This window comes from Vagococcus silagei (assembly GCF_004795745.1).
GTDB classification, from domain to species: domain Bacteria; phylum Bacillota; class Bacilli; order Lactobacillales; family Vagococcaceae; genus Vagococcus; species Vagococcus silagei.
In genome coordinates this window covers 1-102,116 of sequence record NZ_SDGV01000016.1, presented here as the reverse complement: position 1 = coordinate 102,116, position 102,116 = coordinate 1, and the positions used below count along the sequence as shown (strand labels likewise).

Here is a 102,116-nt window from a genome sequence, read left to right as displayed (position 1 = left end):
CCACTTCAAAAATGTCGTGAATGTCCACTATTTCATGAAAAAATATGTCAGAAAGTAATAAAAATCAAACAAAGTAGTGATATACGAAAATTTAATCATCCTGCACGCGGAACAAAAGCTTGGGAAAAACTATACGCTAAACGAAGTGCAGTTGAAAGAGTGAATGGCTATCTAAAAGAACATATGAAATTAAATGATACGACACACTATCAATCAGAAATTGTTCAAGTGGAACTATTATTGATTCAACTAGCTTATAATTTAAAGAATTTTGCAGCACAACGATTGTCACAAGAGAAATATAGAAAAGAACTAGTCGCTTAACTTCAAAAAACAATGATTTTGAAATTGGTCGAGTGTTTACTTTTCTAAAAAGTGAATTATGAAATTAGCTCAGTTAGTCATGATTTAGGAATTGTTGGGAACTTTGCTGATCGTGTCGCTATTATGTATGCGGGTAAAATCGTTGAATATGGGACGACTTTAGAAGTGTTTTATCAAGCAAAACATCCTTATACATGGGGATTGATTCAGTCTATTCCGATTCAAGGTCAGCCACTTTACTCTATTCCTGGGACACCTCCTTCTATTTATCAAGTTAAAGCAGGCGATGCTTTTTTTGAGCGAAATGATTATGCGTTGGTGATTGATGAATTAGAAGAACCACCTTTTTTTAAAGTGTCGGATACACATTTTGCGGCTACGTGGTTATTAGCTGAAGACGCACCAGAAGTGATTGTGCCAAGTAATATTCAAGCGCGATATGATCAATACGAAGCTTGGCAATTAGCGAGGAGGGATCAATATGGCACTGTTAAAAGTTGAACAACTAACTAAATCTTATGCCAATGAGGGACAAGAAAAAACGCAAGCACTTAAAGGCATCTCTCTTTCGGTTGAGGAAGGTAAGGTTTTAGGTATTGTGGGTGAATCAGGTAGTGGAAAGTCTACATTGGCAAAATGTTTACTAGGGATCGAGTCTTATCAAAACGGACAAATCTCTTACCGCAATCAGTTACTAACGCCTAAGCGAAGCCTTGAAAATTGCCGTCAGATTCAGTTTGTTTTTCAGGACCCGTATGCATCGCTTAACCCTCGCTTAACCATTGAAAAAATTATCGGTGAAGGTTTGCGAATTCATCAAATTGTCCCAGAAAATGAACGACGTGCACGTGTCCTTGAGCTTTTACGAGATGTTGGGCTTGAGGAAAGTGTTCTTGAACGATATCCACACGAGTTTTCTGGTGGACAAAGACAACGGATTGTAATTGCTCGTGCACTGGCGGTTGAACCAGAACTTTTGGTTTGTGATGAGCCAATTGCTTCATTGGATATTTCGATTCAGGCACAAATCATTAATTTGTTATTACGTTTACAAAAAGAAAGAAAATTAACCATGATTTTTATTGCTCATGATTTATCGATTGTCCGCTATGTCAGTGATGACATTGCTGTGATGTGTGATGGTCGGATTGCTGAGTTTGCGTCAACGGAAAAATTATATGAAGCACCGCAAGAAAATTACACGCAGTTACTTTTAGCGGCGATGCCAACGACGCAGTTAATTTAAAAACACTACGATTCTAGAATGAGTGTTAGAATCGTAGTGTTTTTTGACTTTAGTTATGTAATTATTAATTCAAAGTACTCAATAAATTAACTATAGTAGACCCATAACTTTTTCTTTAAATTGCTTTTGGTTTATTGAAGTGACGACAGTTGCATTGTTGTCGGGATAATTTTGTACGACTGCTAAGGCGTCTTCGCGATTGTGCATTGTAACTAATCCGTACGTTGTTGTTTCTTTGTAGGAACAAGTGGCGTAAACATCAGTTGCACCCGCAATTATTTCTTCAGGCCAAAGAGCCACAGCTAATGCGACCGCGTCAGGTAAATCGATGATGGCCTCACCAGTTCGTTTAATATTGTAATTTAGAAGTGTCTCATTGGCATCCATTAAGAATTTTCCAAGTTCACTTTTTTCTTTTAGAGCATTAATTTCTTCTTCATGAAAGGCATTTGCGATACAAACATCAAAACCGACAATCGTTTTTGGCACAGCGCTTTTAAGGAGAGGCACATAACTTTCAGCGTCAGCGTAGACATTGAATTCTGCTAAAGTCGAGGCGTTACCGGGTCCAAATCCACCAGTTCCCATGATGTAATAGTGTTTGACCTGGACCATAACTTTTGGTTCTTTCATAATAGCTAAAGCAATATTCGTTGCAGGTCCAATGATGGCAATTTCAACTTCGTTTGGGTATTGTTTGACCATTTCAATAATAAAATCAACCCCGTGTCCGGTTTGTGGCGTTTGTGTGGGATGAATCAAGTCAAGATCACCCATTCCATCTATACCGTGAACATCCACAGCATCAACAGGCTTTTCGCGTAATAATGGTAACGCGCAACCCTTATAGATTGGTGTGTGTTTGTTGCATTTTTCAACGGTCATCAATGCGTTCAACGTGGCTTGTTCAACGTCACAATTTCCGGAAACGGTTGTAATTCCTAGTAATTCAATGTGTGTACTTTTTAATGCCAAAGCTAAAGCCACGGCATCATCACTACCTGTATCAGTATCAATAATCATTTTTCTCATAATATCCACCTCGTCTTTTGATTGTGTCTTTAGTATAATCATCAGGATATTCTTATAATAGGACATCTGTCCCAAAACACGTTATACTTAAATAAAAAGAGGTGTGAACGATGTCAATTGAGATTGTTGAATCATTACCAACGTACTATCAGAGTGAAATTACAAAGGTGAGCATTCAAGTTGGAAAACCCATTATTACAGCGGAAAGCCAAAATAAAGGGGTGTATTTTATTCGTTCTGGTCGTGCCCTTGTTAGAAAACTATTACTAAATGGTGAGACAATTTTTCTCAAAGAATTGGATGCAGGAAATTGTTTTGGTGAGATGGAATTGTTTTCAGATCAATCAAATACTTTTGAAATTGTGGCGTTAACTGAGATGGAATTATATTTTTTGCCACGAGAACAAGTCAAAGAATGGATGAGAACAGATTTTCGAGTTACACAATATCTTTTTGAAGAATTGAATGATAAATTGCAACATAGTTCCAATTACATCGTGCAACATAATCAGGGGACGACTTATGAACATCTCCTGCACTATTTAACGCAGTATCCAATGAATAAGCCTATTAAAATCAATAAATCTGAAATTGCTCAGGCTTTAAACACAAGCTTACGCAACTTAAACCGTGCTTTTTTGAAGGGGCAGACAGAAGGTATTTTTTTATGGGAACAAAAGGAGTTAACTTTAATCAATAAAGACCATTTGTTATCAGTCTTGGAAGAAATTTAATCGGAATCAGGTTTTTTGATCGATTAAAGAAAGTCGGTCTATTTATGTAAGAAAAAATAGGTCAACAGACGGATAAAAATAATTTTCTCTATATGCTAAACTTTAACAAGTGAAAAAGAGAAGAGGGGTACATGAAAATGACAAAAGGGTTAAATGCATTCCAATTGAAAATGATTGGCATTACGTTAATGGTATTGGATCACATCCATCAAATGTGGATGTTGGAAGGGGCACCGAATTGGCTGACCATGGTAGGAAGAGTCGTAGCACCGATTTTTCTATTTTTAAGTGCAGAAGGGTTTCATTATACAAGGAACCGTTGGGGCTACTTTAAAAATCTCTTATTTGGTTATTGGCTGATGAATATTATCTCATTTGGATTACCACGTTTGGTACCAAATAATGATGTGGTATTGATGAATAATATTTTTGGTACTTTATTAATTGGAATTATCTTGATGTGGATTTATGATTTGATTTCAGAAGGTATTAAAGAGAAACAAAAGAATAAATTGTTTAAGGGAATTGGCATACTAGTTGGCTTGCTTGCTTATTCAATTATTATTCTAATGTTTATGGGTGGGAACAATGCGATAGTGACATTAGTTGCAATCAGTATCTTCCCAAGTTTATTCGCAATTGAAGGTGGCTTCTTGATGGCGATACTGGCCTTGATGTTTTATATTTTTAGAGAAAAACGTTTATGGCAATTTATCTCATTAGCAGCTGTGGCTTTAATTTCAACCGGATTTTCGACAACTGATTTATTTTTAGTGAATATTCAATGGATGATGATTTTTGCTTGGATTCCAATTTATTTCTACAACGGAACAGAAGGTAAGAAAATGAAATATTTCTTCTATCTGTTTTACCCAGCACATTTGGTCATTTTATATTTACTTGCAACATTAATTTAGAAAAATAAAGAGCCTTACAAAAGTTAAATGATACTAACTTTTGTAAGGCTCTATTTAATTAAAACAGAGTCAAAATACGACGGTCAACTTTATCAATGACATGGTCTGCTGCAGCAACTAAATCAGGATGTTGCGCACCAACGGATAAGCCCATACCTGCGTATTCTAGCATTTCGATATCATTTAAACCATCACCAACAGCAATACAGTTTTCCTGTTCGATTTGGTAATAGTCTAACGCTTTCTTGATTCCGTTTACTTTAGTTACAGTTGTTGTCAGGACGCTGACAATTTTAGGATGCCAACGGATCAAAGTCATATCGGGGAAAGATTGCGATAATTTGATATCTGCTTGTTTTTCGCAGAAGGCGCACATGACAAAAATATCAGTTTTTAGTTTTGGTGAATATAAATCAAGATCGGTTGGTTTTAAATTGAGTGCTTGTTTTAAACCAATTGTAATATCATCATTGACCATTTTATTTGTTAATAAACTTTCAGTATAGAAAGTATTTGGTAGTTGTTGTTCGAGACAAAAATTATTGAAGGTCTCAACTTTTGGTTGTGGAATGGTAATTGCGTGAATTCGCTTGTTTTGTGTCATCACTAAGGAGCCGTTAGCACTAATGATGCAATCAACAAGTTGTTCTTCTAGTAGATATTGACAATGTTGATGAGGTCGTCCCGTTGCAAGAATGACGCGAATTTTATTGCGACGTAAAGTCATAAGGAGCAGCACAATATCGTTCGAAATACGTGTTTCTGCTTGGAGTCTTAAGGTTTCATCATAGTCAAAGATTATTGCTTTATAAGGTGCCATTGTATCTCCTTTCAAAATTGTTTAATAAAGTGTAATAATAGAATTGTAGAGCTATTTGGTGAGAATAGCAAATGTTTAAAACCAATAAAAGTTAGGCTAAAGTGAAAATTACTTATAAAAAGTAAGTCGAATTGTTTGATTTATTTTTTATTCAGTTTTACACTTTGTTTAAAGTTAATGTTTCGAATGCGAAACAAATAAAATAATAAGTAAACTGAGAGGATTTGAATAATATGACAAAGAAAATTGGCATGATCGTAGGTAGTACAAGAAAAGCATCATTTAGTAAAAAGTTTGCGGATAAACTAGCATCACTATTTCCAGAAGAATTTGAAGTAGTCTTTTCTGAAATTGGTCACTTAGAAATGTTTGATCAAGATTATGATGATGAAGGGACAACACCTGCTTCTTGGCAAGCTTTTCGTCAAGAAATTAAAGAATTAGATGGTGTCATGTTTGTCACACCCGAATATAATCGTTCAGTACCACCTGTTTTGAAAAATGCATTAGATATCGCATCTCGTCCATATGGAGAAAACGTTTGGAGTGATAAAGCGGGTGCTATTGTTAGTGTGTCCCCTGGTGCGATTAGTGGTTTTGGTGCTAATCATCATTTACGTCAAATTTTATCATTCTTGAATGTTCATACAATGGCACAACCTGAAGCCTACCTAGGTTCAGTCTTAAACTTCCTTGATGATGAAGGTGAAATTAAAGCGGATACGGTTGAATTTTTACAAGTTATTGTGGATTCATATGTCGCATGGTTTAATCGTTTAGCATAAAAAAACATCGTCATCTTTTCAATATTTTGGATTAAAAATTTAGTGTGAGCATTGTGCTTTTTTAGAAGTAAAGACACAATGCTTGCGCTATTTTTTTATTAAAGGAGGAAGTAAGTGATGCCTAAAAATCGTTTTGAAGCTTTTACAGATGCAATTATTGCGATTGTCATGACTGTTTTAGTTTTAAATCTCAAAACACCTGAAAATAGTTCTGTCCAAGCACTGTTAAAAATGGGCAATCAATTTTTAATTTATTTTATTAGTTTTTTTGTTTTAGCAATTTATTGGAATAATCATCATCGTTTGGTTACAAGTACGAAGCAAATTAATGGTGTTGTGATGTGGGCGAATAATATTTTTATTTTATCACTGACACTTTTTCCCTTTGCGACGTCATGGGTGAGTCAATATCCTCACGACTTAGCACCACAAGTTTTCTATGCGGTTGTTTTCTTTTTAGCCGATAGTTTCTTTTATCTTTTGTGTGTTGCGTTTCTTCGCATGCCTGCTGAAAAACAAAATGAGGTTGCTTATTTTTTTAAGAAGAGAACATTGTTAACAATGACAATTAATATTGTTTCAATTATTGTGGGCATCTTTACCATCCCAGAAATGATTATTGTAATTAATACCTTTGCTTTACTGCCATGGATTACAGCTTATCAACTAAAACCAAATTTTAATTAATAATACTTGCTAAGCATTTGGGACTTTATTAAAGTCTTGAATGCTTTTTTACGTGTTGTTTGACGGGATATGAAGTGTAGTATATAATTATGAATATATTCATGAACGCATTCATGTTTTTGAAGGAGGTTATATGATGGGTGTTAGAGAAGATAAAAAGAAACAGTTACAAGAAAAAATTATTGCATCTGCACGGGAATTATTTAAAGTGAAAGACTTTGAACGAGTTACCATGAGTCAAATTGCAGAAAATGCTGAGGTTGGTTTAGGCACAGCTTATAATTATTATGCATCGAAAGAGGAATTATTTTTACTCGCTGGCGGAACATCTTTCATCTTTGGTGAAGTACTTCAATTTTCACAGCCAATGGATTCACCGAAGACTTTAATTGATGAAATTATCGCGGGCTTTAATCAATTAGCTGAAATTGAAAAAACGTCATGGCGTCAATCTCTGTCCTCATTGACAAAAGCAGCAGAGAAAAAGCCAGCTTTTTTCTTAGAACTGGTTGCAATTGATCATCAATTTGTTGCAAAGGTATCAAATGCTTTAAAAGAACTGCAAGAGCAAAATATTCTTAGTGCTGAGATGAATCATGAGATACTAGCTGAATTGATGTATAGTACCATTTTTACAAGTTTTTTATTTTATATTTATGCGGAAGAACAGACTGTTACAGAGTTAAATAGCATAATTAAATATAAATTAATGCATTTATTAACAGTTACATCATAAGGGGGATTAGCATGACACAACAAAAGATTAAACAGGAAAAAATAATCGTTACTTTTTTTATATTTGTGATGATGCTTGTTGAAGCAAGTTTACTATTATGGACAGGTGCTTTAGAGTTAGAACGTATTTTATTCTACTTAGCATTATTTATTTATCAGATACGCTTTTTGTATTTGAATTGGATAGTTAAACCAAATCGTTTAACGTTTCAAGCGTCAAGTAGTCAAAAGAAACCACTTTTAATGGATTACACGTTAAATTTTCTATTCTTTATTATTTTTCCGATGGGCTATACTTACTTGCATGAAACCTTTTATGCAAACTGGAATTTAGGGCGCACAGTCCAAGTTATCATTTTTAGTTTGTACGTAATTGGCACCCTTATTACATTGGTTTCTGAAGCGCAACGTAAGCATGTAAAACAGCAAAATCCGACACTTAATTATCGTTTCTATGGCCTATTTAAGTATGCGATTTGCATTAATTATTTTGGTGAAATTTTAGCCTTACCTAGTTTATTTTATTTAGCAAGTGGTTCGATTATTATCTTTATTTTGATGCTTTTACAACAAGTTTTAGACTTTGTATTCGTTCAAATTCCTCGCCAAGAGTCTTACATTAAAGAGCACTACCCAGACGAAGCAGGAAAAATATTAAGTCAGAAAAAATTGATTCCTTTTATTTATTAAAATAATGGCCATGTCATAGTTAACGTTCAATCGTTAATAGGACATGGCTTTTTCTTGATTAAGATTGTCGCAAAATCAGACATAATCGAATCATTGTGTTTGATAAAAGGCTGTATAGTAAGAGATGGGGAAGGGTGATGGCCTATTAACACATCAATTATTTTTTTGAAAAGACTTGGCTCTGGGGGGACGCCAAGTCTTTTTTATATCTTGAGCAATTTAATTGCTTACTTTAAGTTAGTGATATATACTTATCTCGAATTCGAAATAAAAGGAAGTGAGAATGTGGCAAATGATGAATTAGCATTAAAATCTTTTATCGGCTTAATGCGAACCAGTAGTTTATTTGAGAACTTAGTTCGCGAAGATGTAACACGTTATGACCTGACAACGAATGAGTTTATTGTCCTTGAGCTTTTATATCATAAAGGAAAACAAACGATTCAAACTATTAAAGAGCGTGTGTTGATTGCTAGTAGCAGTACCACTTATGTTATCGATAAATTAGAAGAAAAAGGTTTGGTCTGTCGGGAATTATCAACTGAAGATCGTCGTGTCACATTTGTGTCTTTAACTACTAAGGGACAAGAAAAAATGGCAACTATTTTTCCGTTCCACCAAGAAACGATTGTTCATTATTTTGAAGATTTTACAGCGGAAGAATTGGCTGATTTTCAAAATATGTTATGGCAAATTAGCCAAAAAATAAAACTAGAAAGAGGTTAATTGAAATGAGAGCAGGATTTGAAATGAACAAAAAACATGAATTATTAGGATTACATCATATTACGGCAATTACAAGCGACATCAAGAAGAACTATACCTTTTTTACGGAAGTTTTAGGGATGCGCTTGGTAAAGAAATCAGTCAATCAAGATGATATTCAAACCTATCATACCTACTATGGTGATGACAAAGGATCACCAGGTACAGCTGTAACTTTTTTCGATTTTCCTAATATTCCAAAAGGTCGTAAAGGAACGAATACTATTAGTCGTATCGGCTTTAGAGTACCAACGGATGCAGCGCTTGATTACTATCAAGAACGATTTGAGACCTTTAATGTCAAGCATAGTGAAATTGTAGAAGAGTTTGGGACAAAAGTTTTATCTTTTCAAGATGAGGATGAACAACTGTATCAATTGATTTCAGATGAACATAATACCGGAATGAAGCCTGGTATTCCTTGGAAACAAGGTCCAGTACCAGAAGAACACGCAATCTATGGATTAGGAAGAGTTGAAATCAAGATTAGTTATGCTAAGCAGTTTATTGAAACTTTTCAAGGTGTCTTTGGGTTTAAAGAAATTGCTGTTGAAGACAATCGTCATTTAATGGAAGTTGGCGAAAAAGGCAATGGTGCACAAGTGATTATTGTTGAAGATGACTCAATGCCTGATGCGATGCAAGGTTATGGTGAAGTTCATCATGTGGCCTTTCGTCTAGCTAAAAGTGAGTCTTTGGCACTTTGGAAAAATATCTTTGATGATTTAGGTCTAGCCAATTCTGGCTATGTGAATCGTTTCTATTTTGAATCATTATATGTTCGTGTCGGGCATATCCTGGTTGAATTAGCAACCGACGATCCGGGGTTTGATGTGGATGAGCCTTATGAAACTTTAGGTGAAACATTAGCATTACCACCATTCTTAGAAAATAAGCGTGCTGAAATTGAAAGCCAAGTGCGTCCATTTGATACACGTCGCAGTAACAAGTAACAGGGGGCTTTGAAATGATTAGTATCAATCCGAATGAACAAACAGAACGCGATAACTATAAGCTTTTGACTGGTTCCATTATTCCGCGTCCCGTAGCGCTTGTGACCTCGTATTCAGAAGCAGGGGTGTTAAATATTGCTCCATTTAGCTATTTTAATATTGTGACATCTAATCCACCAATTGTATCGTTAGCGATTCAGCGTAAAGAAGGTGAGATGAAAGATACGGCACGAAATATCGTTGCTACGAAAGAAGCTGTTATTCATGTTATGGATGAAACCTTAGTTTCAGATGGCAATCAAACGGCTGCCAATTTAGCTGCAGAAAAAAGTGAATTGGCTTTGACTGAGTTTAATATTACGGACTCGACAAGGGTGCTTGTTCCGGGGATTGAAGAAGCAGCGGCTCGTTTTGAAGTAACGCTCTATCAACATGTTCCAATCGTAGAAAATGATAAGGTAACTGCTGATTTAGTTTTATTAAAAATTGAACAGTACCATTTTAGTGAAGAAGTTTATGAGGAAGGCAAAATCAAGGCCCAGTCATTAGCTCCGGTTAGTCGCTTAGCAGGTCAAACATACGCAAACTTAGGGGAACAATTCGAACTGGTTAGACCAAAATAAAGGGGGAAACAATTTATGCAACATTATTTTAAATCTGGTGGGGTCAAGCAGCCTGTATTTATTCTTTTACATGGAACAGGTGGCGATGAAAAATCATTGCTTGATTTGGGATTTGAACTAGATAATAAGGCAACTTTGTTTGGCATAAAAGGGAATGTCGTAGAGCAAGGGATGCCGCGTTATTTTAGAAGATTAGCTGAAGGTGTTTATGATGAAGATGATCTACGTGTTCGTGGGGAAGAGCTACATCAATTTATCTTAGATTGTTCAGTTAATTATGGGTTTGATTTAGATGATGTTGTATTAATTGGCTATTCCAATGGGGCTAATATTGCCTTGCATTTAATGTTAAATCACAGTGAGATGTATCGAAAAGGTGTTTTATTTCATCCGATGTATCCTGTTTCTGATATTCCAAAGAATGATTTAAGCCATCAGGAAATTTTGATGACATCTGGTTTACTGGATCCGATTGTACCGCAATCAGAAAGCAAGTTTGTCTTGGATTTATTAAAGGAACGAGAGGCACAAGTGATTCATTTTGAAACGAAGAGTGGTCATCAATTATTGTGGGAAGAAGTGCAAGCAGCCAAAGAATTTTTAGGAGAATAATCAATAAAAAGCCATCCAGCATAAAACTGGATGGTTTATTTATGTGTTCTTCATCCCAAAACGCCTGTGTCACTACCTTGGAATTGGCTTTGGTAGAGATTTGCGTAGAAGGATGGTTGGGCTAATAGTTCGTCATGACTACCTTGTTCAATGATGGTGCCGTCTTTCATGACGAGAATTAGGTCAGCATTTTTAATAGTAGAAAGACGATGTGCGATGACGAAACTGGTTCGATTTTTGGTTAATTCGTTCATTGCTTGTTGAATCATCAATTCAGTTCGTGTATCCACACTGGATGTTGCTTCATCTAAAATAAGAATCGTTGGATTAGCTAAAATGGCGCGTGCAATTGTTAGTAATTGTTGCTGACCTTGAGATAAATCCGTCTCACCACCAATTTTAGTGTCATAACCGTCTGGCAAGGTACGAATGAAGTGATCACATTGTGCAGCACGAGCGGCTTGAATAATGTCTTTGGGTGTTGCTTGTGGATTTCCGTAGCCAATATTTTCAGCAATGGTTCCTTCAAAGAGCCAGGTATCTTGCAAGACCATCCCAAACCGTTTGCGAATATCAGCAGCTTGATAACTCGTCATATCTTGACCGTCTAAATAAATGGTGCCTTGATTGAGTGGATAAAAACGCATTAACAGGTTAATGAGTGTTGTTTTACCCGCACCAGTTGGACCAACAATGGCGACTTTTTGTTGTGGCTTAACGGTAATGTTAATATTTTCCATCAATAATTTTTTAGGTGTATAACCAAACGAAAGGTTTTCAAAAACAACATGTCCGTCAATTTTTTCAGGGACAACTTGTGGCGAGTCGATTTCGATTTCTTCAGGATAATCGAGAATTTCAAAAATTCGTTCCAACGATGCCAGTGCACTTTGTAAGGTATTTGTGATATAAGAGGCTTGGGTAATCGGCTCAGAAATTTGGTTGACGTATTGTAAGTAAGCTTGGATTAGACCGATACTGAGTTGTCCATTTAAAATCATAAAGCCGCCAAAAACAGCACTTAAAACAAAACCAATTTGATTAATAAAGCGAATAAAAGGATTAATCGCATAACTTAAAAATTGAGCTTTTCGGAAAGCTTTGAACTGAGCTTCACTGAGAGCTTCCATCTCTGTTGTGACCGTTTCTTTTTGATTGTATGATTTGATTAATAAATTTGCTGAATAAAGTTCTTCTGCACGACTTGTTACATTTCCAAGTGTGACTTGATTATCGGTAAAATAGATTAAGTTTTTTTGTGACAAGTATTTTGTTGCGAAAACACTAACAAGCAGAATCCCGATAATGGCAAGTGTTAAGAGTGGGCTGAGGTAAAGCATGACAATAATGCCACTAATAATACTTAGGATAGCAACAATCAATTGCATTAAGCCAACTTGTAAAACTTCAGATACTTTGTCTAAATCAAGAATTGTTCGACTTAATACATCTCCCGTTTGATATTGGTCGAAAAACCGAATTGGTAAACGATTAAATTTTGCTGTAATTTCTTTACGTAAGGCCAGTGTTAAGGTTTCACTAACACTCGCCATTGTGAATTCTTGCAGAAGTGAGAAACCGCTAATAAAAAGCCAAGACATGACTAAAAAGATGAGTGGTAGCTTTAATGCTTGGATTAAATCATTGATTTGCCAATTTTTTTGTGAGATTAAAGCGATGACGTTATCCAATCCCCAACCTAAAAAAAGTGGGGCGATGGCCATCGTAATAGAAAACAAAAAGGCCGAAATAATGATTAAACTGAAGCGACTTTTCTGTTGCATAAGCAGCTTTAATAGACGACGACTTGTTTTCTTCAGATTTTTTGGTGCATCGTATTGTGGTTTACTCATTGTTTTTTCCTCCTAACCCTTGTGAACTGGCAAATTCTTGATAAGTTTGGCAGGAAGTCATTAATTCATTGTGTGTTCCTTTACCAACAATCTTGCCTTCGTCCAAGACAATGATTTGATCAGCATCCATCACAGTTGCAATGCGTTGCGCGACAATGACAACAGCGGCGTGATTAAGATACGATTTCAGAGCTTGACGTAATTTTGCGTCAGTTTGATAGTCGAGTGCCGAAAAACTGTCATCAAAAAAATAAAGTTGTGCAGGTTTAATCAGCGCTCGAGCGATACTTAAACGTTGCTTTTGGCCACCGGAAAAGTTGTTCCCTTTTTGTGCGACGTGACTATCAAAACCATGTGGTAAATTCGCAATAAAGTCGTCTGCTTGTGCAACTTTCGTAACGGTTTCCATCATTTCAAGCGAGGCTTCTGCATGACCGAATGTTAAGGTATCTTTGATTGAGCCACTCAGTAAAATTGCTTTTTGTGGAACATAACTCATCTGTGCACGTAGATCTTTTTGAGTCAACGTGCGAATGTCTTGCTCGCCTAATAAGATTTGACCATGGGTGACATCTTTTAAACGTAAGAGTGCTTTGGCAATGGTACTTTTTCCGGAACCTGTTCCGCCAACAATTGCGGTTGTTTTACCACGTGGAATATCAAAAGTAATATTGCTCAAAACAGCTTCTTCAGCACCATCGTAAGTAAAGGCAACATCATTAAATGAAGCAACAATTGGTGCGTCGGCATCTAGTTCTAAGCTTGCCTGTCCATCGTGTAAATCCTGTGGTTTGGTTAGAACCTGTTCGAGTCGTTGCATAGAGGTCACTCCACGTGGCACCATTACAATCACCATCGTAGCCATTGTTAAAAACCATAAGCTTAAAATCGTATACTCGATGATGGCTGTAATACTACCAACTTGAATACTGCCTGTTAAGCTTTGATAACCACCGACTGACAGAATTAGAGCAATTGAAATTCCCATTGCTAAATTGACAATTGGGTTTAAGACTGCAAATAAGCGATTCATTTGAATCATAACGGTTGAGTACTTTTCGAAAGTTTGATCAGCGCGCAGTTTTTCAGAATCAGTTTTATCAAAAGCGCGAATGACCCGAACACCTGTGTAAACTTCGCGTAAAATAAGCATCATTTTATCAACTGTTTTTTGGGTGCGACTCGCAAGTGGAACAGCTTTTTTGATAATTAAAACAGCGACTAAACTGAAAAGAATAATGGCGATTAAGGGAATCCAAACCATTTTCCATGAGACCATGCCCGTTAAAAAGATGGATGCTAAAATAATAATCGGTGCGGGTAGTATCATTTGAAAAGTCATCATGGTAATTTGTTGAATGTTATTAATATCATTTGTTGTTCGTGCTAAGAGTGTCGGTGTTCCAAATTCTTCAAAGGTTGTGAGTGAAATATCTTGGGTTTTTTTAAATAGTGACATTCTTAAAAAATGACCGAATTTACCAGCAAGATGAGCCGAATAATAACTAGAAGCAATTGAAACAATTCCAGTTAAGAGCGCCATCAAGAACATCCAACCACCATTTTGGATAATAGCATTAGTATTTTCTTTTAAGATGCCCTCATCAATGATTTTGGCAACATAAAAAGGCAATAATAATGTACCGAATGATTGTAAAATCATAAGAAAAATCGTGCCATAAAATGTTCGCTTTTCTTTTTGATAAAATGTTTTTATTTGTTTCATAATATTTCCTCCAAATCGTCTATCCGTGATAGAATAAACTGTAACGTTACGTTACAGTCAAGAAAGAGGTGGCGAAAAAGTGGAAAAATATTTAAGCATTAGTGAAATGGCCTACTATGCTGGTGTTAGTCGCCGTACACTCATTCATTACGATCAAATTGATTTGTTTAAACCTAAAAAAATTGGTGCAAATGGTTATCGTTATTATGGTTTTGATCAATGCCCGGAACTGGATGTTATTCTAGTCTTAAGGGCTTTAGATATGTCATTAGATGAAATCAGTGCGTTCTTAAAGAATCGCCAACCAGACTATACAAAAAAAGTTTTATCATTAAGGCGCGAAGTTGTTGAAGAAAAAATTACTCGCTTAAACAAGTTGAAGCAATCACTGGATTTAATGTTGCAGCGCTTTGACAAAATTCAAACGATTGAGTTTGAGCAATTAACCTATCAATTTTTGGATGAAGAGTATTTTATTGCGTCTGATGAAATTGATGAGCATGATGAAACGTCAGCTTATCAGGTGATTGCGAACTTTTATCCCGATGTTCATCACGAAGATGCCTTTAGCGGTTATCCCATCGGCTTTTTACTAGATGCCGGAGCTTTTGAGAAGGAAATGCCCACGAAGGTGATTTATCGGACGTTGATTAAGATCCCAAAGGAACGGGTATCCTATTACCCGCGTGATAAAATTATGCAGCGTCCTGCAGGTCAATATTTGACTGGTTTTGTTCGTTTTGAGAAGAAACAAATTAATAGGTTTATCACACTTTTACATGAAAAACTTGCTGAAATGCAGTTAATAATAGATGGCAATGTTTGGGAATTAGTTTGGCAAGATGATGTGTTGACGGATCAATTAGAAGAGCAAATTATTGAAATTATGATTCCAGTCCGCCCACTTGAGAATAAATAATAGAGATATAAAGACGCTCATTTTTGATTCTGGTGTAATAAATTAGTATAATGAGAATGTTTTTTGACAGTGAAGTTTTAGTAGGAAATGGAGAATAAGAGCATGACGAACAATTTTTGGGCAGATTTACCCAAGCCTTTTTTTATTTTAGCGCCAATGGAAGACGTGACGGATGTTGCTTTTCGACATGTAGTCAAAGAAGCTGGGGCACCGGATGTCTTTTTTACTGAGTTTACAAATTCGGATAGTTATTGCCACCCAGATGGGATTGAAAGTGTCCGCGGGCGCTTAGTTTTTACAGAGGATGAACAACCAATTGTCGCACATATTTGGGGTGACAAACCTGAGTTTTTCCGTGAAATGAGTCTTGGTTTAGCAGAGATGGGCTTTAAAGGAATTGACCTAAACATGGGGTGTCCTGTTCCTAACGTTGCCGATCGTGGTAAAGGGAGTGGCTTGATTTTACGTCCAGAGGTTGCAGCAGAATTGATTCAAGCTGCTAAAGCTGGCGGCATCCCTGTGAGTGTGAAGACAAGAATTGGGTTTAAAGAGCAAGCAGAGATGGAAGCATGGATTACTCACTTGTTAGAGCAAGACATTGCGAATTTATCGATTCATTTACGGACGAGAGAAGAAATGAGTAAAGTTGAAGCGCATTGGGAATTGATTCCTGAAATTATTGCCATTCGTGACCGAGTAGCACCAGAAACTCTAATTACGATTAATGGCGATATTTTAGATCGTGAAATGGGCTTAACTTTAGCTGATAAATATGGTGTGGACGGCATTATGATTGGTCGTGGTATTTTTAAGAATCCGTATGCGTTTGAAAAAAATCCGCAAAGACATAGTCCGCAAGAAATGATTGGATTATTAGAGCTACAGTTAGACTTACAAGATAAGTATGCCGATGTTGTGCCACGCACAATTGTTGGTTTGCACCGCTTCTTTAAAATTTATGTTAAAGGATTTCCTGGTGCCAATGAATTACGAATTAAATTGATGAATACAAAATCGACAGACGAAGTAAGAGAGATATTAAATGCATTTCATCAACGACATACTGATGATGAAGATGTGGCAGAAGAAAATTAAAGAACTAAGAAAAAATTTAGAACTACACATGAACTCAAAGTGAGTTACTGTGTAGTTTTTTTGATGTACATTAAAACATGGTTTCATTCATATTTATGAAAAGTGTTTATAAAGTGGGTGGGTTATTTTACAATAGGGTATAGATGAGGAGTGGGAAAATGAATCGATTAGAAGAAGCGTATCAAAATTTACAGAAGAGTAGTGATGACTTAATGCGTCATGCAAAAATTTCCGTTCATTGGTACAACGCACTTAAATACGGTTTGCTTGCTGGAATCTTGAGTGTCATTGTTTACTTTATTTATAATAAAAAAACAAATCCTGATGTATCAATTTTTAGAACACCAATATTTTGGCTGATTATTTTTATTATGATAGCACTAGTTGTTGTTTCGTATCGTTGTTTTGGTAAAACAGAAGTGTATAAAAAGCGTCATGAAGAATCATTGAAAAAAATTGCGACGATCATTGTTGAAGATTATCTATCCTCTAGTTTAGTGAAAGTTCATGTCTGGTATGAAGATTCCTATGAAGTGAACAGTCAGTATCTGACGTTACTTGAAATGAAGTATGGGGAGATTGATCGTTCCTTTTTTGATAGCGACTTACCTAATGGGGGAGATGAGATGTATTTTGATATCTATTTATTAGATATTGAAGCAATTGAGGGATTGAAAGAACGTTTGAAGGGTGAACGTTTTCAAGAAATAATTGGCGAAAAAATAGCAGAAAAACTAGCTTTGAATTATTTAGATTTGCTGATAATTTTGGATGAAGAGGCCGGAATTGAAAATAAAATCGTGTATTATTTTGATGCATAATATTAGCTACGGGAAACGGTTACAAATTTATTTAAAATGATATTCAATTGGCTGATAATTTGCTAAAATTAGAGTACCATCCATTGGTAATTTGAACAGGGATGAAGGAAGGATGAAACCGATGAAACAAATTAAATTTGGTCCTACAGATGAACAAGTAGCAGCAATTATTTTAGGTTGTATGCGAATCGACGCAGCAGAACAACCAGTTGAGGCATTGGAAACAGCATTTGATGCAGGGATTAATTTTTTTGACCATGCAGATATGTATGCTGATGGTGAATGTGAGTCAATTTTTGCAAAATCGTTAAAACAAACATCAATTAAACGTGATGACCTCTTTATTCAAACGAAATGTGGCATCATTCAAGGTGTGATGTTTGATTTTTCTAAAGAACATATCATCAAAGCCGTTGAAGGTAGTTTGAAACGTTTAGACACAGATTATGTGGATTCTTTATTACTTCATCGACCTGATACATTAGTTGAACCAGAAGAAGTGGCAGCTGCATTTAGCCAACTAGAAAAACAAGGTAAAGTACGTCATTTTGGTGTCAGCAATCAAAGACCAGGTCAAATTGAATTACTTAAAAAATATGTGGAACAACCACTTGTGGCAAATCAACTTCAATTTGGTTTGAAACATACAGAGATGATTGACCAAGGCTTTTATGCGAATATGCACCATGAGATGAGTATTGATCATGATGGTGGCATCTTAGAGTATTCTCGTCTTCATGATATGACAATTCAAGCTTGGTCTCCTTACCAATATGGCCATTTTGAAGGAATTTTCTTAGGCAACGCCAAATTCCCAGAATTAAATCAACGCTTAGAAGAGTTAGCAGAAAAATATCATACAACACCAACAGGTATGGCATCGGCTTGGATCCTACGCCATCCAGCCAAGATGCAAATGATCGCTGGCACAATGAATCTACAACGAATCAAAGAAATCGCTGCCGCATCTGAAATAAACATCACCCGCGAAGAATGGTATTCATTATACCAAGCAGCAGGAAATATCTTGCCTTAAAGATAGGTGGTGAAGAAAGCGTTTAGGAGCGAGCATTAAGATGAGCGTCTGAATCTGACGGTCTTTGTCAGAATCAGACGCTTAACTTAATGCCGAGCTCCTGCTTTCAGAACCCGGATTACCCAAGGTGGTGGAGTAAGCGTTTTGAGCTGAGCAGTAAGGTGAGCCTGATAATTTGACAACCAGGTGATTTTTGGAGCGTTTAGAGGTGAGTCGCAAGCCAATCTTACGAATAAATTAGTTTTTAATTTAATCGTAAGATTGACTTGTGACCGAACCTCTGCTCCAAAAATCCCGTCTATCACCACGACATCAACATTCTATTCAAATAAGCAACAACCCAAAGAAGCAATCATTCGATTAGCTTCTTTTTTTAAATATTTTATGTCACATATATTTGACATTTACATTATTGAGTGATATTCTAACGGTGTCACGTATAAATGACACAAGGAGGTCAAAATGAATCGAGTTCGTGATTATCGCCAACAGAAAAAATTATCACAACAAGTTTTGGCAAAAGAAATTGGTGTGGCGAGGCAGACGATTAATCTAATTGAAAATGATAAATATAATCCTTCACTGGATTTGTGTATTCGATTAGCTCAAGCTTTGGAAACAGATTTGAACACATTATTTTGGGAGGTCGGAGAAGATGAATAAGAAAGAAACGGTATCAGAAAAAGTGTTTAAACGTTTCTATGGTATTAGTGGCGTTTTGGATGAATATAAAAGGGGCGAGATTAATCGCATAGGCAATAATGCTTTTATTATATTGTTCTTCTATTCTTTACTGTCTAATTTTATCGCAACGTTATTTGCAACTCGTTTTCTAGAAATCACATTATGGACACTGATTGTTTCAAATCTGATTTTAGTTGTTTTTGTACTTGGTGGCTACGTTATTTTGGCTGTTGGTAATTTGAATTTAACCGTTGAAGAAGTTGAAGTGGACAAAGTTTTAAAAACACGGAAACAAGTCATCAAAAAAGGGGTTAGACAAGGACTGTCTTTTGGTATAGGGATGCATTTATTAACAGCCTTGACAACTGTCGTTTCTGAAGGAGAAAGTATCAGGGAAGGATTATTCTCTTTCCCACATATCATTTCTTCTTTATTAGCAGGCCTGTTTTTTGGTGTCACAATGACCGTTGTGATGTTGAATCGTGTCAAAAAAATTGAAGAATAATAAATATCTCAGAATGATTTTTTCAAAAGAATCATTCTGTTTTTTTGTTTAAAATGAAGAAATCTTCATGACAGTTTTGTACTCATTCGATATGATGGGGGTATAAAGAGAGTTAAAAGGAGGTTTTTTGTATGACAGCCTTAATTTTATTAGTTGAAGATGAAGAGAGTTTGGCTAGCTTTATTCAAACAGAATTACAGTTTGAGGGGTATCAAGTAATCTGGGCTAAAGATGGCCAAGAAGCATTAACAGAATATGAACAACATAAAGAAAATCTAAGTTTAATTTTATTAGATTGGATGTTACCGGTTTATGATGGCATTACCGTTGCACGAAGAATTCGCAAAGAAAATGATATTCCGATTATCATGATGACGGCCCGCAATCAGACGACGGATATTGTGCAAGGTTTGGATACAGGCCTTGATGATTATCTGACAAAGCCGTTTGAAATTGAAGAATTATTTGCACGAATTCGTGTGATTACGCGAAGGATTGAAAAACAATCGCAAACAAAAAATACATTATCATATCATGGCATTCATCTTGATTTAGCAAAACATCAAGTGTTCTTGGGTGAGTCAAACTTGGACTTAACACCAAAAGAGTTTGGTATCTTGTATGAATTAATGAAACAACCTGAAGTGGTTATGACACGAGATGATTTGTTGAATGAGGTCTGGGGCTATGACTTCTTTGGGCAAACGAACATTGTGGATGTCTATATTCGAACGCTTCGTAATAAACTAGGTGCTAAAGATGCCGGAAAGATGATTCAAACGGTTCGTGGCGTGGGGTATGTATTGAGGGCGCACGATGAAAATTAAACGCAAAAAACAAACAGCACAACGCCAGTTAACCCAACGTTTTATTATTCTGTTGATGAGTATTTTGATTGTTATCAATTTAATTTTTATTTTGATTTTAACGAAATCAACGTACGAATATATGGAAGATCAGGCCAATCAAATTTTTGATTCAGTTGTATTAAATAAAAATGCGACATCAGATTGGGAGACTGTTGTGGATGCCTATGTCTCTAAGGACGAAGATGATGCGCTTAAAATTAGTTTGAATACTGGTGATAGTTATTATTCTGCAGAAGGTCAGGAAAAATTTAGAGCTCTAAAAAAAGGACGTCAATTTTTATTTTTTAATCATTTGTTTATTGCCAAGGATGGTGAAGTTTACTATTTTCAGCAAAGAAATTGGCCTGATTTAACAGCTGCTTTAGCTTTGAATGTCGAATCAATCGTCGAGATGACCTCTAGCATTTTGTTTGTGAGTATCTTATTAAACCTAATTGCATTAGGGGTTGGCGCTTTTTTAATCTATTTATCAGTAGGGCGTTGGAGTAAATCGTTAAGTACGATGGCACAGGAAATCAATCAAATTGAAGAAAATCCGCAACAATTATTGAAACTTTCCGTTCCTGAAAATCCGATTGAAACATCGAATGTTGCGACAGCCTTTAATACGCTTTTAGAAGAACAACGCCAAGCGATGGCTCGAGAACAACAGTTTGTAACCGATGCTTCTCATGAATTAAGGACACCATTAGCAGCAATTAGAGGCCACGTTCAACTGATTCAGAGACGTGGTACTGATCATCCAGAAGTTATTCCCAATTCGATTGCTTTTATTGATAAAGAATCAAAACGGATGGAAAAAATGATAAATCAACTTCTATTACTAGGGCGAAATTCGCAAGAAAATGAAGTTGAAGCGGTGAATGTGGGTGAAATTGTCCAACAGGAAATTGATAAAATACAGTTAATATCTAAACAGACAATTCGTGCTGAATTATCTGATGCAATTATTTTGAGTTGTGTGAAACTCGATTTACAGCGTTTAGTTCAAAATATTATTGAGAATGCAGTGAAGTATTCTGATGCGAGTAGTGAAGTTTTTGTTTACTTATCTGAGGAACAGCAAAAAATAATAATTAGTGTGTTAGATGAGGGAATTGGTATTCCAGACAATCAGAAAGATAAAATATTTGAACGTTTTTATCGCGTGGATGACTCAAGATCAAGTGAAATTGAAGGTTCAGGCATCGGTTTGTCGTTAGTTGCAGCAATCGTTGCCAAGTATCATGGGGAAATTGAGGTTTTAGATAATAAACCTAAAGGGACGCAAATCAAAATTATTTTGCCAAAGTAAAAAAAGATGAAGAAATCTTCATGAAAGCTTTATGTTAGTTTATTTTTATTATTGTGACGTGACGTTAAACTATATATATAAAATCAATTAAGGAGCTGAAAATTATGAAAAAAACAATGACATTAGTGGGGACATCTTTAGTCTTAATAGGATTATTAGCAGGTTGTGGCGCGTCTAACTCGAAAGAAAAAGTTTCAAATCAGGTAGAACAGGCTGCGGATAGTAGTGCTGTCGTTCAAAGTGACAAGCCAACTAAGAGTAAAAATGCCAATAAAGAAATTAAAGAAGTGAAAGTTTCTGTTACAGACGCAATTGAAGTGTATCAAGCGAAATATCCAAATACTGATATTACCTCAATCGAATTGGAATCAGATTTTGGAAAATACCGTTATCAAGTTGAAGGTGTCGACGATAATACTGAATATAGTTTAAAAGTTGATGCAACATCAAAAGAAGTTTCTAAAGAAAGAACGGAAAAATTGGATCGCGATGAGCAAAATGGTGTCAAACGTAAAGAAGAAAAATTAGACTTAGCTGAATTAAAATCACTCGAAGAAATTACAGAAATTGCTGAAAAAGAAGCAGGTGTTGGAACGGCAATTGAATGGAATATGGATAGTGATTTAGGTGTAACATTTTGGGAAGTAAAAGTCAAAGATGGTCGTCAGGAAGTAGATGTTAAAGTAAACGCTAAAACTGGTGAGTTTTTAAGTAAAGAGGTTGAAGACTAATTTAGAATAGTCCTTTAAATAAGTAATAAATAAATATCCTATTGAACATTGAGGTTCAATAGGATATTTTTGACTATACCATTTTTTGGTAAAATTGTGAAAAAATCAGTCATAAAGATTGCGTCTTATTCAGAGATATGATAATGTGGAATCTATGTAAGGGGTTTCTTTTTTGTAAATTAATAGAAAGATGGTGTTTTAGATCAATGAAATTTTTTTTAGACACAGCAAATGTAGAGGAAATTAAACGTATTAATGCTTTAGGACTTGTGGACGGGGTAACAACGAATCCAACCATTATCGCAAAAGAAGGTCGTGATTTTGAAGAGGTGATTAAAGAAATCTGTTCAATCGTTTCTGGACCAGTTAGTGCGGAAGTCATTGGTTTAACTTCAGAAGAAATGGTAGCAGAAGCGCGTGTCATTTCAAAATGGGCTGACAATGTGGTTGTTAAAATTCCAATGACAGAAGAAGGGCTAAAAGCTGTTCATATCTTATCGCAAGAAGGAATCAAGACAAATGTAACGCTTATTTTTACAGTTGCACAAGGTTTATTAGCAGCTAAAGCAGGCGCGACATATATTAGTCCATTCTTGGGCCGTTTAGAAGATATGGGAACAGATGGTTATCGTGTAATTGAAGAGTTACGTGATATCATGGATACTTTTGGTTTTGATACAGAAATCATTGCAGCAAGTATTCGTAACTTAGAACATGTCGAAGTTGTGGCGCATTTAGGTTCACATATTGCAACTATACCAGGTTCTTTATTCCCTAAATTATGGTCACATCCATTAACTGACAAAGGCATTGAAATGTTCCTAAAAGATTGGGAACAGTTTAAAAAATAATAAATTAAATAAGAGTACGAATGAAATCATTGTGATTGTCATTCGTACTCTTATTTTGTTTAAAGCGAATCTGAGTCACATGCGATTAAACAGTTTACTTGAATAAAAAAAATATAGGAGTGTTAAATTCATAAAAGAATGCCCAAAATGTCATGATACAATAATAGAAAAATATTAGGAGAAGGATATGGAAAACTTAACGATTACACAATTACAAAAATATTTAGAACTTAAGTATCAAGGCAAAATCACTTCAGAAAGCCTATTTATGAAACTTGTGGAAGAAGTGGGTGAAGTGGCCGAAATGATGAACCAACTTGCAGGTCGTAAAGACGTAGATACGACAAATACCTTAGCTAATGAACTGGCAGATGTGATTCATTATACGTTCGCGATAGCCGCAATAAATGGAATTGACTTAAATCAAGCAATAATAGAAAAAGATCGCGAAGGTTCGCGTAAGTATCATCAGACACCAAATTTAGAAGAATACATTGCCCAATTTTAGGTATGTTTGAAGCATATCAAAAAAGACCAAAGCCATTTTGATAAACGGATTTGGTCTTTTTTAGAGATAATTGGGTTCAGAAAGCTTAATGCTCGCTTCAAATCGCTTTCTTCACCACCTAGGTTAGTCGGCTAAGGGATAGCTTAGATTCATTCCTTTTGAACCACTCGCAACCATGTCACCTAAAAGTTTTGTTGCTTTTTCTAGAGAATAATCAGCGAATTGTTGATTAATTGTTTCCAGGTAAGCTGAGATATCTTCTTTTGATTGGCTTTCTTTATCAGCTTTTATTTGTAATGACCGACAAGTTGCAAACATGTCTTGTTCAAAGTCTTCTGCGAAACTACTATATAATGGGAAGTTTTCATCACCCAATAATGCAGTTGTTTTACTTAACCAATACATGTGGCCTAAGTTAAAAGTCGTCGTTGTATCACGATAACTAGCGGGTGTGTTGTTCACATTTGCATAAAATGGCACAACGGCATTAAATGTATTCGGTCCAAATGATAGCCAATGAATACCTGCAATATCTTCTGTGACGTCATTTCTTATTTGTAGAATATGTGTTTCTAAATTACGATTGATACCAATTGGTCGGAAATGTTTTTTCTCTTTCTCAGAGCCTTTTCCGTATGGATCATAAACAGTTCCTTGATAATGAGAACTTAGAGCCCACTTCACATCTTCAATACTGATTTTTTGTTTGGCATAACAAATAAAAGGCAAGTTATGATCGGTTGGGTCTTGACCGCGTTCTGGATTAAAATGACGTTGAACGTACCACGATCTAGGGTTATTGTAACGAGTATCTTTAATATCAGCACTACCAAAAATATGTCGTAGGTTGACATCATTCGTATCAGGATTCAAATGATAGCGTTCAATCAATTCTGGTAAGTCATCTGAATATAAAACATCTTTTGAGTCAAAATCAAAATGATCAATATTTAGACGATTTGGTGCAATCACATATGCTTCATCCGGAATACGAATCGCAGCCCAATGATGACCACCAAGTGTTTCCATATACCAAACATTATTGCGATCAGAAAAAGCAATGCCATTCGGTTCATAGGTCCCATAAGTTTCAAGTAATTGTCCTAAACGTTTAACGCCTTCTTTGGCTGATTTGATATATGGTAAGACTAGTGACACAATATCACATTCACCAATACCTGCTTCGACAAAAGGATCAACGCCGAGAATACGGCTATTTGTTGTGATTGTTTCAGTCCCTGTCATTGCAACATTTGCGCTATTGATACCGGCGCCAGCCCACACGCCATATTGATCATCAGCATCAGGCGTAGATGTGTAGCGAAGTGGATTTTCAGGTAATGGAATTTCAACACCACTTACAACTGATTTGAATATTTTAGGTTGCATTTCTGGTGTGATGACCACAAAACGTTGTGGGTTTGGTGCTTCACCACCATCTTCATCGCGTGCAATCAGTGTTGAGCCATCAATTGTTGCTTTTTTTCCTGCTAGGAATGTCGTACATGAACCAATTCTTCTTTTCATCTTTGTCACCCTTTCTGAAATATTAAATCCATTGTAATGAATTAATAAAGATAATACCAGTGAAATTGCAAGAGATTATGAACAAATTTTGAAATATCTATTTTAAACCATAAATTTGGTATAGAGGTTTATTGTAACTTAGTGTACAGTAGAAATGAGTTATTGATCAAAGTATCTATCAAAGGAAACTTAGAATGTCCTCTTTTTTCTGAAAAAATAAAGAAAATGATAAAGGATGCCCTAAGGTAAAGGTTTGCTAAAGTGCACTAGATTCATCTTTAGCTTGGCCTAGTAAATATTTTTTTCTGAAAATGTTAATAAAACAATGATAAAAGAGAAATAGTAAGGAATTGCTATGAGTTTATTAATAATCATTATAGTTTGCTAGGCTGACATGTTATGTTCTTCACAATTGCTTTGATAGTATTTATGCTTAATTGAGAATTTAAAAGAAATAAATAATGGGATTGACTTTACCATATAGGGTATAGCCTATACTGTTGGTAGAGTGGGGATGCTTGGAAAAATTTAAAAGGAGACGTAAGTTATGCCAAAAACAGTAATTATTGGTTCAAATCATGCAGGAATTGCTGCAGCAAATACTCTGCTTGACCAGTACAAGAATCAAGAAGTTGTGATGATTGATCGTAGTAAGTCTTTAAGTTACTTAGGGTGTGGAACACCTTTGTGGATTGGTCGCCAAATTGAAGGTTATAAAGACTTATTCTACACAACACCAGAGGCTTTTCAGCACAAAGGTGCTGTGATTCATATGGAAACAATTGTAGAACGAGTGGATTATCGTAATCGCAAAGTGTATTGTAAAAATCTTGTGACGGGGGAAGCATTTATTGAGGGCTATGATTATCTAATATTGGCCACAGGATCGAAACCAATTGTACCGCAATTACCAGGAAGTCACTTGCCAGGTATTCATTTGCTGAAGAGTTTTGATGAAAGTGTGATCGTCGATAAATTGTTAGAGCAAGATCACATTAAACGCGTAGCTGTGGTAGGTGCTGGTTATATTGGTGTTGAAATGGTCGAAGCACTAAAAAGACGTAATAAAGAAGTACTTTTATTTGATATCCAAGATTGTGTTTTACCAGGTTATTATGATGAATCCTTCTCAGCTGAAATGGAAGAAAATCTTCGTGCAAACGGTATTGAACTTCACTTAGGTGAAGCCGTTAAAGCGTATCATGGTCAAACTAAGATTGCGTCATTTATTGATTATTTGGACCAAATAGAAGCTTCTGAAAACTTGAAACCAGTTCTTGAAGAAATCAGAAAAACATTTATGTCAGCAAAAGAGCAAGTTTCAGCAATTGAAACCGATCATGGTGTTTATGATGTTGATTTAGTCATTAATGCGATTGGATTTAAACCAAATTCTGATTTAGGTAAAGATTATCTTGCATTAGCTGATAATGGAGCTTATGCAGTCGATCGCTATCACAGAACGACATCACCTAAAGTGTATGCTGTTGGTGATTGTGCTACTGTTCATTCAAATGCATTAAATGGCTCTACATACATTGCACTTGCAAGTAATGCTGTTCGTACTGGAATTGTTGCAGCTCATAATATTGGCGGGACAACGCTTGAAGGTCCGGGTGTACAAGGCTCGAATGGTATTTCTATCTTTGGCTTACATATGGTATCAACAGGTTTAACATTAAAAGCGGCTCGTGAGAATGGCTTTGATGCAGCAGCAACAGATTATGAAGATTGGCAAAAACCTGCTTTTATGTCGACAAATGATAAAGTACATATTCGCATGGTATATGACAAAGCAACACGCCGCGTTTTAGGTGCCCAAATGAGCTCAACGGCAGATATTTCTATGGGAATTCACATGTTCTCATTAGCAATTGCAAAACAAACGACAATTGATGAAATAAAATTATTAGATATTTTCTTTTTACCACATTTTAATCAGCCATATAACTACATTACAATGGCTGCATTAGGTGCAGAATAAACAAAAAGGACTCGATAAAATGCGAGTCCTTTATTTATTATCTTAACGGATTGTTTTTAAAGCTGTTGACCATAAAATTAATTCATCTAATAAGTCATTGACACCAGCTTCCATATGTTCACCAGGCTTGAATGTGCTGAAGTTTTCAAAGTCTGTAAATAAATTAAAGGCTGGGTTCGTACGTACATCAGCAACTTTTTGTTCAGCTAGAATCGTACGCACTTGTTCAGCTGCACGAATGCCTCCGCCAGAACCATAACTAACAATACCTGCTGCTTTATTAAACCATTCTTCACGCGCACTATCTAAAGCATTTTTTAGCGCAGCTGATAAAGCATGATTGTATTCTTGTACGATAAAAATGTAACCATCTAGGCTATTGATTTTTTCGTTCCAAGCTAGATTTGGTGTGCCCGTACCTAAAAACGGTAAGTTATAGTCTGTAATATCAACAATTTCAAAATTGTGTTCGTCACGTTTGTCAGCGATACTCTTAATATATTCTCCGACTTGTGGACTGACGCGTCCATCTCTTGTGCTTCCTAAAATAATCCCAAATTTCATGTAAAAATCCCCCTGTATGTCTATTTTTAAGTTTAAGTTTTCGTGTTTAAATAACTTATGAATTCACTATATCATCTTACTTAAAGTAAGTAAAATTAAAAGTTTCATAATTTACTTAAATTTTTTTAAAATTACAGATTTGAGTAATTTGAGTAAATTTAACCTTTTTTATTTAACTTTTGATACAAAATGATTATTTCTCTTGGTAAGTAAGGGTTAATCGTTTATAATAGGAGAAGAATGGGAATAAAAAAGTATTGGAGGATTTGTTATGTTTGAGCAAAAGAAAGTTTATAAAAGTTTAGAGAATCGCCAATTTACACCAAAAAGCTTACTAAAAGAGTTAGAAGATCTTAAAAAATTCGATTTTGAAGATGTATCTTATACAGGTATTAGTTTAAATATTGAAATGTTAATTACACAAAACTTACGAAATGAACAATTTCAATTAATTGAAGTTCAAGGTGGATTAGCGAAGAAAAAATTTGATGTTTGGCAAGAAGATTTAACAATAGCCATTACAATTTTTAACCACTTCGCAGATTATACAAGAGAATATTTTAACTACTATTTAGAAGAAGCTAAAAAATTCCAAGATGAAACAGGCCATAGTAATACATCGGCAGAATACAAAGCTTACTTTGAACAAGGTAATTCTATGTATTTCCATGATGTGCTTCACATTGTTTTTGACTTATCAAGAAAAATTGATTTATCAATTGATGATTTCCATCAAGCACTTGCGATTGATAAATTATCTGAAGCAGACTATCCATTACCAGAAAAGAAAGTATTTGAACGGGGACAATAATAACGTGTAAGGGTGGCCTTTTGTGCCACTCTTATTTTTTTAGTATAGACGGAGGCAAAAAAATGACACAAACTGAAGACTCAATGAAAAAAATCAATACATTTAGAGAGGAACGTGATTGGCGTCAATTTCATAAAGAAAAAGACTTAGCATTATCAATCACGCTTGAAGCAAGTGAATTACTTGAATTGTATCAGTGGAAAACATCTGAAGAAGGTAATCAACAAACAGAGCGTTTGAAGGAAGAACTAGCAGATGTCCTCATCTATTCTTATATGTTAGCTGATAATTTAGGTTTTGATATTGATGAGATTATCGCAGAAAAATTAGTGAAAAATGCGATGAAATATCCTGTCGAAAAATCAAAGGGAAAAAGATAATAAAAAAGCCCTACTATTAAGGCGTCCTAAGAAGAGAAATTCAAATCTCTTCTTAGGACGCCTTTTATTTAAGCAGGTACTTTTTCATTTGTAATCGTAATCTCGCCATCTTTTTTGATGGACAGAGTTAATTTTTCTTGTTGCTTTTGATAATTAAAAACAACATCAATATTATAGAAAACAGCCATAGCTTGAATGGATGTAATAAATTCGTCAGATTCAATTGTTGAATCAGATGTTAATGATTGATTTGGAAAAAAGATGACATTGGCATTTTGCTCACGTGCCATTTCAAGTGAATCAAAAACAAGTGACAAGTCAGTATCGTTATTCGCAACAATAGGTGTATCTTGAACTAAAGCAATTTTAAATGCCATAAAAATCCCTCCTTCGCTACTTTAATTATACGAACATTTGTTTGTTTTGTAAAGTAAAAGGTGGCGAAGTGAGCGGTTTGGGGCGAGCAGTAAGGCAGGCGTGATAATTTGACGTTTTGTGTCAAATTATCATGAATGACTTAGTGCCGAGCCCCAGCTCACTAAGCCCCGTCAATCCTAGGTGTTGAAAAGAGCGTTTTGGAGTGAGCAGTAAGGCGAGCCTGATAATTTGATAGTTTGTGTCAAATTATCAGGATTGACTTAATGCCGACCTCCAGCTCTTTGAACCCCGTCAATCCCAAGTGTTGAAAAGAGCGTTTTGGAGTGAGCAGTAAGACAGGCGTGATAATTTGATGGTTTGAGAATAAACAAAATTTCCTTAGGCTATTGAATAGCATTAAGGGAATTAATTAAAGAACTTCAAGTAGTGAAATACAAGCAATATCCAACTCGTCTAAGTCGGGTGTTGTGACTAATTTAATATCAAGGCGCTGACAAAAATCATCAAGTACACAAGATAGGTCCTCAAGTCGAACATTGATCTGCTTCGGCCGGCCTGTTAGTTTAAAAAATTGTGCTAACTGGGTAAAAATATCGTGATGTACATTTTGCGGTCCATGTGAAAAATCAAAGAAATAGATTGATCCAAGGTCTGCATCAACACCAATAATCATTGTGATTACGTTATGATCGTCATCCAACTGATTAGTATAAAAATAGGTTAATTCTAAGGTAATAGATGAGCGATTTAAATAGTTCAGTCGACGAATTAAGACATCATTTTTAAACGGTTCTGGTGTTAAACCATTTTCTTCATAAAGTTTATATTCTTCTTGAGAGATCGTAATTGACGTTTCATTTAAATAAAAATGCGTAAATTCATGCACTGAATTTTCTGTAAGCTGTAATTCGTTTAATCCTGCGTACATTATGTCGTATGATTGTGTTAATAGTGATATGTCATCTTCATCTAGAGACTGTGGAAAAGTTCCTGCTTGAAATTTAATAAATTGTAGCCAGTTGCCATCACCTCTAGGATTTAAGTCTAAGGATTTAACGAGCTTATAATCTTCTTTTGATAAATCCTCCCGATTACCAAAGTAACAAGCAAGTGTATCTTTTTGTGTAATCCTATGTGATAGAGGATCAACGATATCAATTGAATCATATAAAGTATTGGCAAGAATTTTTTGGCTTTGTGCGGTAGGATACATTAATAAGCCAGGCTGATTGTATTCGCCCAGAACAGTGATCACAATTGGTTGCGTATGGTTTGGAAGATGAACGATGAATAACTGGCTTTCAGAAACAAATTGCCATGGCTTTAATTTATTGATTTTTTTACTGATGTCAAATAAGTTACGCCAGTTTTCTTTTTGTTGAGAGTTCATGGATAACCACCTGTTCTGTTGTTTTTATAATGTTTAATCTGATAAACATTTTTGTATTTTAAAATGATTCCTACTGATATACTATGATGTTATGACATAATAATCAACAAAAAAAGGCAAAATTTGTTTTTTTATCGTAAAAAAAATAAACGAAATAAAGTAAAGTTAAAATTCTGTACGTTTGAGGGTAAAACTTATTAGCTAGAAAATAAGTTATCAGTGATAGCTAGAGATCGTACAAGAGCTGATAAAATCAGTTCAGATGAGTTTTAACTTTACCTAAGTCGTTTATTAAGAACGATTAGTTAACGATTAATTAGTTAAAAAAATCACGTTCTTATTTCTTATCGGTTTTTTTCACTAATCCTTAACCTTCGAGAACAAAATAGACCTTAGGACGCATTGTTTTTGATTAAAAATAGTGGGATACTAAAAAAGAGGTGTTGAGAATGGCTAAATACTATTATTTATTGTTATTGTTTGTTGCGTTAACGGTACTGATATTTTTAATATTAGAGAAAAGAAATAAGCGACGGTTACTACTTAAAATTAAGAGAGAATGGCAAGAGGTATCAGTTGTAAATAATCAAAAAAATGAGAATGGTTTAATGAAGGCGAGCATGAAAATAGGTGCTTTTACAAAGGCGCCAACTAATATTGACCGTAGAACTTGGGAAGATTTAGATTTATTCAAAGTTTTTCAAAAAATAAACCATACCTACTCAACGGTTGGAGAAGAATTTTTATATTATCAATTACGAACGTTGAAAGTGAAAGAAACAGATTTTGAACAACTTGAGGCAAGGGTTGCGTATTTTGAAAAGAATCCAGTTGTTAGAGAGCAAGTCCAATATCATTTTGCTTCTTTAGGGAAAATAAATACCAATCACTCGTACTTATACTTTGAACCTGAAAAGACAAAATCATTAACTGAAAAATTTGATTTTACTTTTTTAGGACTATTACCAGTTGCATCATTAGTGCTAATCTTTTTTGCGAAAGAATTGGGAATTGGTCTGTTGATAGGTAGTATGATGCTGAATACGATTCTATATCTTGTTTATAAGGCGAAATTAGAGGTAGAGCTGACAAGTATGAGTTACCTTATTAGGGCTTTATCTCTAGCAAAAAAACTGACAACTTATGATATACCAGATCAAAACAAACTGAAAACAGCAATGACCGACTTACAGAAAGTGTTGAAATGGGGTGTTTTCTTCAGAACGAAAAATGGTAGCGAGGCTGAAATGATACTTGAAATGTTTATCTCAATCTTTTTACTCCCATTTGTTTCATTTAAAGTTGTGATTGGATTATTGCAAAAACAGCAACAGAAACTTTGGTTGACTTGGCAAACGCTTGGCGAAATTGAAGCAGCGATTTCAGTATTAAATTATCGTGAAAATCAGGCGATAAAATGGTGTGCACCACAATTTGTTGCAACTGAAATTTTAAAAGGTGAAGGTGTCGATCACCCTTTAATTGAAAATCCTGTAGGTAATCCAGTATTTGCGGCGAAACCGATTTTGATTACCGGATCCAACGCTTCTGGAAAATCAACATATATTAAGTCGGTTGCGATTAACTGCATCTTAGCGCAAACACTTCATATGGCACTTGCAGACAGCCTAGAAATGAAACCTGGCCGGGTGGTGACCTCGATGGGAATTGTCGACAACCTTGATGATGGTGATAGCTATTTCATGGTAGAAATCAAATCATTGAAACGACTCTTAACTGAATCAAAAGAACAAGCGTTTACGTATTGTTTTATTGATGAGATATTACGTGGTACAAATACGATTGAACGTATTTCAGCGTCCTCAAGTATGATTCAGTGGTTAAGTAAGCAACATTGCCTTTGTTTTATTGCAACACATGATATTGAACTTGCAACAATTCTGGGTGAGACTTGTGAAAATATTTATTTTTCAGAGGAAGTCGATGAAGCGCAAGGTTTTTATTTTGATTATGAATTAAAACATGGGATTAATACGAAACGAAATGCTTTAAAGTTACTTAGACATTTAGACTTTCCAAGTGATTTAGTTGCTAGTGCAGAAAATGAATTAGCTTATTTTGAAGCACAACATACATGGCGTGTTTTACCAAATGAAGAATAAATATATGGAGGAAAAATGATGAACTTATTAGGTAATATATTATGGTTAATTTTTGGTGGATTGGTAGGTGCAATTAGCTGGTTTTTAGCCGGTATTTTATGGTGTATTACAATTATCGGGATTCCAGTAGGTTTGCAATGTTTTAAATTTGCAGAGCTTTGCTTATGGCCGTTTGGCAAGAAAGTGATTCACGAGGGTGGTGGTGGATCATGTCTGTTGAATATAATTTGGATTATTGTGAGTGGTTTTCCGCTAGCGCTAGGACATTTACTTAGTGGTGTATTACTTTGTATTACGATTATTGGTATACCGTTTGGTATGCAATCATTTAAATTAGCAAGTCTTGCTTTAATGCCGTTTGGGACACGAATTGTTTCAACGGGATCTGATGATTTTGTCATTGATTAATGATAAAAATTGATTGACGATTGTTGCTAAAAAGTGGTATGCTATCTTGTCCATGTGATGAATAAGGAGGATGCTTGTGATAAAAGAAGAACGACAGTTAGAACAAGATTACTTAATGAATGTGTATGATCAATTGCAGGAAAGAAAGATTCAATTAGAAGCACTCTTAGCACACGCCAGAGAAAATGGTTTAAGTGATGTCCAACAAATGTTAGGTGATGTCCGTTTGAATTTCTCAAATATTTCAGATAATTTGGATACATATGCTGCTTTAGAGATGAAAAATCGTGAAATTGATCAACTCAATATTAAATTACGTTCTGCCGAACAATTTCTTCAAAAAGTTGATCGCTTATTAGTTGTTCCTTACTTTGGCAAGATTACAGTTGATTTTTTAGAAGAAGAACCACAAGAATCGTTTTATATTGGTGTAAATGGCTTCGCGAATGATTTAGGTGAATATTTGATTTATGATTGGCGTTCACCGATTGCTGAGCTTTTTTATAACAATGAGATGGGTAAATCATCGTATGTGGTGAATCGTCAAACAATTCCAGTTGAGTTAAAACAACGTCGTCAATTGATTGTTGAAGGTCAACAATTATTAAATTATTTTGATACCTCAATTTCGATTCAAGATGATGTTTTGTTACAAGTGCTAGGTAGTGATGCCACACGTCAAATGCAAGATATTACCTCAACTATTCAGAAAGAACAAAATGTGATTATTCGCGATGTAACCCATCGTAATTTGTTAGTTAATGGAGTGGCCGGAAGCGGTAAAACTTCGACGATTATGCAACGTATTGCATACCTTTTATTCCAATATCGTGAACAGATAACAACGGATAATGTCATGATTTTATCACCAAACCGTCAGTTTGTTGATTATATTTCAGATGTCTTACCTTCACTTGGGGAAATGAACCCAATGAATGTGACGATTTTACAATTTATCGATCATCATTTACCGTTTATTTTAGAAGATGAAGCAACTTACTTTAATCGGATTAGTTCAAAACAAGTTGTGCAACAAACAGAAATAATTCGCTCACACGAATTTTTAGAGACGGTGAAGACAGCTGACTATCTATTTAAAGATGCGTCAGCATTTGTCCAACCATTAATGCATCAAGGTAAAGTCGTGATTTCAAAAACGAAAATCTGTGTTTTTTTTGATGCAACACCGCATGATGCGCGTTTAATGGACCGTATACAAGGTACAAAAATAATGATTCGTGATGAATGGCAACGTCGTTTGAAGAAGCAATCACGGAAACCTAAAATGCAGGATCAAATGTTGTCAATGTCGGAAGATATGCAACGTAAATATTTTGGGAAAATATTAGGTGAGAATGCCGAAAAAAATCTACCGCATTATGCAAAAAAAGTATTGGATCAAAAATATCGTCAAGTGACTGAGGATATTGAAGATTTACGTTGGCTAGATACTTCTTATCTCTTTAAGACAATTTTTAAGACATATACAGGTGAAGCGTACGCATTTAACGTGAATCAACCTTTATCATTGGATGAAGGGGTTGTGTTCTTGTTAATTTATCAAGAATTAGTGGAACGATTAGACTTACCAAAGCTTAAATTTTTATTTGTTGATGAAGTGCAGGACTATACGCCAGCACAATTAAACTTAATATTAACGCTTTTCCCTAAAGCACGATATACAATGGTTGGTGATGAGAACCAGGCAATTTTTAATTCAACATCAGCCTTTGAACAAATTGTTGCGCTATTTAGCGCTTTTGACTTGCCTTCATATCGTTACGATTTACGTAGTAGTTATCGTTCGACAGGCTCAATCACAACCTATTTTGGTGAATTAACAGCGGCCGAGCAAGAAATGGCAATTGTTCCAATTCGTGAAGAAGGTGCGAAACCAATTGAGTGGCAGTATCAATCTGAGCAAGAGTGGCTTGAGAGAATGATTGAAGAAGCAATGAATTTAGAATCAGGTCCATTAGTCGTGTTAACGAAAACGTCTCTTGAGGCTGAGACAATCAGACAACAATTATCCAAGCTAACGGTGGATATGAAAAAAATTAAGATTTTACCGATTACTTTAGCTAAAGGTTTAGAGTTTGATCATGTTGTGATTTATAACGCATCGAAATTAAATTATGTTTCTGAACGTGATCGTCGTATTCTTTATACGATGGCGTCAAGAGCAATGAGAACATTATTGGTGACTTATCAAGAAGCACCTAGTCAATATATTAAATAATTGAATGAACAGAGTAGGTGATCTAGTTTGGCTAGATTGCTACTCTGCTTTTTTTACGATAAACTAAAAATAAGTAAGTAAACAAGGTTAAAAATGATGAAAATAACCTGAGGAGGCGTGTTAATTAATGAGTCTTTTAATAAAAGATGTATTACTAGAAACTGGTTATAAATATGATCGTGAAACGGTTATCGCAACGATGACAGAAACAAAAGATATTTTAATTGAAGAAGGTTTTTTTACAAAAATTGAAGCGGAAATCGAAATTGAGCCTGAAATGACAGTGATTGATGCTCGTGGTCAACTGCTATTGCCTGCGTTTAAAGAGATGCATACACATCTGGATAAAACATATTTTGGTGGTGATTGGCGAGCGGTCAAAGCGACGCCAAACGGAATTTTTTCACGAATGGAAGAAGAAGCCTCACTTTTACCCGAGCAATACGCAACGCTGGAAGAACGTGCTCATCAGTTAATTCGTCACTATATTGAAGAAGGACACACGCATATTCGCACACATGTGAATGTTGATCCTGTGATGAAAGAAAAGCATATGGAAAAAATTGTGCCACTTTTAAAAGGCTATGAGGATCAAATTACCTATGAGATTGTGGCTTTTCCGCAACATGGCATTTTACGAAATGGACCTGAATTTATTCATGTTTTAGAAAAAGCGATTGAATTAGGTGCGACACATATTGGTGGTGTTGATCCAGCGATGGTTGATCGTGATGTGGATGGGTATTATCAAGTTCTCTTTGATTTAGCTGAAAAATATCGTTTAGGTATTGATATTCATTTACATGATCGCAATTCATTAGGCTTATTTGAAATGAACCGATTATTAGATATCGTGGAAGAACGTGAGTTTAAAATGCCGATCACTTTTAGTCATGCTTTTGCATTAGCTGATATCAAGGAAATCGAACTTGAAAAAATTGCAGAACGTTTTGTAAAAAATCGCGTGTTAATTTGTTCCACAATTCCGATTGGGGATGGACCGATTACAATTCCTGTGAAGCGCTTATCAGAACTAGGCGTTAAGGTATCTTGTGTGCATGATAGTCTTACAGATCACTGGGATCCATTCGGCACTGGTGATACTATTCAAAAATTAAATCAATTGACAGAACGGTTTGGTTTTATTGATGAAATGAGTTTAGGTCAAGCCTTGAAATATGCAACACGTGGTATCACACCCTTGAATGAAACGGGTGAACAAAAATGGCCAAAAGTTGGCCAACCGGCGAATGCTTTATTAGTCGATGCAGTGAGTTCAGCTCATTTGATTGCGAGACGTGGCCCAATTTCCACTGTTATTTCACGTGGTACGATATTGGTTGAAAAAGAAATTGACTTGAAAGGAGTGTATCGTTAATGAGCTGGTTACTAAATGTGCGTTTAGAAATGAGAGAAGAACGTCATCCAGAAGGGCATGTCACAACACAGACGGATTTATTTGATATGGAGATTGATGAGAACGAACAGATTAAAACAATTATACCTGCTGCCGAACGTGCACGATCTGTTTCGGGTCAAGATATGGAAGGTTGGTTAATGTTACCGGCTTTTAAAGAAATGCATAATCACTTGGATAAAACATATTTATCTGTAGGATGGAAAGCTTGTCGTCCAGTTAAGAATTTAAGAGAGCGTCTCGATTTTGAGGCAGAAGAATTAGTAGAGCTTGCTGAAACTGCGGAACAACGCGCTACAGCAATGATTGAGAGACATCTAAGCTATGGTGTGAACCATATTCGGACCCATGTTAATATTGATCCTTTCATTGGTTTGAAAAATTTAGAGGGCGTAAAAAAAGCACTGGCTAAATTTGAAGGGCAATTGACCTCAGAAATTGTTGCTTTCCCTCAACATGGATTATTAGAACATGAAGATATGCCAACCTTATTAAAAGAAGCGTTAAATTCAGGAGCAACACATCTTGGTGCATTAGACCCAGGTGGCATCGACGGACATATTGAAGAGTCATTGCGGTTAACAATGGCACTTGCGAAAGAGCATAGTGTGGATGTTGATTTACATCTTCATGATCGGGGTGATTTGGGTTATTATACAATGTCACGTTGGTTAGAATTGATTGATGAGGAAGAATATCAAGGTCGCACGGCATTCAGCCATGCGTTTGGATTGAGTCATTTAACACCACACGTTCAAAAAACTTTTGCTAAGAAAATGGCCTCACGTGATGTGAGTGTGATGTCTACTATTCCAATTGATGTTGGAAACAAGCTCATTCCAATTGAAATTTTGGAAGAGAATGGCGTTCAAGTTTCATTTGGATGTGACGGTTACTTTGATTCATGGAGCCCATATGTTTTAGGAGATGTCTTAGAGAAAGTTCGCAATTATTGTCAGTATCGTAGTTTAACGGACGAAAAATCATTGCGTTTAGCCTTAGGTCATATTACAAACGGTGTGACGCCGTTGACTGAAACTGGCGAGTACCAATGGCCAAAAGTTGGCATGGAAGCAAGTGGTGTCTTTCTACCAGCTTCTTGTAGTGCCGAAGTCGTAGCCAGAGTGCCAGAAAAGCGTTTATTATTGTCCCGTGGGAAGTTTGTTCAAGACGATTTTGAAAGATAATCAAAATTTTCACAAAGAGTGAGAACTTCAAACACAAAAAATTCATATTTATCGTTTATATTATATGTATACCAACAAAACAACCCTAACAAACTTTTTCATTTTATTTACTCCTCCAAAGTAAATAAACAACTCCTTTTTTGAGCAGACATGAGATGTCTGCTCTTTTTTTGGATAAATATTTTAAAAAGATATCTCCTACTAGGTAAATAGCTAAACTTATATTAAACTGAAGGGGAGACCATTTTTAGGAGGTATGAGATGACGTTAGTAAAACAAGAAGTGAAAACAGCAACAGAAGTCGAGGAGCTTTTTATTGTTTTGGAAAGAATTTGGCGTGAAGTATTTACGCCTATAATCGGAGCAAATCAAGTCGAGTATATGATGGAAAATTATCAATCCCCGCAAAATATTAGGCAAGAAATTGAGGATGGTGCCCATTATTTTTTATTGACGCTTGATGGAAAGCCAATCGGCTATACTGCTTATGAAATAAATGATGAACAAGTCTATATTAGTAAAATATATTTAGGTAGTGAATCGCGTGGGAAGGGCCTTTCTAGTGAAGTTTTTAACTGGTATGAAGAAATTGGCAAAGGGAAAAAATTACATTTGAATGTTAATCAAGGGAATAAACTTGCGATTAGTGTGTATGAGCATCGCGGTTTTGAACGTGTCGGTGAGCGTTATGTTGATATTGGCGAAGGCTATATCATGGACGATTATATTTACGAAAAAGATCTAACCAAGCTGTAATGGAAACTAATATTTAGAAAGTAGGGTTTAGCCATGAAAATAATTTTAGATTTGGATACTGGGATTGATGATGCATTGGCCATTGCTTATACATTAGCCCAACCTAAAGCGGAATTAATCGGTATTACAACTTTATTTGGTAATGTAACGGTGGATTTGGCTGTAAAAAATAGTTTAAATATCTTGGATCTATTGGGTCACAACGAAGTACCAGTCTTTGAAGGTGCAGCTCATCCATTAGAAGAAAAAGACTATCAGACGTCTGACCATCTTCATTTGATTCACGGCTTAAATGGCCTAGGCAATGTTGAATTAGGCGAACCAACACGTAAAAAAGAACAACAATCTGCGGTTGATTTTCTCATCCAATCTGCTGAGAAGTACCAGAATGAATTGATTTTGGTGACAGCTGGACCGATGACAAACTTAGCTTTGGCACTTCAAAAAGCGCCGGATAGCATGAAAAAAATTGGGAAAATTGTCTCAATGGCTGGTGCGGTTACAACAGCAGGCAATGTAACACCACATGCGGAAGCGAATATTTATAATGATGTTCCTGCGGCTCATTATTGTTTAACACATGATGTAAAGATGTTATTAGTGGGCTTAGACGTGACGTTAAAGACCATGATTACAGGTAAAGAAATCAATCATTGGCTAGTTAATAATAATCGTGCAAGCCAAGTTTTTGTCGATTTTTCTAATTATTATTATTCAAATGAATACGGCGACTCCGCAATTGGCGGTGCACTCCATGATCCGCTTGCTGTCGCATTAGCTTTGTATCCAGAATGGCTGACAGACAGTATTATGCAAAACTTAACAGTGGAAAAAGAAAATTTTGCTTATGGGCGAACTGAAGCCGATCTTTCGAAATTAAAACATACGCAAAAATCAAGTGAAATAGCAATTGATATTGCGACAGATGAATTTATTGTTGATTTTATTTCTTCTGTCGAGCGTGTTTTATCATTGGGAAAATAGTGCTTTAAATGAGTGTTTGTTAATAAAAATTCACAAACACTCATATTATTTTAACTAAATTTAAAAAAAAGGCTTTACATTTTAATTTTAATATAGTAAATTGGAAACGTTAAGTGAAAAAGCGAAAAAATTTAGGAAGGAGAATGACTCATGTTAACAATTAATCTAGTACAACATATTAAAGTATCAAATCTTAATAAATTGAATCATCGAACTCCTTTCACGGTGCGTATCATGAATTAGCATTGGTTTTTTTGGCTACTATAAAAGAATCTACTATGTATTTTAAGCTAATAAATAATAACAAACCTATGTATTGTGGAGTCGTTGAATTCTACAATGGATAGGTTTTTTTGTGCGCTTTTTTACAAAAAATCCAGAATTATTTCTGGTAATGAAAGTGAGGAATTAATTAAAATGTTAAAGACTTTTGGAAAGTATATTAAGAAGCATCCGGTTGTTTATGGGTTGGTTACGCTGTTTGCGGTTCTGTCGTCAGGTTTGACGTTGATCCCAAACTATATCATTCAAAAATTTATTGATGCGATTGTTTCAAATACCTTAACGGGCCACAATCTTTGGCTATACTTGGGCGTATTCTTAGGTAGTATTATTGTGATTTATCTTGTCGATGTGACGTGGGTGATGATGCTCTTTAGTCAGTCTTATCGTTATCAATCGGAACTACGACGGACAGTTTATAAAAAATTATTGAATTTAAGGACGCCGTTCTATGAACGTTTTCGTTCAGGGGATTTAATGACCCGGATGACAAGTGATATTGACTATTTGGGTGACACGATTGGTTATGGTTTTTTATTAATTGCGTCAAACGTGACTTGGACATTAAGTATCTTAGTCATTATGATTTTAACAACTTCATGGAAGGCAGCTCTTGTTAGCATTATCCCTTTAATTTTCTTTGGTTTTATTGTATTTAAATTATGGGCTAAAGTTGATGTCTTGTATGAAGATAACCGTGATACAGTTGCCAAATTAAGTAATGAGGTTTTAGAAGTGATTGATGGTGTGCGCGTGATGCGTGCTTATGGTAAGAAAGATTTAGAGCAAGAACGTTTCCAAACGAAAACGGCTGCTGTTTTGCAAAAAGCTAATAATTTAGTTTTATATAACGGTGCGATTGGTCAAACTGCAAAATTATTAACTGGTTTGAGTACCGCAATTGGATTAACTTACAGTGGTTACTTGATCAGTAAAGGTGAAATGACAATTGGTCAACTGATTTCATTCCAAATTTATTTAGGGATGCTGAGTGGTGCAGTATGGGGTTTGTCAGATATTGTCTTAGTGTACCAACAAGGAAATGTTTCTTTTAGAAAAATTGAGGAATTACTCAATGCGGAAGATCAATTAGAAAAAACAGGTCATAATGGCATTGAAAAAATCGACAGTATTGATTTTAATCACTATGCTTTCCAATACCCAACCAGTGATGGAGTGTCTCTAAGAAATATAGATTTTAAACTAGAGCGCGGTCAAACACTGGGGATTGTTGGTAAAACAGGCAGTGGTAAAACGACCTTAATTCGTCAATTATTACGTCAATATCCAATTGGTGAAGAAGGCGCGATTCGTATTAATGGTCAACAAATTGAGAATTATGATATTGCTCAGCTTGAAGGCTTGATTGGCTATGTTCCGCAAGAGCATATTCTCTTCTCTAAATCAGTCGGTCATAATATTCGTTTTGGAAATCTTGATGCGGATGAGATGGCAATGGCACAGGCAATTGAATCAGCTGACTTTACCAAAGATGTGTCTCGTATGAAGGAAGGTCTGGACACGTTAATTGGTGAAAAAGGCGTGTCAATCTCTGGTGGTCAAAAACAACGTGTGTCAATTGCACGTGCTTTGATTAGAGAACCAGATCTCTTGATCTTAGATGACTCGTTATCTGCTGTCGATGCGAAAACAGAGCGAGCAATTATCGAAAATATTCAAGATATTCGTCAAAATAAAACTAATATTATTGTGACACACCGTTTGTCAGCGGTGGCGCAAGCTGATCAGGTAATTGTTGTGGAAGATGGTGCGATTACTGAAATTGGCACACCGCAAGAATTATTAGCAAGTAAGGGTTGGTACTATGACCAATATATGACACAACAAATGGAGGTGAATGAAGATGAAAACATTTAATCGTTTAATTTCATATTTTAAATATGAGCCGATGCATTATTTATTTGGGATTCTGCTGTCACTTTTGTCAGCGGGAACCTCAATTTATGCACCCATGATTGGGAAAGAATTAATTGATTATGTTTCAAAACAAGTTGGTGCTCAGGAAACAGTGGCTTTTGACATCCTAGTTCAAAAATTCGGCTTGTTTATGTTGATTACCCTTTTAAGTGCAATTTGTGGTTATGCGAGTTATATTCTTTTAGCTTATGCCTCAAATCGTGTGAGTAAACGACTGCGTGATGAAGCCTATGAACATATGCAAAAACTACCGATTTCGTATTTTGATGATAAGCCCGCCGGTAAAATCTCGGCTCGTATCGTGAATGATGTGGAATTACTGCGAACCAACTTCTATATGAATTTTAGTAACATGGTGATTATTAATGTGTTAACAGTTGTTGCAATCTATGTTGCGCTATTATTGATTAGCCCCACGATTGGATTGGCACTGATTGGTTTATTGCCTTTCTTTGCTATTTGGCAATGGATTTATATTAAAAAAGCGGCGCCAATTAATAAGGAATGGCGTGAGACAGTGAGTGATTTAAATAGCCAAACAGCTGAAATTGTGCAAGGTGTATCAATTGTTCAACTGTACCATCAACAAGAAAGTATGTTGAATGAGTTTGAAGAAACTAATCAAAAATGGTTGAATACACGTCTTAGATCAATTCGCTTAGATGCAAGCTTGTCATGGGATTTTTCAACATTTATTAAAAATCTAGTGATGTTTGGGGTCTTAACTTTTATTGGGACACAGTTTGTGGACGGCGTGATGGGATATTCTGTGGGGACAATTTATGTGATTATTAATTATATTTCACGTCTCTTTGATCCAATTCTGACACTTGTTCGGATTATGTCGACACTGCAACAAGCTTTATCTGGTGGTAAACGCGTTTTTGAATTATTAGATGAACCGGTCGAAAAAGATACAGATGTTGCGTTAGAATTTACAGAGGGCAATGTGGTTTTTGATCATGTTAATTTTGGTTATGATCCAGAGCATTTAGTTTTAAAAGATATTAATTTCACAGCAAATAAAGGTGAAACAATTGGTTTAGTTGGACATACAGGTTCTGGTAAAAGTTCAATTATCAATTTACTATTCCGTTTCTACGATCCTCAAGAAGGCTCAGTTCAAATTGATAATCAAACGTTAGCTGATTTTAATCGTGAAAGTATTCGTGATAAGATGGGGATTGTTTTACAAGAACCGTATTTATTTAGTGGTACAATTGCTAGTAATGTGAGTATGAATGATCCACGAATCACTGATGAGATGGTCCAAGAGGCGCTTGAAAAAGTAGGTGGTAAAGAATTGATTGAAAAACTACCACTAGGTATCCACGAACCCGTCGTTGAAAAAGGTCAATCATTATCTTCAGGTGAACGTCAGTTGATTGCTTTTGCGAGAACACTAGCCAGTGATCCGAGCATCTTAATTTTAGATGAAGCAACATCGCATATTGATACAGAGACTGAGGAAATGATTCAACATGCAATGGAAGTGGTTAAAGAGGGGCGGACGACATTTATTGTCGCTCACCGTTTATCAACCATTCAAAACGCAGACCAAATTTTAGTTTTAGATGGTGGTGTCATTAAAGAGCGTGGAACACATCAAACGCTTTTAGAATTAGGTAAACGTTATGCTGAAATGTACCAACTGCAAGCAAAAGTAAGTGCAAGCTAGAAATATAATGTGTTAAAAAATTGTCGTATTATCTGACGAGAATCGCGAATTAATTTGCTCGGAACCTTGTATTATAAGAGATGGGGAAGGGCGATGGCCGTTCTTAAAAATATGCGATTTATAATGGGGAGAAGTCTAGCATTGGGGAGTGCTAGGCTTTTTTCTTGATAGTAAGTTTTATCAGTAATGACTTGATGCTAAACCGAATCAAGTCATTTTTTTTTTGTTGATTTTTTGATATGATGGAGTGAGTAGAGAAAAGGTGATAACATGAAACAACAAGACTATTATTATGTCATGTTGATGGAGGAATGTGCCGAAATTCAAAAAGCTGTGGCAAAAATTTTACGTTTTGGCTTAGATGATACACATCCCGATTTTCCAGAGCTGACTAATGAAAAGGATTTCTTAACAGAATATTATCAGCTGATGACTGTGGTTGAAGAACTTCAAAAACAGCAGAAGTTGGTCTGTTGGTCAGAAGAACAAGTACAAGCAGTGAAAAATGAAAAGAAACAAAAAATCGCAAAATATTTAGAATATTCAAAGGCACGCGGATTTGTTGAAGAGGAGAATAGACATGAACTTAGTAACAGCAATTGAAAATTTTAAGCCTTGGAATGAACAAGAAGAATACGATAAACTGTTAATGTTAGCGGAATTAAAAAATAATCCACAAGCATTTGATCGTGAAAGTTTAACTGTTCATTTTACAGCATCTGCATGGGTTGTGAATCAAAATAAAGATAAAATTTTGATGATCTATCACAATATTTACGATTCGTGGTCTTGGTTAGGTGGACACGCCGATGGGGATCAAGATTTACTTCATGTGGCAATAAAAGAAGTTAAAGAAGAAAGTGGTTTGACTGAAGTGACACCTTTAATGGAAGATATTTTTTCTTTGGAAGTTTTAACAGTCGATGGACATATTAAGCATGGTAAATATGTTTCTTCTCATTTGCATATGAATGTAACCTATTTAATTGAAGCAGATGAGACTGCACCACTTTCAATTAAACCAGATGAAAATAGCGGTATTTCTTGGTATACATTTGAGGAAGGATTGGAGCGTTCGACGCAATATTGGTTTAAAGAATGGGTTTATCCCAAATTAAATAAAAAATTAGAATTATTTAAGCAAAATAAACTAAATTAATCATAAAAAGTGGAGGTATGACAATGGTAGCGACGGAACAAGAAGCGTATGCTTTGTTAGACGAATTGAATATTGATTTTGAAGCATTTCATCACCCACCTATTAGTTCGGTGCGCGAAATGCCTTATGAATTTAATAGCCCTTTAGTCAAAAACTTAGTATTAAAGGCAAAAAAAGGGAAACAAATCTTTTTAGTCATTTTACCCCGTGAGAAACAAGCTGATTTGAAAAAAATCGCTGAGGTTTTAGATCAAAAACGTTTATCATTTTTAAGTGAAGAGGATCTTTTAGAGGTCTTGAATGTTTTACCAGGGACTGTTACACCACTAGCTTTGCCAAATGATAAAGAACACCAAATCACAGTGGTTATCGACCGTGCGATTGATCAAGAGGATACTTTAGGGTTTCATCCAAATGTGAATACACAAACGCTAATCATGCCCTTTAAAGAATTAGAGCGAATTTTAGCACATTTAGAATATGAACCCGTTTATATTCGAGTGTAAGAAAAGGAGTGAATGAACATGGTAGCAACGGAACAAGAAGCTTATGCATTACTTTCTGAGTTAGGTATTCAATATGAGCCTGTACATCATCCACCAATTACATCAGTCATTGATGTACCTTATGAATTACCTGGCCCCCAAGTGAAAAACTTAGTTTTAAAATCAAAAAAAGGCCAACGAATTTATTTGGTGATCCTGCCTGATGAAAAACAAGCTGATTTAAAACATCTTGCTGAAGTTTTAGATGAAAAACGTCTATCGTTTTTATCTGAAGATTCACTTTTAGAAGTATTAAATGTTGAAGCAGGCACAGTGACGCCGTTAGCTTTACCTAATGATCAGGAACATAAAGTGACCGTCGTTGTTGATCAATCAATTGATCGCGATGATACAGTTGGTTTTCACCCAAACGTGAATACAACGACATTGATTATGCCGTTCAAAGAATTCGAACGAATTTTGACATATCTTGAATACGAGCCGGTTTTTATCAAGGTATAGGTTTTGTGAGATGTGCTAATCTCTCTTTTTGTATTCTTTATTGAGCGGGTGTATGATAGAGATAGTGAAAGTATGCACATTTTTTACAATTTTTAAGTAGTGAAAATTGGAAAGTGAGGAAAAATATGGAAAAAATAAAAATTTATCATTCGACAGAATTACTAAGCGGTGGTTGTAATGCTTGTGTGAATGTTAACGTCGATATGTATCGTATTGAAATCAATGAAATCGTGCGTCCGTTGGAAAATCTTGATGTTTTATCAATTATCACAATTGTGGCTTTAGCAAATGGTTTCCGTCAACAGCAAGAATATGATATTGACGAAGATTACGATATTTTCAAAAAAAGTGGCGTTGAAGTTTCAGTCCATGATGATATGACTGGTTGGCGTTTTGTAAAAGGTAACCAATCATTTACAGCATTGAAAAAATATGAAAATCCAGCAGAATTATTCCAAGTCATCAATCAACTCCTAATCACTTATTTTGAATTAGAAGAAAAAAACTTTGAATTAAATCAAGGTGAAAAATAAGTCGTTATGCTCTGAGTAGCTGGAGATGCTCACAAACAATTGGTACTTTCAATTGATTGTGGGCATTGAAGCTACCGAAGAGCAGACTTATGTTTACCCGTCCAATCAAGGTGAAAAATAAGTCGTTATGCTCTGAGTAATGAAAAAAAGCAGGTCATCTAAGATACACGTTTGTGTCTTTAGATGACCTGCTTTTTTAGTTTGCTAGTGTTTTTTTGAATTTTCGTAATTTCTTTAGTGCCCATTCATAATGACTAGAAGTAGCAGAGACACAGTAACTTCCTAAAGTGCTCGTTCCGGTCCAGTCAAAATGTTTTTTTGAGAAAAGCGCGTCATTGTCAAATGACTCAATGATAGCCATGACTTCTTGATGACTATTATTTAATAGCTCTTCGGCTTCTTTTGTAGTGGTAGCTTGATGTTTCTTGGTAAATTCAACGTTCATTTCGCCGTAACTGCGCCAATTATAAGGGGCTGGTAAAAATGGCTGTAGATTATTGTTTTGATTTGCATTCACCCATTTTAAGAGTAATTGATGCCACTCGTAAAGATGAATCAGAACATCTTTAACGTTTTTATCACGTTCCCAGTGTGCTTCTGGACCAGTTTTTTGAGAGCTCCAATCAAAAGTTTGTTCTTTTTCTGCTTCTGTTAATTCAGATAGCAATGTCGTCAACTTGTTAAATTGTTCATCTGAGGCTTGAATTAAGTCGTTTTTCGTTGTAGGTCTAGCCATAATAATCTTCCTTTCTTATTTCGCGATATTTGTAATGACAAATCCAGATTCAGTGACCCAATTCTCTGGATTTGGATCGTGAGCAGGAGAAACGATGGGAATATTAAACATCACACCGTTAGTTAAGCAATGATGTGTTTCTAACCACAATGCGATTGCTTCGGTAACGTCTGCCATTTGATCGAAGCTGCCATTAAAAGTAACGGTTGCAGCGGTAAAACTGTCTCTTTCAAAATAGGTTACTTCATTTTGATTAGCGTAATCACCGATGACATTACTTTGAACTTCAACATCGTAGTCCTGTTCTTTGAATTCTAAGTCATGATAAATCGTCATTCCAGCTGGTGGTGTTGTCAATTTGACCTTTTGATCGAGTGACTGTTGATAGAGTTGCTGCCATAAAAGTGATTCATCATCATAGGTTGGAATTGATTTTCTAAGGCTCATGACTTTGCATTTAGGAAACTCCTTTAAAGTCACGTTGTAGTTTTCCAATTTTTTACCACTTGTTAGTGTGGATTGTAATTTTTCCAAAAGTGCCAATTTTTGTTTGGTAGAATCTAATTCTTTGGCTAACTCTTGCTGTCTAAGTTGATAATGATAGTTTAAAACGGATAAATCTTGAACAGAAAGGATTTCGCTTATCGTATCAAGCGACATGCCCATTTCTTGTAAGAGTTTAATTTTGTTAATAGTTCTGAGTTGCTCCGCAGAGTAATAGCGATAATTCGTTTCTGGATTGATAACGTGTGGTATCAACAGTCCTTTTTCCTCATAATAATGAAGCGCACGAATTGTCGTATTAGATAGTTTTGAAAATTCGCCAATTTTAAACATTATCTTCACTTCCTAACGTTGTGATTAATTAAATTATATACTCTGACGTAAGGGGCGAGTCAATTCTTTTAGTAAGGATAATAGTTAATCAAGATTGCTTTGATTAATTGATTACTGCGATTTTCGTAAGTATGAGGTGAGTTTGCTTTGAAAGTTGTTGCCTCATCTGTTTTAATCGTTAGTGTTTGTTGATTCGCAGTTAAAGTAAGTTCGCCTTCTAAAACCATAATATATTCATCAGACTTTTTTGAGTGCCCAATGGATGTGTAGTTTGCACCTGGATCGATTTCAATTTGAAAAAGTTCAAAATTACGTTGGCTTGTATCAGAATAATAGCAGTAGACACGAAAACGATTTTGATCTTCGGATTGAAATAGTGCGCGTTCTTTAGTCATGACGGACGCTGTGGTTGGAATTTGTGACTCGAGCAGTGAGGTGTAAGGAATATTTAGACCGTCACATATTTTCCAAATCGTGTTGATTGTAGGATTAGTGTCACCTTTTTCAATTTGTGAGAGAACAGCTTTACTCAATTGAGTTAATGCTGCTAATTGATCTAAAGTAAGTTGTCGTTCAATGCGGATTTTATTTAAATTTAAGGCGATAATTTGATTGATTTCCATGAAATAACTCCTTCGAGTGGATTGACAAGTCTAGTAAAAGAAACTAGACTAAAATCATGTTTGTTTTAATGAACTAAAATTTATTTTAATAGACTTATTATATCTGAAAAAATTAAAATAGGGCAAATATTTTATTTACATAACTTAATAATAAGAAATTAGAAGGAGTGTGTCCAGTGAGTGAAGAGTTAGATGTCCGATCGGCCGTCAAAGAGACGTTGCCAACGGTCTTTGGATATATAGGGATTGGTGTTGCGTTTGGGGTTGTTGGAAGGGCGGCAGGTTTAAGTCCATGGTTAATTTTTTTAATGTCTTTAATTGTATATGGTGGTTCAGCACAATTTATAACAGTCGGAATGCTGGCAAGTCACAGTCCCATATTATCAATTGTTTTTTCGACATTTTTAGTAAACTCTCGAATGATTTTGATGAGTATGACGTTAGCACCGTACTTTACAGAATATAGTTTAGGAAAGAATCTATGGTTGGGGACGCTTCTAACAGATGAAAGTTTCGCGTTAGCAATGAATAAATTAAATTTTACCGATCGTCGACTGAGTTTTCCTTGGATGAATACGACAAATATGATTTCGTACAGTACGTGGGTGCTGTCTTCGTTTCTAGGTGCTATTTTAGGTAATTTTATCGGTAGTCCGGAAAAACTAGGGTTAGATTTCGCATTAATGGCAATGTTTATCGGTCTTTTAATTCTCCAAATGATTTCTGATCGTAAAATGAATTTGAATTTGCAATTTATATTGGTCGGTATCACACTTGCGTTAATTTATGTGGGAATGATTTTTATTCCTGTTAATTTATTGATTGTATTAGTAACCCTTCTTGGGTGTGGGATAGGAGTAGTGATTAAACATGCCTTCTTTTAATTTTGTATTGTTAACAATTATTGGCTGCGGGATAGCCACATGGACTTCACGCGTTCTGCCATTTTTCTTATTAAAGAGAATGAAATTATCCGATAAGGTTGTTGAATTTTTAAGTTTCGTACCGATTGTGATTATGTCTGCTTTATGGTTTAGTGGTTTGTTTGAGCAAAATTTAGGTCATTTACCTTCAATTAATGTGCCCGAACTAATTGCCTCAATTCCGACAGTCGTTAGCGCTATTATTTCGAAGAATTTATTAGTGATTGTTTTAGTGGGCATGGTTTCATTAGCTGTTATTAGGATGATTGCCTGATTTAAATTAAAGTTGTCATGAGTTTTTCTAATAAAGGTAGACGAGCGTTAGACAAAGGCCTATTATGAAGTAGATAGTGTTATTTAACAACTTAGATTTCACATAGAGAGGTTTGGAACAATGAATAAAAAAGAATTAATGGAAACATTAGAGATTCCGTCAACTGTATTGAAAGAGTTACTTGAGCAAGGGTGTCCGAGTAAAGATAATCTGGGTAAAGAATTTGATATTGCCGAAGTAACAAATTGGCGAAATGAGCAAGCAGAGACAATGTTAGAGATGTTTAAAGTGGGGACATTGTATGATAATGAAACAATCAGTGAGCATTTCAAATGTTCACCACAATCTAAAATCCGTCGCTCGCATGCGACAAACTCAATAGTATTGTTTGTTGATCATTTTGATGATCGCTATCATGATTATTGGCGTCGTGGTAAATTATTATTTACTGGCATGGGTCTAAAAGGTGATCAAAAAATTAGTAAAGCACCAAATAAAACATTAGCCAATGTTGAAAAAAATAGAGTCAATATTCATCTCTTTGAACGTTTGAATTCTAAAGAAGCAGGACGCTTCGTATATTCAGGACGAATGGAGCTTTTGGGTGAGCCAAAAAGAATTAAAGAAAACGAACAATTCATCTTTAGATTTAAGTTAAAAGCATTGGACTTATAATAAAAAAATCATTTCTTACAAGTATAAAGTAAGGAATGATTTTTTTTGATACATGATATTAAAATTAGCGAGTATTCGACGTTTTAAAGTACAATTAGTCAAAAACAAGCGTTATGTCTAATGAAGAAACTTAATTGATGTGTCCTATTAAGGATATTAGACGTATTTATATGATGATATCTTATTAATTTTTGCTGAGAATATCATTTTGTTTTTCTAATGTTGAATAAATAAAATGATTTAGGAAAACGATAACAAAGTGGGATAGATAAGTTCTTTTTGTTAAGAGTTTCGTTATATCGATTATCTCCTAAATTTTTCTAAATATTTTTTTAATAACTATTTTTATGAAAAAACATCAGAAAAATATTGCTAATAAAAGTTAACTATTGCGTGCGTTGATTGTGTTTTAAATACAAATTAATTAAAAAGAATATTCAGTTAATTGTTCTTATATGGTATGTTTAATGTATTAAATATAAATATCACAAAGGAATTATTTTAAAGAGTAATGTTCGTGTTTTTGGGAGGGAAGTTTTTTAGAATATAAATTCTTTTTTTATAATAAATTTTATTAAAACCTTTTAAAACTAATGATTAAAACGCTTCATTTTGATATTTGGTGTATCGGCACACCCGAACAAAACCTAAAGAGACATTAAATAAATAAACGTATATAATGTATGTTTTGAACGAATGTTACGATATTATTCATAATTGAAAATCCATATTTTAGCATAAAATTTCACTTTCAACTCCTGTTTTCGTCTGTTGACATCAAATAAGCTGTGGGTTATATTATGTGGCAACGATACCGGGATTTATTTCCGGATTTTGGGGGAATAAATAATGAAAAGAATAAAACATATCGCAAAAGAAGCGCATCTTTCTGAAAATTCAGTGATAAAATATTTCATGATGTCAAGCTACCTAACGGATAAAAAACGTAGTCTTATCAAGGCAACAATGGAATCACTAGATTATTCTTTTGAGGAGTTACAACAGAAAGTTGCAACAATTTCCAATAATAAAGAAAATAAAGTTACATTAGGGTTACTTATTAGAAGCTTAAGTGATAGTGGTATGCTAGAAGCGGTTGAAAAAGCAGAACTTAAGGCAGAATCGTTCGGATATAAACTTGTGATTATGCAAACTAAAGGAGATAAAGAGCGTGAGACAAGTTTCTTAGAAATGATGAAAGAAAATATTGTTTCAGGGATGGTCATGTTTACAATGGAGAATAACTGGAGTGATATTGAACTATATCAAGAATATGGTCCTATTGTCTGCTGTAGTCAATACGTTTCAATGCAGCAACATGCTCAATTTTTTACAAACGACCCGTTTACAAAAGTTGGTTATGAAGAGGTCATCAAAATTGATTCTACTGATGTGGTGTATGCAACTTTAAATGAAGAACAAATGGACGAAAATATTAATGGTTGGAATGTTGAAGAATTAGAACACTTTACAGGAGCTAATAGTAGTGATATTTTAAACAATATCTTATTAACAAGAAAAAATAGTCAGCCGAAGATTATTCTGACTAAGGGTTCAGAACTAACGGATGGTTTATCTAAAGAATTATTTATTCAAAATGATAAATTGGCTGAAAATTCGGTTGTGATTGATATTTTGGATACAAAAAATGAAAAATATTCGATTATTGCACTACCGACTTATGCTGTTTCTGATTTTGCTTTAGAGAGTATGGATCATTTACTTAAAAAAAGAACAGTTCAAATGTATGAATTGTTAGACCATGTATTTGTTCGTAAGGTTGTTTAATCGTAATGAAAAATTAGTTTATTTCTATATAATAGGGGAATCTAGAGATAAACTTTTAGATTCCTTTTTTATGTTTTTTACAAATAGCCGAAAAATTTGTTATGATGTTTTTGAATCAGTGACAAAAATTATTAGATATTACACGATAGGGATTTGGAGGGATATTGTGTAGATAGACAAAGGGGATTGGAACTGTGAAAGTAACGATAAAACAAATTGCTTCAGAATCTGGTGTATCCAGTAGTACCGTTTCAAGATATTTAAATCAAGGATACGTAAGTGATGCAGCGGCAAAAAAAATTGCAGCGGTCATTAAAAAATATAATTATATTCCGAACTCGTTTGCACGAAATTTAAAAGCTGAAGAGAGCAGCTATGTGGGTGTCATTATTCCAAGGATGGATTTACCTTCTGTCATGGAAAAACTAGATGGAATTGATTGTGAACTACGTAAACATGGTTTGCAAATTTTATTGATTAATACGGAATTAGACGATCAACGTGAAATAAATAGTCTATACAGTCTTGTCCAAAATAATGTGGCAGGCATTATTGTTTTATCATCTAATGTAACAAGTGAACATTGTTCAATTTCAAAAGAGCATTCGATTCCTATCATTTTTGTAGGGCAAAATAATAATCATGTTTATACCGTTGGCCATGATAATTATCTTGCAGGCAAACAATTAGCAGAAGCTTTACTGTCTTATGAACACAAAAGTATTACGTTTCTAGGTGTGGCTGAGCAAAACATACCTGTAGGAGTTCAGAGAAAAAGAGGCGTTGTGGAGACGTTTGAGGAATCTGGCGTCTCAGTACAAGAAGTTCAAACAAGTTTTACGCTCGACGATGCATACGAAACGGGTTTAAAAATATTGAAAAAACCAGAATCGTCGTTATATGTTGCAGCAACAGATCAAATTGCAGCGGGGTTATATAATGCAGCGCAAGAGCTGGATCTAGCGATTGGAAAAGAAATTTCGATTGCTGGCTTTGGTGGGTATAACACAAGTCGCTATCTTTTTCCGTTGCTAACAACGGTTGATTTTCATCATCGTGATGTCGGACGCACAGTTGCGAAACTTCTGTATGATCGTATTAATTTTAAAGAAATACCAAAAGACGTAAAAATTGAAACGTCAGTTAAAATCGGCAATAGTGTTGCGAATTTAGCGCATTAAGAAAGAATGAAGGCTTTTAGATGACATCAATCATCTGAAAGTCTTTTTCTGTTGACAAAATTTGTTAGATTTTATACTATACCCCTATAGGTATATAAAACTTATAGAGAGAGGGATATTCTGTGTTTAATTTTTTTAATTCAGTTCCTAGTATTTCAACACAAGAATTGGAAGCAAAGCTTGGTTCTAAGCCAATAATATTTGATGTCAGAACACAGTCAGAATACCAAGCAGGTCATATTTTTCAAGCAAAACATTTATCAAGTAATCAAATTAATCAGTTTAATAAAAAACAAATGGAACCAGTCTATGTGATTTGTCAATCGGGTATGCGTAGTAAACAAGCAGTGAAGAAACTACGTGTTCAAGGCGTGGATGCAATAAATATCCGTGGGGGTATGAATCAATGGACTGGATCAGTGAAAAGAGGTAAATAAGATGGGTAAAAAAATAGTAATCATTGGTGGTGTTGCGGGTGGTATGTCCGCTGCAACGAGATTAAGACGATTAGATGAACAAGCAGAAATTATTATCTTCGAGAAGGGGCCGTATGTGTCTTTTGCAAATTGTGGCTTACCATATTATGTGTCTGGAGAGATTGAAGAGCGAGATGCATTATTAGTTCAAACACCGCAGTCATTGAAAGCACGTTTTAATTTGGATGTTCGTCCTAATCATGAAGTGCTCAAAATTGATGTAGAAAATAAACAGGTACATGTTCAACATGAAGGGAATGTTACGCAAGAAAGTTATGATGCGTTAGTTTTATCTCCAGGAGCACGCCCTTTTGTGCCGCCAATTTCTGGTTTAGCTGAAGCTGAAAATGTCTTTACGTTGCGGAATGTGCCTGATTTAGATCAAATCATGACACAATTCGAAACGCAACAACCTAAAAAAGCAATTGTAATTGGTGCAGGATTTATAGGGTTGGAGATGGCAGAAAATCTACGTAAGAAAGATCTTGAAGTCACTCTAATTGAAATGGCTCCTCATGTTTTACCACCATTAGATGAAGAAATGGCAAAATTTGTTCAACAAGAGCTTGAAAAAAATGGAATTCGCGTGATTGTAGGGCAATCCGCTAATGGTTTTTCTGAAGCGGGACGCAAAGTTCATTTGGAGGATGGCCAAATTCTAGATAGCGATTTAACAATCTTGTCAGTTGGTGTGACCCCAGAAAATCAACTTGCTAAAGACGCGGGTCTAGAACTCGGACTTAGAGGTGGTATTTTAGTTGATGAAAACTATCAAACAAGTCAAAATGATATCTATGCTGTCGGAGATGCGATTGTCACGAAACAACAAATTACCAATGAAGATGCCTTGATTTCGCTAGCGTCTCCAGCGAATCGCCAAGGTCGTCAAGTTGCAGATGTGATTGCAGGTCAAAAACGAAAAAATCGTGGTAGTATCGGAACAGCAATTGTCCGTGTCTTTGATTTGAGTGCCGCATCTACCGGTTTAAGTGAGCGTGTTTTAAGACAGACAGGTCGTGACATAGAAGTCGTTCATATTTTTGGCAAGAGTCATGCAGGCTATTATCCTGGTGCTACACCTGTGATCTTAAAAGTAATATTTGATGCTAAAACAGGTCAGTTATACGGGGCGCAAGCAACAGGACAAAAAGGGATCGACAAACGGATTGACATTATAGCAACAGCAATCAAAGGAAATTTAACCATTGAGGATTTACCTGAATTAGAATTTACCTATGCTCCACCATTCGGATCAGCGAAAGACCCAGTAAATATGGCAGGCTATGCTGGTTTAAATCTTATTGAAGGAATGAGTCAAGGTATCCAATGGCACGAGTTACAAGAAAAAATTAACCAAGGTGCAATTGTTTTAGATGTTCGTACTGATAACGAACTTAAAGCAGGTCAATTTGAGCGTTATGTTCATATCCCGTTAAATGAATTGCGTGCGAGAATGGCTGAATTAGATTCAAAACAAGAGTATATTATCAGTTGTCATAGTGGACAAAGAAGTTATATAGCAGAAAGAATGTTACAACAAAACGGCTTTAATACGAAGAATTTGGATGGTGGCTTTGCATTGTATCGAACAGTTAGACCGGAGGCTATCTATCATGGGTCAAACAATTAGTCAAACTGACTTTGAAGCGTTAATGACAATTAAAAAAATCAATATTATTGATGTTCGTGAAGAACATGAATATCATTTAGGACATATACCAAATGTTTTAAATATACCCTTGAGCCGTTTAAGTACATCATTGGACCAGTTTAAGCAAGATGAAACATATTACCTTGTTTGTCAATCTGGTGGCAGATCACAAATGGCGTGTATGATGTTAGCACAACTTGGTATTAACGCAATAAACGTTCAAGGCGGTATGATGGAGTGGAGGGGTCCAATTGAATAAAGAAAAAGCAGGGTGTAGTAAACAAATTTTAAATCGACTTAAACGAGCAGAAGGGCAAATGCGTGGTATTCAGAAAATGATTGATGAAGGTCAAGATTGCTTTGATATCGTGACACAGCTTAGTGCGGTTCGTTCAAGTATTGATCGGACAATGGGGTTGGTGATTGCTGAAAATATAACTGATTGTTTTGAAAATCCAGTTGTTGATGAAGCGGAACAACAAGAAAGACTACAACATGCACTAGAGATGATTATAAAAAAATAAAATAGCGAAAGAACGTATCTATGACCAGAAAAACTAAGGCATAGATACGTTCTTTTCAATTAATTTATATTAAATTGCATTGGGTAAGTTAGGTAGTTTGCCGTATCTAACTTATCGCAAGTCACAAATCCAGCCGGTGCATTAATCACATTTGGAATGCGATTAACAGTTGTTGCACATGTATGAGCCACTGTATTTGGTTTTTCTAAACTGAATATCATATCTGGTTCGCCAGTAATATGCCAATCACACATATCGCCATCATCTTCTCGATAAATTTTTCCGATACATTCAACTTCAAGTTCAATACCTTGATGTGTGTGAATTGTTGTGACAGCAGACATTCCAATTGCGTCCCCAGCAGGTACTGTGCGACCTAATGTTTCCGAATAAACATCTTCATCTAAAGTAAAAGGCACGTTCTTTTGCGAAATAGAAGCAATCGTCCAATTCATTTTAGAGCAAATACCCTCAGCGGCATTCCACATATATGATGGTAAACTTTCTGCTTGGGCAATTTCTGTTTCAAATTTAGTTAATGGATAACCAGCACCATGTGCTTCAGCCAAAGCTAAGCCGTATTCTTCAACGTTGTAGCTGACAGCACCTTTGATTTTTTTAATGTTATTCATGCCAGCCATCATTAATGTGGGCATATTAATCCAAAAAAGATCTTGCATTCCACTACCAGTAATGGTGATATTGTGTTCTTTGGCAAGTTTATCTAATTTGTTTGTTTCCATTGGTGATGTGTTCCATGGATAGATTGCTTCTTCACATGTTGTGATAATATTCACGCCATGTTTAGCAACTGTTTCAAAAATATCATACATTTCAGGCATATAACTAAAGACAGTGACTATTGCAATATCAGCATCGCATTGGCCTAATACTTCTTCTGTATTATTTGAGATTTTAACACCAGTTTTCATGCCCAATTCAGCGAAGTCTCCTAGGTCTTGACCTAGTAAACTTGGATTTGGATCAATTGCACCAACAATTTCTACCCCGTGATCAACTAAATATTTGACTAAAACTTTAGACATTTTTCCGCAACCTAATTGTACTGCTTTAACTTTATTCATTGATAATGCCCCCTAGATATTATTTGTGTTTTTATTCACAAATGAAGTATAATGTCTATAGTAACTATAGAGTCAAGGAGAGTTTCTATGGAAAATTTAATTAAAATTGGCGTTTTTGCAAAATTAAATAAAACGTCAGTTCAAACTTTAAGATATTATGAATCAATCGGCTTGTTAACACCGGCATATGTGGATCCAGAAACTAATTATCGTTATTACAATATTATGCAGTCTTCAATGGTGGATACCATTCACTTTCTTAAAAATTTTGATTTTTCATTAGAAGATATCACGCGCTTGTTATCAAATCAAGACCGACCAGAAATTCTAGTGCAACTTGTTGAAGAGCAAAAAAGACAGTTAATTGAGGAAAAAGAAGAGCTTGAGAAAAAATTGCAACTGATTCATTCGTTTCAAGCTGCAAATGAAATCTATCATCATCATGTAAATGAGGAACACTTTGAACTGATTGATTTTCCGACACGTTATATCTTTCCTTTTCAAGTTGAAAATAATATTTATGAAATGAATGAACAGGAGTATGAGCAATCGTTACGAACGTTTAAACAATTGGTCGTTGAACAAAACTTACCATTGTCTCAATTTAATCGTGTAGGTTCATTACTGGAGCGGCGTAATTTTGAAAAAAATATCGTTGATTCGAGGCAAATGTTTATTTTTGTAGATGGTCCAAATACAAAACTTGCGAATGTAAAAAAAATTATGAAAGGTCGCTATGCGATTCTGTACTGTCGATCAATTGAAGAAGAAGTGGTTAAGATGGGACAATTAAATGCGGAATTAAAGAATCGTGGTTTACGAATTGCGGGTGATTATCTGTGTGAGGTGATTTATGAGTTACCTCAAATTAATCAAGCGTATCGTAATATGTTTATTAGAATGCAAGTTCCCGTTTATTAATAATGATTAAAAGTAGTGCTAAAATTTATTTTTTATCGCTACTTTGTTTTACATACTAGTCGAAGTGTGGTATTCTTTTTTTACAGTAGTGTGTATTACAAAGTAGTGGTGGAGGTGGCGCAATGAGTGAAACTCAATTGTTAAAAGGTGTTTTAGATGGTTGTGTTTTACAGGTCATTAGTGAAAGAGAAATATATGGTTACGAATTGGTACAGTATTTAAAAGAGAATGGATTTCCTAATATGGTAGGGGGCACAATCTACCCACTCTTACAAAAACTAGAACGTCAAGATTTAATTTATAGTCGCCTAAAACCGTCTCAAGAGGGGCCTGATCGGAAATATTTCTATGTCACGCCAGAAGGACAAGACTATTTAGTTCAATTCAAAGCACAATGGCAGACGTTGGTTGTTAATGTTAACCAGATTATGAAGGAGGAGAATAAAGATGAAAGATAAGGCAACTTACTATCGCAATTTAACTAATCAATTTGAGGATCAATTAAATGATGTGAATCGTCAATACTTTAGTGATTTACGTACTTATCTCATCACCGCGGGATTGTTTTATGATGAGAGAGCTGTGAACGAACAAGTATATATGATCCTAACAGATATTTTGGAAGCACAAAGCAATCAAGAAACGGCGCAACATTTTTACGGCAAAGATCCACAAAAATTGGGCAATGAATTAATCCGAGAGCTACCTAAAGAATCTATGAAAAAAAGAGTTAATTTAAGTTTATATTTAATGAGTATTATGTGGTTAATCAAGCTGTTAACCGATTTATCGGGTAAGGGAGCGTTACAATTAAATGTCCTAACGTATCTCGTAATGGGGTTGTTTTCAGTACTGGTTGTTCAACTAACATTTTTTCTGATGCATCGTTCGATCTATTTAAAAGAATCGCACCCGTTGAAGAAGAATAAAAAAATAGAGTTTCTTGCCATGTGGCTTGTGGCAACAGTTGTTATTTCTCTTTATGTTGTCATTGCTAAATTTACACCCGCATTGATGATGATTCCAATACCATATCCATTAGATATTGTTTTGATTTTAGTTTTAACATTTGGTATCAGTGGTTTTGTATTAATAAAAAAACAAAAAGAGTTTTATAGTATGTTGATTATGGTATTTGCTTTTGGTGCTTTAGGGTTGATACAAAGATTGCCACAAACGGCTAACTTGCTAAGTGGAAGAAGCGGTATGATTTGGATTGTTGGTATTTTAATTGTTGCTAATATTTTTTATGTGATATTCACGCGTTCGCAAATGAAAAAAGAGAGTTGACTTTGACGCGACGTAAACCCTTAAGCTGATAAGTGAGGAGGATGAAGTAATGGAAATGACAATTAAAGAAGTGGCGTTACTGGCGAATGTTAGTACACGAACACTAAGATATTATGATCAAATTGATTTGCTAAAACCGAGTAGAGTCAATGATGCAGGCTATCGATTTTACACCGAACTAGAATTAGATCAATTGCAACAAATTTTGACATATCGCAAGTTGGGTCTAGCTTTGGCAGATATTCAAACCATTTTAATGAGTCCAAAATATGATGTGTCAATTGTATTAAAAGAGCAAGAACGACAACTATTAAAACAAAGAGCTGAAATTGATAGGTCATTAACAATGCTTCGTCATACCTTGAAAAATTATCAGGGAGGAATCACGATGTCTCAAGAAGAAAAATTTAAGTATTTAAAAGAAACAGAAATTAATGCAAATGAAGAGAAATATGGTCCAGAAATTCGGCAAAAATATAGCGATGAAGTCATTGATCAGTCCAATAGAAAGTATCAAAATTTATCAGAAGCAGATTACCACGAGATGCAGGAAACAGAAAAGCAATTAGATCAATTGATGATCACATATTTAGATGAGGGCGATGATAGACTGCGTCAACAAATATATGAAACGCATAAAAAATGGCTTTGCTATACTTGGCCAAGTTATTCTAAGAACGCTCATTTTGGTCTAGCGCAAATGTATTTAGCTGATGATCGCTTTGCCAAATATTATAATAATAAACATCATAAATATGTTGAAGAGTTGGTTAATATCATTTCTGAATTTACTTGTTGAAGGAAACTTCCCGTAACGATAAATTCGTTTCAGGGAAGTTTTTAATATATTTTAACAAAAATTAAATTTATCGTAAAACAATAAAAATATATTGATAAACATCACGTGATGAAGTAAGATAAGTCTATTAAAAATAGAAAGTTGGATAAAAAATGAAAGTAATTAAAATGGCACTTATTATTATTTGTCTGGGAATATTTAGTTTGATTGGGGCATCATTTGCACCAAGTGAAGTATTAGCTTCAGGTATATTGTATGAACCGTATTTCTTTTTAATTCCAGTGGGTATGTTATTTATATTTGTAGGAATTCTCGGACTTGTTTTTGGGTTTATTGTTTATAAAATGAAACAAAAGAAAAGCTACAGTAGATAAAAATCAAGTGTTTTGTTATAAGAATTGTATCTAGAGAGAGATTCATTAAGAATCTCTTAATTTTTGTGTATTTTAATAAAAATATTGTTATTTATTCAGAATATTGGTACAATAAAAGTGAAGAAAGATATAGATTAGCAACGTGATTTATCTACTGCATGGTTTTTAAACAATTCGCGAAAGTTTCATCCCATTTATGCAGATAGTCTACTAGATAAGATGTTGCTATTTATATAGATACACGAATTAAAGGCTTGTTGATATGATAAGTTTGGATGCTAAAGTAACCTGAGTCGCAAAGAAAGCACGTATTGTTGCATTCCTGGGCATTAAGAATTTACATCGTTACAAGTATTAAAGTATTTTATTTATAAATGTAATACTAAAAAGTGTTTTAAAGGTAGGTGCTGCTAGTGAAACAATTCTTATGTTTTATCAAGCTTTGGGGCATCCAAATGCGAGATGGTTTGAAGACTGCTAGTAATTCAAACAGGGGAAGATTTAATTTTCAACCAGTATCAGCTTAGTAGTTGCTTAAATAATAGTAGGGTCATAGTAAAGCTAGTTGCGTTTTACTACGACCCTTCTTTTTTTTGTTGTATAATGAAAAGCGTGTCAAAATTATTAGTACTATGGGAGGATTAAGTAATGCACAAAAAATTACTACTAGCGTTAATTTCAGTTAGCGTGGGGACATTATTGGTTGGTTGTACAACACAACCTAAAGAAGAAAAAACGAAACAAAAAAGTGAGGAAAAACTGGAACTTAGTTTTGGTGCAATGCCAGCAGTTGACAGTTTACCTGTATATATAGCAGAAAAAGAAGGTTACTTTAAAGAGCAAGGATTAAATTTAGATTTACAGCGTTTTAAATCACCGAAAGATCGAGATGCAGCATTATCTAGTGGTCATTTAGATGGAGCTAATTCAGATTTAATCGCTGTGAGTACATATCGTGCTGGAAAATTACCGATTCAAATTACTAGTCAATCTAGTGGGAATTTTTCAATTTTAACAAATGATCCAGCCGTTAAAACGTTAAAAGATTTGAAAGGAAAAAAAGTAGGTTATGCCAAAAATCAAGCACCTTACTACTTTTTAGATCAAGCTGTTCAAACAGAAGGACTTTTTGTGGAAGATTTAGGGTTTGAAGAAGTACCACAAATTCCTGTTCGAATGGAGTTGTTACAGAATAAAAAAATCGCTGCCACCGTTGTTCCAGAACCGTTTCGTACGATTGGTATCGCGAATGGTATGATGGAATTAGCGGATAGTCAAAAATTAGATATACAAACAACAGTTTTTGCTTTCTCAGAAAAAAGCTTAAAAGAAAATAAAGCTGCAATTCAAGCTTTTTATCGTGCTTACAATCAAGGGGTTGATTATCTAGAAAAGCATGATATGACAGAATTTTATGATGTATTAGAAAAGAACATTGGCTTTTCAAAACAAGTTAAAGACAAGGTGAGTTTACCGAATTATGAACATGCCAAACAAGTGGATGAAAAACAATTAAAATCAGCTTTTGAATGGTCAGCTGCTCAAGGTATTTATACAGAAAAGTGGCAAGTTAGTGATGTACTAAATCCACTATTAGCGGAAAAATAAAGGAGTCAAAATGATGCTGGAAGTAAAAGAAGTGACATTATCATTTGAAACAAGGCCAATTTTATCATCGACTTCATTTTCAGTACAAGTGAATGAAGTGATTGCTATTATTGGTCCAAGTGGGACGGGAAAATCTTCACTTATTAAAGGCATGATGGGCTTAATACCGTTTAATCACGGCGAGGTTTTATTGAATGAGGCCCCGCTCTCTCCGAAAACGCAGACGATTGGATGGATTCCGCAAAATTACGGTTTGCTTCCATGGCAAACCGTTAAACAAAACATTTTCTCAGCAGTAAAACTAAAACAAAGTAAACTCTCATCTGAGATAATGCAACATTATCATCAGTTGGTTTTGGAATTGGGATTGGTCGAATTGGAAAACTTGTTTCCTGGACAACTTAGCGGTGGTCAGGCTCAAAGAGTCTCGATAGCTCGAGCGTTGTTATTAGATCCAAATCTCTTGTTTTTAGATGAACCATTTTCGGCTTTGGATGCCTTAACGCGCGAAAAAACACAAGATCTTTTTGTGACGCAATGGCAGCAACAGCCAGTACCGACAGTGGTTATTACGCATGATGTTGATGAGGCCTTGTTTTTAGGCCATCGTATTTTCCTGTTGGCAGGTAATCCCGCAACTGTTTCAAAGATTTGGGAAAATCCTTTTTGGCATCAACGCATCACACAATCTGAAAAATTGCTTGAACGCTTTCAGCTCAGTGATTTAATTCGAGAGGAGTTGCGTCATTCATGCGATTAGGGAATAAAAAATGGCTCTCGATTTTAGTTGCTTTCCTTGTTTTAAATCTTTTTTGGTGGATTGGGAGTACGATACTGCAACTCCCTATTTTGCCATCGCCATGGCAAGTTTATCAGCACCTTTTGCTGCAAGAAAATCACGAGATGAGTTTTCATATTTACAATAGTTTTGTCCGTCTCTTTTGGGGAATCTTTCTTGCAGTCATTATTGGTACGCCAATTGGGCTTTTGATGGGGCGTTTTCCTAAAGTTAATGATTACTTAGATCCCGTTGTGTATTTAACCTATCCAATTCCTAAGATTGCGTTGTTGCCAATTATTATGTTGCTGTTTGGTTTAGGTGATATGTCTAAAATTATTCTAATTACTTTAATCGTTGTTTTTCAGGTGATTTTATCTGTTCGTGATGGCGTAAAAACTATTCCTGAGCGTTATTATGAAAATTATCAGGTGTTAGGTGCTTCAGAGTGGCAAATGTTCCAAGATATTACGTTACCTAATGCACTTGCTTCTGTCTTAAATGCCATTCGAATCGCACTTGGAACTGCAATTGCAATTCTATTTTTTACAGAAGTTTACGGCACACAATATGGCTTAGGCTATTTTATTATGGATGCTTGGAGTAGGTTGGACTATTTAGATATGTATAGTGGTATTATTGTTTTAAGTTTATGCTCGTTTATGCTTTTTATACTGATTGACAAGTTAGAGTCTAATTTGTTAAAGTGGCGTAAATACAGTTAAGTGAACAAGAAAAGGAGTGGGGAAATGTTAAGTGCCTATTTACAACCTATATTGATGGCTGTCTTTGCTTTTACGATGCTCGCATTTTTAGGAACAGTTCCGTGGACATTATATCAGTATCGAAAACATGGTTATTTCAATTTTTGGCGTAGTTTTATGGTCTTTTCATTTATTTTTTATGGTTTATCTGCCTTCTTCCTTGTCAGCTTACCTTTTCCAGAGAATCGGCATAATTTACCTTTACCAAGTGGTTCTGGTGTACAATTAAATCCTTTGAATTTTATTTTTGAATTTTCAAAAGTACCAGGTTTTAGTTGGGGTAGTCCAGGTAGTTATTTGAAATTAATAAAATCATTTACATTTTTAGAAGTTGTTTTTAATACATTACTTTTATTGCCCTTAGGAGTGTATCTACGATACTATTTAAAAAAAATCTCAAAAGTTTATTGGGCATTTATTGCTGGACTGGGAGTCTCGCTTCTTTTTGAAGTGTCACAATTAACAGCTTTGTTTGGTTATTTCGATCATCAATATCGTATTTTTGATGTCGTCGATCTAATGACCAATACAATTGGTGCTGTGTTAGGTTACTTGATTGCTCCGCTATTCTTATTTTTTGTCCCAAGTCGAGATGCAATCAAAACGAAGGATGAACATTTCGGACCTGAAAAGCTAGCGTCTTATGGAGCGCAATTATTTGAAATATGGATTGTGTTAACGATTGTTGCGATACTATCTCATATTCCGTTTCCGTTTATGAGTAGTCACACGCCAGTAAACAAGCTGATTTGGGGCTTTATGCTTACAGTTGTTTATCCACTATTACTTAATGGAAGAACGTTTGGCGGCTTTGTTTTACGTCTGAAAATCGATGTTGGTGAACAACCGTTCCAGTTTATTAAGAATCTATTATTCCGCTTTTTCTTAATTTTTGCACCAAGTGTTTATTATGACTTTGCGGCGTATGTGAATACCGTCCAAAATCAAAGTAAAGAATTTGTAATGATGCAAGTCTTCTTTGTTTTTGGGTCCGTCTGTCTATTTATGTTTATCACATTTGATATTCTTAGAAAATGGCTTAAAAAATATCCAAGACCTTATTTTAATCAAATGGCAAACATTGATTTCTTACATTATCGAAAAGAGAAGAAAAAATAATCAGATTGAAAAATCTCAACCTTTTTCGCAAAATTTGCAGGGTTGAGATTTTTTGATTTTGAAATAAAAACGGTCATTTAATAGTAAAGTTTTTACATGGAAAATTTGGACGTAATGCTTTATTACAGGGGGGTAGTCGGTTTTGATAGGAAAATAAAAAAGCGGAACAAGAATGTTCAAGCATATAATTTCACTAACAATTAGTAAGCATGTATACTCATGTTTGTGAGAAATAATAAATTTAAAAGGTAAGGTGTTTATATGTCAGAATTTTTATCAGTACTAAAAAACCGTCGTTCAATCTATGCGCTAAGTCGTGAAGTTAATATATCTGAAGAACAAATTGAAAACTTAATTAAAGAAGTGGTTAAGCATTCTCCAACTGCCTTTAATTCACAAACACAAAGAATTGTGATTCTTTTTGATAATGCGAATGAAAAGTTATGGGAGTTAACGGAAGAAGCATTAAAACCTTTAACACCTGCAGAAGCTTTTCCTAATACACAAGCTAAACTAAACAGTTTTGCGAACGCCAAAGGAACCGTTCTTTTCTTTGAAGACACAGACGTTGTCCGTTCATTACAAGAACAATTTGCGTTATACGCTGAAAACTTCCCAATCTGGTCAGAACAAGCAAGTGGTTTAACACAATCAAATGTTTGGATGGCATTAGCGGAAGCTGGTTTGGGTGCAAACTTACAACATTATAATCCTGTTATCGATGAAAAAGTTCAAAAAGAATGGGACATTCCAGCTCATTGGCAATTACGTGCACAATTAGTTTTTGGTGCGGTTGAAGCACCAGCGAATGAAAAAGAATTCATTGACGCCGAAGATCGTTTTAAAGTTTATCGTTAAATGTCAAAGTCAGTATAAATCAAGCATGATTTATGCTGACTTTTTTTTAGATAGTGAAATAATTTAAATAGAAAGTGAAAGTATGAACGAAAACACCTAAAACGTGTCTTCTTCATACTTTTCTTATTTAAAAACATGCTATAATATTTAAAAGTGAACTTTATTCGAGAGACGGAGGATAATCATGACAATTCAACAATTACAAAATGGTTCAGATATTCGAGGGATTGCAATTACAACAGAAGAGTGGCAAGCTAATTTAACACAAATAGAGGCAAACCGGATTGCCCAAGGTGTTTTTGCTTGGTTTAAAACAAAAGGTCTGGCGCACAATGACACAGTGAAAATTGCCATTGGGCATGATAGTCGTTTGTCTGCAACAGAGTTAAAAACAGGGATTATTGAAGGCTTTTTAAATGAAAAAGTTGAGATTGTAGATGTTCAATTAGCGACAACACCGGCTATGTTTATGGCAACGCAATTCGAAGAAATTGGTGCTGATATTGGTATTATGATTACTGCTAGTCACCTACCGTTCTATTATAATGGCATTAAGTTATTTACTAAAAATGGTGGCGCAGAGCATGATGATATTGAAGAAATTCTGACAATTGCGGCTACAAAAGAAGTTAGTGTAGGTACAGAGGGTAGCGTCGAAAAACAAGATTTAATTCCACTTTATGCTGCCGATTTAGTTGCTAAAATTCAAGCGAAGACAGAAGAAGAAAAACCATTAACAGGTTTTCATTTAATTGTTGATGCTGGTAATGGTGCAGGAGGCTTTTTCGCTACGCAAGTTTTAGAAACATTAGGCGCAGATACAACTGGTAGTCAGTTCCTTGACCCAGATGGTTCATTCCCTAATCATATGCCAAATCCAGATAATAAGGAAGCTATGGAAAGTATTCAAGCGGCTGTATTGAAAGAACAGGCTGATATGGGGATTATTTTTGATACCGACGTTGACCGTGCAGCAGTCGTAGATGCAACTGGCCAAGTGATTAATCGAAATAACTTAATTGCGGTTCTTGCGACAATGGTTTTAGAAGAAAACCCAGGTAGTACAATTGTGACAAATTCACCAACATCAAGTCACTTAAAAGACTTTATTGAATTACTAGGTGGACGCCAAGTGCGTTACTTATGTGGCTATCGTAATGTGATTAATAAGGCGATTGATTTAAATAAAGAAAATGTGGAAACACCACTAGCAATTGAAACAAGTGGTCATGCTGCATTTAAGGAAAATTATTTCCTAGATGATGGTGCGTATGTGATTGCTAAGATTTTGATGTTATTACCTAAATTAAGAAGTCAAGGCCAAACAATTGGCGACTTGATTGGTCAATTAAAACAACCAGTTGAAGCACAGGAAGTTCGTTTTAGAATTTTAGCAGATGATGATCGAGCTGAAGGTCAACGCGTGATCGATGCTTTAAGTGAGTTTGTTAAAATGACGCCAGGTATGACCGAAGACCCTGAAACAGATGAAGGTATTCGTGTGAACGTCCATGATGAATTCGGTAGTGGCTGGTTCTTGTTACGTTTAAGCCTACATGAACCATTATTGGTCTTACAAGTTGAAAATGATGAAGCGGTCAAAAATCATCAAGTCTTCTCGGCTTTAGAAAAATTCTTTATCGAACAAAAAGAGTTGAATGCAGATAAATTAACGGCTGTTATCCAAGCGAAATAAGGTTTAAAAATGCGAGCAAAAAATAATGGCCCCAGAATTTCAACTGAACGAGAAACTGTTTTAGCAATGATTGGTCTTTATTATCGTAGGAAAAATGACGTAGATGCCGTCCTTGAACAAGAAGACATGACTAACTATGCCATGAAACGTTTAGACTTCTGTCAATTTGGTGAGGATAAACCAACTTGTCGTGTTTGTCCTGTTCATTGTTATCAAAAAACATATCGCCTTAAAATGAAAAAAATTATGCGGTATGCTGGACCACGAATGTTGATTTATCATCCTTTGATTTCATGGAAACATTTTGTCAGAGAATGGCAGTTTAAACATCGTAAAGAGCATGCTGATAAGTAAATAAAGCAACATTAAAAAGAAAGAAAATTGACATTATCATTTAAGAATGATAGTATTCAACGTAACTTAATCTATTTAAGCAGTCGTAATGGACTAGTAGAGGACACTCAATCGATTAAAGAGAGAAATCATTTGCTGAAAGATTTCATCGTAAAGCCCTTGAACCTACCAGAAATAAAAGACGAGGTTTTGATACCTTTATCATCATATTAAAGTTGTAAAGTATACTCTACTTTGAAGCAAGGTGGTACCGCCATATTTTTGGTCCTTGCGTCAAAGTGGAGTTTTTTTATTTTAATAATTTTTAGGAGGAAGAAAAAATGGCAAAAAAACAAGGTTTTGTTAAACAAATTACAAGTCGTGATGACGATTTTGCTAAATGGTATACGGATGTTTGCTTGAAAGCAGAATTATGTGATTATTCAAGTGTAAAAGGATGTATGATTTTACGTCCAACAGGAACGGCATTATGGGAAAAATTAAGAGAAGTGATTGATACAAAATTAAAAGCATCAGGACATCAGAATGTAACGATGCCAATGTTTATTCCTGAAAGTTTATTATTAAAAGAGGCTGAACACGTTGAAGGGTTCGCACCAGAAGTTGCTTGGGTAACACACGGTGGCGACAAAGAATTAGAAGAACGTTTAGCAATTCGTCCAACTTCAGAAGTTTTATTCTGTGAGCACTTCAAAAAAATTATTCACTCACACCGCGATTTACCAGTATTATATAACCAATGGGTGAGTGTTGTTCGTTGGGAAAAAAATACACGTCCATTTTTAAGAACAACAGAATTCTTCTGGCAAGAAGGACATACTGCACATGCAACTTATGAAGAAGCCGAAAAAGAAACATTAGACATGTTAAATATGTACATTTATGTCTGTGAAGAAATTCTAGCAATTCCAATCGTGGCCGGCTTAAAATCTGAAAAAGAAAAATTTGCTGGCGCAGATAAAACATATACTAACGAAACACTAATGTATGATGGTAAAGCATTACAAATTGCAACTTCTCATAACTTAGGCGATCATTTTGGTAAAGCCTTTGAAATTACTTATGCTGACAAAGAAGGTAAAGAACAAAATGTCTTTACAGCATCATGGGGCTTCACAACACGTTCAATTGGTGGCATGATCATGGTTCATAGTGATGACCGTGGTTTAGTGTTACCTCCACGTGTTGCGCCAACTCAAGTTTTAATTGTACCAATTGCACAACATAAAGAAGGCGTTTTAGATAAAGCCTATGAATTACGTGATCAATTACAAACTGATATGTCAGTTACGGTTGATGCTAGTGATAAACAACCAGGCTGGAAATTTAGTGAAGCTGAAATGAAAGGTTATCCAATTCGTTTAGAAATTGGACCTAAAGACATTGAGGCAGGACATGTTATGGCAGTTCGTCGTGATACGTTAGAAAAAATTGAATTACCATTGGACGAAAACTTAAATACTGCGTTAACTGAATTATTAAATACAATTCACAATGATATGTTTGCAACTGCTAAAGCTCGCCAAGATGAAAAAACACGTGTGGCACATACAGAGGAAGAGTTCTTTGAGTTGATTGAAGAAGGTGGATTTGTCATTGCACCTTGGTCAGGAGACCCTAAAGTTGAAGAAATGATTAAAGAAAAATCTGGTGCAACTTCTCGTTGTTGGAGTTTTGCACATCAAAATGATGATTTAACTGGTGTGAAAGATTTATGGAATGGCGAAGACGCTAAATACATGATGCACTGGGCAAAAGCATACTAAAATTAAATAATAAATGGGGCTGTTGAATCGTTTTTGATTCGTCAGTCCCGTTTTTCTGTAGATATGTTTCAGGCTTTTCTTATGACTCAGTTCAAATCTCTTTCGTCACCACTATGTGTAATCTGGGTTCTGAAAACTGGACTTCGGTCATAAGCCAATCCTGCTATTCAGACAAAAACCGTCTGATTATCAGTCTTTTCTTATGACTCAGTCCAAACCGCTTTCGTCACCACTATGTGTAATCTTATCTTTGAGTTGTTGTAGGTGTTGTTTGTTTAAGTGGTATTTGTAGACGGTATGGAAAATACCGGCACAGATTAGGGCAATGCTGTAAGCGAAATTTTGGTCCCAAAAAATAAAGCCATTGAAAATCGCAATCATAAATAACGCTATAAAAAAACCTATATAGAGATAAATGAACATTTTTTTAAGTGTCCATTTAGAAAAGTAGTGTTCCCATTCTAGCTGGGTTTTAGGGTTTAAGCGGTGTATACTTTTAAAGTAAAGTAAGAAAAATAAAAATGCTGCAATACCAGCAATTTTAATTGAAACAATAAAGATAATAAATGTAAAAAAAATAAATAACATATTGGCTCCTTTTTTCAGGCTGTGGTATAAATATGATACACTATATAGAAAAGTGAGGTTAAAAAATGAAATGTTATAAAAAATTAAATTTACTTGAAGATAAAAAAATGATTATTAAACTTAACGTGTGGTCAATTCCACTAATGTTGGTTTTAGGTTTGATTTTTACAATCTTAGCTATTCAAATTCGTCCAAATGATTTCGCGGATTTTTCGATATATTTTTTAATATTGTTTATGGGCGTATATTTCCTTTTATTAATTATTCATGAGTTGATTCATGGCTTTTTCTTTAAGCGATTCGAACCAAAAAATAGGGTCAAATTTGGTTTTAAAAATGGAATGGCTTACGCTACAAGCCCAGGATCTATATATCCAAAATCACAATTTTTAGTGATAGTATTAGCTCCATTTTTCGTTATTACGACGGTTCTGTTTACCCTGTTTTTAGTAAAAGCAATTGCACCACTTACTTTTATTTTCTTAGCATCTGTCCATGGTGCAGGATGTATTGGTGATTTCTATTTTGCGTTTCTACTTTCAAAACTACCACAAGATGTCCATGTTGAAGATACTGAAGTCGGCATTGATTTCTATTTTCCGGTAGATTCACCGTTTTGGTTAGATAAATAAGGTGTTGCTAGGACTCTAATTTGTTCTTTTGTAAATGGATGAACGAGTGATAATTCTTTTGCGTGTAATTGTAAACGGCTCACATTTTTTGTGGGTCTTTTTTCATATAATGGGTCTCCAATAATAGGATGTCCAATTGATTCAAGATGGACTCTAATTTGATGTGTGCGACCTGTATCAAGTTGGCAAGTAACCCAAGTTGTTGTTGAAGTTTCTTTAAATGGTGTCACATGTGTAATGGCAGTTTGTCCATTTTTCTCATCAATTGTGCGCATCCGGCGGTCATGACGATGGCGACCGATTTTTTTAGAGATTGTGAATGGCACTTGTGTTTTAAAATGGCCTCTCACTTCAGCTTCATAAATACGTTGAATATCTTTATGCTCAAGCATTCGTCCAAGAATAGGTAAGACAACCGGATTCTTCGCAAATAAAATGGCACCACTAGTCTCTTTATCAAGTCGATGGACAACATAAGGTAGTTGTTTTTTTTCTGCAAGATAATCTGCTAAATCGTTCAGTAAAGTATCGGTTTCATCAGGTTGATTTGGATGGGTTTTAATACCATACGGTTTATTAAGAATAATAAAATGTTCATCTTCATAAAGAATCGACAAATTTTGACGATTTCCTGGTAAAATCGTTGGCAGAGCATAATCAGTGGCTTCGAAAATTAATGTGATTTGATCGCCAGCTTTAACCGATTCATGAAACATAATGGCTTGATCGTTACAAAGGACATTTTTACGCGTTCTTAAAAAATGGCGCACTTTTCTAGGGATTAACCATTCGTTTTCTAAAAGTTCACGAATAGTAATCTCTTCTTGATTTTCTGGTAATGGAATAACGAACTTCATGGCTAGTGCTCCTTAATAGATGATTAATGAAAAATTAACGTATTTTTAGAAATTGTAACACAGAAAATTAATAAATTCATGTCAAGATAAGGGCACCGCTAAGTTTCAGTCTAAAGTAGCATACGTATTTTGAAGGAGTATGCTAAAATAGAGAACAATCAAATAGACAAAGAAGGATAAGGAGTTTATATGGACTTTAAAAAAATATATCTATCTGTAAAATCGCAGATGGTCAAACTATGGCAGTGGTTTAAACCATACTGGCAAAAGTTTCGTAAGTGGTTTAAACATGTTTGGAAAAAGTTTCATCTAACCAAAGTCATATTATTATTAACATTAACCGTAACGTTAGTGATGACGGTGTATCTGTTTTATTTAGCTAAAACAGCCAATATTGACACGCTAAAAACTGGGTTGGAGCAGGTAACGACTATTTATGATGATAAGAATGAAGAAGCCGGTACATTAGCTGTTTATGGTGCCAAGGGTAGTTTCGTTAAAAAAGATCAAATATCGCCCTATATCATTGATGCTTTAATCTCAACTGAAGATCGTCGCTTTTATACACATAAAGGTTACGATATAAAAGGGATCGCGCGTGCAGCTGTTCGAAGGGTCGTGCGGGGAAATAATAGCGGTGGTGGTGGTAGTACCATTACCCAACAGTTAGCTAAAAATGCGAAGCTGTCTCAGGAACAAACTTTAACGCGTAAAGCGAAAGAGCTCTTTTTAGCGATTGAAATTGAAAAAGAATATTCAAAAGACGAAATATTAGAAATGTATCTCAATAAATCTTATTTTGGTAGCGGGGTTTGGGGAGTTGAAGATGCATCGAAAAAATATTTTGGTAAAAGTGCTAAAGATGTCACGCTTGATGAAGCAGCAGTTTTAGTCGGCATCCTAAAAGGTCCAAGTATCTATAATCCAATTGATAATATGGATAATGCAATTGCACGTCGTGATACTGTACTATCTGTAATGGTTGATAATGAAAAATTAGATGAAAAGACAGCCGAAGATTTAATGAAGCAACCATTGTATTTAAATGATACTTATCAGCCGGACCACGATTCTTATCGTTATCCTTATTATTTTGATAAGGTAATCGATGAAGCGGTTCGTGTGACTAAGTTGAAAGATGACGATATTTCAAATGGTGGTTACAAAATCTACACGTCATTAAATCAACAATATCAACAAGGAATTGATGCAACATTCTCAAATGATAGTTTCTTCCCACCTAATGCATCAGACGGTGCGATGGTTCAAGGGGCATCGATCGCTTTAGATCCTAAAACGGGTGGTGTCAAAGGAATTGTTGGTGGACGTGATTATCAATATCGTGGTTTGAACCGTGTGACGGACTCTAAGTTGCCACCAGGTTCGACAATGAAACCTATTTCGGTCTATACGCCCGCGCTTGAAGCAGGCTATAAGCCAGAAGATATTTTGCAAGATAAAGCTTTAGACTATTATGATGTTCAAAACTATTCGAGAACATATAGTGATCAAGTTCCTATGTATGAAGCTGTTGCACAAAGTTTGAATGCGCCAGCAGTTTGGTTAATGCATGAAATTGGCATTGATCGCGGTTACAAAAAAACAGAACAATTCGGCATTTCGTTGGATGAAAAAGACCGCTATTATGGTTTGGCTCTAGGTGGCTTAACTAAAGGAACGACACCTCTTTCAATGGCGAGTGCATATAGTGTTTTTGCAAATGAAGGTGTTCGGAAGGATCCACACTTTATTACGAAAATTGAAGACCCAACGGGTGTCATTATCTACGAAAACCAAAAAGCGAAAAGTAAACGTGTGACAACACCGGATGTTGCTGAAGAGATGACGAGTATGCTTCAAAGTGTGTTTAGTTCCGGAACGGGAGTCACAGCTAAGCCAGAGGGTTATACAATTGCTGGTAAGACCGGAACAACTGAGAACGTTAGTGTTGACGGTATGTCGAAAGACCAATGGATGATCGGTTATACACCAGATATTGTGATTGCAACATGGATTGGTTTTGATAAGAGTGGTCCAGATCATTTCTTGACAGGTTCGAGTGGTAGCAACTTAGCAGGTATTTTTAAAGATGAGTCACAAAGGATTCTGGCCGCGTCACCAAATACGCCATTTACAGTCAAAGATGCGAGTCAACCCGAAGAGAGTGAAGATGATACCCTAGGTAACCAAATCAATGGTCTTGGTGATAAAGTCAAAGAAGGCGCGAATTCTTTTGGTGAAAAGGTCAAAGAAGGTGTTGGTGTTTTAGAAGATGGTATTCGCCAAGGAATCGATCAAGCCGGTGAAATTTGGTCAAGTCTTTTTGGTAATTGATTGCTTTTAAGTGAAAGCATGTTACAATAAAAAATGACAATCGTACTGGAAATTGTTAGACAAATTAAAAGTGAGGTTAATACAGATGACAGTTAATATTTATGATACAGCTAACCAATTAGAACGTGAAATTAGAGAAATTGAAGAGTATAAAGCTCTTGAAACAGCTTTTAAAAGCATGAAAGCTGACGAAGGAGTTTTTGCATTGTTCACAGAATTCCAAATGATGCAAGTAACACTACAACAAAAACAAATGCAAGGTCAAGAAATTACTGAAGATGATATCAAAGCTTCACAAGAACTTGCTGACCGCGTTCAAGAATCTGATTTGATTAAAGCATTGATGGAAAAAGAGCAAGCTTTCAGTTTAGTTATCAATGATTTAAACCAATTAATCATGAAACCAGTTCAAGAATTATATCAAATGGACTAGTTATTAATCAAAGAGAGAATTCTTCCCTGAAAAGAGGAGAATCCTCTCTTTTTTTAGTGGAAAAATTGTCGCGAAATAGGTATGATATAAGGAAGGGGGGATGATAATGAAATTCATGCACTTAGCAGATTTACACTTGGATCAATCCTTTTCAGGAATTGTTACTGGAGATTCAAGAATTAAAGAAATTGTTTTAAATGCAAATCAAAAAATGTTCAAGAATAGCATCACAGCTTGTCTTGAGAACAATGTTAGTTTTGTCCTAATTACGGGCGATACATTTCATCAGCCTAAAATTTCAATTCGTACCCAAAAGTTTTTTATGGAACAATTGCGTCGATTAGAAGAAAAAGAAATTAAAGTCATCTTATCTTTTGGTAATCATGATTATTATACTGAAAATAAATATTGGTTTGAGTGGCCAAAAAATGTTATTTTATTTAATAAAGAGCAAGTTGAAACAAAAAAAATCGTTATGAAAAATGGTGAAAAAGTTGCTTTTAGTGGTTTTTCATATATAGGTCCTTGGATTGAACATTCAAAATTAATGGAATATCCAGCTCGAGGAACAGATGTGGATTATCAGATAGGTTTTTACCATGGTGAAATTGGCAGTACAGGCCGTTATGCACCTTTCCAAGTTAATGAGTTGCCGCATGATTATGATTATTTTGGTTTAGGTCATATTCACGTGAGTCAAGAAGTGACACAACGTCCGTTGACTCTTTATCCAGGTACACCACAAGGTCATCATCGTAAAGAACATCAAGTGAATGGTATTGTGTGTGTTGAATTAAGTAATACAAAACCAACATATACCTGGCTTCCAGTCGCATCAATCCATTATCAAAATGATGAGATTCTTTTGGATGCAGCAGAAAATCGTCAAATGATTCTGGAAAAATTGGTGACAACAATCTTAGCGATGCAACGTCAAAAAAATTTAACTGTTTTATCACTTAAGGTTCGAGTAAGTGAGCAGGAAACAGCTGAAATTTTACGTGAAGATTTTGATAGTTTATTTAGTTACCTTCAAGATGAATTGGTGCGTCAATCAGATGCTGAAATTTTATTGACCGATTTAAAAATTGAACTATCGGCAAAAAAAGCATTTGTGATGGGATTTGATTCAGACTTAATTGATGACTTAGGTCACCGTTTTAGTGAACCGAGTCAATTCAAATTACAAGGTGAAGATTTATTTAAAAACCCATTGATTGCGAAATATTGTGAATGGGATCAAAGCGATATTGAAAAATTGTTGGTTAACAGTAGCCAATTGATTAAAAATGAAGTTGATTTTGGGGATGAGGTGAGAACTTGAGAATTAAAACGCTAGACGTTGTAGGTTTTGGACATTTTTCAAATCAAGTCTTTTACCTTGATGAAGAAAGCCAGCTTATTTATGGTGAGAACGAGGCGGGTAAATCAACGCTTTACCAATTTGTTCGTGCCATTCTATTTGGTTTTGCAAAAAAACGCGAAAAAATGCGTGATTTTGAACCACGTAATGGTGATGCCTTTGGTGGTAGCATTGTTTTTCATGATGATGTATATGGTGACGTAAAAGTTGCACGCTTTAAGAACAAAAATCGAGGTGAAGCCGTTGTAACGCTTGAAAACGGTGAAGTGGGTAATGATTATTTATTAGAGAAGATCATTTCACCATTAACTAAAGATGTCTTTGATCAAATTTTTAGTTTTCAACAAGAACAATTAATCGATTTAGCTGATTTGGATGAAGCAAAGCTCCAACACTTATTATTAACAGTGGGCTTAACGGGTAGTGAACAACTAAATGATGTGAGTCAAAAGTTCTTAAAAGAGCGTCAACAAATTTATAAACCCTCAGGTCGTGTTCCGAGTTTAAATCAACAGCTACACAAACTACAACAATTAGAAGAAAAAATTAATCAAGCTGAGAATGAGGAAATCAATTATCAAGCTTATTTAGCCGAACGTCAAACGTTGCAAAACCAACTTGATGAATTGAAACAACAACAAGCTGAATTAGATCTAAAACAAAAACGTTACACACAACAACAAAAACGTTATACGCAATATGCTGAATGGGCTAAATTAAATCAATTGCTTGAAAAAGATACAATTGTAACTGATGAAGTCCTAAAAGAAACACAAGAAACGTTTCAAGAATATCGCTTTTTAGAGAATAAAGAGAAAAAATTACTTGAGCAACATCGTGAACTTGCGAGTTTAAATTCACCGGCGTTTCAATTTTATGTGGATGAACAGCGTGAATTAGAAAGCATTCAAGCCAAGCAATTGGATGTTGAACGTTTAACACAACAGATTAAAGTAAAAAAACAATTGTTGCAATCAAATGTTGAACAGCAATCTAATCTTTTGAAAATGCATGAACTAAAATCAATCGAGACTTCTACAGAGGATTTAGAGAAAGTCGTTGCGGCAATCAAAACCTTGTCAGAGGAAGAAGAAGAATTAGTTCGAGATAAAATTGTTCTGGATAATGAAATAAGCCGTGTCGCTTTGCGTCGTAAGGAGATTGATCGTGAGTTAACTCTTTTAGAACGTGAATTAAAAACGCAAGAGAAAATTATGGAAAGAATGCAAATGAAGCAAAGTAATTCTTTGAATATTCCATTTGCAATCATCGGAGTAGCATTTGCTTTAGCAATTGTAGCTGGCATAAGTTCTGTGACTTGGCTATTTTTAGTTGTAGCGGTTTTAGTGGCCTTAGGTGGTGGACTTTTATGGCGTACAACCAAAGAGCAACAACGTCAAAAAGCCCATCCACAACTTGATTTTTCACAGCATAAACAAGAATACAGTATGCAACTCGCTGCTTCTGATGAAATTGAAGGTGAGTATGCTCATTTACAAAATGAGAAGAAATCTTTAGAGACTAAGTTAGGCGTAATTAATGAGCAAAAGGATACATGGAGTAAAGTGTATGGTCTAAATCCAAAAGAATCTTTATCTAATTGGTTAACTAAATTACCAGCATACTATCAAATCATGGCTTTGAAAGAGAAACACGGACAGCTTCGTGAGGAAATGAAAATCTTAAAAGAAGAAGAAGTGGTTTTCCAAGAAGCATTACTATTTGCGAAAGAATGGTTACCTCTCCAAGGTAAAACAACACAAGAGGGCTATGAATTATTAACACAATTCATAAAAGAACAGCAAAAAGTACGTGAAGAAACGCAATATATGGAACAAGAACAAGCTAGCGTTCCCTTGCAGTTGACGCGTGTCCGTCAGGACTTAACGCAACTTGAAACGCATTTGCTGAGTCTTACAAATCAAAGCTTTTTCCGTTCGGATGATATTGTTCGCTTCATAGATGGACAAACTGAAAAACGTCAAGAAGAGGAAGAATTAAAAAATTTAACGTTACGCTTAGAAGATTATTTTTCTTTAGATCGTCCTTATCAATTGAGCGATATTAATCAACAATTAATTCAAGTTAACGAAGAATCAGAGCGAATTCTTTCAGAGCAGGAAGAAGCGCAAGCAAGAATTCAAAAATTATCATTTGATATCGCGCAACTTGAACAAAATGGTATTCTTGATGATTTATATCAAACAAGAGCAAATGAAGTCACGGTTATTCGTCAGCTTGCGGATGAATGGTTAGGCTATAAACTTGCTGAGGATACACTACAAGCAGTGTTTGACTACCTGTCTGAGCAACAATTACCAGCAGTGCTAAAAATGACTTCAGACTACTTTAATATCTTTACTGCAGGACGCTATCCGCAGGTTGTATTAAAAGATGGTCGTTTGCAAGTTCAGGACAAAAAATACCAATATTGGGATATGACTCAATTATCAACTGGGACAAAAGATCAATTATATATTGCTTTTAGACTAGGTTTTATTCAGTTGCATTCAGAGGATTATGATGCGCCAATTATTATTGATGATGGCTGGCTTCATTTTGATTCTGGTCGTAAAGAAATTTTCTTTAATGTGATGATTGCTTTAGGAAAAAATAGACAGATCATTTGCTTATCTTCAGATGAAGAGATGAAATCTTATTTTGAGAAAAATGGTGTAGGCGTCATTCAATTGGAGGGAAGAAAGTGACAAAAAAATTAAGAGAATTAGTTGTCGATGAAACATTTGAGATGTTTGTCTTGTTAAAGAATGCCGACGTAAGGTTGGCTCGTAATGGTAAAAAGTTTATTGCTTTTACTTTTCAAGATACATCCGGAACAGTTGATGGTAAGTATTGGGGAGCTTCAGAGGAAGAAATTCAAATGTTTGAAGCAGGTAAAGTTGTTTTTCTAAATGGTAAACGAGAACTTTATCAAAATATGCCACAAATAAAAATTTTACATTTGCGTCTGGCTAAAGACGGTGAACCAAATGATGCGACAGCATTTATGGAAAAAGCACCGGTTAAAATTGAAGATTTACAAGAAGAATTGAATCGTTATTTATTCGATATCACGCATGCTAAATGGCAAAGAATTGTCAGACATATTCTAAAAAAATATCAGCACGAATTCTTTGAGTATCCAGCAGCCAAACGTAATCATCATGCTTTTGCAGGTGGTTTAGCTTATCATACGGTGACGATGTTACGTTTAGCGAAAGCTGTTTGTGCGGAATATTCAGAAGTCAATCCAGCTCTTTTATATGCAGGTGTTATTCTACATGATTTAGGTAAGGTTCGTGAATTATCAGGAGCTTTATCAACTGAATATACCCTTTCAGGAAATCTACTTGGTCATATTGTGATGATTGATGAAGAGATAACCAAAGCATGTTTAGAGTTGAAAATCGATGATACTGAAGAAGACATTGTCATTTTAAAACATGTTGTTCTGGCTCATCATGGTTTATTGGAATATGGGTCACCCGTGCGACCTAAAGTAATGGAAGCAGAAATTTTGCATCATTTAGACAATTTGGATGCTTCAATTCAAATGATGTTAGGTGCATTAAAGCAGGTTAATCCTGGTGAATATACGGAACGTGTTTTTGGTTTAGAAAATCGTAATTTTTATTTACCGAATATCTAAAAAAGAGTGTCGGCATAATTTTTTAATTATGCTGACACTCTTTAAATTTAATAGATATTATTTTGTGATAATTTGAAGGCATCGTTGATTTCTTTGGTTGAAGCACTACTTGCTACTTTTTTAACAAGCTGTCCTTGTACAATCAAACGATTTTCACCACTCGTATCACATGTAACAAGTGTGACGAGTTGTTTTCCTTCAACTGGTTCAATTACGTCAACTCGAGTGGGTTCAACGTATTCTTTCATCGTAATTTTATATTCATAAACATATTCAAGATCGGTTAAGAATATTTTTTGACCTAATTCTACACGAACAAGTGGCGCAAATAGAAGTGAAGGGTCATACATATAATGACTGGCTAAGCCATAGTTGCCACGTCCCATTCTTTGATCTTCGGTCATTGTACCGGCCCCAACTGCAATGGCATAGTTAGATAAACCTTTAAATATTGGTAAATTTAATTCCACACTTGGAATGGCAATTCCGCCAATAACATTCATGTCCGCAGTATTAGCTTTTGATTTTGCAACTAAGCCCATATCAAGCGATTGAACATTTTCAAAATCAAAGGAAGCTTTTTTCTTTTCATTTTCTTTAATGGCATCAGGTGAATATTGATGGACTTGAAAATTATTTGTTGAGTCTTTAACCATATAGTTTTTGATTTGATTACTAAAAACAAGTGCCAAGCCCACTAAGAGTAGGATTAGAATCAAGAGGTTAAAGAAGATATTTTTAATCACTGTACCAGTTGATTTTTTCTGTTTTTTATTGCGACTTGAACGCGTCTTGCTTTGCGAAGGTTTTCTTTTTTTACTAATGTTAATGACCTCCTTTCGTAAGTATATTTATCATACCACAGACAGAGTTAAATGAGGAAAATTTCGCTCGTTTTTTAAATATTACATAAGTATTTCGAGTAAACGGTTTATTTTAATTGGCTGTAATCTAAACTTAATTTAAAGAGTAGTGTTTTGCTAACCATTGTTTAAAAATTAATGGTATAGTTGTATTGATAAATGACTAGTGTGAAAGAGAGGTGATAAGTGTTGCGAGATCGTTTGTATATTCATTTAGATGGGATTAGTAATTCCGTAATATCTAAAGGAATCGCATATGAAGATTTTTATCGTTACACAAAACGTCGCCCAAGTAATATTATTTTACTGAATCCAAATGAACGTGAAGGCGAATATGAAACACATACAAACTTCCGAGTTGTGCGCGGAGAAGAAGCAGTGAATCGTTATTTTAAATTAATAAGTAGTCGTCCTGGTTCAGAAACTTGTTGGATTGATTTTAAAGATTATGATGTCCTATCTAGGTTAACAGATAATGAAATCGCAGAGTTATTGTACTTTGGTCATATGAAAACACAATTACGTTCACCATTCTTTTATAAATTACAAAATAATTATGTGTTTTTTGAGTTTACGGATGACTTATCTAAAGTTTATTTTAGAAATATTGATGAATTCTACTCTATTTTATCTCAGAAAATGACAGAAAAAGTGATGCAAAAAATAAATATTAGCACATCATTTTTCCGTCGTCGTTTGGAGATTGAAGAAGTTTCGATCGATTTAGTAAGTCAATTAAAAGCAACAATGCAAGAGGGAATCGTTTTTGATTTTTCGCAAGTAGGACTAAAGAATAATCAATACTTTATTCCGATTTTTGTTGTTGAAGATAATCTAAGGAAAGTAGATAATCAACGATATCGTTCTGAGGATAAGATTGGAACGCTTGTGTATAATCATCGCTCAAAGGAATGGAGCGTTGAGAAGGAGCAGTATGAATCACTTTTTATGAAGCAATAATCTAGGTTACCCACTGAGTCATTATCACTTACTCAGTGGTTTTTTTTAGGACGTCATAGTATTTTTTTGAAAAATAAAGTATAATGAATACCTATTGAAAATCGGGAGGACTTAAAATGAAAATAGCATTAATCTACGGAGGACAAAGCGCAGAGCATGACGTTTCAATCTTGTCAGCTTTTTCAATTTTAAATGCAATTTACTATAACTATTATGAAGTTCAAACTATTTATATTGATAAAGAAAATAACTGGTTAAAAGGACCAATTTTCCGTGAACCACCAAAATCTGAAAGTGAATTACATTTAACAATTAAAAATTCGCAACCTATTGCGCCAAGTGACTTAAAAGAGAAAGATACAATTATTTTCCCTGTCTTACATGGGCCAAATGGAGAAGATGGCACAGTTCAAGGTTTATTTGAAGTTCTTGATATGCCATACGTAGGTGCGGGAGTGTTAGCAAGTGCATGTGCGATGGATAAAATTATTGCCAAACAGTTATTCCAACAAGCGGGAATTCCGCAATTGCCTTACGTTGCAATTACGAAACAAGATTATACAACTTCAGAAGAAGAGGTATATGGTAAATGTGAAGGTACTTTAATTTATCCAATGTTTGTTAAACCGGCTAACTTAGGTTCTAGCGTGGGTATTAATAAAGCCAATAATCGTGAAGAATTAGTTGCTGCAATCGAGGAAGCGTTCCTTTATGATCGTCGTGTCGTTGTTGAACAAGGAATTGAAACACGTGAATTGGAAGTAGCTGTTTTAGGAAACGATGAGATTCGTACAACTGAACCTGGTGAAATCGTCAAAGATGTTGCTTTCTATACTTATGAATCAAAATATATTGATAATCAAGTAGAATTAAAAATTCCTGCTGATATCTCAGAAGAGCTACAAGAAAAAATGCAATATTATGCTGAAAAATCGTTTATTGCAGTTGATGGAACAGGTTTAGCGCGATGTGATTTCTTCTTAACATCTAATGGAGATGTATATTTGAATGAAATTAATACAATGCCTGGCTTTACGCAATTTAGTATGTATCCATTATTGTGGCAAAATATGGGATTAAACTATAGTGATTTATTAGAAGAATTAATCCAATTAGCTAAATTACGTCATGAGAAGAAACAAAAAATTAAAGTATTTTAATGAGTTACGAGTGAGCTTATAAAGTGTCAGTCGTGAGATAAAGTTATTGAGGCTGACACTTTTTAGAGTTGTTAGCCTCATTTTTCATTTTTATTAAAATTTGGGAGGATTAGAATGAAATTAACAAGTCAAGAAATTGCAGAAGCAGTGGGTGCAATCAACCAAACTACATTTCCACAAGATAGTATGGTAACAAGTGTGGAATTCGATACGCGTAATGTGGGTCCGGGAAGTTTATTTGTCCCGTTAAAAGGCGCGCGCGATGGACATGATTTTATCAATAATGCATTTGAAGCAGGAGCAGTTTTAACGTTATCTGAAAAACCATTGTCAGATGGCACACCATTTATTCTTGTTGAAGATACCTTATTGGCACTACAACAACTGGCACATTGGTATTTAAATAGAGTTAATCCAAAAGTTGTGGGGATTACAGGTAGTAATGGCAAAACGACGACTAAAGACATGACAGCAGCTGTTTTGGCGACGACTTATAAAACTTATAAAACACAAGGGAATTTTAATAATCAAATTGGCATGCCAGTCACAATTCTACATATGCCGATGGATACCGAGATGCTAGTTTTAGAGATGGGAATGGATCGTCCTGGCGAAATTGCAGCCTTAACGGAAATCGCAACACCGGATACGGCTGCGATCACAATGATTGGTGAATCACATATTGAATTTTTCGGGACACGCGCTAAAATAGCACAAGCAAAGATGGAGATTGCTTCAGGTTTGGCTTCAGACGGAACGTTAATTGTCCCAAGTGATGAACCATTACTTCGACCTCTATTAGATTCGGTTACGCAAGATATTCAAATGTTTGGTTCAACGGGAAATGAGGCAATTACTGCGACAATTACGAGAACCACTCAAGCTATGACAGCTTTTACAACGTCAAAAAGTGAGACAATTGAATTTGAAATTCCTGTACTCGGAACTTACAATGTGAGTAATGCATTAATTGCTATCTTAATCGGGTCAAAATATAGTGTGCCTGTTGCTGAAATGAAGGCTGCATTAGCTGATTTTTCACTTACAAAAAACAGAACAGAATGGTTTAAAACAGAAAATGATGTTGCAATCCTGAGCGATGTTTATAATGCTAATCCAACAGCGATGCGCCTAGTTGTTGATAGTTTTAGCGAAATCCCTGTTTCTGGTGATCGAGTAGTTGTTTTAGGGGACATGTTAGAGTTGGGTGATTTATCGAAAGAATTACATGAAAGTATCGCCCCACACTTATTACCAGAAAAAATTCAAACGGTTTGTTTATATGGTGAAGAGATGAAAGCTTTATATGAAAAAATCGCCCCGATTTACCAGGAAAAAATTGTATACTTTAATAAATCAGAACGTGAAATGTTGAAAAAATGGTTAGAAAAAACATTGAAATCAGGTGATGCGATTCTGTTCAAAGGTAGTAACGGTATGAAGTTAAATGAATTTGTTGAGAATTTATTAAGTTTATAAATTGCTACGTAATTAATTGTTTATTGCATTAAAGTGTGATAGTATGATACGAATGCTCTGTTTTCAGAAACAAATTGAGTTATAGATTTTTAGGAGGATATTATTTGAAATTTAGTGAATTAAACTTAAACCCAGATATATTAAAAGCAATTGAAAATGTCGGTTTTGAAGAAGCAACACCAGTTCAAAGTGAAACAATTCCATTAGCTTTAGAAGGCAAAGATGTGATTGGTCAAGCGCAAACAGGTACTGGTAAAACAGCAGCTTTTGGTCTGCCAATGTTACAAAAAATTGATCCAACAAACCAAAACATTCAAGGATTAGTTATTGCACCGACACGTGAGTTAGCCATTCAAACACAAGAGGAACTTTACCGTTTAGGAAAAGAAAAGAAGGTTAAAGTTCAAGTGGTTTATGGTGGTGCTGATATTAATCGTCAAATCCGTGCGTTGAAAAACAAACCACATATTGTGGTTGGAACACCTGGCCGTCTTTTAGATCATATTAAACGTCGTACATTAAAACTTGAAACTGTAGAAACATTGGTTCTAGATGAAGCAGACGAAATGTTAAATATGGGATTCTTAGAAGATATCGAAAGTATCATTGCTAAAGTTCCAGAACAACGTCAAACTTTACTCTTCTCAGCAACAATGCCAGATAGTATTAAACGTATCGGCGTTAAATTTATGAAAAATCCAGATCATATTCGTATCAAAGCAAAAGAAATGACAGCGAATTTAATTGATCAATACTATGTACGTTGTAAAGAATTTGAAAAATTTGATGTAATGACACGTTTATTTGATGTTCAAAACCCTGAATTAACAATCGTCTTCGGTCGTACTAAACGTCGTGTTGATGAATTAGCTCGTGGTTTAGAATTACGTGGTTACAAGGCTGAGGGAATTCATGGTGATTTACCTCAACATAAACGTATGAGCGTTTTACGCGCATTCAAAAATAATGAATTAGATATTTTAGTTGCGACTGATGTTGCAGCACGTGGCTTAGATATTTCAGGTGTGAGTCACGTTTATAACTATGATATTCCACAAGATCCAGAAAGCTATGTTCACCGTATCGGTCGTACTGGTCGTGCTGGAAAAGAAGGTATGTCAGTTACTTTTGTAACACCAAACGAAATGGGATACTTACACGTTATTGAAGAATTAACGAAAAAACGTATGTCTCCATTACGCCCACCTTCTAAAAAAGAAGCATTTGATGGTCAAATCGGAATTGCGCTTGAAAATATTAAAGATTTATTATCTGAAAATGGTTTAGACCGTTATCAAGCAGCAGCAAGTGATCTTTTAGAAGATTTCTCTGCTGAAGATATTGCAGCGTTGTTATTGAAACAAGTTTCAAAAGACAGTGAAGCTGAAGTTCCAGTTAAAATCACACCAGAACGTCCATTACCTTCTCGTAAAGGTGGCGGTGGTAATCGTGGTGGCCGTGGTGGCGGTAATAATCGCGGACGTAATAATCGTGGTCGCGACAATCGTAATTGGGATCGTGATAAACGAAACAATCGCGATAACCGTAACAAACGTAACAACAAACCAAAAGATAATCGTGGTAACAATCAAAGTCAAAGTAAACCAGCGACTAAAAATAAAAGCCGTGGCTTTGTAATTCGTGATACAACAAATTAATTAATTAGAAAGTAGAGTTTTCGAACTCTACTTTTTTTATTTGGTTATTTATTAGAAATCACTTGAAATGCACTATATAATGTATTATTATTTTATGAGTACGCTATATATTGTGTTTGTTTATTTAGAGATATCCGGATATTTCTAAATTTTAAAGATATTTTTATATTAAATTAAGAAGGGGATGTAGATGGCAGTGATAGTTTTAGCGGGTACAATTGGTGCAGGAAAGAGTTCGTTAACAGAGATGTTGGTCAAAGAATTAGGGACAACGGCTTTTTACGAGAGTGTCGAGGATAATGAAGTTCTGCCGTTATTTTATTCAGATCCAAAAAAATATGCATTTTTGTTGCAGATATATTTTCTGAATCGTCGTTTTGCGACAATTAAAAAGGCATTGGCACATCAAAATAACGTGTTGGATCGTTCGATTTACGAAGATAGTTTATTATTTCATTTAAATGCTGATTTAGGTCGTGCTTCAGAGATCGAAGTAGGTGTCTATGATGAATTATTAGATAATATGTTAGAGGAATTAGAGTATTCATCATTTAAAAAACGTCCTGATTTGATGATTCATATTAAAGTTTCTTTTGAAACAATGCTAGCACGTATCAAAAAAAGAAATCGTTCGTATGAACAGATTGAATTTGACCCAACACTTTATGATTATTATAAAGAATTAAATCGTCGTTATGAAATTTGGTTTGATGAATTTGATGTTTGTCCAAAATTAGAAATTGATGGTGATCGTTATGATTTCATTGATGACGATGAAGCTGCTGAAGAAGTTTTAAATCAAATAAAAACAAAATTAGCAGAGTTAGGTAAACTGGAAGAAGAGCCAAATTATCAAACAACAAATGATGTGGCTAAAGGTATTTTAAATTAATCAGAGAGTTGAAATTGGTAATCAATCAATTTCAACTTTTTTTTCATTTCAAATTTTATCTTAATGTTCATTTCAAAGCGCTTTTTCTCACACCTTTTTGGTATAATGGAAATTGAAAGGGTGAGGGTATTGATTAAAGGAATTGGTGTGGATTTAGTTGAACTAAAGCGTATGCGACAAATTATTGATGAACGGCCAGCGTTTATTCAACGTGTGTTAACTGAGAACGAGTATGCCCTTTTTTTAGAACATGGCTCAAAAAGACAAGTTGAATTTTTAGCGGGGAGATTTGCGTGCAAAGAAGCATTTTCAAAAGCTTTCGGCACTGGGATTGGCAAATCAGTCACGCTTCAAAATGTTGAAATTTTAACAGATGATTCAGGACGACCAATCGTGACACTGAGTCCTTTTGACGGTCAAGTTCATGTGTCAATTAGTCATACCGATGATATGGCGATAGCCCAGGTTTTATTAGAGGAGTTAGTTTGAGAGCTAAATTTATAAGTGTTAATAAAACAAAAAAAGAGCCAGACTAGAAAGTCTGACTCTTTGTAACATATTACGGGATTTGTACTTGGACTAATTCTTGAATCGCTACTTATTTGCTAATGTAGCGCGAGAAAATCCATGGGATGCGACAGATATTTTTTGGATGTATTGGGCTGAAATCATTTTGACTTGATTGTTCTTTTTAAGTTTCACGACTAAAGACTCAGGGTTACTTGGATGTTGATAGAGGCGTCCAACGAGTGTTTCATGTTTTGCATTAGTTTTGGTAGATTCAGAATCTTTATATTGAATCACAACGATACTTTTTTGCGCAATTGCTTGATTGATTGTTTGGAAAATTTGCTGTTTCCGTTTATCTTTTGCTAAATCATCATCAAGAAAGCTTGCGAGAAATTTTTGTGATGATTCAGATAAGAAGCGCTTAAATTTATTTTGTTGAACGGGTGTATCATTGGGATCCGTTGAGAATTTATCTATCATGAGTCTAACCCCCTTATAATCTATCTATCTAGTATTATACGAATACATCATAGTCTAGTCAAATGAATAAAACAGAAATTAATTTTGAGGTGAGAGGAATGCTGAAAAAAATAACAGTTACGCAATTAAAACGAAAAGAAATCGAACTCGATCAATTTACGATGTGGCTTCCTTTTCATTTATCAGTAACGGAGGCGTGGAAAAATTTTGTAACCCGTTCGTTAAAATATGAAGATGATCATATAACTTATGGCTTATGGGATGAGAAACAATTAGTTGCTGTAATTGAAGGTGTCATGATAGCAGAAACCTTTGAGTTATTAAATTTTTTCACAAAGCCAAAAAAATTTAGTTGGCGTAAATTCTTTGATGAAACTGGTATTTTAGCCCGACAATATCGCTGTAAAAAAATAAAATTAAGTTTGCCGAAACCATTATTGTTGGATACTTCACTCTTATTAAAAGAAGGTTTCAATGAGGTGGAACACGTAGAAAATGTGACTTTTGAGAAAGAATTATCTTACCATACAGGATTAGTATTTGGTGGTGGTGGTGCGAAAGGTTCCTATCAAATTGGTTCATGGAAAGCATTAATTGAAAGTGATATTTCAATTGAAAAAGTAAGTGGAACGTCAGTTGGTGCATTAAATGGTGGGTTTGTAGTTCAAGGCGATTATGAAATTGCAGAAAAAATGTGGCAAACAATTACAACCAAAGATATTTTGAAATTTCCTGATGAGCAACCGTTTGAAACGTTTCGAATGGATGAATTGTGGAAAAACGTGCATGATTTAGCAGTTCTTGCTGTTAAATCAAAAGGGATTGATACAACGCCACTCCAAAAAATGATTCATCAAAAATTAGATGCAGAAAGGTTGCTAAGTAGCCCCATTGATTTTAATATTATCGCAACAAAGGCTAATACGATGTCTGAAACGGTAATGAATAAAAAAAATTTAACAGTTGAAAGCTTACCTTTATGGTTACAAGCATCTGCTTCGTTTTACCCGGCTATGGCTTTTTGTGAAATTGATAAAGAAAATTATATTGATGGTGGATATCGGAATAATACACCGCAAGATACATTATTTAATCAAGGTTTAACGGATTTGTTTGTCATCGATGTGAGTGGTCCTGGAATGACAAAACGAAGTACGCCACCGAATGATTTGAGTATTGTCTATCAAAAAAGTTTATGGAGTTTGGGTAGTGTACTGTTATTTGAACCAAAGCGTGCTAAATGGAATATGAAGTTAGGTTATTTGGAAACCAAAAAAGAATTGCATCAGTTATCAGGTCGCTACTATAGTTTTGAAAAAACTGGTTTTAAAAAAGAAATTGCGCAATTGAGTTTGGGTTTTATCGATGAATTGTTGCGCAATCTCAAGGATATAGAATTGGATGCAGATACTTTCCAAAATATTATTCAAGATGATTTAGAGAAACGTGGCATGAGCTTAGAAACAGCTAGTTTGTTTTTACTCGAATCACTGGCAAGACATTGCAAAATAGAGCCGACTCAAGTTTATACAGTGAAATCTCTTAGTCAGCTGATCAGTGCCCATTTCGGTGATGTGAATGAATTTCAGCCACAACATTTATTGTCAGTTGGTGAATGGATGGATCACTATTTAGAGGACGCCTCTTTGAAAGCATCGCAAATGGATATCTGGTCATTTTATCTTTATTTTAAAGAATACGGTTTTACGCAACCGAAAGAAGTTAAAAATCGGATGATTTTTTCATTAAGAGTAAGTATGGAAGCATTATTTTTAATTTATATAGAAAGAGGTCAAAAAGAAGATGGCAAGTAGCTTTAGTTTTGAAATTATGCAAGAAATAGGTGTTTTATCAGAAAATGATAAAGGATGGCGTAAGGAACTAAACTTAGTAAGTTGGAATGATCGTCCTGCGAAATTTGATTTACGTGATTGGGCACCAAATCATGAAAAAATGGGCAAAGGTATTACACTTTCCAATGAAGAATTTGCCCAACTAAAAGAAATAATCAATCAAATGTAGAAAGTGAGCGAAAAAAATGAAAAGTATGACAGGATACGGAAAGGCAGTAGCTAATCATCATCAGTATGATATCGCGGTTGAAATGAAATCTGTGAATCATCGTTTTTTAGATATTGCTTTAAGAATGCCTAGAGAATTAAACAGCTTGGAGTTGGCATTAAAAAAACAAATCAAAGAAGTATTAGTTCGTGGTAGAGTTGACTGTTTTGTTACGATTAATAAAGAAGAAGCTGACAGTCAGGTTCTTAAAATTAACTGGTCACTGCTAGATCAGCTAGTTGAACAGTTAACAGAAGCAGAAAAAACACGTTATAAAGGTCAAGCGTTCTCTGCAAAAAAAATCTTAAATAGTGCTATTTTGCAAGATACACTTTTTGAAATTGTTGAGGATGAAATTGCTGTTGATGAATTAGCAGAAGATTTAAAAGTAACTTTTCAAGAAGCTCTTTTAGCACTTGATGCGAGTCGATTAGCGGAAGGTGAAAGTGTGCAAAACGTGCTAACGAATTACATTAATGAGGCAATAGTACACCTTAAAGCAATTGAAGCAGATCAAAAAGAAACTGAACAAGAATTTCAAACTAAATTATTTGAAAAAGTGACACAAGTTTTAGGTGATTCGGTTCACGAAGAGCGAATCTTTACCGAGATTGCTTTATTATTAGAAAAAGGAGATATTAGTGAGGAAACCGATCGTTTGGGCATTCATTTTGAAAAAGGATTAGAATTAGTCCAATCAACGGAACCGATTGGTAAAAATATGGATTTCCTAATCCAAGAAATGAACCGCGAAGTGAATACGATTGGTTCTAAGACTAGTTTAATTTCAATTAAAGAACATGTTTTAGCGTTGAAAAGCATAATTGAGAAGATGCGTGAGCAAATTCAGAACATAGAATAGTAATAAATGAAAACGTGACCGGATATTTTTTTCTTTAATGAGCTTGCAAAATGACGCCCAACGGTGCATTATAGTAGTTAAAACAAGAATTTTATAAGAGGAAGGAAGACACCATGTCAGAACGAGGGTTATTAATTGTTTTATCAGGTCCGTCCGGTGTTGGGAAAGGTACTGTTCGAAAAGCTTTATTTGAAAGTGAAGGTTCAGATTATGAATACTCAATCTCAATGACGACACGTCAAATGAGAAAAGGTGAAGAAGACGGTGTAGATTATTTTTTCCGTTCACGTGAAGAATTCGAAGAAAGAATTGCAAGTGGTAAAATGTTAGAGTATGCGGAGTATGTCGGTAATTATTACGGTACACCACTTGATTATGTGAATAAAACTTTAGATGAAGGAAAAGATGTCTTTTTAGAGATTGAAGTTCAAGGCGCACTGAAAGTTCGAGAAAAAATGCCTGACGGTGTTTTTATTTTCCTAACGCCACCTGATTTCTCAGAATTGAAATCTAGAATTGTGAATCGCGGAACAGATGAAATGTCTGTCATCAATGAGCGTATGCAAGTTGCACGCGAAGAAGTGGAAATGATGAGCCATTATGATTATGCCGTCGTCAATGACGAAGTGTCAAAAGCTGTCGAAAGAATTCAAAGAATTATTGCGAGTGAACATTGTCGTGTTCCTCGTGTCATCGATCGCTATAAAAAAATGTTGAAGGAGTTTTAAATATGTTATACCCATCAATTGATTTATTATTAGAACAAGTAGACTCAAAATATTCTCTTGTAATTTTATCAAGTAAGAGAGCACACGAATTGGAATTAGGTGCACAACCAATGATTGAATCAGATAAATTTGTATCAGTTAAAAATGTTGGTAAAGCATTAGAAGAGATCGCAGCAGGTGATGTTGTGATTGATCCAAATCCAGAATTAAAACGTGAATTACTTAGACTTCAAGAAGAAGAAAGAAAAGCAATGAAACGTCGTGAACATCAAGAGCTAGAATCAAGAATTACAAAAGACAACCGAATCTAAGAATCAAACAGGGCCAAAAGAAAATTTCTCTAAGCCCTGTTTGTTTGTTCTAGTATGAAAAGTTGAGAAGTCTTTTTTTAGATTAAACTTTTTGATACAATAGGTCAGAAGAAAGGGTGTGACGTTAGTGGATAAATTTGCTGAAATTATCGTAGATGTACCAGCAATGCAGACCAATCAACCATTTACTTATCTCATTCCAGAAGAGTTTAGGCAGGTTGTTTCTGTAGGTATGCGTGTTGAGGTTCCATTTGGTAATGGAAATCGACATATTCAAGGATTTATCACCAATATTGTAACGGAAGCACCTCGTGTAACTGATTCGTTAAAAGCAATTACGAATATTTTAGATTTGAAGCCAGTATTGAATGAAGAATTACTTTTATTAGCGGATGAAATGGCGCAAAAAACGTATTCTTTTAAGATTACTTGTTTGCAAACGATGCTACCTAGTGTGATGCGTTCGTCCTATAAAAAATGGATTGTTAAAACTGCTGAAATTGAACCAGATATTGATGAGCAACTGTTTAAAGGGTTAGCTGAAATTGAGTGGGATGAAGCACTTGAGTCTATTCCATTATCTAAACTGTTATCACTTCGAGCAGAAGAAAAAATCGACTTGCGTTATGAAGTTTTAACAAAGAATAAAATCAAAACAAAAAAAGTAATTAAGAAAAAAATGACGACAATGGAACTACGAGAAGTAGCTAAAAGTATCCGAGCAAATGCAAAACAGCAACAAAAACTCTGTGCTTTTTTAATGGAGTTTGCAGAAGATAGTGAAATATCCTTATTAGAGTTAATGCAGGAACATGATTTGTCACGAGCAGCAATTACAAGTGCAGAAAAAGCGGGTTGGCTAAGTATTGAAGAACGAGAAGTTTATCGTGATCCTTATGCTTTTCAGAGTTTTAAACAGGATACACCTTTGGACTTGAATGATGAACAAGACAAAGCTTTAGCCGAAGTGATTAAAGCGCAAGACGAAAATGCGGCCACAACTTTTCTGTTAGAGGGTGTAACCGGAAGTGGTAAAACAGAAGTGTATCTTCAAGCAATTTCGCATGTTTTAAACAAAGGTAAAACAGCTATAATGTTAGTGCCTGAAATTTCATTAACACCACAAACAGTGACCCGTTTTAAAAAGCGTTTTGGTGCCGATGTTGCTGTTCTACATAGTGGTCTATCTGAAGGAGAACGATATGACGAGTGGCGTAAAATCGAACGTAATGAAGCTCGTGTCGTTGTGGGAGCAAGGTCTGCAGTCTTTGCACCTTTAGAAAATATTGGTTTACTTATTGTGGATGAAGAGCATGAATCAAGTTATAAACAAGATGAAACGCCACGTTATCATGCACGTGATGTTGCAATTTGGCGGAGCCAATATCACCACTGCCCAGTTATTTTGGGAAGTGCCACGCCATCTTTGGAATCAAGAGCGCGCGCACAAAAGAATGTTTATCAGTTATTGCCGTTAACCAAACGTGCGGTAGCAGATGCTGTATTGCCTAAAGTCGAAATAGTAGATATGCGTAAAGCAATTGCGCAGACGAAAAATAGTTTTTCAACTGAATTAATTCAAAAATTAACCGAGCGTTTAGCATTGGGAGAACAAGCTGTTCTAATGTTAAATCGTCGCGGCTTTTCTTCTTTTATTATGTGTCGTGATTGTGGCTTTGTCCTACCTTGTCCGAACTGTGATATTTCATTGACTTTGCATATGGATACGAAAACAATGAAATGTCATTACTGTGGCCATGAAGAAAGAATACCTTACCAATGTCCGAGTTGTCATAGCGATAAAATTCGCTATTATGGTACAGGTACGCAAAAAGTAGAAACAGAACTACAAGAACTGTTACCAGATGCGCGCATTATTCGAATGGATGTTGATACAACACGTAAAAAGGGGAGTCATCAAGCACTGTTGCGTCGCTTTGAAAATCACGAAGCAGATATATTATTGGGAACACAAATGATTGCCAAAGGATTAGATTTTCCTAATGTGACATTAGTAGGTGTCTTGAATGCTGATACGGCACTTAATTTGCCTGACTTTAGATCGAGTGAGCGAACGTTTCAACTATTAACACAAGTTAGTGGCCGGTCTGGTCGTGGAGATAAGCCAGGAGAAGTAGTGATTCAAACTTTTAATCCAGATCATTATGCAATTCAACTGGTTCAAGATCAAGACTATGAAACTTTCTATCGCAAAGAAATGTCCCTACGTCATCTTAGTGGTTATCCACCATATTATTTTACCGTTCAAGTGGTGGCGAGTCATGAAGATGAATATCTTGCAGCAAAAAAAATCTATCAAATAGCTGAAAAATTAAAGACAAGTTTATCTGAGCAAGCAGTTGTTTTAGGTCCAACACCAAAATCAATTGCTAGGGTTAATAAAAGATACTTTTACCAAATTGTGATAAAGTATCGTCAAGAGCCTAACTTGGAACAGGCGTTAAATGATCTTATGGTCGCTTCTCAAGCTGAAATTCAAAAAGGGATGCGAATCGTGATCGATGTAGAACCACAGAATTTTATTTAGAAATGGAGATTTAAATGCGTAAAATAGTTCATTACCCTCACGAATGTTTAACAATACCAACACGGCCTGTCACACGCTTATCTAAGGATGTTTTATCACTTCTTGATGAGATGCTAGTCATTATGGAAAGTGAGAATGGCGTTGGCTTAGCAGCAAATCAGCTTGGTGAATCAATCAGAATGGCAGTTGTTAAAATGGATGATGAAACAGGCCTTTTTGAGATGTTAAATCCAAAAATCATTTCTAAATCAAAGACAACAACGCTAGAAGTTGAAGGATGCTTAAGTTTTCCAGGTGTTTATGGGACCGTAGAAAGAGCGGCAGAGGTGACGGTTCGCTATGTTGACCGTGATGGTTATGAAATAGAAGTTGATGTTACGGATGATTTAGCTCGCATTATGCAACATGAAATCGATCATTTAGATGGTTTGATTTTTACCGATAAATTCATTGAACAAGTAAGTGAAGAAGAATTTGAAAGGCTAGGAGAGGAAGAATAAAATGATTAAAATTGTTTTTATGGGAACACCAGCATTTTCAGTTCCAATTTTAGAAAGTTTAGTGAGTGCGAATTACGAAGTGTTAGCTGTGGTCACACAACCTGATCGACCAGTAGGCCGTAAAAAAATACTAACACCTCCACCAGTTAAAGAAGCTGCTGTTCGCTTGAATTTACCAGTGTTACAACCTGAAAAAATAGCAGGCTCTAGTGAAATGGCGGAAATTATCGCGCTGGAACCAGACTTGATTGTTACAGCAGCCTTTGGCCAGTTTTTACCGACAACCTTATTAGAGGCTCCGCGATTGGGTGCGATTAATGTCCACGCATCATTATTACCGAAATATCGTGGTGGGGCACCAGTTCATTATGCTGTTATGAATGGTGACCAAGAATCAGGCGTGACCATTATGGAAATGGTCAAAGAGATGGATGCGGGTGATATTTTAGCGCAAAAAGCCATTCAAATTGAAGATGCTGATAATGTTGGGACAATGTTTGAAAAATTAAGTCTTGTGGGGCGTGATCTTTTACTTGAAACATTGCCTAAACTGATTGCTGGTGAAATTGAGTCAATTCCACAGAATCCTGAATTAGTGACCTATTCGCCGACTATTTCGCGTGAAGAAGAACAAATCGATTGGTCAAAAACGGCAACTCAGATTCATTGTAAAGTTCGTGGACTTTGCCCTTGGCCTGTTGCCTATACAAAATGTGCAGATGTTCGTTGGAAATTATGGGAGGTTGCAGTGTCAGAAGAAAAGACAACAGCAACTCCAGGTACGATTACTGATCGAAATAAAAAAGATTTAAAAATTGCTTGCGGCGAGGGTACTGTTTTGACTATTAAGCAGTTGCAACCAGCTGGCAAAGGCAAATTGACTGCTGCAGAATTCTTAAATGGTGTCGGTCGACATCTAGAAATAGGAGATCATCTTGGGTAAGAAAAAAGATAAAAAAGTGAAAAACAAACCACAAACAATTCAGCAAACACCTCGTTTTGTAGCATTGGAATTGTTAATAAAAGTTGCAAGTCAACAAGGTTATTCTAATGTTTTAGTTGCAGATGCTATTAAAAAGCATCGTTTAAGCTCGCAAGATGCAGGCTTGATGACTGAAATCGTCTACGGTACAATCAGTCGTCGTTTGACCTTGGAGTATTATTTAGCACCTTTTATTAAAGATGCTAAAAAAATTGATGCGTGGGTTAAAGAGTTATTGCTGCTATCAATCTATCAGCTTGAATTTCTGGATAAAGTACCAGCCTATAGTATTTTAAATGATGCGGTTGAGATTGCTAAAACAAAAGGTAATGCTGGGATTGGTAAATTTGTAAATGGTGTACTACGAAATATTCAAAGAACTGGCGTACCAGAACTTACTGAGATTAAAGACGTAGAAGAACGCCTTTCAATTGAAGTAAGTTTACCGTTATGGTTAGTTCAGCGCTTAGTTCAACAAATAGGGATCGAAGAAACCTCAGCACTGGGGCATTCACTCTTAATTCCGAGTAGGGTGAGTGGTCGTATTGATACTCGTTTTGTCTCACTTGAAAAAGCTTTGGCAGATATTAATGATGAAGGTATTGAAGTTGTATCAAGTGAAGTGTCGCGTTTTGGTGTCGTCGCTGATAAAGGATTTTTAGCAGGCACATCGCTTTTTAAAGCGGGACAAATGACAATTCAAGATGAAAGTTCCATGTTAGTAGCGCCAAGTATGCAAATTAAACCAGATAGTCGTGTCCTTGATGCTTGTGCAGCCCCAGGGGGTAAAACAACCCATATTGCTACTTTTTTAGAGTCCTCAAAAGGTGGCGAAGTAGTGGCATTGGATATTCATGATAAAAAGATTAAATTAATTAATGATAATGCACGTCGATTACATGTGGAAGACGTTGTAACGGCTCGAGCATTGGATGCTAGAAAAGTTGATGAGGTGTATCCAGATGAAACTTTTGATCGGATTTTGGTTGATGCACCTTGCTCTGGTTTAGGTTTACTACGTCGGAAACCAGACATCAAATATCAGAAAAAACCAGAAGATTTTATGAATTTACAAAAAATTCAACTAGAAATATTAGAAAGTGTTGCGAAAAAAGTTAAAGAATGGGGTATAATAGCGTATAGTACATGTACAATTATGCCTGAAGAAAACCAAGAAGTGATGCGTCTATTTTTAGAGAGACACCCTGAATTTGAACTGATGGATATTAAAGGAGTCACTCATTTAAGTAAAAGTTACCAAGATAAAATGTTACAGATTTATCCGCATCATTATCATACAGATGGATTTTTTATCAGTTGCCTAAGAAGAAAACCTCAATAGAAGTGTAAGGGAGTGTAACCAATGCAAATTGAGTTTCAGACAAATGTTGGAAGAAAACGAAAGAATAATCAAGACACTGTCGGTGTTTTTAAAAATAAAATGGGAATCACCTTGGCGCTCGTTGCAGATGGAATGGGTGGACACCTTGCGGGTGATCGGGCGAGTCAACTTGCTGTATCTGGAATCGGAGAAGTTTGGCAAGAAACATCTTTGGATGATTTGAGAGAAATATCTAATTGGTTAAGCGAAAATATACAAGAAGAAAACGACGTTATTTACGAAGAAGGTAATAATAATCCAGATATGTATGGTATGGGCACAACACTTGTTGCAGCAGTACCATTGAAAGGAAGAATGTTACTTGCTCATATAGGTGATAGTCGCGCTTATTTAATTCAAGAAGATAAGATCACACAATTAACAGATGATCATTCGTTAGTAAATGAGCTGGTTAAAACAGGTGAAATAACTTCAGAAATGGCTGAAAAGCATCCTAAGAAGAATATCTTGATTCGTTCGGTTGGCGTACCAGGGGAAGTAAAAGCGGATCAGTCTATTATTAATTTTAGTTTACAAGATTATGTTTTACTGTGTTCTGATGGTTTAACAAATATGTTGTCAGATAAACATATTTTTGACATTGTTAAACAAGAAAGAACGTTGAGTGATAAAGTTGCACAATTGATTGATGACGCAAATGATGCCGGTGGAACTGACAATATTACTGTTTTGTTAATGAAACCAAAAAATCATAAAAAGGAGGAGACAGTTGATGATAGTGATCGGAAATAAAATCGGCGAACGCTATGAGATTATTGGAAACATCGGTAACGGTGGGATGGCCAATGTTTATTTAGCGCTTGACTTGATTTTAAATCGTGAAGTTGCCATTAAAGTATTGCGGTTTGACTTCCAAGATGATCAAGATGCGATTCGTCGCTTCCAAAGAGAAGCTTTAGCTGCGACCGAAATGGTCCACCCAAATATTGTAAGTGTTTATGATGTTGGTGAAGAAAATGGGATGCAGTATATTGTAATGGAATATGTTAAAGGGACTGATTTAAAGAAATATATTCGTGATAATTCACCAATTCCTTTATTAACAGTTGTTGATTTGATGGAACAAATTTTATCAGCAATTTCAGTGGCCCATCAACATCAAATCATTCACCGTGATTTGAAACCGCAAAATATTTTAGTTGATCAAGACGGAACAGCTAAAATTACCGATTTTGGAATTGCGATTGCGTTGTCGGAAACGTCAATTACACAAACTAATACCTTGCTTGGCTCGGTTCATTATTTATCGCCAGAACAAGCCCGTGGAGGGATGGCCACACGACAATCTGACATCTATGCATTAGGAATTATTCTATATGAATTATTAACAGGCTCGGTTCCTTTTGAGGGTGAATCAGCAGTATCAATTGCTTTGAAGCATTTCCAAAATGATATGCCATCTGTCAGACGATTCAACCCCGAAATTCCGCAAGCTCTGGAAAATGTTGTTTTACATGCAACTGCTAAAGAAGTAGCGGATCGCTATCAGTCAATTGATGAGATGTATGCTGATTTGAGAACAGTCTTAGATCCAGCAAGAGCGAATGAACCAGTATTTGAGCCAACGGTAATGACGGATGAGACGATTCGTTTAACACCAATTAATGAAGAGGATTATCAGCCAGAAACAGTTCAAGCTGCTGTAAAACAACCAGATTTTGATGATGATGACGATGATGATTATGAAGAAAAGAAGCCTCGTAAAAAATGGAAAAAATTTGTTGCGATTGGAATCTTTTTAGTTTTAGCGGTTGCAGGTTCACTCTTTGCATTAGGGATGCGAAAAGGCGATGCTGTAATTCCTGACATCAAAGGAAAAACAGTTGAAGAAGCGACACTTGTGTTAAATGAAAAGAAAATAAAAGTTAATGGTACTGAAGAAATTGCTGATGATACAATTGAAAAAGGTAAAGTTGTAAAAACATCACCTCCAATTGGCACAAAAGTGAAATCTAAGAGTGGTATTAAAATATATGTGAGTTCTGGTGAAAAATCAATTTCAATGAAGGATTACACAGATGAAGAGGTCACAGATGCAAAAGATGATTTGTTGAGTAAAGGCTTTAAAGATGAAAATATCGAAATGGTTAAACAAAATTCCGATAGTGTAGCTGAGAATCGCGTGATTAAGCAAACACCTAAGTCTGGCCGTAAAGTAGTTCCAGAAGAAACAAAAGTTACTTTAATTGTTAGTAAAGGTGCGAAGGCATTTCGTTTAGAAAATATGTATGGTTACTCAAGAAATCGTGCTATGAGTTATCTTGATAGTGTGAATTTAGTTTATCGTGAAGGAAGTTCGGAATACAATAATAACGTTCCAGCAGGACAGGTTATTTATACGATTCCAAGTGGTGGTTCAGAAGTAGCGAAGGGTGCCGAAGTAACTGTAGTATTGTCTGCAGGAAAAGACCCTAGTACGTTACCATCAAGTAGTTCGAGCTCTAGCTCAACACCTTCAGAAGAAACATCTGAAACGACAACCTCAAGTGAAAGTCCAGATGATTCAACACAACATTCAAAAACGCAAGACAATAAGAATGATGGCGAAAGTCGAAAATAAAGAGACAGAGATAGTTAAGAACAAACGAAAATATTTCGGTTGTTCATGACTATCTTTTTTTTGAGTTAAAGACGAGTCTTTTCTAATCGATAAGTCGGTTTAACGAAAAATATGGTACAATTAGAACAGTTATTATACAAGTGAAGGAGGAAGTAAATGTCGCAAGGACAAATTATAAAAGCATTAAGTGGATTTTATTATATTGCTTATGATGGTCACGTTTATCAAACAAGAGCACGAGGTAATTTTAGAAATCGTAAAATCACACCTTTAGTAGGTGATTTTGTTGAATTTGAAAGTACAAATCTAACAGATGGCTATGTACTTGAAATTTTGGAACGAAAAAATGAATTAGTGCGTCCTGCGGTAGCAAATATAGATGTAGGTGTGGTTGTTACAAGCTGTGTGGAGCCTGATTTTTCGCAGAATTTACTAGATCGTTTTTTAGTTACATTAGAATATAAAAGCATTGATCCAGTCATTTATATTACAAAATTAGATTTAGCTTCAGATGATGAAATACAAGCAATGAAAACAATTCGTGCTTATTATGAAAAAATTGGATATCCAGTTTATTTTTCTGATGTTGAGGGAGATGCAGGCTTATTGAAACATTTTGCTAATCAATTGACCGTATTTATGGGGCAATCGGGCGCAGGAAAATCAACGTTATTAAATCGGCTTTCTCCTGATTTAGAATTAAAGGTTGGTGAGATTTCAAATGCTTTAGGTCGTGGTAAGCATACGACGAGACATGTTGAGCTATTGAATATTTCATCTGGTTTAGTGGCAGATACACCAGGATTCAGTTCGATTGATTTTTTGGAGATGACACTCGAAGAACTACCTAAACAGTTTCCAGAATTTGTTGCAGCTTCTACTAATTGTAAGTTTAGAGAATGTCAGCATCATAATGAGCCTCATTGTGAAGTGAAGTATCTTGTGGAAACTGGTGAAATATCAAAAGAACGATATGAAGATTATCTTCAATTTAGAAATGAAATTACAAATCGTAAACCAATATATAAAAAAAACAAGTGAGGTAATGATAATGGTAAAAGTAGCACCTTCAATTTTAAGTGCGGATTTCGCAAATTTAGAAAGAGATATTAAGTTAGTAGAAAAACATGGCGCTGATTACATTCATGTGGATGTTATGGATGGTCAATTCGTACCGAATGTGACATTTGGACCAAGTATGGTTGCAGCGATTCGTCCTGTAACAGACTTAACGTTAGATGTGCATTTAATGATGATTGATCCAGAACGTTTTATTGGAGACTTTGCAGATGCAGGTTCAGATATTATTACAGTCCATGCTGAAAGCACACCTCATATTCATCGTGCGATGCAAATGATTAAACAAGCAGGTGTTAAGGCAGGAATCGTAATCAATCCTGGTACGCCAGTGAGTGCCATTGAATCGGTATTAGAACTAGCTGATTTAGTGTTGATTATGACTGTAAATCCAGGCTTTGGTGGTCAAAAATTTATTACCAGCTGTTTAGATAAAGTTGAACAATTGGTTGAGCTACGTAATAAGAATGATTATGCATTTGAAATCGAAATTGACGGCGGTGTTGATGATCAAACAGCCAAACTTTGTGTTGCAGCTGGCGCTGATGTATTGGTTGCAGGATCATATGTTTATAATTCGGATAATGTTGCAGAAAGAATTGCTAAGGTGAAAGCTGCAGCTATCAATGATTAAAAAAGTTGTCATCGTTGCTGGAGGACCGATTGAATTATGGCCTGATTTGAGTGAGTATCAAGATGATTCAAGTGTTGCTTGGGTCGGAGTGGATCGAGGGTGTTTGAATGGGCTGCAGGCCGGAATCAAATTTACTTTTGGAGTAGGTGATTTTGATTCAGTTGATGAAATTGAAAAAAAACATATTGCTGATCAAATTGGTAAACTGGAACCTTTTCCAGCCGAAAAAAATGCCACTGATACAGAATTAGGCCTTTTAAAAGCAGTGGAAACTTTTCCGAAAGCGGAAGAATATCTTTTGATAGGTGTAACCGGCGGAAGAATGGATCATTTTCTGGCTAATTTGTGGTTGCCGTTTCGTGATCAACTACAGCTTTTTAAATCTAGAATTGTTCTTAAAGATAGACAAAATAGTATTCGTTATTTTGAACCAGGAACCTATACAATTGTGAAGGAACCAGACAAAAAGTATTTAGCATTTGTATGTTTAACAGCAGTGACGGGGTTATCATTGTATGATGCGAAATATCAACTAGATAAGTATCAAACGGCATTACCAATGTCGTGGGCTAGTAATGAGTTTATTGGGGAAACAACTCGATTTTCATTTGAAACAGGGGAACTTTGTGTGATTCAGTCGAAAGATGATTAGGAGAGTAAAATACGATGAAAAGAAAATTTTTAATAGGATATTTGAGTCTTTGTTTAGTAGCGCCTTTAATTAGTACGCCTCTTGTATATGCAGAGGAAGTAAATTCTACTGATACCAGTATGCCTAGTGAGGAAACAACCACAAGCTCAGAAACAAAAATAGTGGAAACTGAAAATACAACTGAAAAAGTAGAAACAAAAACGGAAATAGAAAAGAAAGAGTCAGCAGCAGAGGACATTCAAGACGAAAAATATATTGCGATTATAAAAAAAGATGAACCT

The 102,116-nt window shown here is 35.2% G+C and carries 106 protein-coding genes; 90 read left to right on the top strand and 16 right to left on the bottom strand.

All coding sequences use genetic code 11. The features are described 5' to 3' along the window. From ESZ54_RS07305 to ESZ54_RS07295, 3 genes are all read left to right on the top strand, one after another. Positions 1-324 (top strand): transposase (locus ESZ54_RS07305; RefSeq protein WP_162615058.1); only part of this gene is annotated, 324 nt, incomplete at its 5' end. 51 nt (positions 325-375) lie between these two features. Beyond that, positions 376-825 (top strand): oligopeptide/dipeptide ABC transporter ATP-binding protein, encoded by a 450-nt coding sequence (locus tag ESZ54_RS07300; RefSeq protein ID WP_239433765.1) that lies wholly within the window; start codon positions 376-378, stop codon positions 823-825. Then, a complete protein-coding gene (locus ESZ54_RS07295) occupies positions 806-1,570 on the top strand; it encodes an ATP-binding cassette domain-containing protein (protein WP_136137010.1) in 765 nt (254 codons plus the stop codon). The genes ESZ54_RS07300 and ESZ54_RS07295 overlap by 20 nt, the downstream gene beginning before the upstream one ends. Positions 1,571-1,660: 90 nt before the next feature. On the opposite strand, the gene ESZ54_RS07290 is transcribed toward ESZ54_RS07295, so the two are convergent. After that, positions 1,661-2,602, bottom strand: a complete 942-nt coding sequence (locus ESZ54_RS07290) for a nucleoside hydrolase (protein ID WP_136137009.1) — start codon at positions 2,600-2,602, stop codon at positions 1,661-1,663. Positions 2,603-2,712: 110 nt separating this feature from the next. On the opposite strand from ESZ54_RS07290, the gene ESZ54_RS07285 reads away from it, so the two are divergent. Next, complete coding sequence (locus ESZ54_RS07285) at positions 2,713-3,336, top strand: Crp/Fnr family transcriptional regulator (RefSeq protein ID WP_136137008.1); 624 nt, start codon at positions 2,713-2,715, stop codon at positions 3,334-3,336. A 131-nt stretch (positions 3,337-3,467) separates the two neighbouring features. Further along, the gene (locus ESZ54_RS07280) at positions 3,468-4,253 is read left to right on the top strand and encodes a TraX family protein (protein ID WP_136137007.1); all 786 of its coding nucleotides are present in this window, start codon (positions 3,468-3,470) and stop codon (positions 4,251-4,253) included. 58 nt (positions 4,254-4,311) lie between these two features. On the opposite strand, the gene ESZ54_RS07275 is transcribed toward ESZ54_RS07280, so the two are convergent. Continuing rightward, on the bottom strand, positions 4,312-5,073 hold the full coding sequence (locus tag ESZ54_RS07275; protein ID WP_136137006.1) for a Cof-type HAD-IIB family hydrolase: 762 nt from the start codon (positions 5,071-5,073) through the stop codon (positions 4,312-4,314). Between the two features lie 233 nt (positions 5,074-5,306). Between ESZ54_RS07275 and ESZ54_RS07270 the strand changes: the two genes are divergently transcribed. The 8 genes from ESZ54_RS07270 (at position 5,307) to ESZ54_RS07235 (ending at position 10,923) form a co-directional block, all read left to right on the top strand. Beyond that, positions 5,307-5,858, top strand: coding sequence for an NADPH-dependent FMN reductase (locus tag ESZ54_RS07270; protein WP_136137005.1), 552 nt, complete (start codon positions 5,307-5,309; stop codon positions 5,856-5,858). A gap of 117 nt (positions 5,859-5,975) precedes the next feature. Then, positions 5,976-6,545, top strand: a complete 570-nt coding sequence (locus ESZ54_RS07265) for a TMEM175 family protein (protein ID WP_136137004.1) — start codon at positions 5,976-5,978, stop codon at positions 6,543-6,545. 136 nt (positions 6,546-6,681) lie between these two features. Next, positions 6,682-7,281, top strand: a complete 600-nt coding sequence (locus ESZ54_RS07260) for a TetR/AcrR family transcriptional regulator (protein WP_162615128.1) — start codon at positions 6,682-6,684, stop codon at positions 7,279-7,281. An 11-nt stretch (positions 7,282-7,292) separates the two neighbouring features. Next, a complete protein-coding gene (locus ESZ54_RS07255; protein WP_136137002.1) occupies positions 7,293-7,970 on the top strand; it encodes a hypothetical protein in 678 nt (225 codons plus the stop codon). 285 nt (positions 7,971-8,255) lie between these two features. Further along, positions 8,256-8,696, top strand: a complete 441-nt coding sequence (locus tag ESZ54_RS07250) for a MarR family winged helix-turn-helix transcriptional regulator (protein ID WP_136137001.1) — start codon at positions 8,256-8,258, stop codon at positions 8,694-8,696. A gap of 23 nt (positions 8,697-8,719) precedes the next feature. After that, on the top strand, positions 8,720-9,688 hold the full coding sequence (locus ESZ54_RS07245; RefSeq protein ID WP_136137016.1) for a ring-cleaving dioxygenase: 969 nt from the start codon (positions 8,720-8,722) through the stop codon (positions 9,686-9,688). 14 nt (positions 9,689-9,702) lie between these two features. Next, positions 9,703-10,311 (top strand): flavin reductase family protein, encoded by a 609-nt coding sequence (locus ESZ54_RS07240; RefSeq protein ID WP_136137000.1) that lies wholly within the window; start codon positions 9,703-9,705, stop codon positions 10,309-10,311. Between the two features lie 15 nt (positions 10,312-10,326). Beyond that, complete coding sequence (locus ESZ54_RS07235) at positions 10,327-10,923, top strand: alpha/beta hydrolase (RefSeq protein WP_136136999.1); 597 nt, start codon at positions 10,327-10,329, stop codon at positions 10,921-10,923. A 50-nt stretch (positions 10,924-10,973) separates the two neighbouring features. On the opposite strand, the gene ESZ54_RS07230 is transcribed toward ESZ54_RS07235, so the two are convergent. Together ESZ54_RS07230 and ESZ54_RS07225 are read right to left on the bottom strand one after the other, a co-directional pair. Then, complete coding sequence (locus ESZ54_RS07230) at positions 10,974-12,776, bottom strand: ABC transporter ATP-binding protein (RefSeq protein WP_136136998.1); 1,803 nt, start codon at positions 12,774-12,776, stop codon at positions 10,974-10,976. Beyond that, complete coding sequence (locus ESZ54_RS07225; RefSeq protein ID WP_136136997.1) at positions 12,769-14,502, bottom strand: ABC transporter ATP-binding protein; 1,734 nt, start codon at positions 14,500-14,502, stop codon at positions 12,769-12,771. The genes ESZ54_RS07230 and ESZ54_RS07225 overlap by 8 nt, the downstream gene beginning before the upstream one ends. A gap of 79 nt (positions 14,503-14,581) precedes the next feature. Between ESZ54_RS07225 and ESZ54_RS07220 the strand changes: the two genes are divergently transcribed. The 11 genes from ESZ54_RS07220 (at position 14,582) to ESZ54_RS07170 (ending at position 23,815) form a co-directional block, all read left to right on the top strand. After that, the gene (locus tag ESZ54_RS07220; RefSeq protein WP_239433764.1) at positions 14,582-15,421 is read left to right on the top strand and encodes a MerR family transcriptional regulator; all 840 of its coding nucleotides are present in this window, start codon (positions 14,582-14,584) and stop codon (positions 15,419-15,421) included. Between the two features lie 102 nt (positions 15,422-15,523). Continuing rightward, positions 15,524-16,516 (top strand): tRNA dihydrouridine synthase, encoded by a 993-nt coding sequence (locus ESZ54_RS07215; RefSeq protein WP_136136996.1) that lies wholly within the window; start codon positions 15,524-15,526, stop codon positions 16,514-16,516. 158 nt (positions 16,517-16,674) lie between these two features. Next, positions 16,675-17,337, top strand: coding sequence for a hypothetical protein (locus ESZ54_RS07210; RefSeq protein ID WP_136136995.1), 663 nt, complete (start codon positions 16,675-16,677; stop codon positions 17,335-17,337). Positions 17,338-17,458: 121 nt separating this feature from the next. Continuing rightward, positions 17,459-18,373 (top strand): aldo/keto reductase, encoded by a 915-nt coding sequence (locus ESZ54_RS07205; protein ID WP_136136994.1) that lies wholly within the window; start codon positions 17,459-17,461, stop codon positions 18,371-18,373. Between the two features lie 462 nt (positions 18,374-18,835). Then, positions 18,836-19,036, top strand: coding sequence for a helix-turn-helix transcriptional regulator (locus ESZ54_RS07200; RefSeq protein ID WP_136136993.1), 201 nt, complete (start codon positions 18,836-18,838; stop codon positions 19,034-19,036). Next, the gene (locus tag ESZ54_RS07195; protein WP_136136992.1) at positions 19,029-19,562 is read left to right on the top strand and encodes a DUF3278 domain-containing protein; all 534 of its coding nucleotides are present in this window, start codon (positions 19,029-19,031) and stop codon (positions 19,560-19,562) included. Before ESZ54_RS07200 ends, ESZ54_RS07195 begins: the two co-directional genes overlap by 8 nt. 131 nt (positions 19,563-19,693) lie before the next feature. After that, the gene (locus tag ESZ54_RS07190; protein WP_136136991.1) at positions 19,694-20,389 is read left to right on the top strand and encodes a response regulator; all 696 of its coding nucleotides are present in this window, start codon (positions 19,694-19,696) and stop codon (positions 20,387-20,389) included. Further along, complete coding sequence (locus ESZ54_RS07185) at positions 20,379-21,725, top strand: sensor histidine kinase (RefSeq protein WP_136136990.1); 1,347 nt, start codon at positions 20,379-20,381, stop codon at positions 21,723-21,725. Before ESZ54_RS07190 ends, ESZ54_RS07185 begins: the two co-directional genes overlap by 11 nt. Before the next feature lie 104 nt (positions 21,726-21,829). Beyond that, on the top strand, positions 21,830-22,456 hold the full coding sequence (locus tag ESZ54_RS07180) for a PepSY domain-containing protein (RefSeq protein WP_136136989.1): 627 nt from the start codon (positions 21,830-21,832) through the stop codon (positions 22,454-22,456). 206 nt (positions 22,457-22,662) lie between these two features. Next, on the top strand, positions 22,663-23,307 hold the full coding sequence (fsa, locus tag ESZ54_RS07175; protein ID WP_136136988.1) for a fructose-6-phosphate aldolase: 645 nt from the start codon (positions 22,663-22,665) through the stop codon (positions 23,305-23,307). Between the two features lie 187 nt (positions 23,308-23,494). Then, entirely contained in the window at positions 23,495-23,815 is a 321-nt protein-coding gene (locus ESZ54_RS07170; protein WP_136136987.1) for a MazG nucleotide pyrophosphohydrolase domain-containing protein, read from the top strand. A 123-nt stretch (positions 23,816-23,938) separates the two neighbouring features. Here ESZ54_RS07170 and ESZ54_RS07165 read toward each other — a convergent pair whose 3' ends face one another. Continuing rightward, entirely contained in the window at positions 23,939-25,342 is a 1,404-nt protein-coding gene (locus ESZ54_RS07165; RefSeq protein ID WP_136136986.1) for a C69 family dipeptidase, read from the bottom strand. Between the two features lie 547 nt (positions 25,343-25,889). Here ESZ54_RS07165 and ESZ54_RS07160 point away from each other — a divergent pair. Next, positions 25,890-27,326 carry an FAD-dependent oxidoreductase gene (locus ESZ54_RS07160; RefSeq protein WP_136136985.1) on the top strand — a complete coding sequence of 479 codons (1,437 nt, stop codon included), beginning with the start codon at positions 25,890-25,892 and terminating at the stop codon, positions 27,324-27,326. Between the two features lie 42 nt (positions 27,327-27,368). Here ESZ54_RS07160 and ESZ54_RS07155 read toward each other — a convergent pair whose 3' ends face one another. Beyond that, complete coding sequence (locus tag ESZ54_RS07155) at positions 27,369-27,890, bottom strand: NADPH-dependent FMN reductase (protein ID WP_136136984.1); 522 nt, start codon at positions 27,888-27,890, stop codon at positions 27,369-27,371. Between the two features lie 271 nt (positions 27,891-28,161). Here ESZ54_RS07155 and ESZ54_RS07150 point away from each other — a divergent pair, with 271 nt between their 5' ends. Further along, complete coding sequence (locus ESZ54_RS07150) at positions 28,162-28,701, top strand: hypothetical protein (protein ID WP_136136983.1); 540 nt, start codon at positions 28,162-28,164, stop codon at positions 28,699-28,701. A 62-nt stretch (positions 28,702-28,763) separates the two neighbouring features. Then, the gene (locus ESZ54_RS07145) at positions 28,764-29,081 is read left to right on the top strand and encodes a nucleotide pyrophosphohydrolase (protein ID WP_136136982.1); all 318 of its coding nucleotides are present in this window, start codon (positions 28,764-28,766) and stop codon (positions 29,079-29,081) included. A 68-nt stretch (positions 29,082-29,149) separates the two neighbouring features. Here the strand turns inward: ESZ54_RS07145 and ESZ54_RS07140 are convergent, their stop codons facing one another. Together ESZ54_RS07140 and ESZ54_RS07135 are read right to left on the bottom strand one after the other, a co-directional pair. Further along, a complete protein-coding gene (locus ESZ54_RS07140) occupies positions 29,150-29,458 on the bottom strand; it encodes a hypothetical protein (RefSeq protein WP_136136981.1) in 309 nt (102 codons plus the stop codon). 410 nt (positions 29,459-29,868) lie between these two features. Continuing rightward, positions 29,869-30,849 carry a DUF7309 domain-containing protein gene (locus ESZ54_RS07135; protein ID WP_136136980.1) on the bottom strand — a complete coding sequence of 327 codons (981 nt, stop codon included), beginning with the start codon at positions 30,847-30,849 and terminating at the stop codon, positions 29,869-29,871. Positions 30,850-31,298: 449 nt separating this feature from the next. Here ESZ54_RS07135 and ESZ54_RS07130 point away from each other — a divergent pair, with 449 nt between their 5' ends. The 14 genes from ESZ54_RS07130 (at position 31,299) to ESZ54_RS07065 (ending at position 46,560) form a co-directional block, all read left to right on the top strand. Beyond that, complete coding sequence (locus ESZ54_RS07130) at positions 31,299-32,972, top strand: MutS-related protein (protein ID WP_136136979.1); 1,674 nt, start codon at positions 31,299-31,301, stop codon at positions 32,970-32,972. Positions 32,973-32,990: 18 nt separating this feature from the next. Then, complete coding sequence (locus tag ESZ54_RS07125) at positions 32,991-33,380, top strand: YccF domain-containing protein (RefSeq protein WP_136136978.1); 390 nt, start codon at positions 32,991-32,993, stop codon at positions 33,378-33,380. Between the two features lie 76 nt (positions 33,381-33,456). Continuing rightward, positions 33,457-35,619 carry a HelD family protein gene (locus tag ESZ54_RS07120; protein WP_162615127.1) on the top strand — a complete coding sequence of 721 codons (2,163 nt, stop codon included), beginning with the start codon at positions 33,457-33,459 and terminating at the stop codon, positions 35,617-35,619. Positions 35,620-35,746: 127 nt separating this feature from the next. Further along, on the top strand, positions 35,747-36,997 hold the full coding sequence (locus ESZ54_RS07115) for an amidohydrolase (RefSeq protein WP_136136976.1): 1,251 nt from the start codon (positions 35,747-35,749) through the stop codon (positions 36,995-36,997). Next, the gene (locus ESZ54_RS07110) at positions 36,997-38,223 is read left to right on the top strand and encodes an amidohydrolase (protein WP_136136975.1); all 1,227 of its coding nucleotides are present in this window, start codon (positions 36,997-36,999) and stop codon (positions 38,221-38,223) included. Before ESZ54_RS07115 ends, ESZ54_RS07110 begins: the two co-directional genes overlap by 1 nt. 261 nt (positions 38,224-38,484) lie before the next feature. After that, entirely contained in the window at positions 38,485-38,979 is a 495-nt protein-coding gene (locus tag ESZ54_RS07105) for a GNAT family N-acetyltransferase (protein ID WP_136136974.1), read from the top strand. A 33-nt stretch (positions 38,980-39,012) separates the two neighbouring features. Continuing rightward, positions 39,013-39,963, top strand: a complete 951-nt coding sequence (locus ESZ54_RS07100; protein WP_136136973.1) for a nucleoside hydrolase — start codon at positions 39,013-39,015, stop codon at positions 39,961-39,963. Between the two features lie 417 nt (positions 39,964-40,380). Next, the gene (locus ESZ54_RS07095; protein WP_136136972.1) at positions 40,381-42,123 is read left to right on the top strand and encodes an ABC transporter ATP-binding protein; all 1,743 of its coding nucleotides are present in this window, start codon (positions 40,381-40,383) and stop codon (positions 42,121-42,123) included. After that, entirely contained in the window at positions 42,110-43,861 is a 1,752-nt protein-coding gene (locus tag ESZ54_RS07090; RefSeq protein WP_136136971.1) for an ABC transporter ATP-binding protein, read from the top strand. The genes ESZ54_RS07095 and ESZ54_RS07090 overlap by 14 nt, the downstream gene beginning before the upstream one ends. A 270-nt stretch (positions 43,862-44,131) precedes the next feature. Further along, positions 44,132-44,464, top strand: coding sequence for a hypothetical protein (locus tag ESZ54_RS07085; RefSeq protein WP_136136970.1), 333 nt, complete (start codon positions 44,132-44,134; stop codon positions 44,462-44,464). Beyond that, positions 44,442-45,020 carry an NUDIX hydrolase gene (locus ESZ54_RS07080; protein ID WP_136136969.1) on the top strand — a complete coding sequence of 193 codons (579 nt, stop codon included), beginning with the start codon at positions 44,442-44,444 and terminating at the stop codon, positions 45,018-45,020. Before ESZ54_RS07085 ends, ESZ54_RS07080 begins: the two co-directional genes overlap by 23 nt. Before the next feature lie 23 nt (positions 45,021-45,043). Beyond that, positions 45,044-45,526 carry a prolyl-tRNA synthetase associated domain-containing protein gene (locus ESZ54_RS07075; protein WP_136136968.1) on the top strand — a complete coding sequence of 161 codons (483 nt, stop codon included), beginning with the start codon at positions 45,044-45,046 and terminating at the stop codon, positions 45,524-45,526. Between the two features lie 18 nt (positions 45,527-45,544). Further along, entirely contained in the window at positions 45,545-46,027 is a 483-nt protein-coding gene (locus tag ESZ54_RS07070; RefSeq protein WP_136136967.1) for a prolyl-tRNA synthetase associated domain-containing protein, read from the top strand. Positions 46,028-46,152: 125 nt separating this feature from the next. Beyond that, positions 46,153-46,560, top strand: a complete 408-nt coding sequence (locus tag ESZ54_RS07065) for a DUF4809 family protein (protein ID WP_136136966.1) — start codon at positions 46,153-46,155, stop codon at positions 46,558-46,560. Between the two features lie 196 nt (positions 46,561-46,756). On the opposite strand, the gene ESZ54_RS07060 is transcribed toward ESZ54_RS07065, so the two are convergent. From ESZ54_RS07060 to ESZ54_RS07050, 3 genes are all read right to left on the bottom strand, one after another. Continuing rightward, positions 46,757-47,296, bottom strand: coding sequence for a ClbS/DfsB family four-helix bundle protein (locus ESZ54_RS07060; RefSeq protein ID WP_136136965.1), 540 nt, complete (start codon positions 47,294-47,296; stop codon positions 46,757-46,759). Positions 47,297-47,311: 15 nt separating this feature from the next. Then, positions 47,312-48,133 carry a MerR family transcriptional regulator gene (locus ESZ54_RS07055; RefSeq protein ID WP_136136964.1) on the bottom strand — a complete coding sequence of 274 codons (822 nt, stop codon included), beginning with the start codon at positions 48,131-48,133 and terminating at the stop codon, positions 47,312-47,314. A 68-nt stretch (positions 48,134-48,201) separates the two neighbouring features. Beyond that, on the bottom strand, positions 48,202-48,756 hold the full coding sequence (locus ESZ54_RS07050; protein WP_136136963.1) for a helix-turn-helix domain-containing protein: 555 nt from the start codon (positions 48,754-48,756) through the stop codon (positions 48,202-48,204). A 176-nt stretch (positions 48,757-48,932) separates the two neighbouring features. Here ESZ54_RS07050 and ESZ54_RS07045 point away from each other — a divergent pair, with 176 nt between their 5' ends. The 9 genes from ESZ54_RS07045 (at position 48,933) to ESZ54_RS07005 (ending at position 56,248) form a co-directional block, all read left to right on the top strand. Continuing rightward, the gene (locus ESZ54_RS07045) at positions 48,933-49,640 is read left to right on the top strand and encodes an AzlC family ABC transporter permease (RefSeq protein WP_136136962.1); all 708 of its coding nucleotides are present in this window, start codon (positions 48,933-48,935) and stop codon (positions 49,638-49,640) included. Further along, the gene (locus ESZ54_RS07040; protein WP_136136961.1) at positions 49,627-49,953 is read left to right on the top strand and encodes an AzlD domain-containing protein; all 327 of its coding nucleotides are present in this window, start codon (positions 49,627-49,629) and stop codon (positions 49,951-49,953) included. Before ESZ54_RS07045 ends, ESZ54_RS07040 begins: the two co-directional genes overlap by 14 nt. Before the next feature lie 120 nt (positions 49,954-50,073). Continuing rightward, positions 50,074-50,628, top strand: coding sequence for an SRA domain-containing endonuclease (locus tag ESZ54_RS07035; RefSeq protein WP_136136960.1), 555 nt, complete (start codon positions 50,074-50,076; stop codon positions 50,626-50,628). Between the two features lie 849 nt (positions 50,629-51,477). Then, positions 51,478-52,416, top strand: coding sequence for a LacI family DNA-binding transcriptional regulator (locus ESZ54_RS07030; protein ID WP_136136959.1), 939 nt, complete (start codon positions 51,478-51,480; stop codon positions 52,414-52,416). Positions 52,417-52,610: 194 nt separating this feature from the next. After that, positions 52,611-53,597: a LacI family DNA-binding transcriptional regulator gene (locus tag ESZ54_RS07025; RefSeq protein WP_136136958.1), complete on the top strand. Its 987-nt coding sequence runs from the start codon at positions 52,611-52,613 to the stop codon at positions 53,595-53,597. Positions 53,598-53,719: 122 nt separating this feature from the next. Further along, positions 53,720-54,034, top strand: coding sequence for a rhodanese-like domain-containing protein (locus ESZ54_RS07020; RefSeq protein WP_136136957.1), 315 nt, complete (start codon positions 53,720-53,722; stop codon positions 54,032-54,034). A 1-nt stretch (position 54,035) separates the two neighbouring features. Beyond that, entirely contained in the window at positions 54,036-55,703 is a 1,668-nt protein-coding gene (locus tag ESZ54_RS07015) for an FAD-dependent oxidoreductase (protein ID WP_136136956.1), read from the top strand. Then, positions 55,687-55,983, top strand: coding sequence for a rhodanese-like domain-containing protein (locus tag ESZ54_RS07010; protein ID WP_136136955.1), 297 nt, complete (start codon positions 55,687-55,689; stop codon positions 55,981-55,983). The genes ESZ54_RS07015 and ESZ54_RS07010 overlap by 17 nt, the downstream gene beginning before the upstream one ends. Continuing rightward, positions 55,976-56,248, top strand: a complete 273-nt coding sequence (locus tag ESZ54_RS07005) for a metal-sensitive transcriptional regulator (RefSeq protein WP_136136954.1) — start codon at positions 55,976-55,978, stop codon at positions 56,246-56,248. The genes ESZ54_RS07010 and ESZ54_RS07005 overlap by 8 nt, the downstream gene beginning before the upstream one ends. Before the next feature lie 59 nt (positions 56,249-56,307). Here ESZ54_RS07005 and ESZ54_RS07000 read toward each other — a convergent pair whose 3' ends face one another. Then, on the bottom strand, positions 56,308-57,333 hold the full coding sequence (locus ESZ54_RS07000; RefSeq protein WP_136136953.1) for an NAD(P)H-dependent amine dehydrogenase family protein: 1,026 nt from the start codon (positions 57,331-57,333) through the stop codon (positions 56,308-56,310). Positions 57,334-57,420: 87 nt separating this feature from the next. Here ESZ54_RS07000 and ESZ54_RS06995 point away from each other — a divergent pair, with 87 nt between their 5' ends. The 13 genes from ESZ54_RS06995 (at position 57,421) to proS (ending at position 69,660) form a co-directional block, all read left to right on the top strand. Further along, entirely contained in the window at positions 57,421-58,254 is an 834-nt protein-coding gene (locus ESZ54_RS06995) for a MerR family transcriptional regulator (RefSeq protein WP_162615126.1), read from the top strand. 122 nt (positions 58,255-58,376) lie between these two features. Then, positions 58,377-58,712 (top strand): PadR family transcriptional regulator, encoded by a 336-nt coding sequence (locus tag ESZ54_RS06990; protein WP_136136951.1) that lies wholly within the window; start codon positions 58,377-58,379, stop codon positions 58,710-58,712. After that, positions 58,702-59,544 carry a DUF1129 family protein gene (locus ESZ54_RS06985; protein ID WP_136136950.1) on the top strand — a complete coding sequence of 281 codons (843 nt, stop codon included), beginning with the start codon at positions 58,702-58,704 and terminating at the stop codon, positions 59,542-59,544. Before ESZ54_RS06990 ends, ESZ54_RS06985 begins: the two co-directional genes overlap by 11 nt. 49 nt (positions 59,545-59,593) lie before the next feature. Further along, positions 59,594-60,343, top strand: a complete 750-nt coding sequence (locus ESZ54_RS06980) for a MerR family transcriptional regulator (RefSeq protein ID WP_136136949.1) — start codon at positions 59,594-59,596, stop codon at positions 60,341-60,343. Between the two features lie 152 nt (positions 60,344-60,495). Then, complete coding sequence (locus ESZ54_RS06975) at positions 60,496-60,717, top strand: DUF3955 domain-containing protein (RefSeq protein WP_136136948.1); 222 nt, start codon at positions 60,496-60,498, stop codon at positions 60,715-60,717. A gap of 648 nt (positions 60,718-61,365) precedes the next feature. Continuing rightward, entirely contained in the window at positions 61,366-62,325 is a 960-nt protein-coding gene (locus ESZ54_RS06970; RefSeq protein WP_136136947.1) for an ABC transporter substrate-binding protein, read from the top strand. 13 nt (positions 62,326-62,338) lie between these two features. Continuing rightward, positions 62,339-63,085, top strand: a complete 747-nt coding sequence (locus ESZ54_RS06965; protein ID WP_162615125.1) for an ABC transporter ATP-binding protein — start codon at positions 62,339-62,341, stop codon at positions 63,083-63,085. Further along, the gene (locus ESZ54_RS06960; protein ID WP_136136945.1) at positions 63,076-63,828 is read left to right on the top strand and encodes an ABC transporter permease; all 753 of its coding nucleotides are present in this window, start codon (positions 63,076-63,078) and stop codon (positions 63,826-63,828) included. Before ESZ54_RS06965 ends, ESZ54_RS06960 begins: the two co-directional genes overlap by 10 nt. A gap of 24 nt (positions 63,829-63,852) precedes the next feature. Next, on the top strand, positions 63,853-64,986 hold the full coding sequence (locus tag ESZ54_RS06955; protein ID WP_136136944.1) for a VanZ family protein: 1,134 nt from the start codon (positions 63,853-63,855) through the stop codon (positions 64,984-64,986). Between the two features lie 261 nt (positions 64,987-65,247). Next, positions 65,248-65,844: a nitroreductase family protein gene (locus ESZ54_RS06950; protein WP_136136943.1), complete on the top strand. Its 597-nt coding sequence runs from the start codon at positions 65,248-65,250 to the stop codon at positions 65,842-65,844. A 181-nt stretch (positions 65,845-66,025) separates the two neighbouring features. Then, entirely contained in the window at positions 66,026-67,540 is a 1,515-nt protein-coding gene (locus ESZ54_RS06945) for a phosphohexomutase domain-containing protein (protein WP_136136942.1), read from the top strand. A gap of 9 nt (positions 67,541-67,549) precedes the next feature. Next, positions 67,550-67,894: a nitrous oxide-stimulated promoter family protein gene (locus tag ESZ54_RS06940; protein ID WP_136136941.1), complete on the top strand. Its 345-nt coding sequence runs from the start codon at positions 67,550-67,552 to the stop codon at positions 67,892-67,894. Positions 67,895-68,214: 320 nt separating this feature from the next. Further along, complete coding sequence (gene proS, locus ESZ54_RS06935; RefSeq protein WP_136136940.1) at positions 68,215-69,660, top strand: proline--tRNA ligase; 1,446 nt, start codon at positions 68,215-68,217, stop codon at positions 69,658-69,660. 207 nt (positions 69,661-69,867) lie between these two features. On the opposite strand, the gene ESZ54_RS06930 is transcribed toward proS, so the two are convergent. Continuing rightward, positions 69,868-70,248, bottom strand: a complete 381-nt coding sequence (locus tag ESZ54_RS06930) for a hypothetical protein (RefSeq protein WP_136136939.1) — start codon at positions 70,246-70,248, stop codon at positions 69,868-69,870. Positions 70,249-70,313: 65 nt separating this feature from the next. On the opposite strand from ESZ54_RS06930, the gene ESZ54_RS06925 reads away from it, so the two are divergent. Continuing rightward, positions 70,314-70,880 carry a DUF3267 domain-containing protein gene (locus ESZ54_RS06925; protein ID WP_136136938.1) on the top strand — a complete coding sequence of 189 codons (567 nt, stop codon included), beginning with the start codon at positions 70,314-70,316 and terminating at the stop codon, positions 70,878-70,880. Here ESZ54_RS06925 and ESZ54_RS06920 read toward each other — a convergent pair. After that, positions 70,841-71,737, bottom strand: coding sequence for an RluA family pseudouridine synthase (locus tag ESZ54_RS06920; RefSeq protein ID WP_136136937.1), 897 nt, complete (start codon positions 71,735-71,737; stop codon positions 70,841-70,843). The two genes, ESZ54_RS06925 and ESZ54_RS06920, sit on opposite strands and share 40 nt — an antisense overlap. Positions 71,738-71,926: 189 nt before the next feature. Here ESZ54_RS06920 and ESZ54_RS06915 point away from each other — a divergent pair, with 189 nt between their 5' ends. From ESZ54_RS06915 to ESZ54_RS06895, 5 genes are all read left to right on the top strand, one after another. Beyond that, on the top strand, positions 71,927-74,071 hold the full coding sequence (locus ESZ54_RS06915; protein WP_136136936.1) for a PBP1A family penicillin-binding protein: 2,145 nt from the start codon (positions 71,927-71,929) through the stop codon (positions 74,069-74,071). An 85-nt stretch (positions 74,072-74,156) separates the two neighbouring features. Next, complete coding sequence (locus ESZ54_RS06910; protein ID WP_136136935.1) at positions 74,157-74,504, top strand: YlbF/YmcA family competence regulator; 348 nt, start codon at positions 74,157-74,159, stop codon at positions 74,502-74,504. 106 nt (positions 74,505-74,610) lie between these two features. Then, complete coding sequence (locus tag ESZ54_RS06905) at positions 74,611-75,828, top strand: metallophosphoesterase family protein (protein WP_162615124.1); 1,218 nt, start codon at positions 74,611-74,613, stop codon at positions 75,826-75,828. Continuing rightward, a complete protein-coding gene (locus ESZ54_RS06900; RefSeq protein ID WP_136136933.1) occupies positions 75,825-78,575 on the top strand; it encodes an ATP-binding protein in 2,751 nt (916 codons plus the stop codon). The genes ESZ54_RS06905 and ESZ54_RS06900 overlap by 4 nt, the downstream gene beginning before the upstream one ends. 41 nt (positions 78,576-78,616) lie before the next feature. Next, positions 78,617-79,516 carry a 3'-5' exoribonuclease YhaM family protein gene (locus ESZ54_RS06895; RefSeq protein WP_136137014.1) on the top strand — a complete coding sequence of 300 codons (900 nt, stop codon included), beginning with the start codon at positions 78,617-78,619 and terminating at the stop codon, positions 79,514-79,516. Between the two features lie 47 nt (positions 79,517-79,563). Here the strand turns inward: ESZ54_RS06895 and ESZ54_RS06890 are convergent, their stop codons facing one another. Continuing rightward, positions 79,564-80,262: a class A sortase gene (locus ESZ54_RS06890; RefSeq protein WP_239433763.1), complete on the bottom strand. Its 699-nt coding sequence runs from the start codon at positions 80,260-80,262 to the stop codon at positions 79,564-79,566. Positions 80,263-80,565: 303 nt separating this feature from the next. Between ESZ54_RS06890 and ESZ54_RS06885 the strand changes: the two genes are divergently transcribed. The 6 genes from ESZ54_RS06885 to acpS all read left to right on the top strand — a co-directional run bounded on the left by ESZ54_RS06885 (position 80,566) and on the right by acpS (position 87,017). Continuing rightward, positions 80,566-81,339 carry a hypothetical protein gene (locus ESZ54_RS06885; RefSeq protein ID WP_136136932.1) on the top strand — a complete coding sequence of 258 codons (774 nt, stop codon included), beginning with the start codon at positions 80,566-80,568 and terminating at the stop codon, positions 81,337-81,339. 116 nt (positions 81,340-81,455) lie between these two features. Next, positions 81,456-82,499: a D-alanine--D-alanine ligase gene (locus ESZ54_RS06880; protein ID WP_136136931.1), complete on the top strand. Its 1,044-nt coding sequence runs from the start codon at positions 81,456-81,458 to the stop codon at positions 82,497-82,499. Between the two features lie 114 nt (positions 82,500-82,613). Further along, a complete protein-coding gene (locus ESZ54_RS06875; RefSeq protein WP_136136930.1) occupies positions 82,614-83,978 on the top strand; it encodes a UDP-N-acetylmuramoyl-tripeptide--D-alanyl-D-alanine ligase in 1,365 nt (454 codons plus the stop codon). 104 nt (positions 83,979-84,082) lie between these two features. Next, positions 84,083-85,636 (top strand): degradosome RNA helicase CshA, encoded by a 1,554-nt coding sequence (gene cshA / locus ESZ54_RS06870; protein WP_136136929.1) that lies wholly within the window; start codon positions 84,083-84,085, stop codon positions 85,634-85,636. Between the two features lie 190 nt (positions 85,637-85,826). Next, a complete protein-coding gene (locus tag ESZ54_RS06865; protein WP_136136928.1) occupies positions 85,827-86,528 on the top strand; it encodes a deoxynucleoside kinase in 702 nt (233 codons plus the stop codon). Positions 86,529-86,657: 129 nt separating this feature from the next. Continuing rightward, positions 86,658-87,017 carry a holo-ACP synthase gene (gene acpS / locus ESZ54_RS06860; RefSeq protein ID WP_136137012.1) on the top strand — a complete coding sequence of 120 codons (360 nt, stop codon included), beginning with the start codon at positions 86,658-86,660 and terminating at the stop codon, positions 87,015-87,017. Between the two features lie 105 nt (positions 87,018-87,122). Here acpS and ESZ54_RS06855 read toward each other — a convergent pair whose 3' ends face one another. Next, positions 87,123-87,518 (bottom strand): hypothetical protein, encoded by a 396-nt coding sequence (locus tag ESZ54_RS06855; RefSeq protein ID WP_136136927.1) that lies wholly within the window; start codon positions 87,516-87,518, stop codon positions 87,123-87,125. A 98-nt stretch (positions 87,519-87,616) separates the two neighbouring features. Here ESZ54_RS06855 and ESZ54_RS06850 point away from each other — a divergent pair, with 98 nt between their 5' ends. The 15 genes from ESZ54_RS06850 to ESZ54_RS06780 form a co-directional block, all read left to right on the top strand. Beyond that, positions 87,617-89,332, top strand: a complete 1,716-nt coding sequence (locus ESZ54_RS06850; RefSeq protein ID WP_162615123.1) for a patatin-like phospholipase family protein — start codon at positions 87,617-87,619, stop codon at positions 89,330-89,332. After that, entirely contained in the window at positions 89,322-89,540 is a 219-nt protein-coding gene (locus ESZ54_RS06845) for a YdbC family protein (RefSeq protein ID WP_136136925.1), read from the top strand. The genes ESZ54_RS06850 and ESZ54_RS06845 overlap by 11 nt, the downstream gene beginning before the upstream one ends. A 16-nt stretch (positions 89,541-89,556) precedes the next feature. Further along, complete coding sequence (locus ESZ54_RS06840; protein WP_136136924.1) at positions 89,557-90,441, top strand: YicC/YloC family endoribonuclease; 885 nt, start codon at positions 89,557-89,559, stop codon at positions 90,439-90,441. A 113-nt stretch (positions 90,442-90,554) separates the two neighbouring features. Further along, entirely contained in the window at positions 90,555-91,169 is a 615-nt protein-coding gene (gmk, locus tag ESZ54_RS06835; protein ID WP_136136923.1) for a guanylate kinase, read from the top strand. A gap of 2 nt (positions 91,170-91,171) precedes the next feature. After that, entirely contained in the window at positions 91,172-91,480 is a 309-nt protein-coding gene (gene rpoZ, locus ESZ54_RS06830) for a DNA-directed RNA polymerase subunit omega (protein WP_136136922.1), read from the top strand. A gap of 127 nt (positions 91,481-91,607) precedes the next feature. After that, positions 91,608-94,028: a primosomal protein N' gene (gene priA, locus ESZ54_RS06825; protein ID WP_136136921.1), complete on the top strand. Its 2,421-nt coding sequence runs from the start codon at positions 91,608-91,610 to the stop codon at positions 94,026-94,028. Positions 94,029-94,042: 14 nt separating this feature from the next. Continuing rightward, positions 94,043-94,528: a peptide deformylase gene (gene def / locus ESZ54_RS06820; RefSeq protein ID WP_136136920.1), complete on the top strand. Its 486-nt coding sequence runs from the start codon at positions 94,043-94,045 to the stop codon at positions 94,526-94,528. Between the two features lies 1 nt (position 94,529). Further along, positions 94,530-95,471 (top strand): methionyl-tRNA formyltransferase, encoded by a 942-nt coding sequence (gene fmt, locus ESZ54_RS06815; RefSeq protein ID WP_136136919.1) that lies wholly within the window; start codon positions 94,530-94,532, stop codon positions 95,469-95,471. A 16-nt stretch (positions 95,472-95,487) separates the two neighbouring features. Then, positions 95,488-96,852: a 16S rRNA (cytosine(967)-C(5))-methyltransferase RsmB gene (gene rsmB, locus ESZ54_RS06810; protein WP_162615129.1), complete on the top strand. Its 1,365-nt coding sequence runs from the start codon at positions 95,488-95,490 to the stop codon at positions 96,850-96,852. 21 nt (positions 96,853-96,873) lie between these two features. Beyond that, positions 96,874-97,644 (top strand): Stp1/IreP family PP2C-type Ser/Thr phosphatase, encoded by a 771-nt coding sequence (locus tag ESZ54_RS06805; RefSeq protein ID WP_136136918.1) that lies wholly within the window; start codon positions 96,874-96,876, stop codon positions 97,642-97,644. Continuing rightward, on the top strand, positions 97,625-99,472 hold the full coding sequence (gene pknB, locus ESZ54_RS06800) for a Stk1 family PASTA domain-containing Ser/Thr kinase (protein ID WP_136136917.1): 1,848 nt from the start codon (positions 97,625-97,627) through the stop codon (positions 99,470-99,472). Before ESZ54_RS06805 ends, pknB begins: the two co-directional genes overlap by 20 nt. 156 nt (positions 99,473-99,628) lie before the next feature. Further along, a complete protein-coding gene (rsgA, locus tag ESZ54_RS06795) occupies positions 99,629-100,513 on the top strand; it encodes a ribosome small subunit-dependent GTPase A (protein WP_136136916.1) in 885 nt (294 codons plus the stop codon). A gap of 10 nt (positions 100,514-100,523) precedes the next feature. Then, on the top strand, positions 100,524-101,183 hold the full coding sequence (rpe, locus tag ESZ54_RS06790; RefSeq protein ID WP_136136915.1) for a ribulose-phosphate 3-epimerase: 660 nt from the start codon (positions 100,524-100,526) through the stop codon (positions 101,181-101,183). Next, positions 101,176-101,835 (top strand): thiamine diphosphokinase, encoded by a 660-nt coding sequence (locus tag ESZ54_RS06785; protein ID WP_136136914.1) that lies wholly within the window; start codon positions 101,176-101,178, stop codon positions 101,833-101,835. The genes rpe and ESZ54_RS06785 overlap by 8 nt, the downstream gene beginning before the upstream one ends. Before the next feature lie 14 nt (positions 101,836-101,849). Then, the coding region (locus tag ESZ54_RS06780; RefSeq protein ID WP_204249520.1) for a hypothetical protein at positions 101,850-102,116 on the top strand (267 nt) is incomplete at its 3' end.

Bases quoted from the DNA above. Each gene is read 5' to 3' on its own strand.
- pknB (WP_136136917.1), top strand. From the start codon at position 97,625: ATGATAGTGATCGGAAATAAAATCGGCGAACGCTATGAGATTATTGGA.
- ESZ54_RS07200 (WP_136136993.1), top strand. From the start codon at position 18,836: ATGAATCGAGTTCGTGATTATCGCCAACAGAAAAAATTATCACAACAA.
- ESZ54_RS06990 (WP_136136951.1), top strand. From the start codon at position 58,377: ATGAGTGAAACTCAATTGTTAAAAGGTGTTTTAGATGGTTGTGTTTTA.
- ESZ54_RS07110 (WP_136136975.1), top strand. From the start codon at position 36,997: ATGAGCTGGTTACTAAATGTGCGTTTAGAAATGAGAGAAGAACGTCAT.
- ESZ54_RS07170 (WP_136136987.1), top strand. From the start codon at position 23,495: ATGGAAAACTTAACGATTACACAATTACAAAAATATTTAGAACTTAAG.
- ESZ54_RS06960 (WP_136136945.1), top strand. From the start codon at position 63,076: ATGCGATTAGGGAATAAAAAATGGCTCTCGATTTTAGTTGCTTTCCTT.
- ESZ54_RS07230 (WP_136136998.1), bottom strand. From the start codon at position 12,776: ATGAGTAAACCACAATACGATGCACCAAAAAATCTGAAGAAAACAAGT.
- ESZ54_RS07115 (WP_136136976.1), top strand. From the start codon at position 35,747: ATGAGTCTTTTAATAAAAGATGTATTACTAGAAACTGGTTATAAATAT.
- ESZ54_RS06805 (WP_136136918.1), top strand. From the start codon at position 96,874: ATGCAAATTGAGTTTCAGACAAATGTTGGAAGAAAACGAAAGAATAAT.
- ESZ54_RS06920 (WP_136136937.1), bottom strand. From the start codon at position 71,737: ATGAAGTTCGTTATTCCATTACCAGAAAATCAAGAAGAGATTACTATT.
- ESZ54_RS07280 (WP_136137007.1), top strand. From the start codon at position 3,468: ATGAAAATGACAAAAGGGTTAAATGCATTCCAATTGAAAATGATTGGC.
- ESZ54_RS06950 (WP_136136943.1), top strand. From the start codon at position 65,248: ATGTCAGAATTTTTATCAGTACTAAAAAACCGTCGTTCAATCTATGCG.
- ESZ54_RS06865 (WP_136136928.1), top strand. From the start codon at position 85,827: ATGGCAGTGATAGTTTTAGCGGGTACAATTGGTGCAGGAAAGAGTTCG.
- ESZ54_RS06895 (WP_136137014.1), top strand. From the start codon at position 78,617: ATGTTTGTCTTGTTAAAGAATGCCGACGTAAGGTTGGCTCGTAATGGT.
- ESZ54_RS06845 (WP_136136925.1), top strand. From the start codon at position 89,322: ATGGCAAGTAGCTTTAGTTTTGAAATTATGCAAGAAATAGGTGTTTTA.
- ESZ54_RS07290 (WP_136137009.1), bottom strand. From the start codon at position 2,602: ATGAGAAAAATGATTATTGATACTGATACAGGTAGTGATGATGCCGTG.
- ESZ54_RS06965 (WP_162615125.1), top strand. From the start codon at position 62,339: ATGCTGGAAGTAAAAGAAGTGACATTATCATTTGAAACAAGGCCAATT.
- ESZ54_RS07010 (WP_136136955.1), top strand. From the start codon at position 55,687: ATGGGTCAAACAATTAGTCAAACTGACTTTGAAGCGTTAATGACAATT.
- ESZ54_RS06995 (WP_162615126.1), top strand. From the start codon at position 57,421: ATGGAAAATTTAATTAAAATTGGCGTTTTTGCAAAATTAAATAAAACG.
- ESZ54_RS07090 (WP_136136971.1), top strand. From the start codon at position 42,110: ATGAAAACATTTAATCGTTTAATTTCATATTTTAAATATGAGCCGATG.
- ESZ54_RS07260 (WP_162615128.1), top strand. From the start codon at position 6,682: ATGGGTGTTAGAGAAGATAAAAAGAAACAGTTACAAGAAAAAATTATT.
- rpoZ (WP_136136922.1), top strand. From the start codon at position 91,172: ATGTTATACCCATCAATTGATTTATTATTAGAACAAGTAGACTCAAAA.
- ESZ54_RS07015 (WP_136136956.1), top strand. From the start codon at position 54,036: ATGGGTAAAAAAATAGTAATCATTGGTGGTGTTGCGGGTGGTATGTCC.
- ESZ54_RS07160 (WP_136136985.1), top strand. From the start codon at position 25,890: ATGCCAAAAACAGTAATTATTGGTTCAAATCATGCAGGAATTGCTGCA.
- ESZ54_RS07210 (WP_136136995.1), top strand. From the start codon at position 16,675: ATGAATCGATTAGAAGAAGCGTATCAAAATTTACAGAAGAGTAGTGAT.
- ESZ54_RS07150 (WP_136136983.1), top strand. From the start codon at position 28,162: ATGTTTGAGCAAAAGAAAGTTTATAAAAGTTTAGAGAATCGCCAATTT.
- rsgA (WP_136136916.1), top strand. From the start codon at position 99,629: ATGTCGCAAGGACAAATTATAAAAGCATTAAGTGGATTTTATTATATT.
- ESZ54_RS06930 (WP_136136939.1), bottom strand. From the start codon at position 70,248: ATGTTATTTATTTTTTTTACATTTATTATCTTTATTGTTTCAATTAAA.
- ESZ54_RS07240 (WP_136137000.1), top strand. From the start codon at position 9,703: ATGATTAGTATCAATCCGAATGAACAAACAGAACGCGATAACTATAAG.
- proS (WP_136136940.1), top strand. From the start codon at position 68,215: ATGGCAAAAAAACAAGGTTTTGTTAAACAAATTACAAGTCGTGATGAC.
- ESZ54_RS07040 (WP_136136961.1), top strand. From the start codon at position 49,627: ATGCCTTCTTTTAATTTTGTATTGTTAACAATTATTGGCTGCGGGATA.
- ESZ54_RS06840 (WP_136136924.1), top strand. From the start codon at position 89,557: ATGAAAAGTATGACAGGATACGGAAAGGCAGTAGCTAATCATCATCAG.
- ESZ54_RS07035 (WP_136136960.1), top strand. From the start codon at position 50,074: ATGAATAAAAAAGAATTAATGGAAACATTAGAGATTCCGTCAACTGTA.
- ESZ54_RS07205 (WP_136136994.1), top strand. From the start codon at position 17,459: ATGAAACAAATTAAATTTGGTCCTACAGATGAACAAGTAGCAGCAATT.
- ESZ54_RS07070 (WP_136136967.1), top strand. From the start codon at position 45,545: ATGGTAGCAACGGAACAAGAAGCTTATGCATTACTTTCTGAGTTAGGT.
- ESZ54_RS07190 (WP_136136991.1), top strand. From the start codon at position 19,694: ATGACAGCCTTAATTTTATTAGTTGAAGATGAAGAGAGTTTGGCTAGC.
- ESZ54_RS06910 (WP_136136935.1), top strand. From the start codon at position 74,157: ATGACAGTTAATATTTATGATACAGCTAACCAATTAGAACGTGAAATT.
- ESZ54_RS06985 (WP_136136950.1), top strand. From the start codon at position 58,702: ATGAAAGATAAGGCAACTTACTATCGCAATTTAACTAATCAATTTGAG.
- ESZ54_RS06880 (WP_136136931.1), top strand. From the start codon at position 81,456: ATGAAAATAGCATTAATCTACGGAGGACAAAGCGCAGAGCATGACGTT.
- ESZ54_RS06905 (WP_162615124.1), top strand. From the start codon at position 74,611: ATGAAATTCATGCACTTAGCAGATTTACACTTGGATCAATCCTTTTCA.
- gmk (WP_136136923.1), top strand. From the start codon at position 90,555: ATGTCAGAACGAGGGTTATTAATTGTTTTATCAGGTCCGTCCGGTGTT.
- ESZ54_RS07000 (WP_136136953.1), bottom strand. From the start codon at position 57,333: ATGAATAAAGTTAAAGCAGTACAATTAGGTTGCGGAAAAATGTCTAAA.
- ESZ54_RS06855 (WP_136136927.1), bottom strand. From the start codon at position 87,518: ATGATAGATAAATTCTCAACGGATCCCAATGATACACCCGTTCAACAA.
- ESZ54_RS07285 (WP_136137008.1), top strand. From the start codon at position 2,713: ATGTCAATTGAGATTGTTGAATCATTACCAACGTACTATCAGAGTGAA.
- ESZ54_RS07145 (WP_136136982.1), top strand. From the start codon at position 28,764: ATGACACAAACTGAAGACTCAATGAAAAAAATCAATACATTTAGAGAG.
- ESZ54_RS06975 (WP_136136948.1), top strand. From the start codon at position 60,496: ATGAAAGTAATTAAAATGGCACTTATTATTATTTGTCTGGGAATATTT.
- ESZ54_RS06875 (WP_136136930.1), top strand. From the start codon at position 82,614: ATGAAATTAACAAGTCAAGAAATTGCAGAAGCAGTGGGTGCAATCAAC.
- ESZ54_RS07270 (WP_136137005.1), top strand. From the start codon at position 5,307: ATGACAAAGAAAATTGGCATGATCGTAGGTAGTACAAGAAAAGCATCA.
- ESZ54_RS07055 (WP_136136964.1), bottom strand. From the start codon at position 48,133: ATGTTTAAAATTGGCGAATTTTCAAAACTATCTAATACGACAATTCGT.
- ESZ54_RS07295 (WP_136137010.1), top strand. From the start codon at position 806: ATGGCACTGTTAAAAGTTGAACAACTAACTAAATCTTATGCCAATGAG.
- ESZ54_RS07065 (WP_136136966.1), top strand. From the start codon at position 46,153: ATGGAAAAAATAAAAATTTATCATTCGACAGAATTACTAAGCGGTGGT.
- ESZ54_RS07135 (WP_136136980.1), bottom strand. From the start codon at position 30,849: ATGAACTCTCAACAAAAAGAAAACTGGCGTAACTTATTTGACATCAGT.
- ESZ54_RS07155 (WP_136136984.1), bottom strand. From the start codon at position 27,890: ATGAAATTTGGGATTATTTTAGGAAGCACAAGAGATGGACGCGTCAGT.
- ESZ54_RS07125 (WP_136136978.1), top strand. From the start codon at position 32,991: ATGAACTTATTAGGTAATATATTATGGTTAATTTTTGGTGGATTGGTA.
- ESZ54_RS07275 (WP_136137006.1), bottom strand. From the start codon at position 5,073: ATGGCACCTTATAAAGCAATAATCTTTGACTATGATGAAACCTTAAGA.
- ESZ54_RS06940 (WP_136136941.1), top strand. From the start codon at position 67,550: ATGCGAGCAAAAAATAATGGCCCCAGAATTTCAACTGAACGAGAAACT.
- ESZ54_RS07180 (WP_136136989.1), top strand. From the start codon at position 21,830: ATGAAAAAAACAATGACATTAGTGGGGACATCTTTAGTCTTAATAGGA.
- ESZ54_RS06925 (WP_136136938.1), top strand. From the start codon at position 70,314: ATGAAATGTTATAAAAAATTAAATTTACTTGAAGATAAAAAAATGATT.
- ESZ54_RS07140 (WP_136136981.1), bottom strand. From the start codon at position 29,458: ATGGCATTTAAAATTGCTTTAGTTCAAGATACACCTATTGTTGCGAAT.
- ESZ54_RS07195 (WP_136136992.1), top strand. From the start codon at position 19,029: ATGAATAAGAAAGAAACGGTATCAGAAAAAGTGTTTAAACGTTTCTAT.
- ESZ54_RS07100 (WP_136136973.1), top strand. From the start codon at position 39,013: ATGAAAATAATTTTAGATTTGGATACTGGGATTGATGATGCATTGGCC.
- ESZ54_RS07095 (WP_136136972.1), top strand. From the start codon at position 40,381: ATGTTAAAGACTTTTGGAAAGTATATTAAGAAGCATCCGGTTGTTTAT.
- ESZ54_RS07265 (WP_136137004.1), top strand. From the start codon at position 5,976: ATGCCTAAAAATCGTTTTGAAGCTTTTACAGATGCAATTATTGCGATT.
- ESZ54_RS07080 (WP_136136969.1), top strand. From the start codon at position 44,442: ATGAACTTAGTAACAGCAATTGAAAATTTTAAGCCTTGGAATGAACAA.
- ESZ54_RS07225 (WP_136136997.1), bottom strand. From the start codon at position 14,502: ATGAAACAAATAAAAACATTTTATCAAAAAGAAAAGCGAACATTTTAT.
- ESZ54_RS07215 (WP_136136996.1), top strand. From the start codon at position 15,524: ATGACGAACAATTTTTGGGCAGATTTACCCAAGCCTTTTTTTATTTTA.
- ESZ54_RS07245 (WP_136137016.1), top strand. From the start codon at position 8,720: ATGAACAAAAAACATGAATTATTAGGATTACATCATATTACGGCAATT.
- ESZ54_RS07185 (WP_136136990.1), top strand. From the start codon at position 20,379: ATGAAAATTAAACGCAAAAAACAAACAGCACAACGCCAGTTAACCCAA.
- rpe (WP_136136915.1), top strand. From the start codon at position 100,524: ATGGTAAAAGTAGCACCTTCAATTTTAAGTGCGGATTTCGCAAATTTA.
- ESZ54_RS06980 (WP_136136949.1), top strand. From the start codon at position 59,594: ATGGAAATGACAATTAAAGAAGTGGCGTTACTGGCGAATGTTAGTACA.
- ESZ54_RS07165 (WP_136136986.1), bottom strand. From the start codon at position 25,342: ATGAAAAGAAGAATTGGTTCATGTACGACATTCCTAGCAGGAAAAAAA.
- ESZ54_RS07255 (WP_136137002.1), top strand. From the start codon at position 7,293: ATGACACAACAAAAGATTAAACAGGAAAAAATAATCGTTACTTTTTTT.
- ESZ54_RS07050 (WP_136136963.1), bottom strand. From the start codon at position 48,756: ATGGAAATCAATCAAATTATCGCCTTAAATTTAAATAAAATCCGCATT.
- ESZ54_RS06955 (WP_136136944.1), top strand. From the start codon at position 63,853: ATGTTAAGTGCCTATTTACAACCTATATTGATGGCTGTCTTTGCTTTT.
- ESZ54_RS07060 (WP_136136965.1), bottom strand. From the start codon at position 47,296: ATGGCTAGACCTACAACGAAAAACGACTTAATTCAAGCCTCAGATGAA.
- fmt (WP_136136919.1), top strand. From the start codon at position 94,530: ATGATTAAAATTGTTTTTATGGGAACACCAGCATTTTCAGTTCCAATT.
- ESZ54_RS06785 (WP_136136914.1), top strand. From the start codon at position 101,176: ATGATTAAAAAAGTTGTCATCGTTGCTGGAGGACCGATTGAATTATGG.
- fsa (WP_136136988.1), top strand. From the start codon at position 22,663: ATGAAATTTTTTTTAGACACAGCAAATGTAGAGGAAATTAAACGTATT.
- ESZ54_RS06970 (WP_136136947.1), top strand. From the start codon at position 61,366: ATGCACAAAAAATTACTACTAGCGTTAATTTCAGTTAGCGTGGGGACA.
- ESZ54_RS07105 (WP_136136974.1), top strand. From the start codon at position 38,485: ATGACGTTAGTAAAACAAGAAGTGAAAACAGCAACAGAAGTCGAGGAG.
- ESZ54_RS07085 (WP_136136970.1), top strand. From the start codon at position 44,132: ATGAAACAACAAGACTATTATTATGTCATGTTGATGGAGGAATGTGCC.
- ESZ54_RS07130 (WP_136136979.1), top strand. From the start codon at position 31,299: ATGGCTAAATACTATTATTTATTGTTATTGTTTGTTGCGTTAACGGTA.
- ESZ54_RS06915 (WP_136136936.1), top strand. From the start codon at position 71,927: ATGGACTTTAAAAAAATATATCTATCTGTAAAATCGCAGATGGTCAAA.
- def (WP_136136920.1), top strand. From the start codon at position 94,043: ATGCGTAAAATAGTTCATTACCCTCACGAATGTTTAACAATACCAACA.
- ESZ54_RS07030 (WP_136136959.1), top strand. From the start codon at position 51,478: ATGAAAAGAATAAAACATATCGCAAAAGAAGCGCATCTTTCTGAAAAT.
- ESZ54_RS07235 (WP_136136999.1), top strand. From the start codon at position 10,327: ATGCAACATTATTTTAAATCTGGTGGGGTCAAGCAGCCTGTATTTATT.
- ESZ54_RS07075 (WP_136136968.1), top strand. From the start codon at position 45,044: ATGGTAGCGACGGAACAAGAAGCGTATGCTTTGTTAGACGAATTGAAT.
- ESZ54_RS06850 (WP_162615123.1), top strand. From the start codon at position 87,617: ATGCTGAAAAAAATAACAGTTACGCAATTAAAACGAAAAGAAATCGAA.